We start from the raw sequence: 115343 nt of genomic DNA, 5'->3' as shown, positions 1-115343 counted from the left end.
GCTTAGGTGAGGGACGTCGCGCTAGTGCTTGGCCGCATCGCGCATGATCAACGTCGCCGCGCCTACCGTGATCGCATCCTCGACCACGCCGGTGCCGGTCTGGCCGTAGCGTTCGATCGCGCGCATGCGCAGGTTGAAGGTGAGGTAAGCGGCCGCAACCGCCGTGCTCGCACCCAGTAGGGCGGCGACCCCGCGCTGATGGCGCGGCGCCAGCGCCGCGCCAACGATGACGCCGGTGGCGATGCGGGCGATCATGCCGGGCAGCACGATGCGGTCGGGCGCAGTCTTCATCTTGTCGCCTGCCAGCTCGCCGCCGGCAAGCGCAAGCATGCCGGCCGATGCGAGTGGATTGGCGAGAAGCTTCGGGGCGCCGTTGTCGGCAGGAAGCTTGCCGGTGCGGGCTGCATTGGTGACCGCAGCCAACGGCGTCATCGAGCGCATGCCGGCGACGGCGCCCATCAGGATGGAATGAATCAAAGCCATGTACACCTCTGCATGTGCTCAACAATCGCAGGCGGAATGCGCTGCGTGCGGCACGCTGTATGGATATGCACACACTAGGGGGGTGTGTGTATGGGCGTTGGCAAGAGCTTGTGCATGCCGTGCATTGGCGGCGCCCGCACGGCACTGGATGTGCTTGCGATGCGCTGCCTGAAATGTATCGGCTTGCGCCGCGTAACCAGGCGCGCGGCATTGCACTCAGGGAGCCTTGGTGCCCAACAGGAACTTCAGCCCATGGGTGATGCCGCGCGGCGCGACACTCGGGTGATCTTCGTCGTTGAGCACCTCCAGCTCCAGCCGCAGCGACGGATACTGTCTCGCGCGCAGCGTCTGTACTAGCTTACTGGCGAAGCAGGCGCCTGTTGTCGCCGGCATTCCCGCGCATCACTTCAAACGGCCGACATACGCCAGCACGGGAGCGGCCGCCATATCGTTCGGGTTGGTGCCCGGCAGGCCTTGCGGTACGTCCATGCCCTTGCTGCGGTAAAAGTCGGTCCAGTACTGCGAGATCTTGCCGGTCTGCAGGTTCTTGAAGTTCATCGGTTGCAGGGCGAAGACGTGCTGTGCGCGGAACGCGCGTTCGATGAAGTCCGAGCAGTAGTAGCTGTTGTCGTCCTGCACGTAGGTGGTGTTGTAAGGCTTGCCGAGCATGCGCTGCGCCTGCGCGATGGCGCCGGGGATCGCACTGCGGTGTTCTGCGGCCAGCCGGTACACATGGACCTGCCGATGCTTGGCGTTGGCCTCTTCGACAAATGCCTGCAGCGGCTGCTGCCGCGAGCCTTGTTCGTCTGCGTGCAGCAGCACCTGTCCGGTAGCGTCATGGGCGAGCAGTGCCACATGATCGAAGCTGGGGGCATCCTGCCTGGCGGTGGCATCGTCGATGGCGCCGCTCAGGCCGGTGCGGGCGGCGGTGACGAACAGCAGGTCGCCGTCCTGTAGCTGTACGGCGATGGAGGTTGCGGGCAGCAGTGCCAGTGCAAGCACGGCGAGCAGGAGAAGGGTGCGCATGGGGGGCGGCAGGGAGTGCAAGGGCCACCATTATCGCCAGGAACGGCGGCGGGCGGCGGGCACGCGATGCCCGCTGTAAACTACAGCGGCCAGCGGGCGTCGCCGCCGCCATCGCGTCGCGGCAATCCCTGTCCGTCTGGAGTGTTTCATGCGTGCTTCTTCTGCGTTGTCGCCGATCGGCCGGCTGTTTGCCGTGGCCGCCTTTATCGAAGGGCTGACCTGGGCCGGGTTGTTGCTCGGCATGTTGCTCAAGTACGGCACGCATACCACCGAGCTTGTGGTGTGGGTGTTCGGGCGGCTGCATGGCGCGGCCTTCCTGTTCTATGTGGCGGTCAGCGTGCTTGCCGCACTGCGCCTGCGCTGGCCGTTGTGGGCGTGGGCGCTGAGCCTGCTGGCCGCGTTGCCGCCGCTGGTGACGGTGCCGCTGGAAATGTGGTTCCGGCGTATCGGTTTGTTGGGTGTGCCGACGCGAACTGCCGGCTGACCGCGTCGGGGTGAACCCCGATGCAGCGTGATCGCCATTGCAGTGGAAGTGATCGACCAGCGCATCCGCTGTTCATGGACGCCCCTGGCGATCGGCGTGGTAGAGCCTGCACCTGCCGGACGATGTGCCGGCTGAGACAAATCGACGGGTCGGTGCACATCCGTTAGGGGATGCTGGGTTCTCGGGCACTCGGTGCTTTCGCAGGTAGCACGGCAAAGTTCTTGAGAGCATCGATCACCGGTGCTGTCCCGTTGTGCCAGCAAACCGGCAGTCGCTGTGTGAATGGCAAGCGTTGATGGAGCGCCCAACGCGTCCGGGTTCGGGCATCGGTGGTCGCAATCGGGCATGGATCCAAGGTGGATGGATTCATTGGGCAGCACGCACGTGAGGTAAACAGAACGTCTGGTTCCGGGAGCCAGCGGTCCGGATCTAGCGGTGACATTCCTCGATTCATTGGTTGACAGCATCAGGAGACGATCCATGCAAGCGCAGAAGAAGCCGTTTTTCCCCTTTGCTCTGAGTTCGGCCCCGCAGGTGACCAGCATCGCGAGTGCGATCGGTACCTCGCGTGTACTGGCCGCCGTCTCCAACGATCCCTTGCCCATCGATCAGCAACTTGCAAACGCATTCAATGCCAATAATGCGGTCATGGCTTATGTCTTGGGCATCGGCAATACGCAGTTGCCGACGATCTCGCCTTCGCCCTCGTGGTACAGCACGTTCCAGACAGCGTTCAGCGATGCACAGATTCACGCCAATGGCTGGTATCCGATTGCGACCAATCTCGTCAGTATCCCCAACTCGATTGCGGGCTATGGCATTTCCTTCAATGTCAGCATGTCCACCATCAATTCCCTGGTGGCGGTGCTGCAGAACGATCCGACCAATGCCGCTGCGATTGCTGCGCTGAAGTCTCAGTTCGGCAGCATGATTTCCCAAATCACGTCCTATACGCAGAGCGCGGTGACTGTCCAGCAGTCCATCACTACATTCAGCAATAACCTGACCTCCGATGCGGCAGTGCTGTCGCAGGCAGTCGTTGACTCGACCAAGGAGCAGGCGGTGGATCAGGCCAAGATCGCTGCGTTCAAGGCCGATATCGCGTCGCTGCAGTCGGAAATCAGCCATTGGCAAACCGTCGAGACGGCATCCGCGATTGCTGCAGGTGTCGCCTTCTTTACCGGCGCGGTGATTGCAATTTTTTCGTTTGGGATCGGCTTGGCATTCGGGATCGTCGCCGCAGCAGCGCTGATCACGACGATGGTCATCGCATCGAATAAGATTCAGGCGCTGAAGAGCCAGGTAGAGGCCGACAACAGCAATATGAATGCTGTGACCCAGCAGGCGGCGAGCCTGGCGGTGCTGAATGACCAGGTCAATGGATTGATCACGCTTTCGCAAGCGGCCAGCACGCAGATTTCCCTGGTATTGCAAGTCTGGCAGGAGCTTGAGTCCGAGTTGAATACCGTGGTGACGGACTTGACCAACTGCAACGGAAACGTTACCAATTTGAACCTGCCGCAGCTTCAGTCCAATCTGAATTCCGCCAACCAGGATTGGCAGACCTTGGTGGGACTGTGCAATACAATCGCCTCGATCAAGTACAACCAGGCAACGCCCGCCACCGCGACGATTCCCGACCCCGCCACTGCCTGACGATCGGCATTGCATGGTTGGATGAGATGGCTGCATTGCCGAGCCACGTGCATCGGGTCGCCATGGACTGGTGAGCATGTGGCCGGGCTGGCGGAGGTGTGTGGATGTCCACACGCTTCCGTCAGCCCGCCATCTGAAGCGCGTCGGCGGCCAGCGATGTTCCGCTTACCGGTGCACAGCGCAGTCGTCATCAGCAGGTCCCGGCGCTGTGGAAGCGTACAGCGCCAGCACGTACGGCCGGCGCCACCCCGAGTGGCACGTGTGGCGGTTCGTCGTCTGCACGGTGCTGCATTGGCGCCCTAAGCAACGGTGCCGTGCATACCGCTCAGTTCTTGGGCATCGGCTTCATCTGGTAGTCGGCCGGTGGCGTTGCGCCGAGCAGGTGTTGCACGAAGTAGTCCCAGCGGCGGCGGCTGACATACGGGGTGAGCTCGCCATAGCCGTGCTTGGCGTTGGGCAGCATCAGCATGTCGAAGGTCTTGTTGGCCTTGATCAGGGCATCGGCCACCAGCAGGGTGAGATACGGCGGCACGTTGTCGTCGAGCGTGCCGTGCACCAGCATCAGCTTGCCCTTGAGTTTGCCGGCGTGGTTGGCGTTGGCCTGGTCGTCGTAGTTGGAGCTGCCGTCCTTGTTGACGATGTGCTCGCCGTGATACTTCTCGGCCCAGTCGTCCTCGTAGCCGCGGTTGTCGTGGTTGCCGCTTTCCGACCAGGCCACCTTGAAGAAATCCGGGTAGCGCAGCATCGCGGCGGTGGATGCATTGCCGCCGCCGGAGTGGCCCCAGATGCCGACGCGGCCCAGGTCGATCCACCGATAGCGCTGGCCCAGTTCCTTCAGGCCGGCCACCTGGTCGGGCAGGGTGTTGTCGCCCATGTTGGCGTACCAGGTGTCGTGGAAGGTCTTGGAGCGCCACGGTGTGCCCATGCCGTCGATGGCGACCACGATGAAGCCCAGCTCCGCCAGCGATTGATTGTCGCCATGGCCGGCAAGGAAACCGCGGCCGCGGACCGAGCCGGTTTGCGGGCCGGGATAGACGTAATCGATCACCGGGTACTTGCGCGCCGGGTCGAAGTTACTGGGCTTGAACATCAGGCCATACAGGGTGGTCTTGCCATCGCGCGCCTTGACCGTGATCGGCTCCGGCGGCACCCAGCCGGCCGCCTTGAGGCGGCTGATGTCGGCAGTGGCAATGGTACTGACCGTGCGTCCATCGCCGGCATCGCGCAACAGCGTGACCGGCGGGGTGATCGAGGTGGAATAGGTATCGACAAAGCGCGCGCCATCGGGCGACAGCGCGATGCTGTGATCGGCGACTTCCGGCGTGAGCAGCACCGGCTCACCACCGTCCAGGCTCACCTTCCACAGCTGCTGGTAGTACGGGTCCACGCCTGGGCTGCGGCCCACGCCGACGAACCACGCGGTACGCGTCACCGGATCCACGCGCAGCAATTCGGTGACGTTGCCCTCGCCGGTGGTGATCGCGCGCTTGGGCTTGCCGGTGGCCAGGTCGTAGAGATACAGCTGGCCCCAGTCGCTGCGCTCGGAAAACCATACCGCCTCGTTGCTGCCGGGCAGGTACGCCCAGTTGGCGGCGACCTGGCCGCTTTCGTAATAGGTCTTGGCGGTTTCGTCGAAGGCGGTGCGTACGTCGCCGGTGGCGACATCGGCAATGCGCAACCAGGCCTGCTTGTGGAAGCGCGAGGTGGACACGAAGGCCAGCGTCTTGCCGTCCGGCGCCCACTTCACATCGTCCCACAGGCCCGGCGAGCAGCTGACGTCGTCGCACAGGGTGGAGCGGTGCTGGTCGGGCGGCAGTTTCAGCCGCAGCACGCTGCGCGTGGGTACGTCGATGACCACGCGCTCGATCATGGTCACGTCCTTGTCGCCGGCCAGCGGGTATTTCCACGACTGCAGTTCCGGATGCCCGAGCTTGGTGCTGACCAGGTACATGTCGCCGGTCTTGCGCTGGTCCTGCTGGAAGGTGGCGATCTTGCGCGAGTCCGGCGACCACGCAACGATGGCGTTGTCGCTGTGCTGCCAGCCGGCGTTGTCGGTGGCATAGCCGAAGTTTTCCACACCGTCGCGGGTGAGCTGGGTCTCCTGGCCGCTGGCGAGATCGCGCACCCACAGGTTCCAGTTGCGGATGAAGGCTTCGCTGCGCTTGTCCGGCGACAGCACGCCCGGCTCGGCCTTGTCCTTTGCATACAGCGTGCTGCAGCGTGCGCGCGCATCGCAGACCACCGCGGTGTCGCGCACGTTGAGGCGGTAGCGGCCATCGGCGGTGCGCTTGACCACCGGGGCGAAGGTGTCGGCCTTGAGCGGCTTGTCGCCGGTCTTCAGCAGCGTGTTGAGCGAGGCGACCAGCGCGGGCTGCTTGAAGATCGGCGCGCTCTTGCCGGTGGCGGTGTCCAGCTGCAGCAGCCGGTTGCCCTTGGCATCGTGATCGACATAGGCCACGTGGGTGGCGTCCAGCCAGCCGATGCGGGTGGCGGTGTGGTCCACCAGCGGCTGCGCGGCGTAGTTGATCAGGCGCTCGGCACGGGCGTAATCGGCGGCGGTGACGGTGGGGGCTTGCGCAGCGGCGATGGCCGGCAAGGCGGCCAGGACGATGGCGGAAAACAGCTGCCGCATCGGCGACGGGGTGGGCATGTAGGACTCTCCAGGACGAAAGGAGCGCGCAACGCGGTCGGCGCGACCGCCCGATGCTACCCGCTGGGCCGGGGCGCTGCCTCTGCCGGAAGTCGTGCCGGTGACCAGGCGGTGCTATCTCGCCAATGCGGCAGATCCAGAACGCGCAGATTCCCGCTTGGCGCGACCGGCGATGGTGCCCCCGCGCAGCGCGACCGGTCACGCGCTGCCCGCATGGCGCGGGTACAGCGCAGCGGTGGAGACGATGCGCAGACGCGGACGTGTGCGGGCGGCAGGTCCGTTCGCGGCAACCGCCGCTGCACTTGCGTTTCGGTGCGCAGCGGCTTTGCTGGCAGCCCTACTTGCCCATGCAGCGCTTCCAGCGCTCGTTCACCCGCTGCGCGAACCAGGCGGTGGTGAGGGTGCGGGTGATCTTGGGGCTCTCCAGGGTGATGCCGGGCAGTATCGCGCGCGGCAGCGGTTTGCCGGCACTGCGCTCGGCCAGCGCAAATACCTGGCGATACAGCGCGGTGTCTTCGAAATCGGCGGAGTGGCCGGCCTCCAGGGCACGGCGCAGCTGCCGGTCGTTCATCGCCAGCTGGCTGCCCAGGGCGCGTGCGGCGCGTTCGGTGCCGCCGGGCGCATCCAGGCTGGCGCCGGGCGTCAGCAGGTCGCCATCCAGGGTCAGCGCGATGCCGCTGGCCTTGCTCAGCGCCGCCTGGAACGCGGCATTGCGGCTGGCGTGCCAGCCGGCATTGAAGTCGGCGAAGCGGTACAGCAGTGCGTCGTAACGGGCTGGGTACCCAAGCAGGTGTCTGGTGCCGAACCACAGCCCGCCGCGACGGCTGAACACCTCGTGGCGGATCGAGGCGCCGGGCGGATACGGATAGCGCTCGGCATGCTGCTCGGCAAACGCGATGCTGACCTGCATCGGCCCGGCGGTATGCACCGGATTGAGCCCGTCGAACAGGCGCGCGCCCAGCGGCACGCTGCCGGTGAAGTCTTCGAAGATGCGGCTCAGCTCCTGCTCGGTGCGCGCACCCGCGATGCGCGTGGCATAGCTGCGGCCGTCGGGCGAGTCGATGCGCAGGGCGGCATCGACCATGAAGCCGGGGATGTGATGCGCGCTGGCGCGGCGGTCGATCTCGGCGCGCGAAATCTTGCCGAGATTGGGCACCACCGGGTTGGCCTGGTAGGTCGACTCCTGCTCGGTCACCGCCAGCACCGCGCAGATATACTCGGCGCTGGTGTCCAGCCCTTGCGAGGACAATGCCACGTAGACATCGTCGGCCCAGCCGTTGCGATCGCTCAGCGTGGCCGGCAGCCGCCGGGCGATGTCGGCCTTGACCGCGTCCGGGGAGCGCTGTGGCGCACGCGGCGCCTGGGTGGCGCAGGCCGACAGCAAGGCGACGGCAAGCAGCGTGAGCAGGCGGGGCAGGCGGGATATCACGGTGTCTCCAGGATCCAGGTAGCGGCAGGTGCCGTGCCGCAGTTTACGTGGCTGTCGCCGGGCGGCTGCATCGGCGCCGCGCCGTCGCGACGGTGCGGGTTGCCCGCTGCGCCGCAGCGCATGGCGGGTGCACGGCCGCGGGCCGCTGCCAGCGCGATTTGCAGGCCGATTCAAGCCCGCTGCATGCGGGCCGATAACGTTCTTGACGCCAAGCGTGGCGATCACATGACCTGTCGCGCCGGCCGGTCATCATGACCGGGTGCCTGCATCGATGTGGCGTTCGGGCAGATGCCGACGTTGCCCCCGATTCCACTGCCAGCCAACCAAGGGAGGGCTTGAGTGCCGCAGCAACCAGCAAGCCCGACATGGGCCGGGCGGCGTGTGCTGTGCACGGCAGTCCTGCGGTGTGGCTCATCGTCACCGTGAGGTGTCGATGAGCGGTGCGAGGCCAGGTTGGCAGCGCATGGGCGTCGGGATGGCAGCAATGCTGTTCAGCGCGACGCTGTGGGCGCAGCCGCAGCCGTGGAAGAGCATCGAAACCGCCGCGATCGACGACCCCAAGGCCGCCTTGCAGGCCGCCCAGGCCGCGTTGGAGCGTGCCCGTAGCGATGGCGATGCCGATGCGCAGTTCTGGGCCTTGCTGGCGCAGGCGCGCGTGCTGATATCCCTGGAAGAGACCGAGCGCCGTCAGACGGCACTGGCGCAGGCACGTGCGATGTCGGAACGGGTACGTGGCAATGCGGCGCAGGCGCAGCTGTGGCTGGCGATCGTGCAGGCGCTCAACGATGTGCGTGAGAATCCCAATCGCGGCATGCTGGCGCGGCTGGAAGCGCTGCGGCAGCGCGCGCGTGCGATGGGGCGCAACGATCTGCTGTGCGAGGTCGAGGCGGTCGACATGTGGAGCATGCTCGCCTCCGGCAGCAGCGACGAGGCCTGGAACGCCGCACAGGCCAGCTACCAGTGCGCCGTGCGCGAACACAGCCTGAGTCTGGAACTGGATGCCTTGACCCAGCTCGGCTCGCTGGCCACCCGCGTGGGGGGGCGTTCTGCGGAAGAAAGCGACGCCGAAGACTATCTGCAGCGCGCCCTGGCGCGCCTGCGCGGCCAGCCGGCACGCTTCCAGCGCAGCCTGATCGAGTACGAATACGGCACTTCGCTGGCAGCCCAGCAGCCGGACGCGGCATTGCTGCATTTCAAGCGTGCGCTGGCGCTCAGTCGCGAGCTGGGCGATCAGGCCGGTGTGGCCGCGGCATTGACCAGCGCCAGTGAGGTGCTGATCGAAACCGGCGATGCCACTGCGGCCCTGGCAATGGCGCGCGAGGCACTACCGTTGATGCAACGGCAAGGCAACGTCGGCCGTGTGGCGGCCTGCCACGCGGTGTTGCTCCAGGCATTGACCGCGCTCAAGTCCGGCAGCCTCGGCGTGGAGATCGTCGCGGCCAAGGCAGCGGACGATCCGAATCTGCCGTTGAAACGACGCGCGCAACTGCTCGATGCCATCGCCCAGGCACTGGCAGCGGAGGGACGCCATGCCGAGGCGTATCAGGAACTGCAACGCGCCAACACGCTGCGCGCGCAAAGCCTGGATCGCCAGCGCGATACCGTCATGCTGCGCCTGCAGGCGCGTTACGAAGACGCGCGCCGCGGCGCCGAAACCGCCGAGCTGCGCCGGCGCAGCGAGACCGCGCAACTGGCGTTGCAGGCCCGCGAAGCCGGTCAACGCACCCTGTGGATCGCGCTGTGCGCCGCCTGCCTGCTGTTGCTGGGCACGCTGGTGGTGCTGGCCTTCAGTGCGCGCCACCGGCGGCAACTCTCGCGGCTGGCGATGCGCGACGAACTCACCGGCCTGCCCAACCGCCGCGCCATTCGCGCCGAGGCGCAGCAGCAGATCGAGCAAGCGGTGCGCTCGCAGGTTCCGTGCATGCTGGCATTGATCGATCTGGATCACTTCAAGCTGATCAACGACATGCACGGGCACGCGGCCGGGGATGCCGTGCTCAAGGCGCTCGCCAGCGCATCCAGGCTGGCACTGCGGACACAGGATCGCCTGGGACGGTTGGGCGGCGAGGAATTCCTGCTGGTGCTGCCGGGCTGTAGCGCAGAGGAGATTCCTGCCGTCTTCGCGCGGCTGCGTAATGCAGTGGCCGCGATCGAGATCGCCGGCCTGCCCGCCGACCAGCCGGTGCGGTTCTGCATGGGCGCGGTGAGCGTCACTGCGGGGATCGGTCTGGATGCGCTGCTGGGGCAGGCCGATCTTGCCCTGTACGCCGCCAAGACCGCCGGGCGCGATCAATGGGCGGTGTGTTGAGTGCCGCATGCGCAGCTGCGCGGCGCCGGCTGCGACATCTGCGCGGGACTGCGGCACAATCGTGCGGTGGCGCTGCCGCGTTGCCTTCCGTCGATTGAGCGAACCGATACCGCGTGCGAACCGATAGCCGCCTTTCCCGCATGCTGCATGTGCTGTTGCACATGGCCAGGAGCCAGCAGCCGATGACCTCCGAGCAGATCGCCGGCATGCTGTCGACCAATGCGGTGGTGGTGCGTCGGACCATGGCCGGCTTGCGCGCTGCCGGCTACGTGCAGTCGAGCAAGGGCCACAACGGTGGCTGGCATATCGCGTGCGACCTGACCCAGGTGACATTGCTGGACGTGCATCGTGCAGTGGGCGGCCCGCATCTGTTTGCGATCGGCGCCGATCACCCCAACCCGCAATGTGGCGTGGAGCGGGTAGTCAACGCAGCCATCGCCGACGCGCTGGCCCAGGCACAAACCGTATTACTGCAGCGCCTGGGCACGGTGACGCTGGCAACGCTGGCGGACGAGTTCGATGCGCTGTGCACGGCAGCCGCGCTGCCTGCCGGTCTGCCGACAGGCAAACGCAGGCGCTGACGCGCTGTTGCATACGCCGTTGTGCATGACGTGCAGCCGGGCTGGCAGGCGCGCGATATGCCTGCGCTTGCAGTCCCATGCGGCGTACGCATGCGCTTTGCGGCAGCTGGTCGGCATCGATCGCAGACAGGGCGCGCTTGGCCGGGCGCAATCGCCAGGACGCTGCCGTTTTTCCCGACGTGGTGTGACGTGCGCACCCGCGCAGTACCGCTACGCGGCACTGTCCATTGCTTTCAGGTGATGACGCGAACCGCCGCCGATCACGGCAAGCGCGACAGCAGGCAGCGCAGCAACCTTGGGTCGCACACGACCCTTCAACCATCGAGCAGGTGACCACGTCAGCACACCGCGGTTGAATCGCCAGTCTTTTAATGTAACATCTAAAATTACATAAAGCGGATTTCAATCGGGAGCGGACATGCAGCACGACGTAATCATCATTGGCGGCAGCTATGCCGGGCTGTCGGCCGGGCTGCAGCTGGCGCGTGCACGGCGCGCGGTACTGGTGATCGATGGCGGCCAGCGCCGCAATCGCTTTGCCGCCACCTCGCACGGGTTTCTCAGCCGCGACGGTGCATTGCCTGCGCAGATTGCCGATGCGGGACGCGCACAGCTGCTGGCCTATCCGAGCGTGCAGTGGGCCGACGGCCAGGTGACACGGCTACGCGGCGAGGCGGAGGCATTCGAGGTGACGCTGGCCGATGGCTCCACGCATACGGCGCGTCGGCTTGTTCTGGCGATGGGGGTGGTCGATCGTCTGCCGGCGCTGGCCGGCCTGGCAGAGCGCTGGGGCACGCAGGTGTTCGTCTGCCCGTATTGTCACGGCTATGAGCTGGAGCAGGGCCGCATCGGCGTGCTGGCCACCTCCGCCTTTGCGGTGCATCAGGCGGCCATGCTGCCGGACTGGGGCGCAACACAGCTGTTCTTGAACGACACGTTGGTGCTGGATGAGGCGCAGCACGCGCACTTGCAGGCACGTGGCGTGCACGTGGTAGGCGGCGCAGTGGCGGCGCTGCAAGGCGACGGCGACGTGCTGGAGCTGGTGTTGCGCGATGGGCAGGTCTGCGCGCTGGATGGCTTGTTCGTCACCACCCACACCGAGCTCAGTGCCTTGGTCGCATCGCTGGGATGCAGCACCAGCGATGGCCCGCTGGGCAGTCATATCGCGGTGGATGCCATGCAGGCCACCTCGGTGCCGGGTATCGCTGCCTGCGGCGATGTGGCCAACCCGGCGGCATCGATCGCCTTTGCGGTTGCCAGCGGCGCAATGGCCGGCGTGGCAACGCATCGTTCGTTGATGTTCGGTCTGAGCAACTGAGCGGCGTGTTGCGATCGCCCCTGCAGACCATGCCGGCCTGCAGGGTTGATCGCGGCTGCGCTGCTTACTGGCTGACTTCCTGCATCGCAATCTTGTGCTGCTTGGAATACGCACGCTGCGCGGTATTCAGCGCTTCCATATCGGTGTTGAGCCGGGTGGACACGGTTTCCAGATCCTTGGCCAACGGCGCCAGCTCGGGGTTGCCGTAGCCGTTGGGCAGGGCGGCCACGCGTTCTAGCGCGGCCATCATCGCGTCGGCACTGTTGAGGTAGGCCGACAGCTTGCCGTCCAGGTCCTTGGCGTTGTCGGGCACGCCCGAGGCCATGGCTGTATTGGCCTGCGCGTTGGCGGCCAGTGCCTTGCGCTGGCTGCCCAGCGCAGTCTTGTAGCCGTCCAGCGGCTTGTGCGCGATGGCATCGGCCACCAGGCTCTGCCCGCGATCGCCCGACACCCACGGGTCGACGATGGTGACCGCGCCATTCCAGACCGAGATGTTGTGCAGCAGGTAGTCGCTGGAGGAGAGCTTGGAGGCGCCGGTGGTGGTGCCGCCACCGCAGGCAGCCAGCAGCAGACTGAAAGAGACAAGCAGGAAGGTGGTGAACGTCTTCAAAGCGAAAGATCCTTGGTACGAGGCCGTTGTCGCCACTGCAGGGCGAAGACAGCAAAAACCCCAAGGAAGCGTCCGGACAATCCATGTTGCACTGTTGCTGGCCATCTTCCCTGAGACGAATGCAGCGTGGAGCATTCCATTCACTCTGAGCGAGTGCGCTGCGCCATCAGTATAGCGGCCGCGCTCAGCCGGCAGGTGCGTGGCATGCGCTCACTGCGCGACCACCAGGTGTTGCATGCGTGCGATGGATGGCCTCGGCCGGTTGTGCTGCGCGTACACTGCGCCGCCACCATCGAACCGGTGCCTGCGTGAAAAAAAAGCGGCCCAAATCACCGCCACCTGCGCCAGCTCCCGCAGCGTCCCGGATCCACGAATGGATCATCGGCGGGGGAGCCGTTGTCGTGGCGATCGCCTGTTGCATGCGGCTGTGGCTGGTGCTGGAGGCGATCGTCACGGGGCGCTATATCAGCGTCATCCGCGGCCGGCCGACCAGGATTTTTTACGCGGATGCAGACCCGCAGCGGTTCTGGATCGCCATCGGCTGGGATGGCTTGCTGACCAGTGTGCCGTTGGCGGTCATCGCCTGGTTCACCTACGTTGCCTGGACGGCGTACCGACACGGCAGGCGATGACCTGCGCGGTCGTTGCACAGCATGCGCAACTGCGGTGCCGCGCTGTCGACGACGACGCGGCTGCGCCCGCGCCCGCGTACGGCGAGCCGATGTTTGGCATGCGGCGTCGATCAGCCGTCGGGCGCAGGGCAGTGACGACCACCTGCGCCGATCGATCGACGCCTGCGCATCATGCGGCCATCAGGGCTGCGTTTGTTTTTGCCGGCGTGATGGCGTCTGCGTCTCGCGCTTGGGCCAGGTGTCGTAGCTGTAGACGAACTGCTTCTGATCGGCTCCCATGGTCGGGTCGCAGTGCCAGGAAGTGGCGACGCTGCCGGGCTCCAGCACGCCATCGACTTCGCGCACGGACTGCGCTTCGAACGCGCAGATCGGCCCGTACACCTTGCTATCCCAGTCCGGCGCCGAGGTAGGGTGGGCGTGTTGCACCAGCACGATGTCGCTGCCTTGGAAGTGGTGCACCTGGGCGCCGTATTCGCGATTGATGCTGAAGTAGCACGGTGCGCCGATGCCCAGCGGGAGCACTTCGTCATCGCGCAGGATTGCGCACTTGCCGGCGTGTTCGCCCAGGCGAATCGTACGCCCGGCAAGGACCGCGGTGGTCACCGGATGGCGGGTGGTGACTTCGGACATGGGCTGCGGCGGCGGCGACGTCTGCGGCGCGGTCTGCGCGTGTGCGCCGGTCATCACCAACAGCGCGGCGAGTAGCCAGGTCGGAAAGCGGATGCGCATGCAACGTCCTTGTCGTGGGCGCTGCAGTATCGCAGATCCGTTTGCTGGTCAGGCGTGGCTGGCACACCGGCTGCGCTCCAGTCAGACGGAGGCGGCCGACGCCTGGGACGGCATCTGCCTGCTGCATTGCGGCTTGGCGTGCAGCGCCGATCTGCAGCTGGCCGCGACCGATCTGCGCGTTTTCAGTTGCGGCAAAAATCCCGCAATCAGCGCCGCGCCGGCAACGTTGCCAGCACACCATCCAGCGCCAGTTGCGTGCTGAAGCCGACCTTGCTCAGGCGCTTGCTCACTTCGTTGGGTACATCGCGCCCGCTGGTGAGTCGATTGGGCGCACCGGTGTAATGGAACAGGCGTCCGCCACGACGCAACACCCGCGCCAGCTGACCGTAGAACACTTGCGAATACAGCTCGCCGGCGATGCCGAAGCGCGGCGGGTCGTGCAGGATGGCATCGACCGAATCGTCTGCCAGCGTGGCGATGTGCTGCGAGATATCGGCATGGGCCAGCTGCAGGCGCCCGCCGTAGGCGGCATCGTCCGGGTCCGGCGACCAGGGATTGAGCGTGCGCAGCCACAGCACATCGGCATTCTTTTCGAACGACTGCAGCTGCGCCACCCCGGCTTCCAGGCAGCAGGCGGCGAAGTAGCCCAGCCCACCGCAGGTATCCAGGACGATCTTGCCACGTGGCGCGACCAGCGCCACCTTGCGCCGCGCATCCTCGAACGGCGACAACTGCGCCGACGGCAGCATCTTGATGCCATCGATCTCGAAGGTGGGCGCGCCCCATTCGGTGGGGATGAGCTTGATCAGCGCACCACTGAAACGCGAGATCGGGGCGAAATCGTCACCGTCCCAGAAGTACAGCGTGCGCTCCTTGAACTTGCCCGGATACGGGTAGCCCCTGCCGCGCCACTGCCAGGTCTGCGCATCCAGCTGGGCGGTGCCGGTACTGCGGCCCAGATCCAGCGAGCCGGTCCATTGGGTCAGACCACTGCCGCGCGCGGCAAGCAGCGCCTGGGCATCGGAGCAAATGAGTAGTGGGCCGGAATAGTGGGGCACGGATTGCTGGTCTGGGTCTACGCGCGTTACGCGCGTTGCTGGTGCGAGGGGTGGACTGGCATCGTAACCGACCCCATCGCGCATGCGCATCCAATCCACCTCCGGCACGATGGCGGGGCGGCGCAGCGGCGGTATCTGCAGCGACGCGGGAAGCCGGGTCGCATGCGACGGTATGCCGATGGCGATGCAGCAGCCATCGTGCCCGGATGCGTGCGCCGATTCCTCTGACGCACGCCGCACCGCATACTGCGCACTGCCCCATCGACATGTTGTCCGATTGGCGCCAACCGCGGAGGATCGGCAAATGCTGAAGGGTGTGTTGTTGGGATTTGCCTGTTATGCGGCCTATTCGATCAGCGATGCGTTCGTGAAGCTGCTGGAAGGCACGCTGCCGGTGTATGAGGTGCTGTTTCTCGGTGCACTGCTGATGCTGGTGGCCGTGCCATTCCTGAAAAAGCCGGACGACCGGTTGCGCGAACTGGTGATGGCCAAGCAACCCAGCCTGTGGCTGTTGCGTGCGCTCACCGGCGCCATCGGCAACCTGACCTCGGTGATCGCGTTCACCACCTTGCCGATGGCCGAGGCGTTTGCGCTGATCTTCCTGATGCCGATTTTCGTCACCGTGCTGTCGGTGGTGTTTCTCAAGGAAGAGGTGCACTGGCGGCGCTGGTCGGCGGTGATCGTCGGCTTCATCGGCGTGTTGATCGTGCTGCGCCCGGGCTTTCGTCATCTCACCCATGGGCATGTGGCCGCGATCGTGTGCGGCCTGGTCGGTGCGATCTCGGTCATCACCCTGCGCATGGCCGGCCACAGCGAAAAACGCCTGACCTTGTACGGCGCCGGGGTGATCGGCCCGTTGGTGATGGGCGGGATCATGATGTTGCCGACCTTTGTCTGGCCCACGCTGTATCAGTGGGGGCTATTGGCCGGCTACGGCCTGCTTGCCGGCCTGGCGGCGATCTGCCTGATGTATGCCACGCGCATGGCGCCGGTGAGTGTGGTTGCGCCAACGCAGTACAGCCAGATGCTGTGGGCGATCGCCTTCGGCTACCTGCTGTTTCACGATCACCTGGATTGGCCGATGGCGGTCGGCATCGCCCTGATTCTGGGCGCGGGCCTGTTCACGCTGATCCGTGAAGAGCAGGTATCGCGGTGGTGGCGGCGGACCAAGATCGTGTGAGGGCGGCGCTGTGCGCCGCGGGAATGGGGGAGTCGGGAATGGGGAATCGGAACGGCGCTGCTTCGAAGTGCCGCGATGCGCTTGATGCCATTACGATTCCCGATTCCCGATTCCCGCTACGGCGGCGCAGCAGGCTCCCTGCGCAGTGCACGCCAGGTTTCAGCGATGCGGCGATGTCGCAGCGATTGGCGAGCAGCTCGGGCGTCCCACTTGCCAGATGCAGGAGCAACGTGGCCCAGCGTCTATCTGCCGACGTCAACGGTGCGTCAGCATTCCGCTGCCCGGGATCACGGTGCGGTAGCGCCGCGATGCGCACTGTCGGTGCTCCATTCGACCGGTCGGAGTCACCCCATGCAGCTCAATCCACTCGCTTCGCGTCTGATGACCGCCGCCAGCGCCGGTCTGTCGGCACACGGCACGCCCGATCCGGATACCAACGAAGAAGATATCCCGCTGGAAGAGCAGACACCACAGCAGGGCGGTTTGCGCGAGGAGGTGGGCGATCTGGAAGAGGACGACGATCAGGCATTGCCGGGCCGCGTTGGCGGCGGGCTTGCCGGGGGGTAATCGCGGCTAGCAACGCGACTGTGCCACCACCAGGCAGACGCGGCCGATGACAACGCCGCAGCGCGCAGGCTCCAGGCGGATGGCGGTGACTGCTCCGGCGATGCCTTGCGTGCATCCCTGACGGCTGCGGCCCCTCGATGACAACAGTGGCCGCGTGGATGAGCGGCGCACCACGATGGGGCAAGCCGACCACCATTCGCTGGCGCATGCTGCGGCCTACCCGGGGCCGCTGTGCAAACCGCTGGTGCGCGCTGCCGCGATCTCGTATTTTTGACGGCTTGTTCACTTGCCGGTGCCGTGCCCCATGTCAGACCCGTCCGCGCCCGATCATCTGCAACGTAGTCTCTCCAATCGCCACCTGCAGCTGATCGCCATCGGTGGCGCGATCGGCACCGGGCTGTTCATGGGCTCGGGCAAGACGATCAGCCTGGCCGGCCCGTCGATCCTGTTCGTCTATCTGATCATCGGCGCAATGCTGTTCTTCGTGATGCGCGCGATGGGCGAGTTGCTGCTGTCCAACCTGGAGTACAAGTCGTTCATCGACTTCTCCACCGATCTGCTCGGGCCGTGGGCCGGGTTCTTCTGCGGGTGGACGTACTGGTTCTGCTGGATCATCACCGCCATCGCCGACGTCATCGCGATCGCCGCCTACGCGCAGTTCTGGTTCCCCGGGTTGGCGCCGTGGATTCCGGCCATCGCCTGCGTGTTGTTGCTGCTGAGCCTGAACTTGGTGACGGTCAAATTGTTCGGCGAGATGGAGTTCTGGTTCGCGCTGATCAAGATCATCGCCATCTGCGCCTTGATCCTCACCGGCGCCGGGCTGGTGGCCTGGGGCTTCCGCTCGCCGTCGGGCAATGTGGCCTCGCTGTCGAACCTGTGGAACGACGGCGGCATGTTCCCGATGGGCATTGGCGGCTTCTTTGCCGGTTTCCAGATCGCCGTGTTCGCCTTCGTCGGCATCGAGCTGGTCGGCACCACCGCCGCAGAGACTGCCGACCCGCGCCGCAACCTGCCCAAGGCGATCAACTCGATCCCGGTGCGCATCCTGATCTTCTATGTGCTGGCGCTGATCGCGATCATGGCGGTGACGCCGTGGCGTCAGGTGGTGGCCGACAAGAGCCCGTTCGTGGAGCTGTTCGTGCTGGCCGGCGTGCCGGCGGCCGCAAGCCTGATCAACTTCGTGGTGCTGACCTCGGCCACCTCGTCGGCCAACAGCGGCATCTTCTCCACCAGCCGCATGCTCTACGGCCTGGCCGAAGAACAGCATGCGCCCAAGGGCTTTGCCAAGCTTTCGCGTGCAGCGGTGCCGGCACGTGGGCTGCTGTTCTCCTGCGTGTGCCTGTTGCTGGGCGCGATGCTGGTGTACCTGATCCCCAACCTGGTCACTGCGTTCACGCTGGTCACCACCTTGTCGGCAGTGCTCTTCATGTTCGTGTGGTCGCTGATCCTGTGCGCCTACATCGCGTACCGGCGCAAGCGGCCCGAGCAGCACGCGGCCTCGGCGTTCAAGATGCCCGGTGGCGTGTTGATGTGCTACGTGTGCCTGGCGTTCTTCGCCTTCGTCATCGTGCTGCTGACCCTGCAGGCGGACACGCGCCAGGCCTTGCTGGCCAGCCCGGTGTGGTTCCTGATCCTGGCGATCGGTTATGCGGTGAAGCGGCGGCAGACGCGCAGCGGCTGAGCGCGCGGAGCAAGCGAAGACATCCACCGAAGCCCTCACCGAGGCCCCGCACTGCGGGGCCCTGGCGTCTGTGGCTGCACGGCGCCGCGATAAAGGCCACTGGCAGCTAAGCACGCGATGCGCGCGACGTTGACGTGGCTTGGGTGGAACGGGATGCTCGCCGCCATCCATTGCCACGGCCCATCGCATGATCACGACGCACCCCATTGCCGGAACGCAGCACACGCAAGGGTGCTGGGTCGACCTGTGCCAGGCCAGCGCGCAGGAACTAGCGCAGGCCGCAGACAAGGTGGGGTTCGCGCTGCCGGATCGCGCGGTCATCGGCGAGATCGAATTCTCCAGCCGGGTGCGGCGCCAGGGCGAGGTGCTGTTTCTCAACGTGCCGCGCTTTCAGGACGACGATGGCCCGACTGCGCCGCTGGGCTTTGCACTATCGCCGACCATGCTGGTGACCCTGCGCGAACAGCACATGGGCTCGCTGGATGCGGTGGCCGCGCGCCTTGCGCATGCGTCCTGCCATAGCGCCGACGATCTGCTGTTGCGCATCTTCGACCAGCTGGTGGGGCGCCTGGCGGACCGGCTCGAATCGCTGGAAGCCGAGGTCACCGATACCACCCGGCAGGTGTTCGACAACCCGCACAAGACCCGTGATCTGGAACGCATGCTGCATCAGGTCGGAGGCATGGGCCGGCGACTGGGCGGGCTGCACAATGCCGGGCAGGGACTGCTGCGCCTGGTCACCTATCTGGACGACGCCGCGCCGGACTGGTTCGGTGCCGATGCGGCCAAACGCATCGGCTTGCTGCACAAGGACCTGACCACCTTGAGCGAGTTCCAGCAGCACATGGACGACCGCATCGAGTTCCTGCTCGACAGCGTGCTGGGCATGATCAACATGGACCAGAACAACGTGATGAAGGTGATGGCGGTGGCGTCGGTGGTCGGCATCCCGCCGACGGTACTGGTCGGCATCTGGGGCATGAACTTCGCCTACATGCCCGAGCTCAAGTGGCACGACGCGTATTACTGGGCGCTGGGCGTGATCGTGCTGAGCATGCTGGTGCCGCTGGCATGGTTCCGCAAGCGCGGATGGGTGTGATGCACCAGAGCCGGAAACCCGTAGGAGCGCACCAGGGCGCGATGCGGCGTTACCGGCAAGGCCCTCGCGCCCAGGGGCGCTCCTACGAGGTGCCGTCAGCGCACTCATCTGTTGCCTACGGTTGCGTGACTACGCAATGCCAAGCTAGGGCAGCTCGGTAGCTGTGCAGCTCGCGGCAGAATGCAGGAAACCGTAGGAGCGCACCAGGGCGCGATGCGGCGTTATCGGGAAGGCCCTCGCGCCCAGGGGCGCTCCTACGAGTGCCGTCAGCGCAATCATCTGTTGCCTACGGTTGCGTGACTACGCAATGCCAAGCTGGGGCAGCGCGGTAGCTGTGCAGCGCGCGGCAGACTGCAGGAAACCCCGTAGGAGCGCACCTGGGCGCGATGCGGCGTTACCGGGAAGTCCCTCGCGCCCAGGGGGCGCTCCTACAGGGTGGGCTGGGATGCGCAGCTGTCACTGCGCACTGCGCCGTGACTGGAAAACTGCCCAGCTGCGTAGCATGCAACCAGGCGATGCGCATTGTTGATTGCTGCCGGGCGGCCTGGATCAGCCCTTGGCCTGGAAGCTGGCTTCTTCGTACGGCTGCACCACCACCCAGCCTTCGCCGGCAAAGCGCATCTGCAGGCTTTCGCCAGAGCCGCGGCCGAACAGGGTGCCGATCGACACGTCAGTGACCAGCTCCGGGGACAGCGTGCCCGACCAGGCCACGGTGGCGTTGGGGTCGGTGAACACCGGGCCGCTGGCGGCGGTGACCGGCAGGGTCAGCGGCTCGTAGTGCGAGGTGATCGCCACGATGCCGTGGCCGCTCAGGCGCACGTTGAACAGGCCGCCGGACAGCATGCCGGCTACCTTGCGCATCATCGTGATCTTGTGTTGGACGCCGGATTCGAACGCCAGCACGTCGTTGCCGTTGACGAAGATCGCCTCGCCATTCAAACGCAGCAAGGTCACCAGCTTGCCGAGGTCGGCCAGATACACCCGGCCCTGGCCTTCGGCCTTCATCAGCTGCATGCCTTCGCCGCTGACCGCCTTCTTCAGCAGATTGCCCAGGCCCTGTTCCAGCAGCCCCTCGCGGGTGAACTTGACGTTGCCGGTGCGCGCGACCATGGCGCCGGCCTTGGACCACACCATGCCGTCGAGGCGCACTTCCAGCAGATGCGGGTTTTCCAGTTCGAACGGATCGGGGCTGACGTCCTTTTCCTTGGAATGGGCGAGAAATTCGTTGAGCGTGCGTACGGCCATGGGTCCGTCCTGGAGGATGAAAGAGTGCGCATGATACGCGGCAGGCCTGTGCGTCAGCAGCACGTGCAAGCGCTCTTGGGCAGTGGGATGCCGGCGTTACGGTAGTGGCGCAATGCGTCTTGTGCTTCACGCACCACTGCCCGCCAGTCGCTGCAACCCGCAAGAAGCGCTTAAAGTGCGAGTCCTCCGACACCCGCGACCGGCATGACAAAACGATACGCGCTATGGATCTGCGCAGTTCTTCTGGCAGGCGCGGCGGCGTTGCTGGCGAGCTGGTGGTCTGCGCCGGCACCCGATGCGCCGCCGCAGACACAAGGTCCCACGGCAACGCCGCTGGGCTGGAAGGCACAGTTGCAATGGGTTGCCGGCAGCGGTGTGCGTGGCGCAGTGGATGGCCGTGCTGCCGATGCACGGTTTGCCGATCCCTACGGACTGGCGATCGATCCGCACGGCGCGCTGTACATCGCCGATGGCGGCGACAACAACCGCATTCGCAGGCTGCTCGACAACGGCAGCGTGCAGACCGTGGCCGGTGGGCAGGAAGGATTCGCCGATGGCGTTGACGCGGCGGCGGAATTCAATACGCCATCGGGTATCGCCTTCGATACGGCCGGCAATCTCTACATCGCCGACACCGGCAACCATGCGATCCGCAAACGCACGCCACACGGCGTGGTGACCACGCTGGCCGGCGATGGCAGTGCCGGTTTTCGCGACGGTGCCGCTGCGCAGGCACGCTTCAATGGCCCGATCGGCGTGGCGGTGGATGCGCAAGGGCGCGTGTATGTCGCCGATACCTACAACGATCGCATCCGCGTGATCGCGCCAGATGGGCAGGTAAGCACCCTGGCCGGCGGCGCCTTGCCGGGCATGGCCGATGGTGTTGGTGATCAGGCGCGCTTCGATACGCCGACCGACCTCAAGGTGGATGCGCACGGTGTGGTGTGGGTGGCCGACATGCGTAACGACGCGATTCGCCGTATTGCACCGGATAGCAGCGTCAGCACCTTGATCGGTGGCGATCCTGCCGACCTTAGCCCGCTGTTGCATCGCCCGATGACGCTTGCGCTCACCCACGACGGCGTGCTGTACGTGGGCGATGCAAGCGGGCGCGTGCTGCAGGTGACGCGTGCCGGGCATGTGGTGACAATGAGTGGCGAGGACGTGATGCAACGCATGTCGCGCCCGGCGGGGATCGCGGTGGATGCGCAAGGTGCGGTGTGTGTCAGCGATGCCGGCAGCGCACGCGTGCATCGGCTGGTGCCGGCCACTGCGGCGAACGCGAACGCCGCGCCCGTGGTCGGGCCGGCTGCCACGCAGCCGTTGCCCGTCACCCAGGGCCGCTGGCCGTTGCAGCCGCAGGCCGGGTGGCATGAGGTGGTCGGCACGCTTGGCGAGGTGCGTGGCAACTACCAGGGTCTGAGCCGCGATCATCTGCATGCGGGCCTGGATATCCGTGGCGATGTCGGCCAAACCGTGCACGCCATTGCCGATGCCAAAGTTTCCAGCCCGTCCCCGACCTGGGGGGTGGGGCAATTGGGCGAGTGGTTGGCACTGGACACGATCGGCTACACCCATATGCGCGTGGGCCGCACCGCACAAGGGACGCCGCTGGATCCGCAGCGCTTCCATTTGGTGACGGATGTGGATGGCAAGCCCGATCGCATGCGTGTGCTGCGCGGCACGCGTTTCCGTGCCGGAGATGCACTGGGTACGCTCAACGGCATGGCGCATGTGCATCTGACCGCAGGTGCCAACGGCTTCGAACGCAATGCGGTGCAACTGGGCTTTGTCGGTTATGCCGACCATGTGGCGCCGCATATCGACCGGGTGAGTCTGCTCGACTCAGCTGGCCAAGCCTTGCCAATGAACAAAGGCAGGGTGCACGTACCGCTCGGGACTGCGGTGCAGATCGTGGTGGAGGCCTGGGACCAGGTGGATCGCAATCTGCCGCGTCGTCGCCTGGGGCTGTATGCGCTGGGGTATCAGGTGCTGGATGCGCAAGGCGTGCCGCTGGCCGGCGAAGCGGAGCCACGCATGACGATCGTGTTCGATCGCATGCCGGCCGATCCGGCTGCGGTGCTCACCGCCTACGCGCCCGACAGTGGCATCACCGTGCATGGCAGCGCGGTGACGCGCTTCCTCTATCTGGTCACCAACATGGTGCGCGATGGTCGCATCGGCAATGGGCAGTGGCAGGCCGGCGCGCTGCCGCCGGGCGACTACGTACTCCGGATAACCGCGCGTGATTACAGCGGCAATGAGGCGAACGCCAATCGGGATCTACGCGTGCGGGTGGAATGACGCGTACAGCGTTGCGTTGATGATGACATAGCGTATCGGTGACGCATGCGGGGTGCAGGGACCTGTGCATTACCTCGCTGCTATCGAGATTCGATCCACAGACTCACGCCCGGCACTCGGCTGCATCGCACGCTCCGCTACGAAGGCGCGTCGCAAAACGCAGTGCCAACTCGCCTGCACCGTGCTTCTGAGATCGGCGTCGGATTCGTGGCATTGCTGCCGGGCTAGATTGCTCCTACAGAAAACGTCTTTACGTTGTTCAAGGAGTGGGGCGATGCGCGTCGTCGGTGGCAGTCGAGTGGAAGGAGGCTGGTCTGGAATGTCGCTGCGTGGTGGCGCGATCGCGTCGCTGTTGGCCCTGGCCGCTGCTGCCATTGGCTTGCATAGCGCACCTGCGCAAGCGGCAGTGGGGCCAGGTGTGGTGAGCGGTGACACCATCGTGCACGACCCGTCGATGCTCAAGCTGAGCGATGGGCGTTACTACATCTATGCCACTACCGGCGTGGTCACCAGTACCGACCGGACCAAGTTCAGCAATGCGGGCGCGATCTTCAGCAGCATGCCGAGCTGGGTGCGCAGCTACAACCCGGACAACCAGCTGTGGGCACCGGATGTGTCCTTCCACGGCGGCAAGTATCTGATGTATTACACCGCCTCCAAGTTCGCAACCAATACCTCGGCGATTGCGCTTGCCAGCAGCAGCACCGGCAAGCCTGGCTCGTGGAAGGATCAAGGCATCGTCTACACCTCCAAGAGCAGCGACGACTACAACGCCATCGACGGCAATCTGGTGGTGGATGGCAATGGCAAGTGGTGGTTGGCGTTTGGCTCGTTCTGGTCGGGGATCAAGCTGATCCAGCTCGATCCCGGCACCGGCAAGCAGCTGTCCGGCAACACGACGCGCTACAGCCTGGCGAGCCGTCCGTCCCCGGGCGCGGTGGAGGCGCCTTTCATCCAGCAGGCCAATGGCTGGTACTACCTGTTCGTGTCGTTCGATGCGTGCTGCAAGGGCGCCAGCAGCACCTACAAGATTGCGGTGGGACGTGCGCGCTCGGTGACCGGGCCGTACCTGGATCGCGCCGGTGTGGACATGCGCAACGGCGGCGGCACGGTGATCCAGTCCGGGTTGGGCAGCATGCATGGGCCGGGCGGGCAATCGGTGTTCCGCGATGGCGACGGCGACATCCTGGTCTACCACTACTACGACGACCGCGGCGACGCGCGCCTGGGCATCAACCGGCTGGGTTATGACGGCAGCGCATGGCCGGTGGTGCAGTAGCCGCAACCCATCGAACGCGCTGCTGCGCTATGCAATGTCGCAGCGATCAGGCGATGTGTGGTGCAGCGATCCGCCGACGTTGCCGACTGCCACGAGCCGCAAGGCCGCCAGCGCTGCCGAGCAGTGCCCGGCAGCGCTGGCGCACACTCAGCGCGTGGCCGCTTCGGGCTTGCGCACGCGTTTGACGTGCGCCGGCGTGGTCGCTGTGTCCGGATACAGGTTCAACAGCATCAAGGTGACGCCGTTGGTCCAGCCGAAGCCGTCCTGTAGCGCGTATTCGCCGCCGCCACCGCCGGCCGCGTCGGCTTCCAGGCCGTACTTCTCGACCAGCTTGTGCTCGCGCGTGAACAGCGCCTGCACCTGGGTGAGGAAGCGCTCGCCGATGGTGCGCGCCAGCGCGTCTTCGCCGTAACGGCGCAGGCCGTCCACCGCCACCCATTGCAGCGGCGCCCAGCCGTTGGGCTCGTCCCACTGCTGGCCGGTCTTCACTGCGGTGGTGGCCAGGCCACCGGGGCGCAGCAGGCGCGCGCGCACGGTGCTGGCGGTGCGTTTGGCGTGCGCGTCGGTTGCCAGGCCGGTGAACAGCGGATACAGCGCCGCGGCGGTGACCTGATCGCTGAGCTTGCGGGTCTGCCAGTCGTAGTCGGCGTAGTAACCGGCCGCATTCCACAGGTGCGCATCGATGGCCTGCTTGCGGCGCAGTGCCAGCGCCGCGTAGTCCTGCGTGCACTCGGCACCCGGCTGCGCACAGGCCTGGGCCAGGGTGCGCTCCAGGTGATACAGCAGGCTGTTCAGGTCGATCGGCACGATGGCGGTGGTGCGGATGGTGCGCAGGTTCTGCCCATCGGCCAGCCAGCGGCTGGTGTAGTCCCAGCCGCTCTCGGCACCGGCGCGCAGGTCGCGGTAGACCTCGGCGGCCGGGCGGTCGCCGGCCTCGGCGGCGGTGCGGGTGTCGTGCAGCCAGGCTTCCGGGCGCGGGGTGTCGCGCTCGTCCCAGTAGCGGTTGAGCAGGCTGCCGTCGGCCAGACGCACCACATGGCGCGCGGCCTGGCCGGGCTGCAGGTCTTCGCTGCCCTGCATCCAGTAGGCGTATTCCTTCTGCAGCTGCGGCAGGTAGCGCTGGTAAACCGCTTCGCCTTCCACGCCGGCCTGCAGTTCCACCATGTAGGAGAAGAACGGCGGCTGCGAGCGGCTGAGGTAGTAGCTGCGATTGCCGTTGGGGATATGCCCGTAGGTGTCGATCAGGTAGGCGAAGTTGTCCAGCATCTGGCGGCTGAGCGTGGTCTCGCCGCTCTTCACCAGGCCCAGCATGGTGAAGTAGGAATCCCAGTAATACACCTCGCGGAAGCGTCCGCCCGGCACCACGTACGGATGCGGCAGCGCCAGCAGGCTGCTGTAAGGCGGCACGTGGGTCTGGCTGCGCACCAGCTTGGGCCACAGCTCGTCGATGTGTTCGCGCAGCGCGGTGTCCTGGCGGATCGCGTCGGTCTGCACCGGCGGCGACTCTTCGAAATTGGCGTCCACGAACTTGCGCAGGTCAAAGCCGGGGTGATCGTGCTGCGCCAGATAGTCGGCGTTGATCAGCGCCGGGTCGCGCAGCGGCAGAAAGTCGACGAAATGCTTCTGGTCGTCGAACAGCTCGCCGCTCTGCACCGCCTGGAACAGTTCCGGGTAGGCCAGGTCGGGCGTGGGCGGTGTGGCCGCCGGTGCGTTGACGACCGGAGTGTCCATGGGCGCGGCGGTCAGCGTGCAGGGCGCCACGAACATGCTCAGCGACAGGCCAAGCAGCGACGTGCAGCACGGGGGCGCGGCAGAACTCATGGCATCTCCAGAACGGGCAGTGACGTGCGGCATGGTAAACGACCGAAGTGGCGGGCGGGGCCGGACGACGGTGTCGGCAGGCCGACAGGCTTCGCACGGAGACGACTGGATTCAGCAAGGTGATCCGGCGCGGTGCTGCAGGTGGTTGCGCGGGCTGCGTTGCCGATTCAGGCCTATCGGCCCGGATCGAGGCAGCTTGAGCCGCGTGCGGACCGCGTCGGATTGCCGACATCGCTGCAAGATGCGCGCCACAGCGCGCGGCGGGCGCAGCGTGGCGAGCGACGGGCGGGCGGCACTGCCAGTGCATGGCAGCTGGCGAACATGGGGCAGGGCCAGGGCAGGGCGGCCCTGCCCGCCTGACCGATTGCAGCGCGGCGTGGACGCGCCCGGCGGCACGCCGAATAAAGCCAGGTGGCGTGCCGTCTTCGCGCGTCAGCCTTGGCGCGGGCGATCGGCCTGCAGCAAACGCTGCAGCTGTAGCGCGTTGGGCACTGCCAGCCCGGCGGCGGTGTTGTCGAAGATCACCCAGCGTTCCGCCTGCAGCTGCGCCACGTCGTGCGCTGCGCCGCGGACCGCGTCGGCCAGTGTCTGCAGCGCACTGTCGTCGTAGCTGCTGTAGTAGATGCGCGGTGCGCCATGCCAGCGCCAGTACTGCGGGCCGGCTGTCGCACCCGGTGTGGCGGCGTCCGGCACCGGCGCCGGATCGGCGGCGCAGCGTGCGATGCGGTGGCGCGCCAGCAGCGCCTGTGCCTGCGGGAGAAACCAGCTGGCATGGCGCGGTTCGCAGACCACGCCGCCGTCCCAGCGCCGCCGCAGCATGGCGAAAAACCTGGCCGCCACCGGCGCATCGAACACAGCGCTGGGCGGCAGTTGCAGCAGCAGGCAGCCCAATCGCGTGCCCAGCGCACCGGCCTGGGCGAGGAAGGCATCCAGCAACGGACCCACACCCTGCAGGCGTGCATCGTGGCTGATGCTGCGCGGCAGCTGACCGAAAAGCGGAAATCCTCCGGCACGCTGTCGGCCCAGCGTGCGTAGGTACTGGCACGGTGCGGACGATGGAACGAGGAGTTGATTTCCACCGCATCAAAACGTGTGGCGTAGCGCTGCAAGACGCTGGCACCATCGCCGAATGCAGCGCGGTCGGCGGCCGGAATCGACCAGCCTGCGCAGCCACAGCGCACGCGCGGCACGGCGATGGATGAACGAGCCTGCATGAGGTGTACGCAAGACGGGTGGGCAGCACTCTATGCATGCGCGCGTGTCAGCGTTGCGTGTGCACTGCGCTCACGGCCGACTCACCGACGACTTCGATACTGGGCGCATGCCAGAAGGTCCTTCCCTTGTCATCCTGCGCGAGCAGACCGAAGCGTTTGTCGGCCGCAAGATCCTGCGCGTGTCCGGCAACAGCAAGCAGGACATCGCCCGGCTGGAGCAGCAAAAGGTGCTGGCGTTACGCAGCTGGGGCAAGCACTTCCTGATCGAGTGCGCGCAGTTCAGCGTGCGCATCCACTTTCTGTTGTTCGGCAGTTATCGCATCGACGAAGACAAGCCGAATGCGGTGCCGCGTCTGCGCCTGGAGTTTTCCAAGGGCCAGCGGTTGAATTTCTACGCCTGCTCGGTGCAGTTCATCGAGCGCCCGCTGGACGAGGTCTATGACTGGACGGCGGATGTCATGAACCCGCACTGGGATGGCGCGCAGGCACGGCGCAAGTTGCGCGCCGCACCCGGCATGCTTGCCGCCGATGCGTTGCTGGACCAGACCATCTTTGCCGGCGTCGGCAACATCATCAAGAACGAAGTGCTGCATCGCATCCGTGTGCATCCGGAAAGCACAATAGGCGCATTGCCGGCGCGCAAGCTCGGCGAGCTGGTCACCCAGGCGCGCGATTACAGTTTCGACTTCTACACCTGGAAAAAAGCCTTCGTGCTGAAGAAGCATTATCAGGTGCATACCAAGACCAGCTGCCCGCGCGATGGCGCGCCGCTGCAGTATCGAAAGCATCTGGGCAAGGCCGGGCGGCGGGCGTTCTTCTGCGAGGTCTGCCAGCGGCTGTACCGCCCGGAGGATGGCTGAGCTACGTGCGGCCCGCACCTGCGCAGGCCGTCATCGACCGGATGTTGGCTGGACGCCCGCCGCCACGGCACACAGGAGCCATGCCGACGGTGCAACCGCAGCGGCTGTCGGCAAGCGCCGGACGTCGGTCGCCGTGTTCGCTAATGTGAATGGCGGCTGGCGCCTGCGGCCCAGACAACGAATTTCAAACGCGCGCAGACGCCACGCCCGCTAGATTTGCGCGTCCTGCATCGGGTTCACGGTGCGGCGTGCGCATCTCTCATCTATCGGTCTCCCGCATTGTGATTACCCGCAGGAAGGAAACGCTTGTCCCGCATGTCGCCGCTGTCGCATGCACGGGCGCCATCCTGTTCTTTCTTGCCTGCCTGTTGCTGTATATGCCACCGCCGCGCAACACCGTGCGACACGACGACAGCTTGCAGGTGTATTTCGTGCCGCGCCCGCAGTTGACCCTGCCGGCGCCGGTAACACCGCCGCAGCAACGCGATTCCACACAGCGCGCTGCGCCGGCCGCGGCCTCTGCCGCGCGCAGTGCGCCACCGCCGACACGCACCCCACCGCCGCAGCGGCAGGTGGCGGCCGCCAACGCGCCGGCTGGCGAATCGATGGCGGCCCAGCTCTACACCCGCGAAGGCCGCGTGCGCATGCCGCGCGATGCGCAGGTCGACCCGATGGCGCAGGCAGACGCTGCAGTGCCGCCGGGCATGGCCGACGAACGCGCGCAGGCCAAGGCGCGCAATGTGATGGAGCGGGTCAACCCGGTGCAGTACCAGGACACGCGCTTTGCCAAGGACTGGAAGAGCGATGGCACGCTGGGCGATGTGGCGATGCAGGAAATGAATCGCGGCATGAAGAAGTTCAACGACATGCTCAACGGGCCGCAGACGCAGGTGGCCAAGGCGCGACCACCGCCGGATGTGCGCTTCAACCCCGCGCTGGCGGGCAATCAGGCCGAGATGGGCAGCGAGGCGACCGGCGACGCCTACAAGGCTGCGCCGATCGCGCACGAGACGCCGCCCGATCTCAAGGGCGAAGCCAGCCGTCGTATCCGCGAGGCGCTGGCAGCGCTGGAGCAACGCAGCGCGCGGTGCGATGCGTCCAAACGCAAATCCCTGTTGTCGCCGGTACGCACGCACCTGGGCGATCTGGAACGTGCCGAGCACGCCTTGAACAACGGCGCCGACCCGGTGATGGCCGCGCAACTGCTGCCGCGCCAGGCCGACAGCGCCTACGATCTGGCCCGCCGCGCGCTGTGGTACGCGGACCGCCAGTTGAAGCAGTGTGCGATCGGGTGAGTGGGGCGGTGAATGCGTGTGGGTGCAGCTGGCCAGCAGTGGCGAGCAAAACCTCTCTGACGCTTTATCGAGGGCGGCAACGTATCGGCCACACTCGCACCGTTGACGCGTGACGGCGAGTGCGCGGTGCCCTCACCGCTTGCGGCACACGCCGTGAATCCGTCCATGGCGTCTCCCTGACGGCATCCACGACAAGGGTCCCGCAATCGTCGAGGGCACCGCGCCAGAGAGTTGATTGGTTGCCTCGTTTAAAACCATGCACGCCGACCATCTTGGCTGGTCCTTGCGCGCCCACCGTCGCGGAACCTTACGCGGCATGGATGCCGCGTAAGAGCCTACACGGATGTACTTGCGGCGTGTCCTGCGAGGGTGGGCGGGCAAGGGCCCTGCAGCCAAACCTGGCGTTGGTAACTGATCGGATACGCCGTAATCCAGACGCCGCGTCATGTCGTGCTTGTAACCATACACACCGACCACCTCGACTGGTCCTTGCCCGCCCACCATCGCGGGACCTTACGCGGCATGGATGCCGCGTAAGCGCCCACACGGACGTACTTGCGGCGTGTCCTGCGATGGTGGGTGGGCAAGGGCCCTGCAGCCAAACCGCAGATCCGCAGCTCTGCACCCGACTCGCCCACACCGCTCAATCACCTGGTCGCCGCGCGACGTGGAAGTGGACGAGCGAGGGAGGTGTTGTGGTCGGAGACAGCCAGGAGCGATGGAAGCTTGCACGCCAAGCGCGCCGCACGAGCGCGTGGCAACCGCACCCTCATCCGGCGCTGCGCGCCACCTTCTCCCGGTGGGAGAAGGGAAGCGTCCCGACAGGAATTGAAGACGTAAGGCAGTCTTCGTCAGATATCGCGAACAGAACCCCCCTCCCGCCGGGGCGAGAAGGCACGGCTCTCGCGGCGAGGGCGCGTGTGCCTTGGAGCACCCGCGACGCAAGCGCGGTTGGAGGCGCGCAGCAGGAGTTGTGAGGGCACGTCCATGAAACGGCGGATCAGCCGGCAGCCGGACGGTCGCCCCGCGCTACATCAAGCGCTGAGTCCGTCCTGCGTCAGACTCTGCCGATAGCGGTCTTTCTCGACACTCAGCGCGACTTCCGCACGCAGGAACACCTGCCCGATCGGCTCGTCGCCACGGGTTGCCTGCGCCTGGCCGATCAGCACCGTGAGCCCGTGCACATGCTGCTGCTGGGCGATGTCGCGCAGGCGCTGCAGCTTCTGTTCGGCATCGGGGCCGCGCAGCACGGCGATGAATTCGGCGCTGTCGGTCACGCGGTCCACGCTGTCGCCGTTGGCTTGCGCCTGCGCGGCCAGGGACTGGTCGAGCTGTTGCAAGGCGCGGCCCAGGAGCCGCTCGCTCTGTTTTTCGGCCAGCGCGGCCAGCTCCTGCACTTCCAGGATCACCAGGCAATAACCGATGTCGGCGGCCACCGGGACGGCCGCCGGTGCCACCGGCTGCAGGATTGCCTCGCGCTCGAGCTGCAACTGGCGTTTGCGCTCGTCCAGCAGGCGCATGGTGACGCGCGCCAATGCCTGCAGCCCGGTGCGTTGAATGTCGGTGAGCGTGCGCGGCTCGGTGTCGAGTACGCAGACGGTGCCCAATGCCACGCCATCGGAGGTGACCAGCGGCATGCCGGCATAGAAGCGCGCGCCGGTCTCGCCGGTGACGACCGAGACATCGGCAAAGCGGCTGTCCTGGGTGAGGTCGCGCACTTCCATCAATTGTTCGGGGCTGCGGATGGCGTGATCGCACACTGCCTGGCTGCGGTCGGTCTGCTGCATGCCCAGGCCGAGCTGGGCCTTGAACCATTGGCGGTCGCGATCGACCAGCGACATCAGTGCGATTGGTGTGTTGCACAGCGAGGCCGCCACCTGCACCACGTCCTGGTAGGTGTCCTCGGGCAGGCTGTCGACGATGCGATAGCCGTCCAGGACCTGTTGGCGGGAGGCTTCGTCAGCCGGGGGCATTTGCTTCATCGAATAAGCCAGGCAAGCGCGAGCGAGAAAGATGTAACGATACCGGCACCGCCGATAACGCGGCGTGGATTTGCCATCCGCCCGAGCACGGCCTGCAGGGCGGATTCAGATCCGCATCCCCGTCGCGCTGCGCAAGCTAGGGGACATGCAACCGGCGGACTGAAGCGCCGGCGCAAGATTTCAAACCCGAGTGCGATGCCTGCGCATTGCACGCAGGAACCGGGGACTCATACGCACACGCACCATTGCGTACCACGCATGTGGAAACGGCGCGGCTCGAAGGCCGCGCCGTCGGTGTGTGGCTGACCAGCCTCAGCGCTTGACCGGCTTGCCGTCCACGTCCAGTACCTGCACCTCGCCCAGCTTGAGCGCACGCACCGGGGCTTCGATCTTCTTCAGGTCGCCCACGATCACCCAGGTCATCGCGTTGGGCGCGATGATTTGCTTGATGGCCTTCTGCGCGGCTGGCTGGTCGATCGCTTCCAGGCGCGGCTTGAGCGTCTGCACGTAATCGTCGGGGCGGTCGAACTGCACGATGCCTTCGATCGCACCCAGCACCGCGCCGGTGGTTTCGAAGCTGCCGGGCAGGGCGCGGATGCGCTGGTTCTTGATCTTCTCGATCTCGTCGGTGGTCAGCGGCTTGTCGCCGATGATCGCGGTGGCTTCCTTGAGGATCTCGTTGGCCGACTCGGCGGTCTTGTCGGTCTGTACCGGCGCGGAGAACATGTATGGCCGCTGGCCCTGCGCATCCAGCATGCGGGTGCCGGCACCGTAGGCCCAGCGCTTGTTCTCGCGCAGGTTCATGTTCAGGCGCGAGGTGAAGGTGCCGCCGAAGGCGCCGTTGGCCACGCCGATCGCCAGGTTGTCCGGCGCCTTGGTGGACGGTGCGAGCAGGCCGGCCAGAATCACCGACTGCGGCGCATCCGGGCGGTTGATCAGGTACACGCGCGGCTTGGGCTGCGCGGCGACCTGGACCAGGTTCTTCTTCGGCAAGGACATGGCAGGGGCCTTCCAGTCGCCGAAGGCGGCATCGAGCTGCGGGATGATCTGCGCCAGCGTGGTGTCGCCGGCGACCAGGATGCGCAGGTTGTCCGGACGCAGCCACTGGCGGTGGAAGGCCTGCAGGTCCTGGGCGTTGAGGCTCTTGATCGCCGCCTCGGTGCCGCTGCCGGTGAGCGGGATGCCGTAGGGGTGGCTCTGGCCGAACAGCAACGGCGGCAACGCGCGCAGTGCCAGGCTGTTGGGCTGGGTCTTTTCCTGCGCGATGCCGGCCAACCACTGGCCGCGGATGCGCTCGATGTCGGCCGCCTTGAAGGCCGGGTTGCGCACGATGTCGGAGAACAGCTGCAGCGACGGCTGCAGCTGGTCGTTGAGTGCATCCAGCGAGGCGCTGCAGCTGTCCAGATCGCAGCCGACCGCCGTGATGGCGCCCAGGCGCTGGCGACGCTGCGCCACTTCCACCGAATCCAGCGCGGCGGTGCTCTCGTTCATCAGCGCGGCGCTGAAGCTGGCGGTCCCGAGCTTGTTGCCCTGGTCGGCCGCATACCCGGCATCGAACAGCAGCTCCACCTGGGTGACCGGGATGGTGTGGCGCTCGGCCAGGATCACCTCGATGCCGTTCTTCAACTTGCCGCGCTGCAGCTGCGGGAAGCTCAGGTCGGGGAACTGGCTGGTCTGCGGCACGCCCTTGCTGCGGTCCAGCGTGGAGGCGGTGACGGTGTACTTGCCGGCGGCCGGCAGCCTGGGTGCCGGCTTGCCGGGTTCGTCGCCACGCGCGACCACTGCCTTGTCTTCGGCGGCGGGGTCGAAATCCTTGCCGGCCGGCAGCACCGTAAGCAGATAGTCGCCCTTGCCGAACCAGGTGGCGGCGGTCTGCTTGACGCTGTCCACGGTGGCGGCCTGGCCGCGCTGCAGATCCTGCTTGTAGGCGCCCGGGTCGCCACGGTAGACCTGACCCTCGGCCAGGATCACCGCCTTGCCGCCGAAGCCGCCGACCTTTTCCAGCCCGCGCACGAAGCCGGCGCGGTAGGCCACCTGCGCGCGTTGCAGTTCGTCGGCGGTCGGGCCCTGGGCGATGAACTTCTTGAGCTCCTCGTCGATGATCGCCTCGACCTTGGCCGGGTCCACGCCGTCCTTCACGTCGGCCTGGATCTGTACCTGGCTGGACAGCGCGAACGGCTGGATCGCCGCTGATACGTCATCGACCAGATTGTCCTGGTAGACCAGGCGCTGATACAGCCGCGAGGTCTTGCCGCCGCCGAGCACGGTGGTGGCCAGGTCCAGCTGGATCGCCGCATCGCTGCCCAGCTGCGGTGCGGCCCAGGTGCGGTAGATGCGCGGCTGCGAGACGTGGTCGTGCTGCACGCCACGCTTCTGCGCGGCCAGCGGGGTCACCCACGGCTGCTGGCGCGCCACCGGCTTGCCGGACGGGATGTCGCCGAAATACTGCAGCGCCTTGGCGCGCGCCTGCGCCACGGTGATGTCGCCGGCCAGCACCAGGGTGGTGTTGGCGGCGCCGTAGTTGTCGTTGAACCACTGTTTGACGTCGGCCAGCGAGGCCGCGTCCAGATCTTCCATCGAGCCGATGGTGTCGTGCTGGTACGGGTGGTTGGCCGGGAACAGGTTGGACAGGATGTTCTGGTCCACGCGGCCATAGGGACGGTTTTCGCCCTGGCGCTTCTCGTTCTGCACCACGCCGCGCTGGGTATCGAGTTCTTCCTGGCCGATCGCGCCGAGCAGGTGGCCCATGCGGTCCGATTCCAGCCACAACGCGGTGTCCAGCGCAGTGGTCGGCACGGTCTCGAAATAGTTGGTGCGATCGAACCAGGTGGTGCCGTTCATGTCGGTGGTGCCGACCTTTTCCAGCGGCGCGAAGAAGCTGCCCTTATTGTTCTCCGAGCCGGAGAACATCAGATGCTCGAACAGATGCGCAAAGCCGGTCTTGCCGGCCGGCTCGTCGCCGGAACCGATGTGGTACCAGATGCTCACCGCCACCACCGGCGCCTTGTGATCCTCGTGCACGACCACGGTCAGGCCATTGGGCAGGGTGAAGCGGGTGTAGCCGATCTCGGGAATGGCACTGCTGGCCGCGGGCTTGGACAGGCTGGCCGGGGCGGCTGCGACGGCGGGAACAACGGCACCGGCGGCGACGCCGAGCATACCGGCGATCAACAGGGACAGCGGACGCAGCATGTGACACTCCAGAGCAGGACAATCGGCCGAGGGTAGTGGCTACCTGGCGGCCTCGCAAATGCTGTCCGGCAGGGGGGCGCCATGCGCGGCTGCCGGCAGGGCGGTGCGACGGGGTGCTGACTGCGGCGCCGGCCGGGCACAACCGCCGGCCAGTCAGCCAGTCAGCAAGCAGGCCCGGCCGCAAGCGCTCAAGTTGATCATCGCCTCGCCGTTACCTGGGGCGACCTACCTTGCCCAGACGTTGCCCACCGATCACGCCATGACCGTCCTGTTGCCGCCCGTGCCCATTCCCGCCGACGACGCCTTGCGCGTGGAAGCGGTGCGTCGGTTGGGGGTGCTGGATACCGAGCCGGAGGCCGAATTCGACGATATCGCGTGGCTGGCCGCACACATCACCGGCGCCCCGATGGCGATCGTGTCGCTGCTGGACGCCGACCGCCAGTGGTTCAAGGCGCGCTGCGGCACCGATCTGGAAGGCACCCCGCGCAGCGTGTCGTTCTGCTCCTATGCGGTGATGGGGACCGAGCTGCTGGAAGTGCCAGACGCCGAGGCCGACCCACGCTTCGCGCTCAACCCGCTGGTCACTGCCGCGCCGGGCATTCGCTCGTATGTGGGTGTGCCGCTGGTCGGCAGCGAAGGCTATGCCTACGGCACCTTGTGCACACTCAGTACCCGATCGCGCGTGCTCGACGAGAACCAGAAACAAGGGCTGATCCGTCTGGCGCGTCAGGCCGTCAGTCAACTGGAGGCGCGCCGCGACCGGCTGGCCGCGCAAGCGCAGCGGCAGACCCTGAGCCGTTTGCTGGAAGCCATGCCCGACGGCGTGGTGTCCTGCGACAGCGATGGGTTGCTGCGTGAATTCAACCACGCCGCACGGCAATGGCACGGTACCGATCCGCGCCTGTTGCCGCCGACGCAATGGGCGCAGCACTTCGATCTCTACAACGCCGACGGCAGCGCGCTGCTGCCCACCGAGGCCATTCCGCTGGTGCGCGCCTGGGCCGGCGAGCATGTGCGCAATGCCGAGATGGTGATCCGCGCCACCGGCCAGCCAGCACGCAGCGTGCTGTGCAACGCGGACCCGGTGGTCAGCGACCAGGGCGCTGCCCTGGGTGCGGTGTGCGTGATGCACGACATCACCGAACTGCGCGATGCCTCGGCTGCGCTGGCGGGCGAACGCGCACGCCTGCAGTCGTTGGTGGATGCCTCGCAGGATGTGGCGATCATCGCCTTCGATCCGAACGGGCGCGTGGAATTGTTCAATCCCGGCGCCGAGCGCCTGCTGGGCTACGCGGCGGAGGAGGTGTTGGGGAGCTGCCCGGCACGGTTCCATCTGCCGGCCGAGCTGGAGCGGCACATGGCCACGCTGGCCTTGTCGCCGCCGTCGTATACCAAGCTGGCCGCCGCAGCCGCAGGCGATGTGCTCGAAGAAGAAATCTGGACCCTGGTGCGCAAAGACGGTGGACTGCGGCGCGTGCGCCTGTGTTTCAACATCATCCACGACGCGCAGCAGGGGGCGTCCGGCTACCTGGCAATGGCCATCGACGTCACCGCCGAGCTGCAGGCGCAGGCCGCCGCGCAGCTGGCGGCCGAGCACTTCCGCGGTGCGTTCGAAACCGCCCCACAGGGCATGGCGATCGTCTCGCTGGATGGCGACTGGCGCGACGTCAACCCGTCGCTGTGCAGCATCCTGGGATACCCGCGCGAGCAGCTGTTACGCACTACCTTCCAGACCATCACCCATCCGGACGATCTGGACATGGACCTGCGCCTGGTGCAGGAACTGATCGACGGCAAACGCGACAGTTACAGCCTGGCCAAGCGCTACATCAGCCAGCAGGGCGCGGTGATCTGGGCGCAGCTGTCGGTATCGCTGGTGCGCGACAGCAGCGGCGCGCCGGTGCATTTCGTCTCGCAGATCCAGGACGTCACCGAACGCCATGTCGCTGCCGAACGCCTGGCCGAAAGCGAAGCGCGGCTGCGCGCGATCAGCGACGCCACGCCCACCCTGGTGGGGCACTACGATGCCGCGCAGCGTTGCCTGTTCGCCAACCAGGCGCATCGCGACTGGCTCGGCGTGGAGCCGGCCAGTCTGGTCGGCTGCGCGATCACCCAGGTGCTGGGCGAAGAGCTCGGTGCGGAGGCACGCGCCGCGCTGGCGCAGGTGAGCGCCGGGCAGCGCGCCCACTTCGAACACGTCCTGCGTGGCGGCGCGACACCGCGCGATGTGGAAATCACCCTGGTGCCGGAAATGCAGGGCACGGCGACGCAGGCGCAGGGATTCTTCCTGATGGCGCAGGATGTCACCGCGCACAAGACCCTGCATCGGCTGATGCACGAGCGCGCGACCCGCGACGCCCTGACCGGCCTGCCCAATCGCCACGCCTGGTCCGAGGCGCTGCAGGTTGCGGTGACCCAGGCGCAACAGCAGCAGTGCGCGGTCGCGGTGATGTTCCTGGATCTGGACGGCTTCAAACGCATCAACGATGTCCACGGCCACCGCGCCGGCGACGCGGTGCTGGTCGCCTTCGGCCGCTGCCTGCAGCAGGCGGCCGAAGGCCGCTATCTGGTGGCACGCCTGGCCGGCGACGAATTCGTGGTGCTGCTGGACAACCTGCAGGATCCGCAGACCGAATGCGCCGCCGTGGCAGACCGGATCCGCGCCGCATCGGCAGCGGGTGCCGTGTTCGGTGAGCAACATCTGCCGATCCGGTCCAGCATCGGCGTCGCCTGGCAACACGGCCAGCAGGCCGACGCTGCCAGCCTGATGCATGCGGCAGACGAAGCGATGTACGCCGTCAAACGCGCCCGCTGCGGCAACCACACCGCCACCACCGGACGCGACGCCGCGCGCTGACGCCGTGCATGCGGCAACACTTCCTTCTCCAGCCGGAGAAAGCACGCGCAGGGCGAACGCGACTAGGACTTACCCATAAAGCCGCGTCAATCAGAGGCACTCCCTTCTCCCCCCGGGAGAAGGTGCCCGCAGGGCGGATGAGGGTACGGCCTACCCGTAAAACCGCGTCAATCGCATCGATAAATGCACACTAACCACGAGGTTGAGGCCCATCATCTCGGTCGTCTGGAGAGGCGATGCAAGGGTATGGACGCATCGATTGCAGAGCGATGATCTGAAGCATGGCTGCAGGGCCCTTGCCCGCCCACCATCGCAGGACACGCCGCAAGTACGTCCATGTAGGCTCTTACGCGGCATCCATGCCGCGTAAGGTCCCGCGACGGTGGGCGGGCAAGGACCCGTCGGGATGGTCGTTGTGCATGGTTACAGGCAGCGCATGACGTGGGGTGTTTGGACTGCGGCGCATACGGTCGGTTGCCAACGCTAGATGATCGACAAGCAAGTTTTCGCTAGGCCACCGACCAATTCCCTGGCGCGGTGTCCTCGCCGATTGCGGGACCCTTGGCGGCATGGATGCCGCCAAGGAGCCTCCACGCACGGATTCACGGCGTGTCCCGCGAGCGGTGAGGACATCGCGCGCTCGACTCGCCGAGCGTTTGACTTAAGTATCTAATCACGCCTCAACGCCGCCGCGATTCGAAGCTTTGGTTGCTCTACGCATTGCGCTTCGACTGGCGTGGACAATACGGATAGTTCAGTTGCAGAGCGATGATCTGCGGCTTGGCTGCAAGGCCCTTGCCCGCCCACCATCGCAGGACACGCCGCAAGTACGTCCCTGTAGGCTCTTACGCGGCATTCATGCCGCGTAAGGTCCCGCGACGGTGGGTGGGCAAGGACCCATCGGGATAGTCGGTATGCATGGTTGTGAGCCGTGCACGTTGTGCGGCTGTCTGCTGATCTGCGGTCTGGTCAGCTTTTTTGGATTCGATGACGCGCTTGTTCTGTGCAGATGCGGCTTTCGGGGGCACCCTTACCCCAATCCCCGCTCCGCGCCCCAGCCTGCGGTTGCGTCACGTGCGCCAGTGGCGCGCATGCCGTGCCTTCGCGCTCGCAGGGAGATGCGCTCTGCATCCATCCATCAAGCCGCCTGCACGACCGAGCGCCGCTGCGGCAGCGCAGCCTGTTGCGGCACCAACCGGAACACTGCCACTGCGCGCGTCAGATCCGCCGCCTGATCTTCCATGCTGCGTGCCGCAGCGGTGGCTTCTTCCACCAGCGCTGCGTTCTGCTGGGTCATTTCGTCCAGCTGCATCACCGTGGTGCTGACCTGCTCGATCCCGGCGCTTTGCTCGGTGCTGGCGGCGGTGATCTCGGCCATGATGTCGGTCACCCGTTTCACCGAACTGACCACCTCGGTCATCGTGCTGCCGGCCTGTTGCACCAGGTCCGAGCCCTGTGCCACCTTTTCCACCGAATCGGAGATCAGCTGTTTGATTTCCTTGGCCGCGCCGGCCGAACGCTGCGCCAGCGCGCGCACTTCGGTGGCCACCACCGCAAATCCGCGGCCCTGCTCGCCGGCGCGCGCGGCTTCCACCGCCGCGTTCAAGGCCAGGATATTGGTCTGGAATGCGATGCCGTCGATCACCCCGATGATGTCGGAAATACGTGCCGACGATTGCGTGATCGCCTGCATGGTGCTGACCACTTCCTGCACCACGCGGCCGCCGCTTTCGGCCACGTCGCCGGCGCCCTTGACCAGCTGATTGGCCTGGCGCGCATTGTCGGCGTTCTGGCGCACGGTGGAGGTGAGTTCTTCCATCGAGGCGGCGGTTTCTTCCAGGTTGGCCGCCTGATGCTCGGTGCGGGTGGACAGGTCGGCATTGCCGCTGGCGATCTCGCCGGCGGCCGTGTTGATCATCTCGGCCGAATGCTGGATGCCCTGCACGATGGTGGTCAGCTGGATCGCCGTGCGGTTGGCCGCATTGGCCAGGCGGCCGAATGCGCCCTCGTAGTGCGATTCCACCCGTTGCGACAGATCGCCATCGGCAATTGCGGCCATGATGCGGCCGACATCGTCCAGGCCTGCATCGGCCTGCTGCATCAGGCGGTTCAACGCCTGCACCATTTCGGCAAACGCGAACTGGTAGCGCGATTGTTCGCCACGTGCGGAGAAATCGCCGCGTGCGGCCGCGTCGGCCAGGCGTGCGATGTCGCTGTTGATCGCCGACAGATTGCCCTTCACCGTGTCCAGCGCTTCATGCAGCGCCGCGCGCTGGCCGGGCAGGCGACGCATGTCGCGGCGCAGGTCGCCACGGCCGTACTCGCCCATCAGGTCCATCGCTTCGTTGATGGCATCCAGATGCTCGAACACCACCGTGTTCACGCCGTGCGCCAGGGTGCCGTAATCGCCTGGGAAATCCTCTGGAATGCGGTGCGCGATGTTCTCGCCCTGCTGCAGCCGGATCATGGTCTGCATCTCGCCGTTGAAGCGCTGCAACTGGGTCTGCATCTGCTGCATGCTGTGCATCAGCTGACCGGTCTCGTCGCGTGATTCGACCCGGATATCGTTGTCGAAGCGGCCTGAGGCAATCGCCTCTGCGGTGCGCGATGCTGCCCGCAGCGGTGCTGCCATCGCCGAGGCGATCAACCAGCACAGGCCGATCACCATGGCCACCAACGCGCTGCCGATCAACGTCAATGTGCGGGTGAAGCCCCAGGCCTGCACCTGGATGTCTTCGGCGTACACGCCCATCACCAATACCCAGTTCCAGGCCGGAAAGGTCTTGGCATAGCTGATCTTGGGCAACTGTTCCTTCTTGCCCGGCTTGGGCGCATCGTAGTAACTGAAGCCGTCGCCGCGCTCGATCGCAGTCTTGATGTCGCGGTAGACGTACTGCCCGGCGTCGCTCTTGTAGTCGCTCATGTCGGTGCCGACGGCGCGCTTGGGATGCATCAGGATGCGCATCTGCGGGTCGACGATGAAGAAGTAATCCACCCCGTCGTTGGTCCGCATGTCGGCTAGCGTGGCGCGTGCAGCTTCCTTGGCCTGTTCGACCGTCAGTTCGCCGGCCTTGGCCTTGTCTGCATAGTGCTGCATCACGGTCAGGCCCATCTCCACCTCGGTCTTGACGCTGAGCTTGCGCGCCTCGATCAGGTCCAGATACTGCAAGCGTGCCGCGGCCACTGCCAGCAGGATCACGCCTACCGTCAACAAGCTGCACAGCAGGATGAACTTGCGGGTGAGCGGAAGGTTGGCGACATGGCGACGCAACAGGGAGACAACGGGCATGGCAACGGCATCCGGAACGCGCGCAGGGCGCTACGTCATGAATAACGGCTGATTCACATGCGGGTTGAATGCTAATTGCGGCAGCGCCCGCTTGCGACAGAGGCAATGTAGGAGCGCCTCCGGGCGCGATGGGGCGTTACTGATAGCGCTTCATCGCGCCCGGGGGCGCTCCTACGGGGTGCCGGGTGTCGATCTAGTAATCGATGCGTGACGCTACATCGGCGATCTCAGACTGTCGACAGCGTGCCCGCCGCATTGCATCAGCCTGCCGCGCAGAAGCCGAACTCGGCCGTCGCACCGGCGGCCAGGGTGCGGTTGAAGTCCACGCCGCTGGCCTTGAGCGTACTGCCGCTCTGCGACCAGGTGGCGTTCCAGGCGTTGTTGACGGTGCCGGTGACCGGCAGCGAGATCGCCCAGGTGCCACTGGCGGTGCCGGTGTTGGTGACCTGCACGCGATTGCAGTAGCCGCCGTTCCACTGGCTGTCCACGCTCACCTTGGTGCTGAAGCTGCCGCCGGGCGTCGGGGTCGGCGTCGGCGTGGGAGTAGGCGTTGGCGTGGTGCTGCTCACCGTGCCCCACAGCGTCCGCAACAGCGCCATCTTGTCTTCGCGCACGCTGGTCCAGTCGTCGCGCAGGATGCCGCCGGTGTCGCCGCTGTTGGGGTTCCACGACCAGTAGAAGCCCTCGTTGATGCCCTTGCTGCGCAGATACTTCACCAGCGCGTCCTGCCAGACCTTGTCGCGGGCATCGCCTTCGCCATACTTGCCGCCGAATTCGCCCAGCAGCAGCGCATACGTGCCGGCGAACTGACCGAAGTGACGGTCCCACATCGCAGGCATGTTGTTGGGGAAGTTGCTGTCGTTGAAGTACGACTGCGCGTACACGTCCGGTCCGTACACATGCGGTGCCAGCAGCAGGCGGTTGGCCGGAATGTTCAGCGGCGTGCAGGCCAGCGGCTGCAGATTGCCGCCCCAGAAGATGCCGCCATTGGTCGAGCAGACCGGATTGTCGGTGATGCCTTCCACCGCGATGATCCATTTCGGCGCCACCGCCAGCACTGCGGCCGAGCCGCGCTCGGCGGCCTTGTTCCAATCGGTGGCCGCGTTGCCGGTGCCCCAGGTGGCTGCACCGTGCGGCTCGTTCTTCAAATCCAGGCCGATCACGCTGGGCACGTTCCTGTAGCGGTTGGCGACAAAGCGCAGATCCTCCAGCCACTGCGCTTCGGAGTACGAGCCGGTGTACCAGAGCTCGGAAATGGCAGCGCAATCGGGGGTGTGGTGATCCAGCAGCACATACATGCCGCGCGCGTTGAATTCGTTGATCACCTTGTCCAGGATCTGCAGCGAACTCAGGCCCTGCAGGTCGGCATTGAGGCTGTAATCGATGCTGGTCGGCATCGTGCTGCTGCGCAGGGTGGCCGGACAGAATGGCAGATGCACGGCGTTGAAGCCCAGGCCCTGCATCTGGTTGATCATGTCCTTCCAGTTGCGTGCCCACAGGCCGTGCATGACATGGTTGCCGGTCTCGAAGCCGAACACATTGACGCCCTTGAGCTGGACCACCTTGCCGCTGTCGTCGACGACCTTGTTGTTGCTGATGGAATAGCTGAAGGCCGGTGCGGCGGCGAGCGCCAGTGCCGTGGCCAGCGCGAGCGTACTTGCAGTCCTGAAGATAGACATGGTGGTCTCCCTAGCGAACCCGGCTCGACACCCGAACCCGGTGAGGGGGGCATCTTGGTCCGCGGCTGCATCGTCTGGCGTGATCCGGACCACAGAAAGGCGCATTGCCGCACCGGTCACACGCCGGCTGCGTGCCGGGTCGCTTTCGCGCACACTATCGCCGCTGTCGCCTGTCCTCAGGCTGTCCTTTCTGTCCCCGGAGTGTCTTCCAATGTCCTTGCTGCGTGCCGAACTGGCGCAATGGCGCGCCTCGCCTGCGCGCGAACTGATGGCCGGCGCAGTCGCCACGTTTGCGCTGATTCCCGAAGTGATCGCCTTTGCGTTCGTGGCCGGCGTCGACCCGCAAGTGGGGCTGTTCGCGTCGTTCGTGATCGGGATCGTCATCGCGTTTTTTGGCGGACGTCCGGCGATGATTTCCGCTGCGGCCGGGTCGGTGGCCCTGGTGGCCGCACCGCTGGTGGCCGCACACGGGCTGCCCTATCTGTTGGCGGCCGGGCTGCTGGCCGGTGCGGTGCAGATCCTGTTCGGTCTGTTGCGGCTGGGCGTGCTGATGCGCTTTGTCAGCAGCTCGGTGCGCACCGGCTTCGTCAACGCGTTGGCGGTGCTGATCTTCGCCGCGCAGCTGCCGCATCTGCAGCACGCCAGCCTGGCCACCTGGAGCATGTTGGCGTTGGGTCTGCTCATCATCTACGGCCTGCCGCGTCTGCCGCTGCCGGGCGTGTCGGCGATTCCTTCGCCGCTGCTGTGCATCCTGGTGCTGACGGTGCTGGGCTCGGCGTTGCATCTGCCGCTGGAGACGGTGGCCGACCTGGGCAAGCTGCCCAGCGCGCTGCCGGTCCTGCAATGGCCCGCGGTGCCGCTGACGCTGGAGACCTTGCGCATCATCGCCTTGCCGGCGCTGGCCATTGCGATGGTGGGGCTGCTCGAGTCGCTGATGACCGCACGCGTGGTCGACGAACTCACCGACACCCCGAGCAACAAGAACCGCGAGTGCACCGGGCTGGGGCTGGCCAACACCGCTGCCAGTCTGTTCGGTGGCATTGCCGGCTGCGGCATGATCGGGCAGACCGTGGGCAACGTGAAGTACGGCGGACGTGGCCGTCTGTCGACCCTGTTCGCCGGGGCGTTCCTGCTGATCCTGATGGTGCTGCTCAAGCCGTGGGTCTCGCAGGTGCCGGTGGTCGCATTGGTGGCGATCATGGTGATGGTCTCGGCCGAGACCTTCGACTGGCGCTCGCTGCGCACCGTGGTCACCCATCCGCGCACCTCCAGCGTGGTGATGCTGGCCACCGTGGCGGTGACCCTGGTCACCCGCAACCTGGCCGCCGGGGTGGCGGTGGGCGTGCTGTTGAGCGGGGTGTTCTTCACCTTCAAGGTGGCCGGGCTGCTGCAGATCGCGCACAGCGATGGCGACGACGGCGTGCGCACCTATCACGTACGCGGGCAGGTGTTCTTCGCCTCGGCCGACGTGTTCATCGACGCCTTCGACGCGCGCCAGGTGCCCGGCCGCGCGGTGGTGATCGATGTCGGTCGCGCGCATTTCTGGGACATCACCGCGGCGGCGGCGCTGGACAAGGTGGTGCAGCGGCTGCGCCATCACGCGCTGGACGTCCAGGTCAAAGGGCTGAATGCCGGCAGCCGGCGCCTGATGCAGGCGCACGCGCTGGGCGACGATGCGCTGGAGTCCGCACTGCCGTAAGCGCCGCAGGTGCCCAGGCCGGTCGTACGCCTGCACGTCCGTGTACGCCGGCTGGCCGTGCGTTGCGCCGGCGGGCCGGCAGACTCAAGTTCGCGCGCAGGGCGCCGATGAACCGACATCGAGATTGCCGGTAACCCGTCGTGATGCCAGTGCGTTCCAGCCCGAGAGGTGTGCCCGCGTGCCGCGACCTGCGCTGCGGGCCTGCGCCCGCCTGCGGGATGGTGCGGCAATGACCACCGAACCGTTGCTGGAACGGATGGTGGACCTGACCGCCATCCGCGACGCCGATCTGCTCGACCTCAGCCTGCTGCGGACCATGCGCGAGGTCTGCGCGTCCGAAGAACTGTCGTTGCTGCGCATCGCTCCGGATGGCCGCACCATGGCCGAGACGCGGCTGCGCGAGGATGGCCGGCTGTCGCTGACCGTGGCCGACATCCACGATACGCACATGCGTGCGCAACTGGCCGATCTGCACGGGCCGGGCGATGTGGTGCAGTTGCAGCAGGACGGCCGCGCGCTGCTGGTGTATCCGATGATGGAAGCACGCGGGATCCGCACCTGCCTGCGTGTGGGCGGCACACGCGCACCCGGCGCCGCCGAGCAGGTGATGCTGCAGGGCTTTGCGCGTTTCTTCCAGAACTACCGCAGCCTGCTCGACGATGCCCAGCGCGATGCGTTGACCGGCCTGCGCAATCGCAAGACCTTCGACGACATGATCTTGCGCCTGTTCGCCGGTGGTACCGATGCAGCGGCGAGCGAAGGGGTGTGGCTGGGGATCGTGGACGTCGATCACTTCAAGCGCGTCAACGACACCTTCGGTCACCTGTACGGCGACGAGGTGCTGCTGCTGGTCGCGCAATTGATGCAGCGCTGTTTCCGCCAGGACGATCTGCTGTTCCGCTTCGGCGGCGAAGAGTTCGTGATCGTGTTGCGCGGCGTGGATCGCGACACCGCGGTGAGTCTGTTCGAGCGCTTCCGTCTGGCGGTGGCCGAGCATGTGTTCCCGCAGGTCGGCAAGGTCACCCTCAGCGCCGGCATCGTCGAGCTGACCGACGGCCAGTTGATCAGCCAACTGCTCGACGAGGCCGACAAGGCGCTGTACTGGGCAAAGCAGCACGGCCGCAATCGCGCCGAGGTGTATGCCGAACTGGTGACCAGTGGGCAGATGCAGCAGGCTACCCAGCAGGTCGGCAGCGTCGACCTGTTCTGAGCGGCACTGGCGTTCGTCGGCGGTGCTGCGGTTTAGCTCGCAGCAGCATGTAGCAGTTGGACGGCATCCAGCGCCATGAGGCGCAAGGTGGATGGCATGCCCTGTGGCAGTGCCCACTGCCACAGGGCCATATCGATCGACGCTGCATCGCTGCCGAGGCACGTGGTGTCAGTGCGACGGCATGCATCGGTCGCTGCCGTGCACACCCGATCAGCCCCCGCAGTGGCTACACTCCAGGGCTGTTCGGACACTACCTGGGTGCTGCAGTGAAGCGAGTTGTTACCAAGCGCGTTGTAACGGGAATGCTGGCGATGGCGGTCTCGACCGCACTGATGGCGGCGACGCCGACCTTTGATGGCGCGCGCATCTCGCGCGACGTCAAGGAGCTGGCCTCCGATGCCTACGAAGGGCGTGGCCCGGCCACCGCCGGCGAAGAAAAGACCATTGCCTACCTGAGCAAGCAGTTCGCCGCTGCCGGCCTGCAACCGGGCGGCGATCTGACCGACGGCAAGCGTGCCTGGACCCAGGCGGTGCCGCTGCGCCGTGCCGATATTCTCGGCACGCCGAGCATCACCCTGCAGAACGGCAGCAAGCCGCAGACGCTGGTCCAGGGCAAGCAGATCGCCATCCGCGCCGCGCTGGACGGCTCGTCCAAGGTCGACATTGCCAATGCGCCGCTGGTGTTCGTCGGCTACGGCGTCAAGGCGCCGGAGCGCGACTGGGACGACTTCAAGGGCATGGATCTGAAGGGCAAGATCGCGGTGGTGCTGATCAACGACCCGGATTTCGAAACCGGCAAGGGTGCCTTCGACGGCGCCGGCATGACCTACTACGGCCGCTGGACCTACAAGTACGAGGAAGGCGCCCGCCAGGGCGCGCTCGGCGTGTTGGTGGTGCACGAAACCGCGCCCGCCTCCTACGGCTGGGACACCGTGGCCAGTTCCAACACCAACACCATGTTCGATGTGGTGCGCGACAATCCGCGTGCCGCGCATCCCACCCTGGAAGGCTGGATCCAGCGCGATCTGGCCGCCGACCTGTTCAGGCAGGCCGGGCTGGATTTCGACGCCTTGAAGAAGCAGGCGCAGACGCGCGGCTTCAAGCCGGTCGAACTCAAGGGCCAGGGCCTGAGTGCCAGCTACCAGGTCAAATCCGATGTGATCACCTCGCACAACGTGGTTGCGCGGCTGCAAGGCAGCAGCCACCCGGATGAAACGCTGATCTACAGCGCGCATTGGGACCACATCGGCGTCGGCAAGCCCGACGCACGCGGCGATACCATCTTCAACGGCGCGCTGGACAACGCCAGCGGCACCGCCGCACTGCTGGAGCTGGCGCGCGGCTTTGCCGCCGGCCCCAAGCCGCAGCGCTCGGTGGTGTTTTTGGCCGTCACCGCCGAAGAAAAGGGCCTGCTGGGCTCGGAGTTCTACGCCTCCAAGCCGCTGTACCCGCTGGACACCACTGTGGCGGTGATCAACATGGACGGCATGAATCCGTTCGTGCCGTCGCGCGATTTCGGCATCTACGGCACCGCAAAACTCGAATTGCTCGATCAGCTCAAGACCGTCGCAGGCCAGCGGAAGCTGCGCTACACGCCCGATCCCAAGCCGCAGGCGGGATACTTTTTCCGCTCGGATCATTTCTCCTTCGCCAAGCGCGGCGTGCCGGCGTTGTCGTATGCGGCTGGGCAGGATTGGGAAGTGGGCGGCGTGGCCGCGGGCAAGGCCGCCTCCGACGACTACACCGCCAAGCGCTATCACCAGCAGGGCGATGAGTGGAAGCCGGACTGGACCTTCGCCGGTGCAGCGCGCGATCTGGGTGTGCTGTACGCGCTGGGCCAGCAACTGGCCGATTCGCGCCAGTGGCCGAACTGGAGCAACGATTCGGAGTTCCGCGCCACCCGCGACGCCAGCGAGGCCGCGCGCAAGTAGGACCGGCTGACACGGCGGCAGCGCTTCCATCAGGCGGCGCTGCTGTTGTTCGATGCGGCATGTGCGATGTGTGCATATGCGGCCTCCGGACAGGGAGGGCGCCAGAGCGGCTGATCTGGGGCCTGGCTGCAACGCCTTGCCCGCCCACCATCGCCGGACACGCCGCAAGTACATCCGTGTAGGCGCTCTTACGCGGCATCCATGCCGCGCAAGGTCCGGCGACGGTAGGCGGGCAAGGACCACCGGAGATGGTCGGCAGGCATGGTGCAAGCAATGCATGGCCTGATCGCACCCAAACGAGGCAGCGTCCCCAACCCCGTTGTCTTGCGAGCGATTACACGCGCATACGCAGCCTTCGTACACTGCGCCGACGTGGGCCAGACCCACATCGCGTATTCGATACGCCATGACGCGCGACAGATGCCTTGGATCCGCTCACCCCATCGCGGTGATCGCGCGCCAGCAGGCTGTCGCTGCAACCGTTTGCAACTCCTGGCACATCACTTGCAGTTGTCTGACCTGACAGTGCGGTCTGCCGCCCGTGACAGCACGCGTGCCAGACTGCAATCTGTTGGGGTAGCGTTCGGTCGCCGCGGCGTAGTCTGCCGCGCGGTCCTCGTCGGGTGGGGCGATGGCTGCAGCGCGGCCTTCGTTTCCTTTAACGGTCGATTCCTTAAGATGAGCCGCGACGTCATCGTCGCAGCCAGGAGAGCTTGTGCATCGGAGTGGTCTTAGAGCTGCTGATTCTGCAACGTGGTCGCACACTGCCGGGCTCGCCCGGACCGCGGTGCATGCGGCGACGTCGCCACGCGTAGCGGGGAGGGATCTCCCGCTTCAGCCCACGCTGCCGCAATCGTGCGGCGGGCAGCCTTGATGGACGGCACTGTGACTTTTTCCCCTGCACCAACCGATCTGCCCCCCGTTGCCGCCCTCGACGCCGGTCAGCCCACGCTGCCACCGGAGGCACCGCTGGCCATGCCCGAGCAGTCCCTGCGCGAAGGCCGTCTGCAGGTGCCGCATCAGCGCACCGCGCCGGTCGGCATCGGCGTGCGGCGTTTCTATCTGATCGGCGGCACCTTCGCCACCACCGCCGTGGCGGTGTGGGTGATGCTCAGCGTGCTGTGGCCCGATGGCGTCAGCGTGCTGGAAGGCTGCTTGCTCGGCCTGTTCGTGTTGCTGTTTGCCTGGATCGCGATGTCCTTTGCCAGCGCGGTGGCCGGTTTCGTCACCGTGGTGGCGCGTGCCGGACGCAAGCTCGGCATCGACCCGGAGGCTCCGCTGCCCACCCTGCATACGCGCACCGCGTTGCTGATGCCCACCTACAACGAAGACCCGCGCCGGCTGCTGGCCGGCCTGCAGGCGATCTACGAATCGGTGGCCGACACCGGCCAGCTGGAACATTTCGACTTTTTCGTGCTCAGCGACACCACCCGCGAACACATCGGCGCTGCCGAGGAACTGGTCTATAACGAACTGTGCGATCGCGTCGACGGACACGGGCGCATCTTCTACCGCCGTCGCGCCGACAACGCCGCGCGCAAGGCCGGCAATGTGGCCGACTGGGTGCGCCGTTTCGGCGGCAACTACCCGCAGATGCTGATCCTGGACGCCGACAGCGTGATGACCGGCGATACCATCGTACGGCTGGTCGCCGGCATGGAAAATAATCAAGACGTGGGCCTGATCCAGACCCTGCCGGCGGTGGTCAACGGGCAGACCCTGTTTGCCCGCATGCAGCAGTTCGGTGGGCGCGTGTACGGGCCGATCATCGCCTTCGGCGTGGCCTGGTGGCATGGCGCCGAGAGCAATTACTGGGGCCACAACGCCATCATCCGTACCCAGGCCTTTGCCGATCACGCCGGCCTGCCGTCGCTGCGCGGGCGCAAGCCGTTCGGGGGCCATGTGCTCAGCCACGATTTCGTCGAGGCGGCGCTGATGCGGCGCGGCGGCTGGGCGATGCACATGGTGCCCTACCTGCAGGGCAGCTACGAAGAAGGTCCGCCCACGCTCACCGACCTGCTGATCCGCGACCGCCGCTGGTGCCAGGGCAACCTGCAACACGCCAAGGTGGTCGGCGCCAAGGGCCTGCACTGGATCAGCCGCATGCACATGCTGATCGGCATCGGGCATTACTTCACTGCGCCGATGTGGGGCCTGTTGATGCTGATCGGCATCGGCATTCCGCTGGCCGGCGGCGGAATCGATCTGGCCGGCGACCTGCCGTTCTCGCCCGCCCGTTACTGGCATGGCAGCAGCCAGGGCAACGCAATCTGGATCTTCGTCTGCACCATGTTCGTACTGCTGGCGCCCAAGTTGCTCGGCTACATCGCGCTGCTGCTCAACCCGCGCGAGTTGCGCGCCTGCGGCGGCGCCATCCGCGCGCTGCTGAGCATCCTGCTGGAAACGGTGCTGGCCGCCCTGATGGCGCCGGTGGTGATGTACCTGCAGTCGCGCGGCGTGTTCGAAGTGCTGGCCGGCAAGGATTCGGGCTGGGATGCGCAGGTGCGCGACGACGGCAAGCTGTCGTGGCCGGCGCTATTGCGCAGTTACGGCGGGCTGACCGTGTTCGGCCTGTTCATGGGCGCGGTGGCCTATACGGTGTCGCCATCGCTGGCGGCCTGGATGGCGCCGGTGATCGTGGGCATGGCGGTGTCGATCCCGGTGGTTGCACTGACCTCGTTGCGCCGCACCGGCCTGGGCCTGCGCCGCGCCGGCATCTTCTGCATCCCCGAAGAGCTCGATCCGCCCAAGGTGCTGGTGCGTGCGGCCGAGCTGCGCCGCGCCGCCGCGCTGGAGCCGTCGCTGATCTGAGCGCGCAGGCGGCGCATGGCGGAATCGATGCGCATCGCCAACTTCGCGTCTGTCGCGCCAATCCCGCTGCCCGCGACGGGCGCAGAGAGCGGACGGCGCGTGTGACTCGGCCAATGCGTGATCGGCCCGGCCGATGGCGCAAGGCATAATGCCCAGCCCGCAAGCGGAGCTGGATGATGCTGGAAGTGATCGAACGCGAGACCGGACCGAATCCGCAATGGACCGTGCTGTGGCTGCACGGCCTGGGCGCCGATGGCAGCGATTTCGCCCCGATGGTGCCGGAACTGGTGCGCCCGGACTGGCCGGCGCTGCGCTTCGTGTTTCCGCATGCGCCGATCCGCCCGATCACCATCAACAACGGCGTGCGCATGCGCGGCTGGTACGACATCGTGGGCATGGATTTCGCCACGCGCGCCGACAAGGCCGGCATCGCCGAATCGGTGGTCCAGGTCGAGGCGCTGATCGCCCATGAGCAATCCCGCGGCATCGCCCCTGCGCGCATGCTGCTGGCCGGGTTCTCGCAAGGCGGCGCAGTGACCCTGGCGGTCGGGCTGCAGCGCAGCGTGCCGCTGGCCGGGTTGATCGCCCTGTCCACCTATCTGCCCGACCCGGCGGCGGCCGCCAGCCAGCTGCAGCCGGCCGCCTCCGGCCAACCCGTGTTCATGGCCCATGGCACGGCCGATCCGGTGGTGCCGTTCGGCGCCGGTCAGGCCAGCATGCAGACCCTGCGTACGCTCGGTTTCGAACTGGACTGGCACACCTACCCGATGGGCCACCAGGTCTGCCTGGAGGAGATCGAGGCCTTGCGCACCTGGATGCAGGCACGCTTCACCGCTGCCTGAGGCCATGGCCAAGCACGCGCCACCGATCGCCTGGATGCCGGACCTGTGCCGGCTGCCACGATTGGGCGCCATGCTGGGCCTCGCCGAACTGGTGGTGCTGGTGGTGACCCTGGTGCCTGACGCCGGCGCGGCGCGCAGCATCACCTTGTCGCGCTTTGTCTCGGCCAGCGGCCTGGCGCTGTGGCTGGCGCTGGCGGTCAGCGTGTTGCTGTGCGTGCTGCGGCCGGCCTTGTCGCGGCTGCCGCCACGTGTGGGCGGGCTGGCCGCGCTGTCGATCGCTGCGGTGGTGGCGATGCTCGGTGCGGGAATCGTCCATGCCCTGTATGCGGCGCTCGACCAGGCCCCGCTTGGTCCCTTTGTCGGCTTCTGGCGCTTCACACTGGGCAGCGCGGCGACGGTGGTGCTGATCACCGCGCTGGCACTGCGCTACTTCTACGTCAGCGACCGCTGGGAAGCGCAGGTGCAGGCCAATGCGCGTGCCCAGGCCGACGCCTTGCAGGCACGCATCCGCCCGCACTTCCTGTTCAACAGCATGAACCTCATCGCCAGCCTGCTGCGCCGCGACCCGGTAGTGGCCGAACAGGCGGTGCTGGACCTATCGGATCTGTTCCGCGCCGCGCTCGGTGCCGGCGAAGGCATGTCCAGTTTGCGCGCCGAGTGCGAACTGGCCGAACGCTACCTGGCGATCGAATCACTGCGCCTGGGCGAGCGCCTGCAAGTGCGCTGGCACCGCCAGGAGCCGTTGCCGTGGGAGCTGCCGATGCCGCGCCTGGTGCTGCAGCCGCTGGTGGAAAACGCCGTGCTGCATGGCGTCTCGCGCATGCCCGAGGGCGGCACGCTGTACCTGTCGCTGCGCCAGCGCGGCAACCAGTTGCAGATCCGCATCGTCAATCCCGCCCCGCAGCCGGGGACCCAGTTGCCGCTGGTGGCCGGGGCCGGGCACGCCCAGGCCAGCATCTCGCATCGGCTGGCGTTCCAGTTCGGTGCCGGGGCACGGATGGCGGCCAGCTGGGCCGAAGGCTACTATGCCTGCGAGATCACATTGCCGCTGCCGTGACGGGGGAGTCGCTGCAGCGAAGGGGGATGTCCATGACGGCCACGCAAGTGCGGGTGCTGATCGCCGACGACGAGCCGCTGGCGCGCGAGCGCCTGCGCCTGCTGCTGGGCGAACATCCGCACGTCGAAGTGATCGGCGAGGCCGAAAACGGCCAGCAGGTGCTGCAGCAGTGCCACCATCTGCATCCGGATCTGGTGTTGCTGGACATCGCCATGCCCGGCGTCGACGGCCTGGAAACCGCGCGCCTGCTGCGCCAGAGCCAGCCGCAGCCGGCGGTGGTGTTCTGCACCGCCTACGACCAGCACGCGTTGTCGGCCTTCGACGCCGCAGCGCTGGATTACCTGATGAAACCGGTGCGCCCCGAACGCCTGACCGCCGCACTGGAAAAGGTGGTCACCTTTCTGGCCGGGCGCGCTCCCAGCGCCACGCCGCCACCGCTGCGCACGCACCTGTGCGCGCGCCTGCGCGGCAGCCTGCGGCTGATCGCCATCGGCGACATCCGCTACCTGCAAGCCGAGGAAAAGTACGTCATCGTCCACCACACCCGTGGCGAGGACTTGATCGAAGAGTCGCTCAAATCGCTGGAAGACGAATTCGCCGACCGTCTGGTGCGCATCCACCGCAATTGTCTGGTCGCGCGCGCCGAGCTGGTGGAACTGCGACGCAGCGGCGATGGCCAGGTGCACGCGGTCCTGCGCAATGTGCCGCAACCCCTGGAAGTGAGCCGCCGCTGCGTGGCCAGCCTGCGCGAGCAATTGCGTTAGCGCGTGGCATGCCGCGTGCGGTGGGGCGCCTTGGTGCTCGGCGGTGCGGGCGCCGGCGTGCGCTCCAGGTAGGAGTTACGCGCCCGGTCCGTGATAATGGCCCGATGACCACGCTCCGCATCGCTACCCGTAAGAGCCCGCTCGCCCTCTGGCAGAGCGAACACGTCGCCGCAGCGCTGCGCCAGCACCACCCGGGGCTGGAGGTCGCGCTGGTGCCGATGAGCACCCGCGGCGACGAGGTGCTGGACCGCTCGCTGGCCGCGATCGGCGGCAAGGGCCTGTTCCTGAAGGAACTGGAGCTGGCGATGCTGCGCGGCGAGGCCGATTGCGCGGTGCATTCGCTCAAGGATGTGCCGATGGAGCTGGACGCGCCCTTCGTGCTGCCGGCGATCATGGAGCGTGGCGACGCCGCCGATGCACTGGTGTCCAATCTTTATGCCAGCCTGCAGGCGCTGCCGCTGGGCGCACGCGTGGGCACGTCCTCCTTGCGGCGTCAGGCGCAGTTGCGCGCGGCACGTCCGGATCTGGAATTGATCGATCTGCGCGGCAACGTCAACACCCGCCTGGCCAAGCTCGACAACGGCGGTTACGACGCCATCGTGCTGGCCTGCGCCGGCCTGCAGCGGCTGGGCCTGGATGCGCGCATCACTGCGCGCCTGGACGCCCCCGACTGGTTGCCGGCGCCGGCCCAGGGCGCGGTGGCGGTGGAATGCCGTGGCGACGATGCGCGCATCCACGGCCTGCTGGCGGTGCTGGATGCCGGCCGCACGCGCGCCTGCGTGGAAGCGGAGCGGGCGATGAATCGCGCGCTGCACGGCAGCTGTCATGTGCCGGTGGCGGCGTTCGCGCGCTGGGAGGGGCAGGGCCTGTTCCTGCAGGGCATGGTCGGCAGCGCCAGCGATGGACGCCTGATCCACGCCGACGCGCACGGCAGCGCCGACGACACCGAAGCACTCGGCCGCCTGGTCGCGCAAGGCCTGTTCGACAAGGGCGCCGCGCAGCTGCTGGCCGAGCTGTAACGCACCGCCGCGTCAGCCCGTAACACGAACGACATCGACGCCGGCGCCCGGGGCGCAGACGACAGGCTTGCCCGCAATGCCGGCCCTCGCGCAACGCCCGCCTTCCGTAGCAGCGGCCCTGGCCGCGAGAGGCTTTATCGGGACGGCCCCTCGCGGCCAGGTCCGCTCCTACAGATCGCGGTTGCGGATTCGAACGTATGGACCCGATTGACCGCTGCCTCGCGCAGGGCTCGTCCGACAAGATGCGCTCTTCGTAGGAGCGGCCCTGGCCGCGAGAGGTTTTCCCAGGACGGCCCCTCGCGGCCAGGTCCGCTCCTACAGATCGCGGTTGCGGATTCGAACGTATGGGCCCGATTGACCGCTGCCTCGCGCAGGGCCTGTCCGACAAGATGCGCTCTTCGTAGGAGCGGCCCTGGCCGCGAGAGGCTTTACCGGGAAAGCCCTCGCGGCCAGGGCCGCTCCTACCGATCGTGGGTGGTTACTTGAACGTGTAGACCAGGTTGACCGTGGTCAGGGTGTCGGTCTTCTTGTCGCCGTCGCTGACTTCGCTGTTGTGGCGCATCTGCCAGGCGGCCTTGAGTGCAAAGTGCGAGTTCATGCTGACCTGCACGCCGAAATCGTTCTGCGCATACGTGTTGTATTCGCCCGATTCCACCAACAGCGTGTTGATCAGATCGGTGTTGTCGGTGACGGTGTACTTGAGGTCGAACAGCCCGCGCCCGATCAGGCCGGTCTCGTTGCGATCTTCGTCGCTGTTGTGCGCACGCCGGATACCCGGGCCGATCTGCGCATCCAGATAGAAGCGTTCGGCATCGATCAGACGCGTGCCGTAACCGATGCCGAAGGTGGCCAGGCGGTCGTAGGTAGCAAAGTCGTCATGTTCGTAGCGGCCGGTGGCGGTGAGCTGGCGATGCTCGCCCAACTGCAGGGCGCTGCCGGCGCTGCCGGTGTAACGCTCGGCTGTGGTCTGGCGCTCGCGCGAGGTGCTGCCGTCGTCGTCGGTATTGGTGTATTCGGAGCTGGAGCGCAGCGCGGTGGCATCCAGGCTGTGGATCCAGTCGCCGTCGGTGTAGCGCAGGCGGACCCGGCCGTTGAGGCTATCGGTGGTGCTGTTGCCATGGGCGGCGGCATAGCCGAGCTCGCCACTGCTCCCGCTCCACGGCGACGGCATCACGGCGGCAGCCGGGTCCACCGGGGCCGGTGCGACCGCCTGGGCCCAGACGGTGGGCGTGATCAACAACAGCGGCAGCAAGGCAGACAACGGGGCACTGCGGGACATGGGCGGCTCGCTTTGGAGGACAGGGTCATAAAGAGGGTGAAAGCGATTTCATGATAACGGACTGAGCGGCTACGTCATGAGCAAGTGAACGCTGCGCTTCAGAAGAGGTTCGGACGCAGGCCGCGCAACAGCAGCGACTGGCGCGGTTGCGTGCGCGCTGCGGGCGAACGCGCCGGCCCAACCTGCACCATCGCGGCGGCGCCGATCCAGGCATGATTGCCGGCGTACAGCGACGCTCACCCTGCCAGGCAAAGACTCGGACATAATCGACGCATGGACCGCTACGAACGCATCAACTCCCTGCATCGCTTGCTCAAGTCGGCACGCTACCCGGTCACGGTGGCGCGGCTGCAGGATGAGCTGAGCTGTTCCCGCGCAACCGTGTATCGCGATCTGGCGTTTCTGCGCGATGCGCTGATGGCGCCGGTGGAAGGCGACGGCGAATCGGGGTTCCGTTATCTCTCCGGCGAAAGCGACCGCTTCGAACTGCCCGGCCTGTGGCTGAGTTCGGAGGAACTGCACGCGCTGCTGGCGTCGCAGCAACTGCTCGCGCGTACCGGCGGTGGGGTGTTGTCCTCGATGCTGGCGCCGCTGCAGCAGCGCATCGAAGGGTTGCTGGCCGCCCAGGCCGGTGTGTCGCAGTGGCCGGTGGACCGGGTGCGGGTGATTCCGCACCGCGGACGCAAGCTCGACGAAGCCAGCTTCCGCACCGTCGCTTCCGGCGTGCTGGAGCGCAAACAGCTGAGCTTCGACTACCGCGCCCGTTCCACCGACGAATCGACCAAGCGCACGGTGTCTCCGCAGCGCATCACCCATTACCGCGACAACTGGTATCTGGACGCCTGGGATCACGGCCGCGATGGCGTGCGCAGCTTTGCAGTGGATCGCATCAATCACGCACGCCTGCTCGAGAGCGTGCCGCGCGATGTGCCCGACAGTGAGCTGGACGAACAATTGGCAGCCAGCTACGGCATCTTTTCCGGCGCGCCCAAGGGCTGGGCCACCATCGTGTTCAGTGCCAAGGCCGCGCGCTGGGTGGCCGACGAGCATTGGCATTCCAAGCAGCAGGGCCGCTTTCTGGCCGATGGCCGTTACGAGCTCAAGGTGCCGTACAGCAATTCGCGCGAACTGTTGATGGATGTGCTGCATTACGGCTCGGATGCGGAGATCGTCGAGCCGGTCTCGCTGCGCGAACAGGCCAAGGCGCTGCTGTCGCTGGCGTTGAGCAATTACGACTGAGCGTGGCGGCGCCTTGCGCCGAATATTCCCGCCTGGCGCGTCCGGTCAGCTGAGGTCCGAAACAGCCGAATCCGGCCCGGCAGCAGGCTGGCACCCCAACATCAGCGCTTGTTGGGCACTTCAAAGCCCAGGCGGTCCACCTGCTCGCGCAACTGCGGCACGCGCTTGAGCTTGTCGGTGTAGATGGAATAGTCGTCGCGCATCTTGTCGACCAGTTGGCGGTACTGGTCGCGGCTCATGTCCGGCTTGCGCGCGAAGATCCAGGCCAGGTCGCGGCCGGGGTAGGAAATCAGCATCCACGAACCGTCCGGTGCGATTTCCAGGATGCGCTGCTTGGCCGGAATGACCTTGTAGAACCACACCCGCCAGTCGCGATTGCCGCTCTCGGCGTCCACCGAGGCGCGTGCGTTGACCGCTTTCTCCGGCTCGCCGAAGCCCTCGCGGTACAGATAGCGCACCGCCACCTTGCCGTCTTCGACCAGGGTGTACTCGTCGCGGCTGGTGACGTGACCGCGCTCCACCGGATTGGGCATGCGCGCAATCACGTACCAGGTGCCCATGATCTTGGACAGATCAACCGCCGGCTCGCTGGCAGGGGCGTCCTTGGCCGATGCCACGGGCAGGCCGAGGACGAACAGAAAAGCGAGGGCGATCGTAACGGTCAGGCGCATCGCAACATCACAAAGGGGCGGTTGGAGCAGCACACTACCGCATGCAGGGGGCAAGTTCGCGTCAACGGTCGGGTCTGGCGCACGCGGCTGCCTCAGGCCGGCAACCGCGCGCCCGGATCCGGGAGAGCGCAACTTGGTGACCAGGCGGTGGTTACGGCGTTGCGGCTGGCGCAGTCGTCCGGCCAGACGGTCTTTCGGGTTTTGCCTCCAGGTCGCAGTCGGTGAGATGGGCGCAGGCAATCCTGCCGGCCTGTTCTGATCCTTCCTGCCACGGAGTGCCGCCATGTCGATTCGTCCTTCCCGTCGTTCCGAACGTCCCGACCCACGCGTGCTGCGCCCGGTCCGGCAGATCGCCCTGGCCGGCCTGGCCCTGGTGCTGGTGTGGCCGGCCGCGCGTGGCCACAGCGAATGGATCGGCTGGCTGCCGCTGTGGCTGGTCGGCATGCCGATGCTGGCCTGGTGGAGCCTGCACCGTTTTGCGTTGCCGACCCTGGTGCGGCCCGGAGCGCGGCGTGGCGCGCCACGTCGGCGCGGGCCGCAGGCGCAACGCCGACGCAGCACTTCGCGTGCGGCGACACAGGCGCGCGCGGCCTGACCTTCGGCAGGGTCGGGCGGCGGAGGGCTATGCTACGTTCCCGGCGTTCGTTCTCCCGGAAATATTCATGTCCAAACTCGCCTCGATCTGCCTGGTTGCCGGTCTGATCACCGCTGGCGCCGTCTCTGCAGAGGAAACCGCCGTGTCCAACGATCCCTACGCCTGGCTGGAAGAGGTCTCCGGCGCCAAGCCGCTGGACTGGGTCAAGGCCCAGAACGCCAGGACCGAGGCGCGCCTGGCCGCCACGCCGGCCTTCAGGCAGATGGAAACCAGCATCCGCGAAGTGCTGGATTCGGATGCGAAGATTCCGGGTGTGCAGAAGATCGGCGAGTACTACTACAACTTCTGGAAGGACAAGCAGCACGAGCGCGGCCTGTGGCGTCGCACCACGCTGGACGAATACCGCAAGCCGGCGCCCAAGTGGGAAACGGTGCTGGACCTGGATGCGCTCAACAAGGCCGAAGGCGAGAACTGGGTCTGGCACGGTGCCGACTGCCTGCGCCCGGATTACCAGCGCTGCCTGATCGCGCTGTCGCGCGGCGGCGCCGATGCCGATGTCACCCGCGAGTTCGACCTGGCCGGCAAGCAGTGGGTCAAGGACGGCTTCTTCCGCCCCGAATCCAAGGGCGGGCTGGGCTGGATCGACCAGGACACCGTGTACGTGTTCACCGATTTCGGTGCCGGCACGATGACCAGCTCCGGCTATCCGCGCATCGCCAAGCAGTGGAAGCGCGGCACTCCGCTCAGCGCCGCCACGGTGGTGTACGAGGGCAAGCCGACCGACATGTACATCGCCGCGATGCACGACGACACGCCCGGATTCGAGCGCGATTTCGTCAGCCGCACGCTGGCCTTCTACAACGAGGAGCTGTATCTCAAGGGCGCCGACGGCAAGCTGGTCAAGGTGGATGCGCCCAACTCGGCCAGCAAGTCGGTCAAGCGGCAATGGCTGACCCTGGAACTGCGCGAACCGTGGACCGTGGCCGGCAAGACCTACAAGGCCGGCTCGCTGCTGGCGACGCGCTTTGACGACTTCATGGCCGGCAAGCGCAGCTTCGATGTGCTGTTCGAGCCCACCGACAGCACCTCGCTGGCGGGCATGGCCTGGACGCGTTCGCACCTGGTGTTGAACGTGCTGGAAGACGTCAAGAACCGCCTGAGCGTGATCACGCCTGCGCAGGATGGCTGGAAGAAGAGCGCCTTCGTCGGTGCGCCGGCATTCGGCACCGTCGACGTCAGCGCGGTGGACAGCGACGACAGCGACGCATTGTGGCTGACCGTCACCGACTACCTGACCCCGACCACCTTGTCGTGGGTGGAGGTGGGCACTGCGCCGCAGCCGCTCAAGGCCATGCCGGCGTTCTTCGATGCCGGCAAGGACAGCATCGAGCAGCACTTTGCCACCAGCAAGGACGGCACCCGCGTGCCGTATTTCCTTGTGCGCCCCAAGGCGTTGAAGCTCGATGGCAGCGCACCGACCCTGCTGTACGGCTACGGCGGTTTCGAGATTTCGATGACGCCGAATTACTCCGGTGGACTGGGCCGCGCCTGGCTGGAAAAGGGCGGCGTCTACGTGGTGGCCAACATCCGCGGCGGTGGCGAATACGGCCCGCGCTGGCACCAGGCCGCGCTCAAGCAGAATCGCCACAAGGCCTACGAAGACATGGCTGCGGTGGCCAAGGACCTGGTTGCGCGCAAGATCACCTCGACCAGGCATCTGGGCGTGCAGGGCGGCAGCAATGGCGGCCTGATGACCGGCAACATGCTGACCCAGTATCCGGAGCTGTTCGGCGCGGTGGTGGTGCAGGTGCCGCTGCTGGACATGAAGCGCTACAGCCATCTGCTGGCCGGTGCCTCGTGGATGGCCGAGTACGGCAACCCGGATACCGACGACTGGAAGTTCATCCAGACCTTCTCGCCGTACCACCTGTTCGACCCGAAGAAGACCTATCCGCCGGTGATCTTCCTGACCTCCACGCGCGACGACCGCGTGCATCCAGGCCACGCGCGCAAGATGGCTGCCAAGATGATCGAGGCCGGCAAGGACGTGACCTACTACGAGAACATCGAAGGCGGCCACGGCGGTGCGGCCAACAACGCGCAGGCAGCGCACATGGCCGCGCTGGCCTACAGCTTCCTGTGGGAGCGGTTGGCGGATTGATGAGGTGTTGATCGAAAGCACTTCCGTAATTCGAGTTGCTTTGATCATGCATTGCGTCGAAAAAAGCCCTGGGCCGAATGGTCCAGGGCTTTTTTGTTAGTTCCTTCTCCCAGCGGGAGAAGGTGCCCGAAGGGCAAATGAGGGTACGTCCGGTCAAAAACGTTGCAAACCGCGCGCGATGCGCTCTACCGCCTGCTCAAGGCGCGGCAGGCTTTGCGTATAGGCGATGCGGACGTGCTGGTTGGCGCGGTGGTGGCCGAAGTCGATGCCAGGGGTGAAGGCGACATGTTCGGTCTCCAGGAAGTGCGCGCAGAAGGCCTGGGCATCGTTCGAGAATGCGCTGATATCGGCATACAGGTAGAACGCACCCTGCGGCTCGACGGCGATGTTCAAGCCCAGTGCGCGCAGCGCGGGCAGCAGGTAATCGCGGCGCTGCTGGAATTCGGCACGGCGCGCTTCGAAGATGGCGATGCTGTCGGGCGTGAAGCAGGCCAGCGCGGCGTGCTGGGCGATCGTGGAGGCGCTGATGTAAAGATTCTGCGCGAGTTTTTCCAGCTCCGGCACCGCTGCGGGCGGGGCGACCAGCCAGCCCAGGCGCCAGCCGGTCATGCCGAAGTACTTGGAAAAACTGTTCAGTACGAAGGCGCTGTCGTCCACTTCCAGCACGCTGTGCGCGTCCATGCCATAGGTCAGGCCGTGGTAGATCTCGTCCACCACCAGGTGGCCGCCGCGTGCGTGCAGCGCTTGCGAGAGGCCGGCCAGTTGCGCGCGCGACAGTACGCTGCCGGTGGGGTTTGCCGGCGAGGCGACCAGTGCGCCGACGCTGTCGGCGTTCCAGCAGGCATCGACCAGGCCTGGCGTCAGTTGGTAATCGGTGTCTGCGCCCACCGGCACCAGTTGCGCGGCACCTTCGACCAGGCGCAGGAAATGCCGGTTGCACGGATAGCCGGGGTCGGCCAGCAGCCAGTGTTTGTCCGGGTCGACCAACAGGCTGCTGGCCAGCAGCAATGCGCCGGAGCCGCCCGGGGTGACCAGGATCCGCTCCGGATCGATGGCACAGCCGTACCGCTGCGCGTAAAACCCGGCGATGGCGGCGCGCAGCGCAGGCAGGCCGCGTGCGGCGGTGTAGCGGGTGTGTCCCGCCGCCAGTGCGGCCTGCCCAGCCGCGACGATCGGTGCGGCGGTGGTGAAATCCGGCTCGCCGATCTCCAGATGGATCACATCGTGGCCGGCCTGCTCCAGCGCATTGGCGCGTGCCAATAGCGCCATCACATGAAACGGGGCGATGTCCCGGCTGCGGCGGCTGTAGCGGGGAACGTGCGAATGTAGGGAGTCCATGCCGAAGAGGATAGAGCAGCATGACCTCGGGCACATGACGCTCCCGGCCGGGCTCTTCCACACTCGGGTACTGGGATGGCATTGCGTTCATCCAACGGACCCCAATCTGATGAAGCCTGTCCTCACTCTTCTGATCGCCAGCCTGATGACCACATCTGTTCCTTCCGCTTTCGCAGCTCTCCCGTCGCCGCCGGACGTGGCCAAGCGTCCGCATGTGGTCAAGGCCCCGTTCGGCGCCACCCGTAACGACGACTACTACTGGCTGCGCGACGACAAGCGCGAGGACAAGGCGATGCTGGCCTATCTCAACGCCGAGAATGCCTACACCGACACGGTGATGGCGCCGCTCAAGCCGCTGGAAGACGCGCTGTATACCGAGATCGTCGGGCGCATCAAGCAGGACGATGCCAGCGTGCCGTATCGCGAGCGTGGCTACTGGTACTACACGCGCTTCGAGGCCGGCAAGGACTACCCGATCCAGGCGCGCCGCAAGGGCAGCATGGACGCGCCGGAACAGGTCCTGCTCGACGTCAACCAGATGGCGCAGGGCAAGGGCTACTTCAGCGTCGGCGATGCGGAAGTGAGCCAGGACAATCGCATCCTGGCCTGGGCCGACGATGCGGTGGGCCGTCGCCAGTACACGATCCGCTTCAAGAACCTGGACACCGGCGAGATCTACGCCGATACGGTGGAAGGCGTGTCGGCCAACGTGGTCTGGGCCGACGACAACAAGACCCTGTTCTATGTCGAAAACGATCCGGAAACGCTGCTCACCGTGCGGGTGAAAAAACACGTGCTGGGCACGCCCTCCAAGGACGACGTGCTGGTCTACGAGGAGAAGGACGACAGCTTCTACATGGGCATCGGCCGTACCCGCGACGACAAGTACATCACCATCGGCGTGGAAAGCACGGTGTCGTCGGAGACGCGTTATGCGCCGGCCGACAATCCCGAGCGGTTCACCTTGCTGGCCAAGCGCGAACGCGATGTCGAATACCACCCCGAGCATTTCGATGGCCGTTGGGTGATCCGCACCAACGCCGATGGCGCCAAGAATTTCAAGCTGGTGACCGCACCCACCGACGCGACCACGCGCACGCAGTGGACCGATTGGGTGGCGCACGATGACAAGGTCTATATCGAAAACTTCGAGCTGTTCGATGGGTTTACTGCGATCGAAGAGCGCTCCGGCGGGCTGGAACGCGTGCGCCTTCAATTCAACAGTCCGCACATGGATGCGGGGGCTCTTGCGGGGGAGCCGCAATACGTCAAGGCCGACGAGCCTGCGTATTCGATGGGCCTGGCGGTCAATTCCGAGCCGGACACCGAGTGGTTGCGCTACAGCTACACCTCGCTGACCACGCCGGCCACCACCTATGAACTCAATACGCGGACCGGCGAGCGCAAGCTGCTCAAGCAGCAGCCGGTGATCGGTTACGACGCCGGCAAGTACGTGACCGAGCGCGTCTGGGTGACCTCGCGCGACGGCGTCAAGGTGCCGGTGTCGCTGGTGTACAAGCGCGGCTTCAAGAAGGACGGCACTGCGGCGTTGTTCCAGTACGCCTACGGCAGCTACGGCATGTCGATGGACCCGGCGTTCAATCTGCCGGCGATCAGCCTGCTGGACCGTGGCGTGGTGTATGCCATCGCGCACATCCGTGGCGGCCAGGAAATGGGCCGCCAGTGGTACGACGACGGCAAGCTGCTGCACAAGAAGAACACCTTCACCGACTTCATCGACGTCACCCGCGGCCTGGTGGCGCAGGGCTACGCTGCCAAGGAACGGGTCGCCGCTTCCGGCGGCAGCGCCGGCGGGTTGCTGATGGGTGCGGTGGCCAACATGGCCCCGCAGGACTACCGCGTGATGGTCGCGCAGGTGCCGTTCGTCGACGTGGTCACCACCATGCTCGATGCCAGCATCCCGCTCACCACCAACGAATACGACGAGTGGGGCAACCCGGAAAAGAAGGCCTATTACGACTACATGCTGTCCTACTCCCCGTACGACAACGTGACCAGGCAGGCCTACCCGGCGCTGTTCGTCGGCACCGGTCTGTGGGATTCGCAGGTGCAGTACTGGGAGCCGGCCAAGTGGGTCGCCAAACTGCGCGACGACGACACCGGCGCCCGGCCGATCGTGTTCCGTACCAACATGGAAGCCGGCCATGGCGGCAAGTCCGGCCGCTTCCGTCGCTACCGCGAACTCGCCGAGTCGTATGCGTTCGTGCTGGATCAGCTCGGGGTCAAGTAGTTGAGGGGCGTGGATTGGGGAGTCGGGATTGGGGATTGGTAAGCAGGACCCTCCCAGCCCTGCGTGCAGACGTACCCTCATCCGCCGTTCGGGCACCTTCTCCCGCTGGGAGAAGGGGATGCCCGGACCATCTCGGCGCCCGCTGGCCGTATCATTTACCCATGACGCGACCGACTCGATTCCGCTGGGCCTGGTGGTTGCTGGCCTACGCCAGCCTGGCGACCGGCATCGTCGGTATCTTCGTACCCGGTCTGCCGACGACCGTGTTCATCCTCATTTCCGCCTGGGCCGCCTCGCACGGCTCCGAGCGGCTGCACACCTGGCTGCTCTCGCACCCGCGCTTCGGCCCGGCGATCGTCGAGTGGCAGACCTATCGCGCGGTCAGCCGCAAGGCCAAGTGGATGGCCACGCTGACCATGGCCGTCTGCGCCGGCATCATGCTGTGGTGCGTGCCGGTGCTCTGGGTCAAGTGCCTGTCGATCGGCAGCATGGCGGTGGTGGCGATCTGGCTGTGGCTGCGCCCCGAGCCGCCGCCGCGCGCGCTGCCTCCCGCACACTGAGCGCACGGCAGTCAGGGTGTTCTGGCTATACTTCGGCCATGAGCATCATGTCCCGACCGTCTGTTCGTCTCGCACTGGTTGGTGCGACCTTTGTCCTGCTTGCCGCCTGCGGCAACAAGGGCCCGCTGGTGATGCCGCAGAAGCCGGTGCCGGTGGAAGCCCAGCCCGTGCTGCAGCCGCCGGACGCGCCGCAACCGCTGGATGAGTCCTCGCCTGCGCCTGCGCCGGTGAACGACGATACGCAGCCCGCGCCCACCACCGACCAGCCCGCTAGCAGCGGCAATGAGCGCTGACGGCCGCAGCGGGCGTCTGCGTTTCACCAAAATGCATGGCGCCGGCAACGATTTCGTGGTGCTGGACCTGCGCGACGGTACGCCGCCGCCGGATGCCGCGCTGGCCGCGCGCCTGGCCGACCGCCATTTCGGGGTGGGCTGCGACCAGATCCTGACCATCGAAACCCCGCGCAGCAGCGAGGCGGTGGCCGCGTACGGGATCTGGAATTCCGACGGTTCGGCCGCGCGTCAATGCGGTAACGGCGCGCGTTGTGTGGCGGCCTGGCTGGTGCGCGACGGCACCGCGCAGGGCGATGATTTCGTCATCGACAGTCCGCTCACCTCACACCGCGTGCAGCGTCTGGACGCCGGCACCTACGCGGTGGCGATGGGCGTGCCGCAGTTCGAGCCCACGCAGATCCCGCTGGCCGGCTTTGCGCGTGCGCGCGAGGAATACGCGCTGCCGGTGCATGGCGAGACCATGCGCTTTGGCGCGGTGTCGATGGGCAACCCGCATGCCGTGGTGGAAGTGGGGCGGGTGGACGCGGCGCCGGTGGAGCGCGTCGGCGCCTTGTTGCAACAGAACGCCGCGTTCCCCGATTCGGTCAATGTCGGCTTTGTGCAGGTCGTCGACCCGACGCACGTGCGCTTGCGCGTGTTCGAGCGCGGCGTCGGCGAAACCCTGGCCTGCGGCAGCGGTGCATGCGCGGCAGCGGCGGTGTTGATGCAGCGCGGCCGTGTCGAGCGCGACGTGCAGGTGTCCTTGCCCGGCGGCGACCTGCGCATCCGTTGGGCCGGCGAACAACAGGACGTCGTGATGTCCGGTCCGGCCGTGTTCGTCTTCGATGGAGAGTGGAACTGATGAGCGAGAACACGGACACATTCAGCGCGCACGAAGTGGCAACCTGGTTGCGGCGCCACCCGACCTTTCTCAAGCAGTTTCCGGATCTGGCGGTGAGTCTGCTGGTGCCGCGCGACGACGGCCCCACCGCCTCGCTGGCCACCTATCAGCTGGAAGTGCTGCGCGACAAGAACCGCGAGCTGTCGCGGCGCCTGCACGAGCTTGGCCACAATGCGCAGGACAACGAGCGCCTGGCGGTGCGCACGCATCAGCTGACCCTGGCGCTGATGCGCCAGACCAGCGCGGCCGGCACGCTCAAGGCGATGGCCGCCGCGCTGGCGGAAGATTTCAATGGCGAACTGGTGCGGCTGGTGCTGCTCAAACCGGTCGCCGGTCTGGATGCCGACTGGCTGCAGGTCATCGCCGCCGATGATGCGCGGCTTGCCCCGTTCCGCGATTGCCTGGGCGACGGCGAGCCGATCTGCGGCCGCCTGCAGGCAGAGAAACACGCGCTGCTGTATGCCGACCAGGCTGCCGAGGTGCAATCCACCGCGCTGCTGCCGTTGCCGGGCGTCGGTTTGATTGCGGTCGGCAGCGGCGACGCCAACCGCTTCTATCCCGGCATGGGTACCTTGTTCCTGCGCATGATGGGCGAGTCCTTGAGCGTGGCGTTGCAACGCTTCGACACATGATGCGCAGCGCAGGGTGCGCCGATGCGTGCGGCCTGCGCTGGATGGCCGCGCAGATGGTGCGGCGGCGAGAAGTCTGAGGTGGCGTCGGCCGACGATTTCCTGGCGTACCTGCAGGTCGAGCGGCAGGTGTCTGCGCATACGCTGGATGCCTATCGCCGCGATCTTGCCGCGTTGGCGAGCTGGGCCGGGGAACAGGCCATCGACGAGGTTGCGCAGCTCGATAGTGCACAGTTGCGGCAGTTCGTCGCGGCCGAGCACCGGCGTGGGTTGTCGCCCAAGAGCCTGCAGCGGCGTCTGTCGGCATGCCGCAGCTACTACGCCTGGTTGCTCAAGCATGGCCGCATTGCCGCAAGCCCGGCGGCGGCGCTGCGTGCGCCCAAGGCGCCGCGCAAATTGCCGCAGGTGCTCGATGCCGATGAAGCGGTGCGTCTGGTCGAAGTGCCGACCGACGCGCCGCTGGGCCTGCGCGATCGCGCCTTGCTGGAGCTGTTCTATTCGTCCGGGCTGCGCCTGAGTGAGCTCTGCGCGCTGCGCTGGCGCGATCTGGATCTGGACAGCGGCTTGGTGATGGTGCTCGGCAAGGGCGGCAAGCAGCGCCTGGTGCCGGTGGGGTCGCATGCGATCGGCGCGCTGCGCGACTGGCTGCGCGACAGCGGCGGACGTGCCGACACGCATGTATTCCCCGGCCGCGCCGGCGGTGCGATTTCGCAGCGCGCAGTGCAGATCCGCATCAAGCAACTGGCGGTGCGCCAGGGCATGTTCAAGGACGTGCATCCGCATATGCTGCGGCACAGCTTTGCCAGCCACATCCTCGAATCTTCTGGCGACCTGCGCGGCGTGCAGGAGTTGCTTGGCCATTCGGATATCGCCACCACGCAGATCTACACGCATCTGGACTTCCAGCATCTGGCCAAGGTCTACGACGCCGCGCATCCGCGGGCCAAGCGCAAGAAAGCTGCCGAGTGAGTGGCACGCAGTGCCCGATGCTGCGATTGACTGGTGCGTAGCGTAAGGATTTGCCGATTGCGTGATGTGCAGCCACAGGCAGTTGATGCACCTCGCTGACCGACCACCGCACGCTCAAGCCCCTTCCCCCCCGGAGAGGGGCTTGAGCGCACTCGGGCGCTGCCATGTCCGAAGACGGCGAGCAGGGCCGGCATGCGCGCGTCACGCTGTGCTTCCACCTCTGGAAGATCGCCATGACCTCGTTTCGTTTGACAGGGCTCGATCCGGCCTTGTTCGCCCATCTGCACGGACTCGATGACGTTGCGTTGACCAATCACCAAGCAGTGCGCGTGATCGCCGATGCCGATCACGGATTTCCGTGTCGTGTCAGCCTGCAGGATGCGCGCGCAGGTGAGCAGTTGCTGCTGCTGCCGTATCTGCACCAAGCTGCCGATTCGCCCTACCGTGCGAGCGGGCCGATCTTTGTGCGTGCCGCAGCGGTGCTTGCGCAGCTGGAACCAGATGCAGTGCCGGCTGCGATCCGATCGCGGCTGATCTCGCTACGGGCTTACGATCATCGCCATCATCTGGTGACCGCCGAGGTGTGTGCAGGCGAACACGTCGCAGCGTGGCTGCACGCGCGTCTGGACGACGCGCAGATCGCCTACGTACATTTGCATCACGCACGTCAGGGCTGTTATGCGTGTCGCGCGGATCGCATCGCAGGCGGTGATCTTGATGGAATTGTCGAGTAAGGCGACGGCGTGTGGTTTGACGTTGGACCTGGGCAACGGATCAGGCAACGTCAGACCCAACACACCATATAGAAACGAGAAGCACGCCTGCTCGAGGAACGCCTGCAAGCGCTTCCGCAGCCAAATGCCGATCTCGAGCAAGCGTTGTCAGGCTGGCTCACCAGCGCAGGCTATCTCGCATGTGAGCTCGCTTCATCCATCTGCTTGAACGCGTTTCCACCACTCGATGCGGCGCATCGTCGCAGCGCGCTTGAACCCGGCAGGGGCGTCCCCACCTCATTGGAAACCCCCGGAGGACCCATGGACCCCAGCCAGAACCCCAACATCGTTCACGCCACCACCATCATTTCGGTTCGGCGTGGTGGGCATGTCGCCGTTGCCGGCGATGGCCAGGTCACCCTCGGCCACACCGTCATGAAGGGCAATGCGCGCAAGGTGCGCCGGCTCGGCCGCGAGGGGCAGGTGCTTGCCGGTTTTGCCGGCGCCGCCGCCGATGCGTTCACCCTGTTCGAGTTGTTCGAGGCCAAGCTGGACAAGCATGGGCAACTGACCCGTGCCGCCGTGGAGCTGGCCAAGGATTGGCGCACCGAGCGCCGCCTGGGCAAGCTCGAAGCGCTGCTCGCGGTTGCCGATAAGGAAACCTCGTTGATCATCAGCGGGACCGGCGATGTGATCGAACCGGAAGACGGCATCATCGCCATCGGTTCGGGCGGCTCGTACGCCTTGTCGGCCGCCCGCGCGCTGCTGGCGCACACCGAACTCGATGCCAAGACCATCGCCACCGAAGCGATCAACATCGCCGGCGATATCTGCATCTATACCAATCGCAACGTGGTGGTCGAAGAGCTGTGAATCGGGAGTGGGGAATCGGGAATCGCAACAGCGGTTTTGGTTCCACCCCGACGACATAGGCTCTTGATTTCGCGCTTGCGATTCCCCTTTCCCCATTCTCGATTCCCCAATGCCAAATTCCGATACTTCAACCATGACTCCGCGCGAAATCGTGCAGGAGCTCGACTGTCATATCGTTGGCCAGCACGATGCCAAGCGTGCGGTTGCCATCGCGCTGCGTAATCGCTGGCGCCGCATGCAGCTGCCCGAAGAGCTGCGCAACGAGGTGATGCCCAAGAACATCCTGATGATCGGCCCGACCGGCGTCGGCAAGACCGAGATCGCGCGGCGTCTGGCCACCTTGGCCAACGCACCGTTCGTCAAGGTCGAAGCCACGCGCTTTACCGAGGTCGGCTATGTCGGCAAGGATGTGGAACAGATCATTCGCGACCTGGCCGACACCTCGGTCAAGCTGTATCGCGAACAGGCCAAGGTGCGCGTGCGCAACCAGGCCGAAGAACGCGCCGAAGACCGCCTCCTGGATGCGTTGCTGCCGCGCCGTGCGGCCGGCATCGGGTTTGACCCGGAGGCGGCGCGCAACGAGCCCTCGTCGCAGGACAACGACACCCGCATCAAGTTCCGCCGCATGCTGCGCAGCGGCGAGCTGGACGAGCGCGAGATCGAGCTGGAAGTGGCGGTCAACGCCAGCATGGACATCATGACCCCGCCGGGCATGGAAGAAATGGGCCAGCAGCTGCGGCAGATGTTCTCCAACCTGGGCAGCGGCAAGTCGCAGAAGCGCAAGCTCACCATCAAGGCCGCGCGCCCGCTGCTGATCGAAGAAGAGGCCGGCAAACTGGTCAACGAAGACGACGTACGCGCGGCGGCGATCGAAGCCTGCGAGCAGCACGGCATCGTGTTTATCGACGAGATCGACAAGGTCGCCAAGCGCGGCGAAGCCGGCTCCAATGGCGGCGATGTCAGTCGCGAAGGCGTGCAGCGCGATCTGCTGCCACTGGTGGAAGGCTCCAACGTGTCGACCAAGTACGGCACGGTCAAGACCGACCATATCCTGTTCATCGCCTCCGGCGCGTTCCATCTGGCCAAGCCCAGCGATCTGATTCCCGAATTGCAGGGCCGTTTTCCGATCCGTGTCGAGTTGACCGCGCTGACCAAGGCCGATTTCGTGCGCATCCTCACCGAGCCCAAGGCGGCGTTGATCAAGCAGTACGAAGCCTTGCTGCAGACCGAAGGCGTGAGTCTGACCTTCGGCGCGGATGCGGTGGAGCGCCTGGCCGAGATCGCCGCGCAGGTCAACGAGCGGCAGGAAAACATCGGCGCGCGCCGCCTGCACACGGTGCTGGAGCGTCTGCTCGATGTGCTGAGCTATGAGGCGCCGGATCGCGGTGGGCAGAGTGTCACTGTCGATGCGGCCTATGTCGACGCGCAGCTCGGCGAGCTGGTGCAGGACCCGGACCTGAGTCGCTACATCCTCTGATCGCAGCACACCTGCATGCCGGTGCCAACGGTCATCAGGTCTGTGTGGAGGCAACCAGAATCGGCGTGTACGCGTTGGACATGCCGATTTCGATTTTGACCGCGCTCGCCTGGCGGTGAGGACGGCGGTGTGGTTAGCCGCATCCTCCCGGATGCAGTCAAACGCTGAGTCGGTCGAGTGCGCGGTGCCCTCACCGCTCGCGGGACACGCCGTGAATCCGTCCGTGGAGGCTCCTTGGCGGCATCCATGCCGCCAAGGGTCCCGCAATCGGCAAGGGCACCGCACCAGGGAGTTGGTCGGTTGTCACGTGAAAAGCCGCTTGTCGCTTGACTTGCTCCGGACATTGCGCCGGCGCATCAGTATCGAACAGTGCGCATCGTGCACTGCTCTTAAGTAAGCACACCGACCATCTCGACTTGGTCCGTGCCCGCCCACCGTCGCGGGACCTTACGCAGCATGGATGCTGCGTAAGAGCCTACAAGGACGTACTTGCGGCGTGTCCCGCGATGGTGGGCGGGCAGGGGCCCTGCAGCCAAGCGGCAGATCAGCCGCCCTGCAGCCGAGCCGCAGATCAGCCGCCTGTAGCGATAACCCCAAATCATCGGCTCTGCAACACAACTGCCTGAAGTCGTCTGTCAGCAGCTCCTAGCGAACAGCATCACGCCACGCGGCTGGCCTTCTCGTTGCAGTCTTTCCTTCCCTCACGTGCCGGGGAAGCCGCCCGAAGAGTGGGTGGAGGCAGCACCTCGGCAGTCATCTGCACCGCACATCCAACCCGCCCACCCTGCAACAAACCGCTCAGTCCTCGCCGATATCCTCGTTCCACACGTCGGGGTTGGCCGAGATATAGCCGCCCAGCAGGTCGATGCATTCCTGGCTCTGCAGGTCGACGACATTGACGCCGTGCTCGCGCAGCCAGGACACGCCGCCCTGGAAGGTGACCGACTCGCCGACCACCACGGTGCCGATATTGAACTGGCGCACCAGCCCGCTGCAGTACCAGCACGGCGCGAGCGTGGTGACCATGATGGTGTCCTTGTAGCGACGCTGCCGGCCGGCCTTGCGGAAGGCATCGGTTTCGCCATGCACGGAGGGATCGTTTTCCTGCACGCGGCGGTTGTGGCCGCAACCGAGCAGACGTCCGTCGTTGTGGTACAGCGCCGCGCCGATCGGGATGCCGCCTTCGGCCAGGCCCTGGCGGGCTTCGGCAATGGCGGTGTCGAGCAGCGCGCGGTAGTCGGGGGTGGTGATCATGCAGGCTCCTGGGTGGCGGCGTCGGCGCGACGCAGCATGTCGATGTGGGGAATGCCGTCTTCCAGATACGGTGCGGACGAGGGCGTGAAACCGTGTGCGGCGTAGAACGCCTGCAGGTGCGCTTGCGCGCCAAGTTGCACGGCGCTGGCGGGCCAAAGCCGGTGCACCAGCCGCAGGCCTTCCTGCAGCAATACGTGTGCAAAACCTTGGTCGCGCTGCGCGGCGGCAATCACCACCCGGCCGATGCTTGGCTCGGGGTAACTCACACCGGGCGGCAGTACGCGCAGATAGGCAACCAGCGCATTGTCGGTGCTGCCGAGCAGATGCAGCACACCCGGCAAGTTGTCCTTGCCATCGAGCTCCGGATACGCGCATTGCTGCTCCACCACGAACACATCCGAGCGCAGCCGCAGCAGCGCGTACAGCTGCGTGGTGCTCAGTTGGTCGAAGCGCAGGCACTGCCAATGCAGCGAAGGTGGGGGTGGGGACGACATCACCGCATGATAGCGGCTGCGTCGCGTCAGTCGACCGCGCTGTCGGTGTCGATCGCCACCACCACCGACATGCCCGGGCGCAGTCGCGGAGCCAGCGCCTGGCCGGGATCGACGCTGATGCGCAGCGGAATGCGCTGGGCGATCTTGACGAAGTTGCCGGTGGCGTTGTCGGCCGGCAATACGCTGAATTCCGAGCCGGCGGCCGGGGAAATTTCCTGCACACGTCCGTGCAGGCGCGCGTTGTCCAGCGCATCCACGGTGAAGCTGGCGCGCTGCCCGATGCGGATCTTGGCCAGCTGGGTTTCCTTGAAATTGGCCACAATCCACAGCGTGTCCGGCACCAGCGACATCAGCTGCGTGCCATTGGTGACGTAGGCGCCCTGGCGCACGCCCAGCTGGCCGAGCTGGCCATCGCGCGGGGCCAAGATGCGCGTGTTGTCCAGATTGATCTGCGCCAGTTGTACGGCCGCCTGCGCGTTGGCCACCGCCGCTTCCAGGGCGGCGCGGTTGACGGTGACGCTGCGTGCATTCTCTTCGGCGGCCTGCACGGCGGCGCGCGCCTGTGCCACGCCGGCATCGGCCTGCGCACGTGCGGCGAAGGCGGTGTCGCGATCCTGTTCGGATACCAGTTTCTGGTCGGCCAGCTGCTGCGTGCGCGCATACGCCGAGCGGCTGCGGTCGCGCTGAGCCTGATTGCTGTTCAGTGCGGCGCGTTGTTCGGCGATGGTGGCATCGGCGCTATGCCGCTGCTGGTCCCAGTTGGACAGGTTGGCCTGCGCGGTCTGCAGCTGCGCCCTGGCCTGTTCGAGCTGCTGGGCATAGATGCGTTCGTCGATCCTGGCCAGCAGCTGGCCCTGCTTGACGTGGGCGAAGTCCTGTACCGGCACCTCGGTGACATAGCCGCTGACCTGCGGCGCGATCACGGTGATCTGGCCATGCACCATCGCGTTCTCGGTGCGCTCGACGGCGCTGACGAACGGCGGCAACCGCCATGCATACAGCACCAGTGCGACGCCGAGCAGGGCCAGCCCGCCGAAGCCGATCACGCCACCGATGCGGCGCCGCCTGCGACGTTGCAGATCGGCAGGAGAGGTTGAAGCTGCAGGTGTATTCATGGGCGCGCGGTGGAAGCAGGAGAGGGGGACGAAGCGGGTGGGCGCAGATAACGCCGCCACACCAGCACGGACAGGATCCACAGCCCGGTGGCGATGGCGATGCAGCCGATCAACAGGAACACGTCGTTGTAGGCGAGCACATTGGCTTCGCGCGTGGCCACGCTGCCCAGGGCGCGCACGCCCTGGGCCTGGCGCAGGGCCGGGTCGCCGATGCTGCGGCCGTACAGCGCGGCATAGGTCTGCACGCGCGCGGCCACTTGCGGGTCGGTCAATGCCAGATGTTCGACCAGCTGGTTGGAATGGTATTTCTCGCGCACGACCTGCACGGTGCCGAGCAACGCGCTGCCGAGCAGGCCGCCCATGTTCTGTGCCATGCCGAACAGCACGATGAAGCTGATCAGATTGCCCGGCTGCGCGATCACCCGGCCCAGCCCGGCCACCATCGCCGGGCCGATGAAGAAGGTGCTGCCAAACGCGAGCAGGAACTGGCTGACATACATCTGCTCCGGGCGGGTGAGGCTGGTGGCGTCGGCATCCATGAAACAGCCGATGCAGATCGCCGCCACCGCAATGATCAGATGCTCGGCCACCCGCGCCGGATTGATCAGCCACGCGCTGGCGGCCACGCCGACCACTGCGCCCAGCAACATCAGCGCGAACAGGGTCTGTAGCTGCGTGTTGGCCAGCCCCAGGGTCTGGAAGAAGCCGATCGCGCCGGTGCTCTGCTCGGACAGCACCAGCCGGATCAGCAGGATCGCCAGGCCCAGCCGCAGCATGTCGCCGCTGGCCAGCCAGCGCGTGTTGATCATCGGGTTGCGGCGGTTGTGCTCGATCCATGCCGCCGTGCACAGCAGCACGATGGAGGCCGCTAGCACCACGCCCAGCCACGGCGTGCTGGTCCACCACAGCAGCCGCCCCAACGACAGCACCGCCGCCAGCCCGGCCGAACCGGCCGCAAACAGGCTGAAGGTGAGGAAATCCAGCGGCTCGAACACGCGATAGCGGTCGCTGGGCGGCAGCTTGAGCGCCAGCACACAGGCCAGCGCGAACACCGCCAGGCCCAGTTCGAACAGGTACAGACCCTGCCACTGCGCAAATTCCAGCAGGTCGGTGGAGAACACCCGCGCCAATGGCAGTGCCAGCTGGGTCACCCCCAGCCCGGTTACCACCGCCTTGAGCCGGTACCTGGCCGGAAACGCCTGGATCACGTAATACAGCCCCAGCGAGCTGAGCGCGGCGCCCACCAATCCATGCGCGGCACGCACGGTGATCGCCGAGCTCAGGCTGTGCACGAACAGATGCGCGAAGGCGATGACCGCATACAGCGCCAGGAAGATCTCGGTGAAGCGCCGCAGCCCGAACTGCTGGCGGAACTTCACCAGCAGCAGGTTGGCCGACATGTTGGTCATCACATAGGCGGCCGGCAGCCAGGCCATTTCGGTGGCGTAGGCGCCCAGCGTGCCCTGCAGATAGGTCAGGTTGGCGGTGACCAGCGCATTGCTCAGCCCGCCGGTCAGCGCCACCACCACGCCCACCAGCCCGTACTGGATGCGGCGCCGGGTGGAGTGCAGGGGGGTGGAGGCCGACCCGGGCAGGGTGGGCTTCTCGTGGGGCTGCCAGTCGCGCTGGACGTACTTGTCGTGCACGCAAGGCTCGCAGGGCCGGTCGCAGGGAAGGCGGCGATTGTGGTCCGGTTGCGGTCATGGCGGCGTCAGCAGTGCGATAATCCGCCCATGAGCGAATCTCCCTATACCTCCGGTACCACCCATTTCGGCTTCCGCGATGTCGCTGCCAAGGACAAGCAGAAACTGGTCGGCGAAGTGTTCACCTCGGTCGCGCGCAACTACGACCTGATGAACGATCTGATGAGTCTGGGCGTGCACCGCGCATGGAAACGCTACTTCGTGGCGACCGCGCAGGTGAAGCCGGGCGACCGCGTGCTGGACCTGGCCGGCGGCACCGGCGACATCGCCGTGCTGCTCAAGGAGCGCGTCGGCAACGAAGGCGCGGTGGTGCTGGGCGACATCAACGCCGGCATGCTGTCGGTGGGGCGCGACCGGCTGACCAACCGCGGCCTGGTGGCCGGCTTCGATTACGTGCAATGCAATGCCGAGGCGCTGCCGTTCCCGGATCAGAGTTTCGATCTGGTGACCATTTCCTTCGGCCTGCGCAATGTCACCGACAAGGATGCCGCGCTGCGCGAGATGTATCGCGTGTTGAAGGTGGGCGGGCAGGCGCGCGTGCTGGAATTTTCCGAAGTCACCGCCGACTGGTTCAAGCCGATCTACGACTTCCACTCGTTCAAGATCCTGCCCAGGCTGGGTCAGCTGTTCGCACGCGATGCCGACAGCTATCAGTACCTGGCAGAAAGCATCCGCAAGCATCCGCCGCAGGAATCGCTCAAGGGCATGATGGGCGAGGCCGGATTCGCGCGTTGCCACTACAAGAATCTGACCGGCGGCATCGTGGCGATCCACTCCGGCTACAAGATCTGAACCGGATCCGACGCGTCATCGTCTGAGCGTCCAGCCCGGCAAACACCACGGCCGGGCATCGCGCGACCACGCCATGCTCGTGTTCGCTTGCCGCACGATTGCACTGTGCGCAGGTGCGTTTGCCGACAAACTTTTGAGACTCCCGTCGCGTCGGCTCCACCAACGGTCGGCGACACTAGGCGCCCTTTTGCCGGAGACGTGGATGCGCTTGTACGCAGGGTTGTCGCGCGTGTTTCCCCGCTCCTTCAGCGCCAAGCTGCTGGCGGTGACCTTTGTCGGCATCCACCTGCCGCTGCTGTTGTTGATCGCCTGGCTGGCAGCGCAAAGCGAGTTGAGCGGGCGCCCGCTGTGGTCGGTGGTGATCGTGGCGTTGCTGGCCACGCTGGCTGGCACCGCGGCGACCCTGTCGGCCCTGTATCGCCTACTCGCACCGCTGCGCATCGCCGCTGACGCGCTGGATGCGTATTACGCCGATCAACGTCTGCCCAGCCTGCCCGAACATGGCGACGACGAACTGGGGCGGTTGCTGCGCGGAATCAATCGCAGCCTGCGCGGCATCGATGCCGGCATGCGCGATCTGAAGAAACACGCCTTGTTCGACCCGCTGACCGAGGCCTTGAACCGGCGTGGCTGCGAACAGGCAATGTACGACTCGGTTACCTCCGCGCAGCGCGAAGGCTGGCCGTTCGTGCTGTTTGTGCTGGACATGGACAACCTCAAGCCGATCAACGACCGCTTCGGCCATCTGGCCGGCGATCGCGTGCTGGTGCGGCTGGTGGAATCGGCCTACGGCTGGCTGGGTGCGCAGGACTGGATCGGGCGCTGGGGCGGCGACGAATTCCTGATCGGCGTGCATGCCAGCGAGGACGACGCCACGCTCAAGCTCAACCAATGGCTGTCGATGCTCGAACGCGAGGATGCCGACGAAGCGCCGCTGCATGTGAGCGCCGGCAGCGCGGTGTGCGAGCGTGGCCTGGATGCCACCGAGCTGTATCGCCGTGCCGACGCGGCGATGTACCGCGCCAAGTTCTCCGGCGGCCGGCGTCTGGTGCGCGACGGGCATGACAGCCCGCGCAGCCATCCGGTGGTCTAGGCGATCCGGTAAGTCCCCGGCAGCCAGGGAGGGCGCGCCATCTGCGCGGATGCGCGTGCCCCACCCGCGGCCACTGCATCTTCCGCGCGGTGCGCGCCTGCCCATCGGCACGCCGACGATCGGCAGCACCGCTCGCCAAGCGGCTGGCAAGCGCTGGTCTGCCATCGCACGGGCAGGCAACGGCGCGGGGCGTTAAAATGCCCGATTCCCTCGCTGCGGTGCCGTCGATGCGCTTCCCGTTCCTGTCGCTGTCCCTGGCCGTGTCCATTGCGCTGGCCGGCTGTTCCAACGAGTCCACGCCGCCGGCCGCCAGCACCGCTGCGCCGGCCACCACTGCCAAGGCCCCCGTGAAAGCAGATGCCCGCAACCACGACGAAAGCTCCTACGCCCAGCCGCAGCTGGTGGTCATCAAGGATCTGGCGCTGGACCTGAAGCTGGATTTCGACGCCAAGCAGATCGGCGGCACCGCCACCTACACGCTGCAGTGGAAGGACAAGGCCGCCAAGCAGCTGGTGCTGGACACGCGCGAGCTGAGCATTGCGCAGGTACAGGCCGACGACGGCAAGGGCGCGCTGGCGCCGCTGCAGTTTGCGCTGGCGCCGGCCGACAAGACCTTCGGCAGCAAGCTCACCATCGAGGCGCCGAATCAGCCGGCCAAGGTCGTGATCACCTATCACACCGCGCCGACCGCCTCCGGCCTGCAGTGGCTGGAGCCGTCGATGACCGAGGGCAAGCAGTTGCCTTTCATGTTCAGCCAGTCGCAGGCGATCCATGCGCGCAGCTGGGTGCCGTTGCAGGACACCCCGAGCGTACGCTTCACCTATAGCGCGCACGTGACCTCGCGCCCGGACGTGATGGTGCTGATGAGCGCCGACAACGACCCCAAGGCCGCGCGCGACGGCGATTACAGCTTCAAGATGCCCGAGCCGATTCCCTCCTATCTGCTGGCGATCGCCGCCGGCGATATGGTGTTCAAGCCGATTTCCGCGCGCTCGGGCGTGTGGGCCGAGCCGGCCATGGCCGACAAGGCCGCCAAGGAATTCGAAGACACCGAAAAGATGATCGGTGCCGCCGAAAAACTCTATGGCCCGTATCGCTGGGGCCGTTACGACATGCTGGTGCTGCCGCCGTCGTTCCCGTTCGGCGGCATGGAGAATCCGCGCCTGACCTTCGCCACGCCCACCGTGATCGTCGGCGACAAGTCGCTGGTGTCGCTGGTCGCGCACGAGCTGGCGCATAGCTGGTCGGGCAACCTGGTGACCAATGCCAGCTGGAAGGACATCTGGCTCAACGAGGGCTTCACCACCTACGTGCAGGCACGCATCACCGAGGCGCTGTACGGCGCGGAGATGGCCGAGATGGAGCGCGAGATCGACCAGGGCGACCTGCTGGCCGAAGTGAAGGGCATGGCGCCGGCCGACCAGGCGCTGGCGCTGCCGCCGCTGGCCGAGCGCGACCCCGACGAAGCGCTGAGCCAGGTGGCCTACGTCAAGGGCGCATGGTTCCTGCAGTTCCTGGAGCAGCGCTTCGGCCGCGCGGTGTTCGACCCGTTCCTGCGCGGCTGGTTCGACGATCATGCGTTCCAGAGCGCCACCACCGACCAGTTCGTCGATTACCTCAACAAGAACCTGCTGGACAAGCATCCCAACACGGTCAGCGCGGCCGAGGTGGATGCGTGGCTGAAGCAACCGGGCATCCCGGCCTTCGCCGCCAAGGCACGCTCGCGTAGCTTCTCGATCGTGGACACCGCGCGCATCGCCTGGAGCGGCAGCGGCACGCTGCCGAGCAAGCAGGTCACCGGCGAATGGGGCACGCAGGAATGGGTGCACTTCCTCAGCGGCATGGGCGCCACGCTCAAGCCCGAGCAGCTCAAGCAGCTGGATGAGGCCTACCACTTCACCGGCACCCCGAACGGCGAAATCGCCATGCGCTGGTATCCGCTGGCGATCCGCAGCGGCTACACCGATGCGCGCCCCGCTGCAGGCGAGTTCATCGAACGCGTCGGCCGCCGCAAGCTGGTGCTGCCGATCTACGCCGAGTTGTTGAAGACCCCGGACGGCATCGCCTTCGCCGAACAGGCCTTCGAGAAAGCCAAGCCCAGCTACCACCCGATCACCACCGCCTCGGTGGCCGAGATGATCGCCAAGGCCAAGGCGGCACCGCCGACGCAGCCGCAGCCGTAATGGCAGGGGAGGGCGTTGCAGACGCCCTCCCGCCGCTTTCATTGCTGCATCGTGCAGGTGGCACCGTGCCTGCAATCGCGCCGTTTCTATGGCACCGCGCCCTGCAATCGCCGTTGTAGGAGCGCACCCGGGCGCGACGTGGCGTTACCGGGAATGCTCCATCGCGCCCGGGTGCGCTCCTACGCTGTGCGGTCGTCTGATCGTGGCTGTCGCGGGCAGGCTGGTATCGTTGCCGCTGCCTTTTATGCCTTCCGGAGTCGACAATGAAGTATCTGCTGAGCGCGGCCCTGTGCGTGGCTGCAGTGAGTGGCTGTACCGACCGCGAGGCGCAGCGCCAGGCGCAGGCAAGCGCGCAGGCGCAAGCCAAGCAACAACAGGCCGACGCACTCGCCAAGCAATACGACGCGGCGGTGAAGGCCGGTAACTGGGACATGGCACGCGCGCATGGCGCCGCACTGCTGGAAGGCTACGCCGGTACCGCGGCGGCCACACGCATCGAACCCGGCTATGCCGACATCAAGGCCAAGGGCGACCAGGCGCGCGAACTGCGCCGCATGCAGGCGTTGTGGCAGTACTCGCAAGTGCCGGCCAAGGGCGGCACGCAGCGCTCGGCGATGATCGATGCCACCAGCCGCGTGGATGTCGACGGCAGCGGCCCCAAACCGGTGAGCCTGGTGTTCCGCGATCACCCGCAGTGGAAGCGCCACAGCTATCTCGTGCTCAAGGCTGGCGACTTCAACTGCTATGGCGGCTGCAAGGTGCAGGTCTCGGCCGATGGCGGGGCACCACGCCCGATGGCCGCGCACCGCCCCGACACCGATGAAGCGATCGCGATGTTCATCGACGACGACAAGGCGCTGTGGAAGCTGGTGCGCAATGCCAAGCGCATCAGCATCGCATTCCCGGTGAAAGCCGGCGGCACGCGCACGGCAGAGTTCGAAGTGGGCGGCCTGGATACCACCCAGATGCCGGGCTGGAAGTAGGCGCACCACCACTGCAGGTCACCAGCTGCGCAGCCGGTGCACGGCATCGGCATGGGGGGCTGGCGCATTCGGGTGAGTGCACGCGGTGTGTTCCCCTCACGGCTTGCGGTGCTGCGTCAACCATCTCTGGAGTCTTCCCACGTATGGACGCCATGACTATCACTCCGATCTCTCCCGCGTTGTCCAGCTACTCCCATTGGGTGTTCGACATGGACGGTACGCTGACCGAAGCCGTGCACGATTTCGCGTTGATCCGACGCGCGTTGGACATCCCGCCCGAGGCGGACATCCTGCACCACCTGGCATCGCTGCCGGCCGAGCAGGCCGCCGCCAAACACGACTGGTTGCTTGAGCACGAGCGTGAACTCGCACAGGCCGCACAGGCCGCACCCGGTGCAGTGGCCTTGGTGCATGCATTGCAGGCGGCCGGATGCCGGCTCGGCGTGCTGACCCGCAATGCGCGCGCATTGGCGCAGGTGACACTGCAGGCGATCGGCCTCGGCGATGCATTCGCCTGGGACGACATCGTCGGCCGCGATGAAGCCGCCCCCAAACCCGCACCCGACGGCCTGCAGTATTTCGCACGACGTTGGGCGGTGGACGTCGCAGCATTGGTCATGGTCGGCGATCACCACAACGACCTTGCCTGCGGTCGTGCAGCCGGGGCCTGCACCGTGCTGGTCAACACACCCGGCGATCCGTGGCCGGGCCTAGCCGACTGGCGGTTGCAGGATTGCACGCAGTTGCTGGCGCAGTGGAACCGCTAGGGTGAGGTTCGGCGGGTAGGCCAGGCGTGCGGAAGGGTGGCCTGCGATGCGTGGCTGGCCGCATGTCGTTGGATGACGTCGACGATCAGGACACCGTTATCGCCTTGGAAGTGACATGCGCTCGAAGGGGCGTGGACGCTGCTGAATCTTGCAACGTGTCATCAGCAAGCCAGACATCGCACACCTGGCCTATGCCGTACCCTCATCCGCCCTTCGGGCACCTTCTCCCGATGGGAGACGCCAAGGCCGCGGCGGCACCTCGTTCGATTATGTCGTGCGGTCTTTGGATGTGCGGCATTGATTTGCGCGGGCCAGAGACAACCATGTCGCCTCGCGCGAGCTGAGTTCACAGCACTAACCGGCAGGCAGTCCCACACCCGCTGCACCATCCATGTCACAGCACGCCCGGCGCAAACTGTGTCAGAACCGGGACAGTGCACCTGGCGCAAGCGACTGCCACCACGGCAAACCCCCGCTGCCCCGACATGGTGCATCGCACCAGCACGCTGGCATGGCGTTTGCTCTTTCCCTCTCGACGTTTCCGACGTCCGCGGTGCAACTGGCGGGTGCAACGCCTGCGCCGCGGGATGCTTCAAACGACTGGTTGTTCAATCCAGAGGGGTAGACGCATATGCACCAATCTTCCTGTCGCAGCCTGCGCAGCAGTGTGCTGCTCATGCTTGCGCTGAGCGCCGCGCTGGCCGGGTGTAAAAGAGACGCCGCCACCGAGACCGCTGCGCCGGCACCGGCCGCCGCTCCCGCCGCTGCGCCGGCTGCCGCCGCCGTGGTCGACACCGATAGCGAGTTCACCACCAATGCCACCAACCCCGACAACTGGGGCGGCATCGGGCGCGACTTCGCACTCACCCGGCACAGCCCGCTGGCCGAGATCAATCGCGACAACGTCAAGAATCTGAAGATGTCGTGGGAAATGAAGACCGATGCCACGCGCGGCCACGAGGGCCAGCCGCTGGTGATCGGCAGCGTCATGTACATGGTCAGCGCGTATCCGAACAATGTGTTCGCCATCGACCTGGCGGCGCAGGACGACGGCGGCAAGGTGTTGTGGAAGTACACCCCGCAGCAGGACGAACGCTCGGTGGCGGTGGCGTGCTGCGATACGGTCAACCGCGGCGCCTCCTATGCCGACGGCAAGCTGGTGTTCGGCAGCCTGAGCGGCGATGTGATCGCACTCAATGCCAAGACCGGCAAGGAAGTGTGGAAGCAGAAACTCGCGCACCCGGACAAGGGCGAAACCATCACCATGGCGCCGATCATCGCCGACGGCAAGGTGGTAGCCGGCATCAGCGGCAACGAGTTCGGCGTGCTTGGTCGTGTCGCTGCCTACAACCTTGCCGATGGCAAGCAGTCCTGGTCCTGCGATGCGGCCGGCACCGACAAGGCGATCTGCCTGGGTGCGGATTTCAACAAGGCCAATCCGCAGCATGGGCAGCTCGGCGATCTGGGCGTCAAGACCTTTCCCAACGACGAATGGAAGCGTGGCGGCGGTGCGGCATGGGGCTGGTACAGCTACGACCCGAAGTTGAAGCTGCTGTATTACGGCACCGGCAATCCCGGCCTGTGGAGCCCGTCGTATCGGTGCGGCAAGACCTCGCATGAGGAATGCAACAACGGCGAGCATGACAACAAGTGGTCGATGACCTTGTTCGCGCGCAAGATCGATACCGGCGAGGCGGTGTGGGGTTATCAGAAAACCCCATTCGACCAATGGGATTACGACGGCATCAACGAGCCGATCCTGGTCGATCTGAGCATCGACGGCAAGCAGGTTCCATCGGTGGTGCAGTTCGATCGCAACGGCTTTGCCTACGTGCTCGATCGTCGCGACGGCACCTTGCTGCGCGCGCACAAGTTCGTGCCGGCCAACTGGGCCGAACGCATCGATATGAAGACCGGCCGCCCGGTCAAGGTGGCCGCGCATTCGCCGCTTGAACGCGGCAAGAAGGTGCAGGCCTTCCCCTCGGCGATGGGCGGCAAGGACCAGCAGCCGTGCTCGGTGGATCCGGCCAATGCGGCGGTGTTCTTCTGCGGCACCAACAACTGGCATATGGAGCTGGAACCGCAGGAACGCGGCAACACCATGATGGGCCTGCCGTACGTGTTCGCCAACGTGATGATGAAGCCGAACGAGCCGGGTGCGTTGGGCATCGTCAAGGCCTTCGACGTGGTGGAAGGCAAGTCCAAGTGGGAGATCAAGGAGAAGTTTCCGGTGTGGAGCGGCACCCTGGTCACCGACGGCGGGCTGGTGTTCTACGGCACGCTGGATGGCTGGTTCCGTGCGGTGGACAAGGACACCGGCAAGAAGCTGTGGGAGATGAAACTGCCCTCCGGCATCATCGGCAACCCGATCGCCTACAAGGCCAATGGGCACCAGTACGTGGCGGTGTTCTCGGGCATCGGTGGCTGGATCGGTCTGCCGGTGGCCGCAGGTCTGGATCCGTCCGATCCGTATGGCGCCCTGGGGGCCGCAGGGCTGGCGTTCGGCGCCGGCTTCGACAAGATTCCGCTCGGCGGCATGGTGCATAGCTTCCGTATCGATGGTGCCGGCAAGACCGTGACCGCCAGTGCCGCCGCCACGGCGGCCGCAGGCGGCACCGCCAATGCCGCAGCGAAGACTGCACGATGAGTTCCACGCAAGGCGTTGGACGCGCACACCGGCAGTTCGCTGCCGGTGCGCGTGGCATGTACCGGCAGCTGTGTCGGCTGCTGGCGCTTTGCAGCCTCGGACTCGTCGCCGCAGGCTGCACCCGTGGGCCGTCCTCACCGACGGCTCGCGCTTCTCATTCCGATGCGGCACCGAGGGCGGCGGCCGCATCCACTGCGGTGCCGGCCGCGGCAAATGCCCCACCGCCGGCGCCCGATCCGCACGTCCTGCGGGTCTGCGCCGACCCGGGCAACATGCCGTTGTCCAACAAGGCCGGCGACGGTTTTCAGAACAAGATCGCGCAGGTCGTGGCCGACGCCATGGGCCGGCGCCTGGAATACGAGTGGCGCACCTATTACCAGCGCGGGTTGGCACGCAGCACCATCACTGCAGGCCGCTGCGATGTGCTGATGGACCTCAACAGCGATTTCGAGCAGGGCCTGACCACGCGCCCGCTGTATCGCTCGGCTTACGTGCTGGTGACGCGCAAAGGGGTGGATCTGGTGCCGACGTCGCTGGACGACCCGGCGCTGAAAAAACTGCGGCTGGGCGTGTTCCAGAGCTCGCCCGCACGCCAGGCCCTGTACGAGCACGGCATCAGCGGCGAGGTGCAGTACCTGTTCTACGACTCGGCCACGGCGCCGGGGGAACATCCCGGCAAGCTGGTCGAACGGGTCGCCGCCAATGAACTGGATGCGGCCGAATCCTGGGGCCCGGTGGCCGGTTACTACGCGCAACGCAGCGGCCTGGGCGTGGTGCCGCTCAATACCATCGACGATGCGGTGCTGGAGTATTCGATGGCGTGGGCGGTGTCGCGCAAGAACGCACAGCTGCGCGATGCCTTGAACACCGCGATGCAACAGAGCGCGGCAAGGATCGCCGAGATCCTGCGCAGCTATCACGTGCCGCTGGTGCGCTGTGGCGATTGCGTGGTGGCCGGCGATCTGGCCGCGCACGGGCCGTATGCGACGCCGACGCCGGTGTCCACGGCGCCAAGCCCGGCTGCGTCCTCGCAGGAGCTGGCGCAGTTGCAACTGCGCATCGCCGACGGTGCCGACACGAACCAGGAACTGGCGCATGCGCTGGACGCCGGCGATGGCGTGCGCGTGGCGTGGTTGTTGCGGCATGGCGCCGATGCCAATCGTCCCAACCTGCTCGGCGAGCCGCCGTTGCATCAGGCGATCCGCAACCAGGAGCCGGATCTGGTCGGTTTGCTTCTCGATGCCGGCGCACGCCTGGATGCGCGCGATGCCGGCGGCTGGACCGCGTTGATGAAGGCGGCCTGGGCCAACGATGCCGACAGCGTGGCCAGGTTGCTCGGCAGGCGTGCGCCGGTGGACACCGTTTCCAGCGATGGCTGGAGCGCGCTGGACCTGGCGGTGTCCTACGCCGATGTCGGCGTGGTGCAGGCATTGCTCAAGGCCGGTGCGAATGTGCGGCGTGCCAATCCCAGCGGCTTCACGCCGGCGATGTTCGCGGTGGCGCGCGATGACCCGGCAATTCTCGATGCGGTTCTGGCAGGCGGCGCCGAGGTTGGCCACGCCAACCAGGCTGGCGTCACCGCATTGATGCTGGCCGCAGAGTCCGGGCGCGATGCGGTGGCCAAGCGCTTGCTGGCGGCCGGCGCGGATCCTGCCGCACGCAATCGCGACGGCAAGACGGCCGCCGCGTTGGCACAGGCGCGCGGCGATACCGCGCTGGCCGCGCTGCTCACCGAGGCGAAGCAGCCGGCCCGGCAATGACTGTGTCACCCGCCGCGTGCGCGGAGTGCGCGGTGCTCCCTCCGATCAGAAAGGTTCATTCATGCGCAAGTCCACAGTGGGTTGTTTCGATCGTTGCATGCGCGCACCGCTGTGCGCGGTGCTGCTCAGTGTCGTGCTGGCCGCCTGCGGCAAGGACGCACCGCCGCCCGCGCCCGAGGCGGCCGCTCCGCCGCCCGCCAGTCCGCCTGCGCCGGCCACCGGCACCACCGCGCCTGCGCCAGCAGCGGCGGCCGTCGGGGCGCCCGGCCCGGCCGCCGGGCCTGCGCCGGATCCGGCCACGCCGCCCGCAGCGCCTGCCACCGTGGTGCCGATCCCGAAGGGGCCGGAGGTCAAGGTCACTCCCGAACTGATCGCCGAGGGCAAGAAGATCTATTTCTCGGCCGGCTGCAATGCCTGCCATGGCGGCACCGGTGGTGGCGGCATGTGCCCGCCGTTGATCAACGACATCTGGGTGTATGGCAGCGACGACGACACCTTGCGTACGCTGATCAGCGAGGGCACCGCCGCGATGATCACCCACGGCAAGACCCGGATCGGGCATGAAAAGGTGGTCGGGCAGATGCCGCCGTTCGCACCGGTGCTCAAGCCGGGCGATACCGAAAAACTGCTCGCCTTCATCCATTCGATCAACAAGACCGCGGGCAAGGTGCAATGAGGCCAGCGCCAATCGGTTGGCAGTGCCTGCTTGCGGCCACCACGCTGGGCGCGCTGCTGGCCTTGGCCGGTTGCCGGCGCGATGCGGAACCGCCGGCGTCCAACGCTGCGCCGGCGACAGCGACGCCTGCAACGCCCGCCGCAGCACCGGTGCCCTCGACACCGCCGGTGTTTGCCTATGTGCCCAATCAACGCAGCGGCACGGTGTCGGTGATCGACACGCACACCGATACGGTGGTGCGTACGCTCAGTGCGCAGGGACAGTTGGGCAAGCGCTTGCAGCAGGTATTGCCCGGCCCACACGGGCATCTGTACCTGATCGATGCCGAGCATCACCGTCTGATCGAACTGGATACCGAAAAGGACGCGGTGCTGCGCAGCGTGGAGATCGGCGAGAACGCCGAAGGCATTGCGCAGTCGCCGGACGGCAAGCAGTTTGCGGTGTGCGTGGAAGGGCAGAACCAGGTGATGTTGATCGATGCGGCGCAGTTCAGCGTGCAGCAGGTGATCGCCACGCGCGGGCAGGCGCCGGAGCACTGTGCCTACACGCCGGACGGGCGCTGGCTGCTCACCAGCAACGAGGGCTCCAACGACATGGACATGATCGAGCTGGCCACCGGTCGCTCGCGTGGCGTGGTCGCCACCAGCGGCCATCCGCGCGGCATGGCGTTCGCGCCGGACGGGCACAGCGTCTACATCGCGCAGGAGACCGCCAACGTGGTGGACGTGATCGACCTGCAGACGCGCCAACGCCGCGCCAGCCTGCCGGCCGGCGTGCGTACGGCGGGCGTGGCGTTGTCGGCCGACGGCACGCGGCTGTATGCGTCCAACGGCGGTGCCGGCACGCTCAGCGTGATCGATACCCAGAGCGCACGCAGTCTTGCCGAGATCGCGGTGGGGCTGCGGCCGTGGAATCCGGCGCTGACCCCGGCCGGCGACAAGCTGTATGTCGCCAACGGGCGCTCGAACACGGTGAGCGTGATCGATACCGTCGCGTTGCGCGAGATCAAACAGATCCCCGTCGGCGAATTGCCGTGGGGCGTGGTCATCGCGCGCTGAGCGGCGGCCATGCCGCAGCGCGCCAGGGAGGCCGGATGAAGACACGCGCTGCGGTGGCATGGGGTCCGCACCAGCCGCTGACTATCGAAGAGGTGGATCTGCAGCCGCCGCGGCCCGGCGAGGTGCTGGTGCGCCTGGTCGCCACCGGGATCTGCCATGGCGATGCGCATGCGTTGACACACGGGCAGGCGGCCAGCTTTCCGGTGATCCTGGGGCAGGAGGGCGCCGGCATCGTCGAAGCGGTCGGCATCGGCGTCACCAGCGTGCAGCCCGGCGATCACGTCATTCCGCTGTACATGCCCGAATGCGGGGTGTGCAAGTTCTGCCGCTCCGGTCGCACCAACCTGTGCCAGGCGATCCGCAGCAGCCAGGAGCGCGGGCTGATGCCCGACGGCAGCAGCCGGTTCTCGTTGCACGGGCGGCCGATCCTGCACCACATGGGCACCAGCACGTTCTCCGAATACACCGTGGTGCCGGAGATCGCGGTTGCGCGGATCCATCCGGAGGCACCGCTGGACCGGGTCTGTCTGCTCGGTTGCACGGTCACCACCGGCATCGGTGCGGTACTCAACAGCACGCATGTGCGGCCCGGCGACTGCGTGGCGGTGTTCGGGCTGGGCGGCATCGGCTTGTCGGTGGTGCAGGGCGCGGTGCTGGCACAGGCCGGGCGCATCATCGCGGTGGATATCGACCCGGCCAAGTTCGCGCTTGCGCGTGCCTTGGGCGCCACCGATTGCCTGGATCCGCGCGACTACGGTGCGCCGATCCAGCAGGTGATCGTGGACCTCACCGACGGCGGCGCCGACCACAGCTTCGCATGCGTGGGCGATGTCGGCGCAATGCGCGCGGCGCTGGAGTGCTGCCACAAGGGCTGGGGCGAGAGCGTCATCCTCGGCGTGGCCGACGACGCCCAGGAAATCAGTACGCGCCCGTTTCAACTGGTGACCGGACGGGTGTGGCGCGGCAGCGCGTTCGGCGGAGTGAAAGGGCGCAGCGAGTTGCCCGGCTATGTCGCGCGCTATCTGCACGGCGACATCCAGCTGGCCCCGTTGATCACCCGCACCCTGGCGCTGGACGACATCAATCAGGCGCTGGCGGACTTGCGTGCGGCGCGCGGCATCAAATCGATCGTGCTCTATTGAGGAGACGCAGATGGCAGCAGGCACACGCAGCACGGCAAGGTTGCACCATCACGCACTGGCAGGCGCCTGCGCCAGCGCCTTGCTTGCGAGCAGCGCGCTGGCAATGGCGGCCGAGGCGCCGCAAGTGACCTGGCTGGACCGCATCGAGGTCACCGCCACGCCGATTCCCGGCACCACCATCGATGCGGCGCAACTGCCGTACATGGTGCAATCGGCCACCAACAGCGCGTTGTCGCGCGCGCAGCAACAACCTCGGCGATCTGCTGCAGCGGCGCTTCGTCGGCGTGGATGGCAACGATGTGCAGGGTAGCGCGTTCCAGAACGATCTCACCTTCCACGGGTTTCGCGCCTCCGCCTTGCCCGGCGCCTCGCAAGGCGTGTCGGTGTATCTGGATGGCGTGCGGTTCAACGAACCGTTCGCCGACATTGTCAGCTGGGACATGCTGCCCGAGTCGGCAATCAACGCAGTCACCCTGATGCCCGGCTCCAATCCGTTGTTCGGGCCGAACACGCTCGGTGGCGCGGTGGTGCTGTCCACCGCATCGGGCCTCACCTCACCGGGGTTGCAGGGCGAGCTGAGCATCGGCAGCGGTGCGCGCAAGCGACTGGATGCCAGTTACGGGCTCGCCAGCCAGGACGGCTGGCATGGCTTCGTCGCGGTCACCGGTTTCGACGAGAACGGCTGGCGCGATGCCTCCGAGGGCCGCCTGGGAACCGTGTTCGGCAAGGTCGGCAAGCAGGGCGAGCAGACCGACTGGAGCCTGTCGCTGCTGCACGGGCGCAGCCGCCTGATCGGCAATGGCCTGCTGCCGGATACGCGCTACACCGACGATGGCCCCGAGCCCGGCCTGTATCGCGCCGACCGCCGCGCGGTGTACACCTCGCCCGATCTCACCCGCAATCGCAATACGCTGTTCACCGCGCAACTGGACCATCGTTTCACTGCGGACACCGCATTGCATGCACTGGCCTACGCGCGCGTGGGCCGCCGCGACACCGTCAACGGCGATATCGGCGAGGACTACGAGGAATTCGTCGAAGAATGCGCCTCCGGTTACGCCGCCGGCGGCAGCGCGCTGGATGCCGATTGCGATGTCGCACGCGCCGATGCCGATGCCTTGCCCACCGGCGCGCTCAACACCACCCAGATGCGCCAGCAGGCGCAAGGCCTGGCAGTCAACCTGAGCAGCCAGTGGGGTGCGCATGCGCTCAGCACCGGCGTCACCTTCGATCGTGGCCATGTGCGGTATCGGCAATTCGCGCGCGATGGCTGGGTGCAGGAAGACCGCTCGGTCGCCGCCGATCCGGATGCCGGGCGCGCGTTCTTTTCCGGCGTGCGCGGCAGCACCAAGACGCTGGGCGTGTTCGTCGCCGACACCTGGGCGCTGGACGATGCCACCCATCTCAGCGCCGCAGTGCGCTGGAATCGCGTGGTGGTGGATAACATCCTTTCCACTGCCGACGACGGCGACCGCCCCCGCGAGCGCTTCGTCTACGCCAAGGCCAATCCGTCCCTGGGCCTGACCCATCGGCTCGATGCGGGGCTGACGCTGTACGGCTCGGTCGCGCAAAACAGCCGTGCACCGACCGCGATCGAACTGGGCTGCGCCGATCCCACCCAGCCGTGTCGGTTGCCGACCGGCCTGCAGGCCGACCCGCGCCTGGAGCAGATCGTCTCGCGCACGTACGAGCTCGGCGCGCGCTGGGCGCCGTCGGCCGACAGCAACGCCAGCCTGTCGGTGTACCGCGCCGACAATCGCGACGACATTTTGTTCCTGCGCGCACCGGACACGCAGCTGGGTTACTTCGACAATGTCGGCCGCACCCGCTACCAGGGCGCGGATCTGGCGCTGCGCCTGCGCAGCGGCGACTGGCAATGGTCGGCCGGCTACAGCTTTCTGGATGCGACCTACCGCAGCGATGGCGAGCTGCTGTCCGGCGAACGCGTGATCGCGTTGCGGCCAGGCCTGCGCATCGCCGCGTTGCCTCGCCACAACCTCAAGCTCGGCGTGGAATGGCAGCGCGATGCGCTGACCCTGGGCGCCGGGGTGCGTGCGGTGGCCGGGCGCGTGGCCAGCGGCAACGAGGATGGCCAGGTCGACAACGCCGAAGACGGCGAGCCCGCACCCGAGCGCATCGACATAGGCACCGCCGGCTACGCGCTGGTGGATCTGCAGGCGCGTTGGCAACTGGGCGCGCGGCTGTCGCTGTTCGCCCGCGTCGACAACGTCTTCAACCGCCGCTACGCAACCTACGCGGCCGTGGCCGAAGATGTGTTCCCCGATGGCGAACTCGCGCGCCCGCAGGAGGCCCCTGTGGAAACCGGCCCGGCAAGGTTCCTCGCGCCGGGCGTGCCGCGGCAGTATCTGATCGGGGTGCGTTGGGCGTTGTGAGTCTGGGGCGGTGATTCGGGATTGGGGATTAGGGATTCGTAGGTGCAGGCTCCAGTTGCTCGCAGCGCCATCTGCATGGTGCCGAGCTGCGCTGGTGGAGGGCGCGGTGCCCTCACCGCTCGCGGGACACGCCGTAAACCCGTCCCTGGGGGCTCGGTGGCGGCATCCATGCCGCCACACGGTCCCGCAAGCGGTGAGGCCACCGCACCTGAGAGTGAATCGGTGGTCGCGTGAAAAGCTGCTTGTTGCTGGGGTTGAATCGAGAAGTTGATCGGAAGCGATGCAATCCGAGCAACACACCGCATGCTCTGCTCGCAACCCCGCGTACCGACCATCTTCGATGGTCCTTGCCCGCCCACCGTCGCGGGACCTTACGCGGCATGGATGCCGCGTAAGAGCCTACAGGGACGTACTTGCGGCGTGTCCCGCGACGGTGGGCGGGCAAGGGCCCTGCAGCCAAGCTTGCAGCCAAGCCCCAAAGTATCCGCTCCACAATCGCGGCATCAACAAGTGGTGCATGCCACATCAAGCAACAGCGGCACCCGTCTGATGGTCAAGAAGTGCTCTCGATAAATCGCTCTAAATATCAGCGCCAAGAACCTGCACTGGCTTTGACGAATCCCCAATTCCGAATTCCAAATCCCCGCCCCTCAATCACCCGGTATCCAGGCCATGCTTGCGTAGCTTGCGATACAGCGTATTGCGGCTGATGCCCAGGGCATCGGCGGTGCGGCTGACATTCCAGCGGTGGCGCTCGAGCTGCTGCTGCAACACCAGACGTTCGGCCTGGTCGAGTGCGACGCGGCCGGGCATGTCGTCGGCGGCCACCGCGCGGCCATCGACCAGGCACGGTGCGCTGCCGGCATCGACGATTTCCTGCGGCAGGTTGGGCAGGCGGATCACCCCGTCGCTGCACAAGACTGCCGCCGTGCGCAGCACGTTGCGCAACTGGCGCAGGTTGCCCGGCCATGCGTAGCTCAGCAGTTTGTGCATCGCTTCTTCGCTGATGCGCACGCTGTGCTCGCTGTTTTCCTCGCGCAGCAGGGTGCCGATCAGCTCGGCCTTGTCGCTGCGCTCGCGCAGCGGTGGCAGGTGCAGCACCACGCCATTGAGCCGGTAATACAAATCCTCGCGAAACTCGCCGGCCGCCACCCGCTGCGCCAGATCGCGATGGCTGGCGCTGATCACGTGCAGCTCCAGAGGTACCGCGCGTTCGCTGCCCAGCGGAGTGACGCATTGTTCTTCCAGCACGCGCAGCAGGCGGCTCTGCAAGGGTAGCGGCATGTCGCCGATTTCATCCAGAAACAGCGTGCCGCCGCTGGCCTGCAGCAATTTGCCGTGGCGCCCCTCGCGCGCGGCATCGGTGAAGGCACCGCGTGCATACCCGAACAATTCGCTCTCGATCAATGCCTCGGGAATCGCCGCGCAGTTGATCGCCACGAAGGCGCTGCCGGACCACGGCGAGCCACGGTGCACCGCCTTGGCAAATTCCTCCTTGCCGGTGCCGGTATCGCCGCGCAGCAGAATCGACACGCGATGCGCGGCCAGTTTCAATGCATTGGCCAGGTTGTGGCGCATGCGCGAATCCGAGCCGACATGCTCACCGGGGTGCAGGTCGGTATCCGGCGCCAGCTGCGCCGGCCCGCCCACCGCCGGCAGTGCAGCGCGCGCGCGCGGCGGGCGTACCAGTGCATAGAAACGCCGCCCGTGGCAGGCGCAGCGGATCGACCACAAGGTGCCGGCATCGCTGCCTGCGCGGTGCTCGAGGGTGTCGAAGTCCAGTTGCATCACCTGGGCGATATTGCGGCCCACCAGCTGGCTGCGATCGATCTTGCCCAGTTGCTCCAGCACCGCCTCGTTGACTGCCAGCACGCGGCCGTCGGTGTCGATCGCGATCAGTGCCTCGTGCAGCAGGCCGGCAAACTCGGGCCGGCTATGGAAGCGCAGGATGAAGGCATGGCCGAACTGGTTGAGGAAATGCGAACGCGAGATCTGCGCCGCCGACATGCTCACCAGGGCCACGGTGTGACGCTGGATCTGCTTGCCGTCCTGCGCATTGGGGGTGGACGCATCCAGCACCGCCAGCAGGCCGCCATGCGGGTCCAGGATGGGCGCGCCGCTGCACGATAGCGGCAGATGGCGGGTCAGATAATGTTCGCCGCGGTGCACGCTCACTGCGGTGCGCTCGGCCGCGCAGGTGCCCAGGCCGTTGGTGCCCTGATGACACTCGGCCCAGCTGGCGCCGCAAAACAGGCCGGCCTGGCGGAACTCGCGCAGCAGGGTCGGGTCATGCACGCTGTGCAGCACGGTCGCTTCGGCATCGGCAAAGATCACGGCGTAGCCGCTGCCGGCGATCTGCTCGTAGAGGTTTTCCATCTCCACCTTGGCAATGCGCAGCACATCGCCCAGACGTTGCTGGCGCTCGCGCACGTGCAGCGCATCGTGCACCAGCGGCTCGGGAGCTGCCTCTGGCAACAACGCATAGTCGTCCAGGCAGCGCCGCCACGAGCGCGACAGTGGGGCGGCAAGCGGCGCGATGTCGCGCAGCCGACGGATCTGCCGGAGCGCATCCGGTTCGATCTCCGGCAGGGCGATGGACGTGGCGGCGACAACGCTTGGCTCGGACATGGGCCAGCGTTCCTCAGTGGGCGCGAAGCGTCAGTAGAGGCACAGATCGGGCTGATGCTCAAACTGCATTGCAGCAAAGTGCGGTGCGCACGAGTCCCTCTCCTGCGGGAGAGGGGTTTGGGGTGAGGGTACGGTGCGGAGCGTCGTGCTGTTCACACTGCACGAGGCTTCGCCCGTCCCCTCATCCGCCCCTGCGGGGCACCTTCTCCCGAGGAGAGAAGGGCAAGCGCTGATCAGCGGCGGTACGCGTCAGAGCGCATAGCCGAACTGCTGCTTGAACTGGTCGTTGAACTCGGCAAAGTCGAACCGCTGGTTCTGCGTGCCCGGGTGCTCCACCTTCAGCGCGCCCATCAGGTTGCCCATCCGCCCGATCGTCAGCCAGTCGTAACCGCCCTGGATGCCGTAGATCAGGCCGGCGCGGAAGGCGTCGCCGCAGCCGGTGGGGTCGACCACGCGGCGCTCGTGCGCCGGCGGGATGTCGTAGGTCTTTTCCGGCGTATGCACCAGCGCGCCCTTCGGGCCCTGCGTGGTGATGTAGGCCTGCACGCGCGAGACGATGTCCTTCTCGTTCCAGCCGGTGCGTTCCTGCAGCAGGTTGGACTCGTAATCGTTGACCACCACATAGTCCGCCTGCTCGATGAACTGGCGCAGTTCCGGGCCGTTGAACAACGGCATCGCCTGGCCGGGATCGAAGATGAAGGGGATGCCGGCGGCAGCGAACTCTTCCGCATTCTGGATCATGCCCTCGCGCCCGTCCGGGCCGACCAGGCCCAGGGTCACGCCCGGCACATCCTTCACGTGGTTTTCGTAGCTGCGCATCATCGCGCCCGGATGGAACGCGGTGATCTGGTTGTTGTCGTGGTCGGTGGTGATGAAGGCCTGCGGGGTGAACAGGTCATCGATGATCTTCACCCGCGACAGGTCGATCCCCAGCGTTTCGAAGTGTTCGCGATACGGGCCGAAATCCTGGCCCACGGTGCCCATCGGGATCGGCGCGCCGCCGAGCAGATGCAGATTGTAGGCGATGTTACCGGCGCAGCCGCCGAACTCGCGGCGCATGCGCGGGACCAGGAACGACACATTCAGGATGTGCACCTTGTCCGGCAGGATGTGGTTCTTGAACTGGTCCGGAAACACCATGATGGTGTCGTAGGCGAGGGAACCACAGATCAGTGCGGACATCGAGTCAGGCCTTTGCGTTGGGAAATACCCGCCAGTTGCCGGGCATGGCAGCGGGACGGCGCGAGCGCCGCGGCGCAAAGGGTAACGGCTGCGACCGATCAGGGCCACAACCGCATGCCATGCCCGGCGTGACCAGCACATGAAAACGACGCCGCAACGGCCGATTTTTCCTTGCCCGCATCGGGGGGGATTGCTAGGCTAGTGGACTTCGTTTTCTGCCCGCGTATCGACCAGTTGTTTCTGCATTGGCGACGGGGCAAGCGACTCTTTCAGGAACGGCTCCCTCGATGTTCAAGAAACTCCGCGGCATGTTCTCCAACGACCTGTCCATCGACCTGGGCACGGCCAATACGCTGATCTACGTACGCGGGCAGGGCATCGTACTGAACGAACCGTCGGTGGTGGCGGTGCGTCAGGACCGCGCAATCGGCGGTACCCGTTCGGTCGCGGCAGTGGGCGCAGAGGCCAAGCAGATGCTCGGCCGCACCCCGGGCCACATCACCACGATCCGCCCGATGAAGGATGGCGTCATCGCCGACTTCACCTACACCGAGGCAATGCTGAAGCACTTCATCAAGAAGGTGCACAAGTCGCGCTTCCTGCGCCCGAGCCCGCGCGTGCTGGTGTGCGTGCCGGCCGGTTCCACCCAGGTCGAGCGCCGCGCCATCAAGGAATCGGCGGAAGAAGCCGGTGCGCGCGATGTGTATCTGATCGAAGAGCCCATGGCCGCCGCGATCGGTGCCGGCATGCCGGTGACCGAGGCGCGCGGTTCGATGGTCATCGACATCGGCGGCGGCACCACCGAGGTGGCGGTCATCTCGCTCAACGGCATCGTCTACTCGCAGTCGGTGCGTGTGGGCGGCGACCGCTTCGACGAGTCGATCACCAATTACGTGCGTCGCAACCACGGCATGCTGATCGGCGAAGCCACTGCCGAGCGCATCAAGCTGCAGATCGGCTGTGCCTACCCGCAGGACGAGGTGCAGGAGATGGAAATCTCCGGCCGCAATCTTGCCGAAGGCGTGCCCAAGATGATCAAGATCAACTCCAACGAAGTGCTCGAGGCATTGCACGAGCCGCTGTCGGGCATCATCTCCGCGGTCAAGCTGGCGCTGGAGCAGACCCCGCCGGAACTGTGTGCCGACGTGGCCGAGCGCGGCATCGTGCTCACCGGCGGCGGCGCACTGCTGCGCGACCTGGACCGCCTGATCTCCGAAGAAACCGGCCTGCACGTGCAGGTGGCCGACGACCCGCTGACCTGCGTGGCCCGCGGCGGCGGTCGTGCGCTGGAGCTGGTGGACATGCACGGCAACGAGTTCTTCGCGCCGGAGTGATGGGGACGGGAATCGGGAATCGGGATTGGGGAATCGTAAAAACATGCCCTGCCTGCGGCCCGTTGCGGTTACTACGCGGTCCCGCCGATTTGAGTTCCAGAGCAGCCATCAAAACTACTGCACAGCCGCCAGGCGGGCGTGGCCTGTGCTCGGAATCCTCATGCACCCTCCGTACACTCCGGTTCCTGCGCGCCGCCCGCACCCACCTGACCATTGCTCGCTACGTTTTGTTAGTCGCTTCTAGCCTCAGCCGCACCAAGGGCATCACAGCGCGCTCCGATTCCCCATTCCCGATTCCCCAATCCCGGCCCTGACAGTGCCCTCCTACGCCGGTCCTCCCGTCGCCTCCCGTCCGGGCGAAGTCACCTCCACGCTGCGGTTGCTGGTCTATCTGGTGCTGGCGGTCGTGCTGATCGCGCTCGATAGCCGGGGCGGGTGGCTCAGCCAGATGCGCCTGCAGGCCAATCTGCTGATCCAGCCGATCTGGGCGGTGGCCGGGTTGCCGGGGCGGATCGGCTCGCAGGTGCGCGACAACGCCGCCACCCATGCGCAACTGGTGGAAGAAACCCGCTCGCTGCGCAATCAGCTGCTGGTGGCCAACGCGCGCCTGACCCGGCTACAGACCGCTGCGCTGGACAATGCGCAGCTGCGCGAGCTGCTCAATGTCGCCGAGCGCCGCGGCCTGGACGTGCAGCTGGCGCCGATCCTGGATATCGACCTGGACCCGACCCGTCAGCGCCTGCTGCTGGACGCCGGCAGCCGCGATGGCGTGCTGATGGGACAGGCGGTGATCGATGCCGGCGGCCTGATGGGCCAGGTGATCGAAGTGACCCCGCTGCATTCGACCGTGCTGCTGCTGACCGACCCCGACCACGCGGTGCCGGTCAGCGTGGCGCGCAACGGCGTGCGCTTGATCGTTTACGGCCGCGGCGACCGGCTGGAGCTGCGCGACATCCCGCTCAGTGCCGGCGTGCAGGTGGGCGACGAAATCGTCACCTCCGGCCTCGGTGGCCGCTTCCCGGCCGGCTTCCCGGTCGGCAAGGTGTCCGAACTGCATCCGGACGACACCCACGCCTTCCTGGTCGGCGAACTGACCCCGGCCGCCAAGCTCGATCGCGGCCGCGATGTGCTGCTGCTGCGCGCGGGCAAGCCGCTGCGGGTGGTGCCTGGGGCCGGGAATCGGGAATCGGGAGTTGGGAATGGCAACGGCGCCGCGCCGACGCCATCACCGCAAGCCGCAGCAACCGCACCGCCGGAGGGTGGCGCTCCTACCAATTCCCGATTCCCTATTCCCAATTCCCGTCCCCGAAACAACCAGGGCGCAGCCACCGCACCGCCGCAGAGCACCGCGCCTACCGATTCCCCATTCCCGACTCCCAATTCCCGTCCAGCTCCGCAGGAGACGGACCGATGACCCGCATGCGCAACACCTGGATCCTGCCGGCGAGCATCGTCATCGCGCTGGTGCTGGGCCTGCTGCCGCTGCCGGAACTGGTGCAGCCGCTGCGTCCGTACTGGCTGGCGCTGGTGCTGGCGTACTGGGTGATCGAGGAGCCGGACCGGGTCGGGCTGGGCATCGCGTTCGTGGCCGGGGTGCTGGCCGACCTGCTGTATGGCGGGCTGCTCGGCGAGCAGGCGTTGCGGCTGGTGATCATGACCTTCATCCTGCAGCGCTTCCGCGCGCGGATGCGCTTCTTCCCGGTCTCGCAGCAGGCGCTGGCGATCGGCGGGCTGCTGCTCAACGACCGCATCGTCTCCTCGGCCGTGCATCTGGCCGTGGGCGAGCCGACCCTGCCGTGGAGTTACTGGTGGGCGCCGCTGCTGGGCATGGCGCTGTGGCCGCCGCTGTTCGTGTTGCTGGATGCGGTGCGGCTGGGCAAGCGGAGCAAGAAGTAAGCCATGCACGGGCGCCGTCACCCCAAGAACCCGCATGCGGAGGCCGAGCAGTTCCGCCGGCGTGCGGTGCTGGGCTTTGTGATGGTGGTGATCTGCCTGGTCGGCCTGGGCGGCTGGTACTTCAAGCTGCAGGTGCTCGACCACGAGGTCTACGCCACGCGCTCGGAAGCCAACCGCATCAAGCCCAAGCCGGTGGTGCCCGGGCGCGGCATGATCTACGACCGCACCGGTCGGCTGCTGGCCGAGAACGTGCCGGCCTTCCGCCTGGACGTGACCCCGGACAAGGTTGCCGACATGGACGCCATGCTGGCCGCGCTGGGCAAGGTGATCCCGATCGCGCCGGAGGATCTGGAGCGCTTCAATCGCGAGCGGCGCGCGCGTCGCAGCTTTCTGCCGGTCACGCTCAAGCTGCGCATGAGCGATGAGGAAATGGCGCGTTTCGCGGTGGAGCGCTGGCGCTTTCCCGGGGTGGAGCTGGAGCCGTATCTGACCCGGCGCTACCCGTACGGGCCGCTGTTCGCGCACATCATCGGCTACGTCGGCCGCATCGACGAGAAAGACCTGGCGGTGCTGGGCGAGGGCAATGCCGCGCTCACCCACATGGGCAAGTCCGGGCTGGAGCGCTATTACGAACAGGACCTACGCGGCCAGGTCGGTTACGAGCAGGTCGAAACCAACGTGCAGGGGCGGGCGATCCGCACCGTCGGCCGGGTTGCGCCGCAGTCGGGTGCGGACCTGCGGCTGTCGGTGGATGCCGACCTGCAGCGCGCGATGGTTGCCGCGTTCGGCGAGCACGAAGGCGCTGCGATCGCGATGGACCCGCGCACCGGCGAGATCCTGGGCATGGTCAGCCTGCCCAGCTACGACCCCAACCTGTTCGTCAACGGCATCTCGCATACCGATTTCCGCATGCTCAACGACAACCCGTCGCGGCCGCAGTTCAACCGGCTGGTGCTTGGCGGCGTGGCGCCGGGCTCCACGCTCAAGCCGCTGATCGCGCTGGCCGGCCTGGACAGCGGCCTGCGCCGACCGGAAGACCGGGTGCTGTCCACCGGTATGTTCTACCTACCCGGGGTCAGCCGCGGCTGGGGCGACTCGCACCGCGGCGGCCATGGCTGGACCGATCTGCGCAAGTCGATCGCCCAGTCGGTCAATACCTATTACTACCGGCTGGCGGTGGACATGGGCATCGAGCGCTTCGACCGTTACCTGGGCGATTACGGCTTCGGCCAGCCGACCGGGGTGGACCTGCTTGGCGAAATCGGCGGCATCCTGCCGTCGCCGGCCTACAAGTACAAGACCCGCAAGGAACGCTGGTATCCCGGCGACACCGTCAACATCGCCATCGGCCAGGGCGACTGGAAGGTGACCCCGCTGCAACTGGTGCGTGGGGTGTCGGCGATCGCCAGCGGGCTGCTGCTGCGCCCGCATCTGGTGCTGGAGCAGCGCACCGGCTTCGATCATCCCTGGCAGCCGATGATCCAGCCGCCGGGCAAGCCGATCAGCCCCAGCGCGGCGCATCTGCAGGTGGTGCGCGAGGGCATGATGGACACCATGCGCCCCGGCGGCACCGGCTATGCGATCACGCCGGGCGCGCCCTATCAGATGGCCGGCAAGACCGGCACCGCGCAGGTAGTCAGCCGCAAGGGCGTGGCCGCGGTGGACCCGCGCAGCCTGCCGATGCATCTGCGTCACCGTGGCCTGTTCGTCGGCTTTGCGCCGGCCGACAACCCGGTCATTGCAGTGGCGGTGGCGGTGGAGGGCGGTGGTTTCGGTACCAGTTCTGCAGCGCCGATCGCGCGCAAGATCTTCGATGCCTGGTTGCTCGGCAAGCTGCCCGCCGGGCTGGAGCCGCTGGACAGCGAACTCGGCATGACCGCCGTGGGCGTCAACCAGTTCGAAGCCGGCGCCACCGATGCACGCCAGGCCGGCGATGCGGCCGCAGCAACGCTGGACGAGCTGCAGGTGGTGATCGGCCAGGCCGCGGTGGCGCTGGACCCCAACACGCCCGCGCAGCCGGTGGTGCCCGATGTGCCCGATGCGGTCCAGGAGACCGACCATTGAGTGACATCCTGCGCTGGCTGCTGGACATGGTCGCGCGCTTTACGCGTAGCCTGGACTGGATGCTGTGCCTGGCGCTGGGTGCGCTGATGGTGATCGGGCTGTCGGTGCTCAAGAGCGCGGGCGGCGCCGCCAACGGCGATCATCTGGTGATGGCGCAAGCCGTGCGCTTCGTCATCGGCCTGGCCGCGATGTGGGGCATTTCGCGCATGTCGGTGTTGCGCCTGCGTGCGTGGACGCCGTGGGTGTACGGCTTGTCGATGCTGCCGCTGCTGGCGGTGTTCGCCCTGGGCACCGGCAAATACGGCCGCCAGTGGCTGGACCTGAAGCTGTTCTACCTGCAGCCGGCCGAACTGCTCAAGATCAGCCTGCCGATGATGGCGGCCTGGTATCTGCACCGCATGCCGCTGCCGCCGCGCATTCCCATCGTGCTGGTGACCGGCGTGATCATCGGCGTGCCTACCGCCCTGATCATGCTGCAGCCGGATTTCGGCACCGGCGTGCTGATCGCCGCCAGCGGCGTGTTCGTGCTGCTGCTGGCCGGCCTGCCGTGGTGGTGGGTGGCGGTGGGCGTGGGCGGCGTCTCGGCGGCCGCGCCGGTGGCCTGGTTCTGGCTGCTGCGGCCGTACCAGAAGGATCGCATCATGATGTTCCTCAACCCGGAAAACGATGCGCTGGGCGCCGGCTGGAACATCATCCAGTCCAAGATCGCGATCGGTTCCGGCGGCTTGGACGGCAAGGGCTGGGGACTGGGTTCGCAGTCGCATCTGAACTTCATTCCCGAACAGACCACCGACTTTGCGTTCTCGGTGCTCAGCGAAGAGTTCGGCTGGATCGGCGTGGCGACCGTGCTCAGCCTGTACCTGATCGTGATCGCGCGCTGTCTGTGGATCGCCGCGCAGGCACGCGACACCTACTCGCGCCTGGTCGCCGGCGCCACCGGCCTGGCTTTCTTCGTCTACGTGCTGGTCAACGGCGGCATGATTTCCGGCCTGCTGCCGGTGGTGGGCGTGCCGATGCCGCTGATGAGTTACGGCGGTACCTCGGCGGTATCGCTGCTGGCCGGGCTGGGCCTGGTGATGGCGGTCAAGGCGCACCGTCCGGTGCACGGGTACTGAGCCGGCGCGTTCGGCAGCCAACCGCGACATGCACCGGCAAGGACGGCAGCGCGCTGCTCAGGGCCGGCACCGGCAACGCGTTGCTCAGCGGCCCGCCGACGGTTCCCACCGGCGTCACCCGGGTCGTCGATCGGGACGTGACCTGCACGGCCAGGTGCACAACAGCCAGGATTTGATCAAGACGCAGAACGCCAGCACGTTCACCCTCTACAACGTCAATCTGATCAATGCGGCGTACGTTCATGGCCCGGTGCACCAGACAGCCCGCGATCGGCACACGCGCACCACCCCGCACCCCGAACTCCCATTCCCCATTCCCCATTCCCCATTCCCCATTCCCGCGCAGCACCAAACCAATCCCCCATCCCCACTCCCAAATCCCTTGTGGCGCAAAGCGGCAAGCTAAAGCTCTTTCGTTTCATGATCTTATTGCCAGAAGTTCATCTGTTCTCTGTTACCCTCGGCCGATGATTCGACGCATTCTGACCTGCCTGCTCACCCTCGGCCTTGTCGCCTGCGCGACCCAGCCCAGCCCTCCGACCCCGCCGCCGGCCGCCAGCGCGCCCCCGGCCAAGCCGCCGAGCGCCGCGGTCGCGCCCGTCAGTGCCGCCGCCGAAGCGCCCGCGCTGCCGCCGGTGGACCTGACACCGGTGCCGTTCGAGATCGCCCGCGCCAACTTCGTGCGCGACACCGCCGCCAAGTACGGCATCGACGCCGCACGGATCGAAGCGGTGCTGGCGCAGGCGCAATTCAAGGACGCCATTGTCACCGCGATGTCGCGCCCGGCCGAGCGGGTCAAACCGTGGAACGAATACCGCCCGATGTTCATCACCCAGGCGCGGATTGATGGCGGCCGCAAGTTCCTGGCCGAACATCGCGCCGAACTGAGCAGGGTCGAAGCGGCCACCGGCGTGCCGGCGCAGGTGATCGTGGCCATCATCGGGGTGGAGACCAGTTATGGCAGCAATGCCGGCAAGTACCGCGTGCTGGACGCGCTGTACACGCTGGCGTTCCGCTACCCGCGCAGCGGCGACCCGGCCAAGCTCGAACGCGAAGTGCGTCGCGAGCTGTTCTTCCGCGATGAGCTCGGCCAGCTGTTCGCGCTCGGCAAGGAGGAGCAGCTGGATGTCACCACGCTGATCGGCAGCTATGCCGGCGCGATGGGCATGGGCCAGTTCATGCCGTCCAGCTACCGCCAGTTCGCCGTCGACGGCGATGCCGACGGCAAGCGCAACTTGTTCACCGACCACAACGACGTGTTCGCCTCGGTCGCCAACTACTTCGTCAAGAAGGGCGGTTGGGTGCGCGGTGGCCAGGTCGCAGTGCCGGCCACGCTGGCCGTCGGTCACGAGGAATTCAATCCCACCGACTGGTCGCCGGTGTACACGCTGGCCGACCTGTCCGCGCGCGGCTATCACCCTAATGCGCCGGTGGTGGCCGGCAGCACCGCCACGCCGATCACCCTGGACGATGCCAACGGCAAGCAGTACTGGCTGGGCTTCCAGAATTTCTACGCGATCACCCGTTACAACATTTCCAAGATGTACGCGATGGCCGTGTTCCAGCTGTCCGAGGCCATCGCCGGCAAGGAGTTACCCCCGGCATGAACAGCACGACAGGCCCCAAGTGGCTGATCCCGATGGCGCTGATGCTCGGCCTGGCGGCCTGTAGCAGTGCACCGAAGAAAACCGCCGGCACCGGCGGCAGCGGCGCGATCAAGGGCGTCAAGGTCGACGGCAAGGGGCCGGCGTATGTCGCCACCGGTTGCCCCTCGACCTCGCCGTACGCGGCCGCCAAGGAAGATCCGTCCACGCGCGGCGACTACACCGCCGGCGGCCTGTACAAGCCGGGCGTCAAGGACACCACGCCGGACCACGTGCCCAATGTGGCCTGCATCCCCGAACCGCTGGTCACCAACGAGCCGCACTCGGCGGTGGGCAACCGTTCGCCGTATGAGGTACTGGGCAAGCGCTACGTGGTGATGGACAGCCCCGGCGACTATGTCGAACGCGGCACCGCCTCGTATTACGGCAGTAAATTCCACGGCCGGCTGACCTCCAACAAGGAGGTCTATGACATGTACGCCTTCACCGCCGCCCACAAGACCTTGCCGTTGCCCAGCTTCGCCCTGGTGACCAACACCGATACCGGCGACTCGGTGGTGGTGCGCGTCAACGACCGCGGTCCGTTCCACGATGGTCGCGTGATCGATCTGAGCTACGCCGCTGCGGTCAAACTGGGCATCACCGGCAAGGGCACCGGCAACGTCGAAGTACGTGGCCTGACCGAAGCCGACAACGGCAATCTGCTCGCCAAGCGCCGCAGCGGCAGCGTACCGGCCAGCACCGCGGTGGCCGCCGTGCGGCCGGCCGCCAGCGCCAGCCAGATCGATGGGTTGGTGCAGCGTCTGCCCACCCGCACCGTGCCGGCCGCCGCCCCGCGCACAGTGGCTGCCAGCGCCGCCGCGCCAGTGGCCGCCGCGGTGGCAGGCAGTGCGGGAGCCGCGGCGGTTCCCGCGGGTGAGCGTTGGCGCTACCGCGTGGCCGATTCGCGCCAGCCCGGCAATGCCGACAACTTCGATGCCTGGATGAAGTCGCAAGGCGTGCGCGTGGCCACCGGCAAGCCGGCTGCCGCCGCGCCGCGGCCTGCCTCGGCTGCCCCTGTCGCGGTCGCGCCAGCCGCCCCGGTCGCGGTGGCGGCGATCAAGCCCGCCGACAGCGCGCCGGCACGTCCGCTCAGGAGCGAGCCGGCACCGGTCAAGGCGCCGAGCGTGGCCGAGGCGGCACTGGGCGACATCCTGTTGCAGGTGGCCAGTTTCGCCAGCCGCGAAAACGCCAACCGCGCGCTGTCGCAGCTTGCCTCGGCCGGGATCGCCGGTGCCAGCGTCAGCGACATCGTCAGCGGCGGTCGCACCTTGTGGCGGCTGCGCGTCAATGCGCGCGATCACGCCAATGCCTCGGAAATCGCGCAGCGCATCGCCGGCCTGGGCTTCGGGCGGCCGCAGATCGTCGCCAACTAGCCACGATCGATCCGGCAGCCAAGGCGTCGGTGGGTAGCCCAGCGCTCGCTATCGACAGCTAGCGTCGGGCAGCCGCGATCACGATGCGCCCCATGCAGCTTGCTCGATCGCCCATTCCGTCAGCCACGTTCGGCACGCCGCCTGCCGCCATCGCTGAACTGCGCAGGCGCGCACAGCATCGCGCGCGTCGCCCTGATCGCCGTGGCGCCTTACAATTTCGCATCACCCAGCCTTCGGGCCCGTCAGGAGTCGTTCTTCAATGAAATTCCGCTTCGCCGCCGCCGCGGTGGCCACGTTTGCCTTTGGCCTGGTCTGCGCGCAGACCCCTGCGCCGCAGCCGACGCCTGCCGTTGCCGCTGCGCCGGCCGCCGTCCCGGTTCCGCCCGCACCCGCGCCGGCCGTGTCCAAGTCCTGGATCCTGATGGATTACGCCACCGGGCAGGTGCTGGCCGGTGAAAACATCCACCAGCAGCTGGCCCCGGCCAGCATCACCAAGGTGATGACGTCCTATGTGGTCGCTGCCGAAATCAAGAATGGCAAGGTCAAGCGCGACGACCAGGTCATGATGAGCGAGCGCGCCTGGCGCGAGGGTGGTGCCGGCACCGACGGCAGCTACAGCGGCTTTCCGGTCAACCAGACCGCGCGTCTGGAAGACATGGAAAAGGGCATGGCGATCCAGTCCGGCAACGATGCCGCGATCGCGCTGGCCGAGCATGTCGCCGGCAGCGAAGAAGCCTTCGCTTCGCTGATGAACAGCTACGCCGCCAAGATCGGCATGAAGGACTCCTACTTCGTCAACGCGCACGGTCTCAGCGCTGAAGGCCACCACTCCACCGCCTACGACCTGGCCATGCTGGGCCGCGCGATGGTGCGCGATTACCCGGAGACCTATGCCTACAACAAGATCAAGGAATTCCAGGTCGGCAGCATCAAGCAGAACAACCGCAACCTGCTGTTGTGGCGCGACCCGGCGGTGGACGGCATCAAGACCGGCCACACCTCCGAGGCCGGCTACTGCCTGTTGAGCTCGGCCAAGCGCGGCGACCAGCGCCTGGTGGCGGTGGTGATGGGCGATTCGTCCGAGCGCCAGCGTGCCGACGACAGCCTGGCCCTGCTCAACTGGGGCTTCCGCTTCTTCGAAACCCACAGCCTGTACGCGCCCGGCAAGGTCGTGACCAAGCAGAAGGTCTGGAAGGGCCAGCAGGACGAAGTGCAGCTCGGCGTGGCCCAGCCATTGCTGGTCAGCCTGCAGCGCGGCCGCTACAACGACCTCAAGCCCAGTATGGAAGTGGCCAAGAACCTGCAGGCCCCGATCAAGCAGGGCCAGCAGATCGGCACCGTCAAGGTCAGCCTGGACGGCAAGATCATCGCCCAGGCCCCGCTGGTCGCCATCAACGCAGTCGAAGAGGGCGGCTTCTTCAAGCGCCTCTGGGATGCGTTCTGGATGTGGTGGGAATCGGAGTGATACAAAGAAAAAGCCGGCGAAAGCCGGCTTTTTCTTTGCGGGATTGGGGATTGGGGATTGGAGATTCGGGATTGGCAAAGGCGAGAGCAGGAGCGAAGCACCAGCAGCCCGCTCTTGCGAATCCCCAATCCCGACTCCCCAATCCCAGCCCTCAAAGCATCCGACTGATCGTGAAACTGCCATACACCGGGGTTTCGCGCTGGGTGTCGAATTCGCGGGTACGGTGGTAGCGGGCGATGGCAAACTTCCAGCGGCCGTACATCACCGCCAGGCCGTAGCCGACGTCGCCCACGAACGGGCGCTTGTCCACGCTGTGGCTGTTGCGAAAGGTGTTGCCGTCCAGGGTGATGTCGCGCAGTACCCAGCGTGCATCGGTGGTCACGAACAGATGGCCCGACCAGCCGCTGGCACGTCCGAGCCGGCTGGGGGCGGTGTTCTCGCCGGCCGGGCGGGTCGGGGTGCTGCCGAAGTCGTCCGGCAGCTTCCAGCCGAAGCGCACCTCGCCGCCGGCGTTCAGATGCGTGGCCATGTTGCCGACCGCGCCTCCCCAATGCGAAATGAAATCCCAGCCCAAGCCGTCCGCATTGACCGCCGCATCGCCCGGCCAGCGGCGCATGCGCTCGTGCACCAGGTTGATCAGCGGCTCGTTGTGCAGCTGGTTGTCCCAGCCCTGGAATTTCTCATCGCCCAACGCATCGTGGATCGCGTCCTGCGCTTCCTGCGCAAATGCCCACGGGCCGACCACGCCGACCTGCAGCTGCGTGGTGCGCAGATGCGCATCGTTGCGTGCGTTGTAACCGAAGCTCGCCAGCAGGATGCCCGCATACGGACGATCGTCCGGGATCACATCGCGGCGGGTGGGATCGGTGGGAGTGAAAATCGCCTGGCCGATCGAAAACACCATGTTCTGCTGGTCGAACTCGCCCGGATGCAGACGCTCCAGATAGCCGTTGACCCAGCGCGCGGTGCGCGGCAGACAGGGGTCGTCGGTGTAGTCGACCAGATTTGGCGACACCAGCGTCAGCACCGCGCCGTTGGAATAGCCCTGATCCTGATCCTCCCCGCCGAACAGGTCGTTATCCACCCGGAAGTTCACCGCCGGCGGCGTCCGCCGCATTGTGCTGGAGTCGCACTGGTCGGCAGCCAGGGCCGGCATCGACAACCCGGAAAGAGAGAACAGCAGGGCAGCGGACAACGCGCGCGGTCGTAGCATGGATGGCCTGGGAGGGTAAGAGAGGACGATGTTCAGCAAAGGTGCCTGCGGCCGCTGCTGCGCCGCGTGAACGTGTGCAGCAGCGGAACGTATTTTCTGCTGGCGTGTTCGCGTGAAGAGCCATCACCGGCACGTAGCTGTGTTTGGTCCGGGACTGTCATGGCCGATTCTTGCTGACCGGTGCGGGCTGACCGCCCGGCTCCCTGGCCGCGACGCGCTCATCCGTTCGACCGGTGCGGGCTTGGGTTTGTCCGCCATCGTCCCGATAATGGGCGGATGGAAATCAGCACCGACAACCCCGATCACGGCTTCCAGTTTCCCGGTACCTTCGAGCTCAGCGCCATGGGCGCGGCCGAGCGCGGGCTGGAAAGCGAACTTCCGCGCCTGCTCGCCGCCACCGGTGTGGAGCTGGTGGAGGAAAGCATCAGTTGGAAGCATTCGTCCAGCGGCAAGTATGTTTCGGTCAAGATCGGCTTCCGCGCCGAGAGCCGCGCGCAGTTCGACGCTGCGCATCAGGCGCTGCGCGATCATCCGGAAGTGAAGTGGACGCTGTAGCGGTCCAGGCGATGGCGAGTCCTGTTCCCGGCCTGCCGACGCCGTTGCGCGACCTCGGTCGACAGCAGTACGCGCCGGTGTGGCGCGCAATGCAGCGTTTCACCGATGCGCGTGATGAGGTCACGGCCGACGAAGTGTGGGTGGTCGAACATGCGCCGGTGTTTACGCTGGGTCAGGCCGGCAAGCCCGAGCATGTGCTCGCGCCGGGCGAGATTCCGGTACTGCAGGTCGATCGCGGCGGCCAGGTCACCTATCACGGCCCCGGCCAGCTGGTGGTCTATCCGCTGCTGGACCTGCGCCGGCTCGGGATCGGTGTGCGCGATTACGTGTGCAGGATCGAGCAGGCGCTGATCGATACCCTGGACGAGTGGAACATCGTCGCCGAGCGCCGCGAGGGCGCGCCCGGCGTGTACGTGGGCGGGGCCAAGATCGCCGCGCTGGGAATCCGGGTGCGGCGCGGCTGCACCTTCCACGGCCTGTCGTTCAACGTGGCGATGGACCTGGAGCCGTTCCACCGCATCAACCCCTGTGGCTACCAGGGCCTGCAGGTGACCTCGGTGCTAGACTTGGGCGGCCCCTCCGGGATGGACGCCGTCAAGGCGGTGCTGCTCGATCAGCTGGCGCGCCAGTTCGGTCTCGTGTTGCAGCCTGTCTCCGCGTTGCCCGACCTTTCGCTTCCGGCCTGAGCGCCCGTTATTGCCATGACCCAGCCTATCGCCCGTTCCATCCCCTTGCAGGTCGTCTCCGGCGACGCCGCCGCGTCTGCGCCGCTGCAGACTGGCGTCAAGCAGATCGGTGGCGACAAGATCAATCGTTCGCCGGTGCAGTTCGTCGATGCGCCGGTCCTGCGCAAGCCGTCGTGGATCCGCGTGCGGATTCCGTCCGGCAATGCGGTGCAGAACCTCAAGGCCAAGCTGCGCGAAAACCGCCTGGTCACGGTCTGCGAGGAAGCCAGCTGCCCGAACATCCACGAGTGCTTCAGTCACGGCACCGCGACCTTCATGATCCTGGGCGAGGTCTGCACGCGGCGCTGCTCGTTCTGCGATGTGGCGCACGGCCGGCCCAAGCCGCCGGATGCAAACGAGCCGGCCAGCCTGGCCACCACCGTAGCCGACATGGGCCTGAAGTACGTAGTGGTGACCAGCGTGGATCGTGACGACCTGCGCGATGGCGGTGCCCAGCATTTCGTCGACTGCATTTCGGCCATCCGGGTCAGTTCACCCAAGACCCGCATCGAGATCCTGACCCCGGACTTCCGCGGCAAGGGCCGCATGGACCGCGCGCTGGAGATCCTGGCGCTCAGCCCGCCGGACGTGTTCAACCACAACATCGAAACCGTGCCGGACCTGTACCCGAACGTGCGTCCGGGTGCCGACTACCAGTGGTCGCTGACCTTGCTGCAGCGTTTCAAGGCGCAGCATCCGTCCATCGCCACCAAGTCCGGCATCATGCTCGGCCTGGGCGAGACGATGGAGCAGGTGCAGGCCACCTTGCGCGATCTGCGTGCGCACGATGTCGACATGATCACCATCGGCCAGTACCTGCAGCCGACGCCGCACCACCACCCGGTGATGCGCTACTGGACGCCGGAGGAATACAAGGCGCTGGAGGACTACGGCAATGCGCTGGGGTTCAGCCATGTCGCCTCCGGACCGATGGTGCGCTCGTCGTATCACGCCGATCGCCAGGCCGCCGGCGCCGGCGTCGCTGCTTAAGGCAGCCGATGGCCCCTGCGGCCACGCCCAGGCGGGCGCGGCCGCCAGTTCGGTCGGATGCATCGCCTGGCGCTGCAGTTGCCTGCGTGCCGAGCGCAGTCCATCGCGAAGCTGCGCGCGGCCACACGCGCGCTGGTCCACCAAGTTCGATGTAGCGCGACCCATGCCACTCCGCATATCGCGGGGTCGTGTCGTATCCGGCCGTCGCTCTGGGCTTGCAGGGTACGGTCGCGTTCACAATCCGCTACAGGCCCGGCGCTAGGCTGATTCAGCCAGCCGTGACAACGCCAGCAACTTTCGGCACTGTCATGCTGTCTGATCCATTCACCGCCTTTCTTTCATCGGCCCAGTGCCGAGAGCCATTCGATGACCTACAACGTTTCTGCGTCCATGAAGGCCGGCCTGCTGGCGCTGGTGTTGACCACTCCGATGGCACTGCTCGCACGCGCCGACACCGCACTGCCGGCGGCAGCCACACCCGACCAAGCCACAGCGACCAAGCTGGTCTATGGCCTGCTCTCCGATAGCCGCTATGCCTACCGTCCGCGCACGCTGGACGAGGCCATGACCAAGGACGTGTTCAAGCGCTATCTGGAAACCCTGGACGGCAGCAAACAGTTCTTTACCCAGACCGACATCGCCGGCTTCGCTCCGCTGGAAGCAGGCGTGGGAGATGCGCTGCGCGGTGGCAAACTGGATCCGGCGTTCCAGGTGTTCTCGGTCTACAAGAAGCGCGTCGACCAGCGCGTCAAGTACGCGCGCGACCTGCTCAAGCAGGACTTCGATTTCGCCGGCAGCGACAAGTTCGAGTACGACCGCAAGGACGTGCCGTGGGCTGCCGACGACAAGCAGCTGGACGTGCTGTGGCGCCAGTCGGTGATGAACGACTGGCTGCGCCTGAAGCTGGCCGGAAAGAAGCCCGAAGACATCCGCAAGACGCTAGACAAGCGCTACGCGGCGCTGGCCGATTCGGTCAACGAGTTGAAGGCCGAGGACGTGTTCCAGTTCTTCGTCAACGCGTACACCAATGCGGTCGATCCGCACACCGATTACTTCACGCCGCGCACGGCCGAAAACTTCAATCAACAGATGTCGCTGTCGCTGGAGGGCATCGGCGCGCAGTTGCAGAAGCAGGACGACATGGTGGTGATCCGTGAGGTGATCCCGGGCGGTCCGGCGGCGGTGGACGGCACGCTCAAGCCAGGCGATCGCATCGTCGGCGTGGGTCAGGCCAAGAACGGCGCAATCGAGGATGTGATCGGCTGGCGCATCGACGATGTGGTCGCCAAGATCCGCGGCAGCAAGGACACCCAGGTACGCCTGGAGTACATCCCGGCCGAGTCGGGCATCGACGGCAAGCACCGCACCGTGACGCTGACCCGGCAGAAGGTGCGTCTGGCGGAGCAGGCCGCCAAGGGCGAGACCATCACCCTGCCGGCCAAGGGCAGCGAGCCGGAGCGCCGCATCGGCATCATCAAGCTGCCGGGCTTCTATCAGGATTTCGAAGGCCGTCGCCGCAACGCGACCGACTATGCCTCGGCAACGCGCGACGTCGCCAAGCTGCTGGCCGGCTTCAAGACCGACAAGGTCGACGGCGTGGTGCTGGACCTGCGCAACAACGGCGGCGGTTCGCTGGACGAAGCGATCGAGCTCACCGGTCTGTTCATCGAGCAGGGCCCGGTGGTGCAGGTGCGCGAATCCGGCGGCCGGGTCACCGTCAATGGCGACAGCAATCCCAAGGTTGCCTGGGATGGTCCGCTGGGCGTGTTGATCAATCGCGGCTCGGCCTCGGCGTCTGAGATCTTTGCCGGTGCCATCCAGGATTATGGTCGCGGCCTGGTGATCGGCGAGACCAGCTTCGGCAAGGGCACCGTGCAGAACATCGTCGACCTGGACCGCTGGCCGGCCGCAGAGGGGCAGCGCTATGGGCAGGTCAAGCTGACGATCGCGCAGTTCTTCCGCGTCAGCGGCTCCAGCACCCAGCACAAGGGCGTGGTGCCGGACATCGCATTCCCGGCAAGCGTGGATGCCACCGAGTTCGGCGAGAGCACCTACGACAATGCGCTGCCGTGGACGCGCATCGCTGCCGCGCCGCATACCCAGTACGGCAACTTCGCGCCGCTGCTGCCCAAGTTGCAGGGCCTGCACACCGCGCGTATTGCCACCGACAAGGAATTCCAGTGGTGGGAAGAGGACGTCAAGCAGTTCCGCGATGAAAAGGCCAAGAAGTACATCTCGTTGAACGAAGCCGAGCGCGTTGCTGAGCGTCAGAAGCAGGATCAGCAGCGCAAGGATCGCCAGCAGGTGCGCAAGCAGCTGGGCCTGCCGCTGGATCCGCTTGGCGACGACAGCGACGACGGTCTGACCGGCAACGAGCGCGATATCGTCAAGGACACCGCGCGCGAAAAGGCCGCAGAAAAGCGTCCGGACCCGTTGCTGCACGAATCGGCTGCCATCCTGGCCGATGCGCTGGGCCTGCTGTCGCAGGACCAGCCGTTGTCGGCGCAGGTGTTGCCGCAGTCGACCGCACCGGGACGTTGGGCCGATTGATCGTTCGCCGAACAGCTGGCGACGACATCAGCTTGAAGTACAAGAAACGCCACCGCATCGCGGTGGCGTTTTTGTTGGCCGCCCCCTTCCTATGGGCGACTGCACGAGCGGTTTGACGGATGATTGATTGCCGGCTGCCGTGCCTGCGTGCCGTGCAAGGTTCCATTGCGCCCAACGTGGCTTTACGTCAGTGCCTGCCAGACGCCTTGCAGGCCGAGCACCAGCAAGGTGATGAAAAAAAAGCGCCGGAACGCCTCGGCGGAAATGCGATTGCGCACCCAGGCACCCAGCCACATGCCGATGGCGGTGGGCAACAGCGCCCACAACGACGGGGCGATTGCCGCGCCGGGTAGCGCACCGTGCCACGCCAGGGCACTGGCCAGCGCCAGCGTCGCAACGCCGAAACACCAGCCCAAAGACCGGATCAGCAGATCGCGCGGGAGTTGCAGTGCGGTGAGGTAGGGCAGTGATGGCAACACGAACACGCCGGTGGCGCCACTCAACAGACCGGTGGCCAGTCCGGCCAGTGGCCCTGCCCACGGTTCATGGCGCGCCTGCATAGTCCAGTGTCGGCGAGCCAGCCCAAGCAAGGCATACAGTCCCAGCAGTGCGCCCAATCCGGCGCGGACCAGGGTGGGATCGGCGCCTGCCATCACCCCTGCGCTGAGCCAGGTGCCGAGCGTCACGGTTGCCAGCAATGGCCACAGACGTCGCAACAGGATTCGGGTATCCGGCCCCCAGGCTTGCTGCACGTTCGTTACCAGCGAGGGCAGCGCCAGTAACGTCGCTGCCTCGGCGGGCGTCAGCCACAGACCGAGCAGCCCCATGGCAACGGTCGGCAAGCCCATCCCGGCCACGCCCTTGACCCAGCCAGCCACCAAAAAAATGCCCGCGATCAGATACCAGTGGGTGTGCAATGTCTGCATGCCGCCAAGGATCCGGGCTGGCCCCGCGCCAGACAATGCGTGATTGTTTGATGCAGGCTTCGGTTGAGCCGAAGGCTGGGACATGGGAGCGTGGAGAGATCCATTGCCCGGCCGGCCCGTCTGGTGGACGGCCAATGCACCATGATTGACGTACGCGTGCTTGTGGAGCGGCCATGCATCTGGAGTTTGTCGATTTACGATTGTTCATCGCGGTGGTCGAGGCGGGCAGCATCACTGCCGGTGCGCAACGCGCGGCGTTGTCGTTGGCGGCTGCCAGCGCGCGGATTCGTGCGCTGGAGTCGCAGGTGGGCGCCGCACTTCTGGAACGCGGGCGACGCGGGGTCAGCCTGACCCCGGCCGGTGGCGTGTTGCTGCGGCACGCACGGCAATTGCAGCGGCAGACCGAGGCGTTGCAGCTGGAACTCAGTGCCTACGGTGGCGGTGGGCAGGTGACGCTGCGGCTGGCGGCCAATACCGCGGCACTGTCGGCATGGCTGCCCGAACGGTTGGCGGATTTTCTCATCGCACATCCGCAGCTGGATCTGGCGTTGACCGAGCAGGGCAGCGACGACGCTGCCGATGCGGTGCGCGAGGAACGCGCCGACATCGCCGTGGTCGCAGGCCATGCCGATGTCGGTGGGCTGCAGGTGCTGCCGTTCCGTGAGGATCGGCTGGTGCTGGTGATGGCTGCAGCGCATCCACTGGCCGGCGCCGCGACGCTGCGGTTGAGCGAGCTTGCAGGAATGGACACGCTGGGGCTGGCCGGCGACAGCGCCTTGCAACGGCATCTGCGCGTGCAAATGAACCGCGCCGGCGTGCAGTTGCGCACGCGTGCAAAGGTACAAGGCATCGACGTGTTGTGCTGCATGCTTGCGCAAGGCATGGGCGTGGCGATTCTTCCGCACGCTGCAGTGCAGCGCTCATGCGTGCGCGATCAGCTGGTCATGGTGCCATTGGACGAAGCCTGGGCACCTCGGCAACTTTCGATCGTGCTGCGTCACGAGCCTGCGTCGACCATGCTGCAAGCACTGGTGGATTGGCTGCAACGCGACTGACCGCCTGCGTAGCGTCAGGCAGGCCGGCTTGGTGAGAGTGCCGCGTCGTCGGCGCGCTCAACGCGGCCAGGCGAATTCGGCCAGCACCGGATAGTGATCGGACGGCAATACGCCGCCGGGGCGATTATCCAGCGTGGAAAAGCGTGTCGGTGCCAGGCCGCGGAACAGGATCCAGTCGATGCGTCGGGTCGGTTGCGTGGTGAAGTCCTGGAAGGTTTTTTCCGGGCCTTGCGGCTCGGGTGCGCGGGCGCGTGCATCGCCAAGCGTGGCGGTGAGGACGCGGTAGGTGCCTTGGTCAGGATCGCTGTTGAAGTCGCCGGTCAGCACCACCGGAATGTCGGCCGGCAGCGTCGCGATGCGCGACAGGATCAGGCGCGCGCTGTGCTCGCGGGCCGCCTCGTCCTGGTCGCGGTGGGCGAAGTGCGTGTTGAGCAAATAGAAGCGGCGTTTGTCGCTACGGCGCTCGAACAGGGCCCAGGTCACCATGCGCGGCAGGTCGGTATTCCAGCTGCTGCTGCCGGGGACCTGTGGCGTTTCCGACAGCCAGAAATCGCCCGATTCCACCACCGACAACGCGCGGCCGTCGTAGAACACGCCCATGTGCTCGTCGTTGCCGCTGTCGCCGCCGCGGCGGCCCTTGCCAAACCAGCGGTAATCAGGCAGTTGCGCAGCCAGATACTGCGCCTGTTCCTGCACCAACTCCTGCGTCCCGAAGACGTCCGGGTGCGCTTGTTCGATCAATGCCACCATCGCCGTGCGGCGCACGCTCCAGCGCTTGTCGCCATCGGTATCCACCGGCACGCGCACATTGAACGACATCACCCGCAAGGGTGCGGGTGCAGGTGCAGCCAACGCAGGCAAAGCGATGCACAGCAGCGCGAGTGCGGCGACCAGGGAACGTGAGATAGCGCGAACGGACAGGCGTGGCATGCAGGCGGATTCCTCGAGGACCAATCGGCGAGTCTAATCGGCATGCATGACCGACATGTCATCGCCACACTGCACACGCTTGACGTCGTCGCGCATCGGCGTAGCATTTGCACCACGCCGCCGGATAGACCGATGGCTGCCTACTCAACCGTGAGGGATTCTCATGGCACCGCAGTACGACTATCTGGTGTTTATCGGGCGTTTCGAGCCCTTTCATAACGGCCACGCCGCCGTCGCCCGCCACGCGCTGGGCATGGCGGACAAGCTCATTGTATTGATCGGCTCTGCCGACACGCCCCGTACCATTCGCAATCCGTGGACCGTCGCCGAACGCGCGGTGATGATCGAGTCTGCATTGCCGGGCGAGAGCCAGCGGCTGATCCTGCGCCCGTTGCGCGACCATCTGTACAACGAAAGCCTGTGGATTGCCGAGGTACAGCGCCAGGTCGCCGAGGCCGTGCAGGCCGATGGCGGCACGCTCGATGCACGCATCGGGCTGATCGGCATGGACAAGGACGCCAGCAGCTATTACCTGCGCGAGTTTCCGCAGTGGTCACTGGAAGATGTGCAACATACCGCCACGCTGTCGGCCACCGAATTGCGCCGCTATCTGTTCGAGGCCGGCGAGATCGGCTTCCACGGTGGGTTGCTGATGCTGCGCGGCAATGTGCCGGCGCCGGTGTACGACATGCTGGAAGCGTTCCGGCGCAATTCGCCGAGCTACGCGCAGCTGGTGGCCGAGTACCGTTTCATCGAGCAATATCGCGCTGCCTGGAAGGACGCGCCGTATCCGCCGACCTTCGTCACCACCGATGCGGTGGTGGTGCACTCGGGCCACGTGCTGCTGGTGCGTCGTCGTGCCGAGCCGGGCAAGGGTTTGTGGGCGTTGCCAGGTGGTTTTGTCGGACAGGACGAAGGGCTGCTGGACGGCTGCCTGCGCGAGCTGCGCGAGGAAACCCGGCTGAAAGTGCCGGTGCCGGTGCTCAAGGGCTCATTGCGCGGGCGCCAGGTGTTCGACCACCCCGAGCGCAGTCAGCGTGGGCGCACCATCACGCATGCGTTTCATTTCGAGTTCCCTGCCGGTGAACTGCCTGCCGTACGCGGTGGCGACGATGCCGACAAGGCGCGCTGGATTCCGCTTGCCGAAGCGATGGCGATGGGGCCGCGCCTGTACGAAGATCATCTGCATATCCTCGAATTCTTCCTGGGTCGCGGCTGAGGGCGACAACGATTGCGTGCCGCCACCCACCGAAGACGGCCACTCGCAATCTTGGATCGGCTCGAACCGTAGCCCCCCGCCGGCGGACAGACCGCCGGTTCACTCGACGCGAAGGAGCTTCCGTCATGCATTACCTCGATAACCTGCTGCTCAACACCGACAGCTACAAGGCCAGCCACTGGCTGCAGTATCCACCCGGCACAGATGCGGCGTTTTTCTATGTCGAATCGCGCGGTGGCGTCTACGAGCAGACCGTGTTCTTCGGCCTGCAGTCGATCCTGAAAGAGGCCATCAACCGGCCGGTGACGCACGCCGACATCGACGATGCTAAGGCCTTGCTGGCCGCGCATGGCGAGCCGTTCAACGAAGCCGGCTGGCGCGACATCGTCGATCGTCTCGGCGGGCAGCTGCCGATCCGCATCCGCGCCGTGCCCGAAGGCACGGTCGTGCCCACGCACAATGTGTTGATGACGATCGAATCCACCGATCCCAAGGCGTTCTGGGTGCCGTCGTACCTGGAAACGCTGCTGTTGCGCGTGTGGTACCCGGTGACGGTGGCAACGGTGAGCTGGAAGGTCAAGCAGGTCGTACGCGACTACCTGCAGCGCACCAGCGACGATCCGGAAGGGCAGCTGCCGTTCAAGCTGC

85 protein-coding genes, 1 other RNA gene and 4 pseudogenes (1 of these 90 running past the window's edge) are annotated in these 115343 nt (G+C 66.4%); 63 read left to right on the top strand and 27 right to left on the bottom strand.

What is annotated here, in order from left to right:
• Nucleotides 1-21 precede the first annotated feature (21 nt).
• From XarjCFBP7645_RS18630 to XarjCFBP7645_RS18620, 3 genes and pseudogenes are all read right to left on the bottom strand, one after another.
• Nucleotides 22-483, bottom strand: a complete 462-nt coding sequence (locus XarjCFBP7645_RS18630) for a DUF4126 family protein (protein WP_047126121.1) — start codon at nt 481-483, stop codon at nt 22-24.
• Between the two features lie 216 nt (nt 484-699).
• Nucleotides 700-840 (bottom strand): annotated as a pseudogene (locus XarjCFBP7645_RS18625) (alpha/beta hydrolase); the annotation flags it as partial.
• 45 nt (nt 841-885) lie between these two features.
• Nucleotides 886-1521, bottom strand: coding sequence for a YiiX/YebB-like N1pC/P60 family cysteine hydrolase (locus XarjCFBP7645_RS18620; RefSeq protein ID WP_047126686.1), 636 nt, complete (start codon nt 1519-1521; stop codon nt 886-888).
• A gap of 136 nt (nt 1522-1657) precedes the next feature.
• Between XarjCFBP7645_RS18620 and XarjCFBP7645_RS18615 the strand changes: the two genes are divergently transcribed.
• Both XarjCFBP7645_RS18615 and XarjCFBP7645_RS18610 read left to right on the top strand, forming a co-directional pair.
• Complete coding sequence (locus tag XarjCFBP7645_RS18615; protein WP_166775076.1) at nt 1658-1993, top strand: DUF3817 domain-containing protein; 336 nt, start codon at nt 1658-1660, stop codon at nt 1991-1993.
• A 480-nt stretch (nt 1994-2473) separates the two neighbouring features.
• Nucleotides 2474-3649, top strand: a complete 1176-nt coding sequence (locus XarjCFBP7645_RS18610; RefSeq protein WP_104538643.1) for an HBL/NHE enterotoxin family protein — start codon at nt 2474-2476, stop codon at nt 3647-3649.
• 325 nt (nt 3650-3974) lie between these two features.
• Here the strand turns inward: XarjCFBP7645_RS18610 and XarjCFBP7645_RS18605 are convergent, their stop codons facing one another.
• Nucleotides 3975-6299: a S9 family peptidase gene (locus XarjCFBP7645_RS18605; RefSeq protein ID WP_104538642.1), complete on the bottom strand. Its 2325-nt coding sequence runs from the start codon at nt 6297-6299 to the stop codon at nt 3975-3977.
• A 337-nt stretch (nt 6300-6636) separates the two neighbouring features.
• Nucleotides 6637-7728 carry a DUF1615 domain-containing protein gene (locus tag XarjCFBP7645_RS18600; protein ID WP_104538641.1) on the bottom strand — a complete coding sequence of 364 codons (1092 nt, stop codon included), beginning with the start codon at nt 7726-7728 and terminating at the stop codon, nt 6637-6639.
• A 484-nt stretch (nt 7729-8212) separates the two neighbouring features.
• Between XarjCFBP7645_RS18600 and XarjCFBP7645_RS18595 the strand changes: the two genes are divergently transcribed.
• From XarjCFBP7645_RS18595 to XarjCFBP7645_RS18585, 3 genes are all read left to right on the top strand, one after another.
• Nucleotides 8213-10036, top strand: coding sequence for a diguanylate cyclase (locus XarjCFBP7645_RS18595; RefSeq protein WP_146096365.1), 1824 nt, complete (start codon nt 8213-8215; stop codon nt 10034-10036).
• 140 nt (nt 10037-10176) lie between these two features.
• A complete protein-coding gene (locus tag XarjCFBP7645_RS18590; RefSeq protein WP_221230700.1) occupies nt 10177-10617 on the top strand; it encodes an Rrf2 family transcriptional regulator in 441 nt (146 codons plus the stop codon).
• A 418-nt stretch (nt 10618-11035) separates the two neighbouring features.
• Entirely contained in the window at nt 11036-11935 is a 900-nt protein-coding gene (locus XarjCFBP7645_RS18585; RefSeq protein ID WP_104538638.1) for an NAD(P)/FAD-dependent oxidoreductase, read from the top strand.
• Nucleotides 11936-11999: 64 nt separating this feature from the next.
• Here the strand turns inward: XarjCFBP7645_RS18585 and XarjCFBP7645_RS18580 are convergent, their stop codons facing one another.
• Nucleotides 12000-12545: a hypothetical protein gene (locus XarjCFBP7645_RS18580; RefSeq protein ID WP_104538637.1), complete on the bottom strand. Its 546-nt coding sequence runs from the start codon at nt 12543-12545 to the stop codon at nt 12000-12002.
• Nucleotides 12546-12964: 419 nt separating this feature from the next.
• Here XarjCFBP7645_RS18580 and XarjCFBP7645_RS18575 point away from each other — a divergent pair, with 419 nt between their 5' ends.
• A complete protein-coding gene (locus XarjCFBP7645_RS18575) occupies nt 12965-13177 on the top strand; it encodes a hypothetical protein (RefSeq protein WP_104538636.1) in 213 nt (70 codons plus the stop codon).
• Nucleotides 13178-13357: 180 nt separating this feature from the next.
• On the opposite strand, the gene XarjCFBP7645_RS18570 is transcribed toward XarjCFBP7645_RS18575, so the two are convergent.
• Together XarjCFBP7645_RS18570 and XarjCFBP7645_RS18565 are read right to left on the bottom strand one after the other, a co-directional pair.
• Nucleotides 13358-13906 carry a hypothetical protein gene (locus XarjCFBP7645_RS18570; RefSeq protein WP_258079583.1) on the bottom strand — a complete coding sequence of 183 codons (549 nt, stop codon included), beginning with the start codon at nt 13904-13906 and terminating at the stop codon, nt 13358-13360.
• Between the two features lie 206 nt (nt 13907-14112).
• A complete protein-coding gene (locus XarjCFBP7645_RS18565; RefSeq protein WP_429001473.1) occupies nt 14113-15054 on the bottom strand; it encodes a class I SAM-dependent methyltransferase in 942 nt (313 codons plus the stop codon).
• Between the two features lie 214 nt (nt 15055-15268).
• On the opposite strand from XarjCFBP7645_RS18565, the gene XarjCFBP7645_RS18560 reads away from it, so the two are divergent.
• From XarjCFBP7645_RS18560 to XarjCFBP7645_RS18545, 4 genes are all read left to right on the top strand, one after another.
• Complete coding sequence (locus XarjCFBP7645_RS18560; RefSeq protein WP_016902964.1) at nt 15269-16144, top strand: DMT family transporter; 876 nt, start codon at nt 15269-15271, stop codon at nt 16142-16144.
• Nucleotides 16145-16495: 351 nt separating this feature from the next.
• Nucleotides 16496-16711: a hypothetical protein gene (locus XarjCFBP7645_RS18555; RefSeq protein ID WP_104538634.1), complete on the top strand. Its 216-nt coding sequence runs from the start codon at nt 16496-16498 to the stop codon at nt 16709-16711.
• A gap of 304 nt (nt 16712-17015) precedes the next feature.
• The gene (gene cycA, locus XarjCFBP7645_RS18550) at nt 17016-18392 is read left to right on the top strand and encodes a D-serine/D-alanine/glycine transporter (RefSeq protein WP_104538633.1); all 1377 of its coding nucleotides are present in this window, start codon (nt 17016-17018) and stop codon (nt 18390-18392) included.
• A 187-nt stretch (nt 18393-18579) separates the two neighbouring features.
• Nucleotides 18580-19491, top strand: coding sequence for a CorA family divalent cation transporter (locus XarjCFBP7645_RS18545; RefSeq protein ID WP_104538632.1), 912 nt, complete (start codon nt 18580-18582; stop codon nt 19489-19491).
• 549 nt (nt 19492-20040) lie between these two features.
• On the opposite strand, the gene XarjCFBP7645_RS18540 is transcribed toward XarjCFBP7645_RS18545, so the two are convergent.
• Nucleotides 20041-20736 (bottom strand): AIM24 family protein, encoded by a 696-nt coding sequence (locus tag XarjCFBP7645_RS18540; RefSeq protein ID WP_104538631.1) that lies wholly within the window; start codon nt 20734-20736, stop codon nt 20041-20043.
• Nucleotides 20737-20940: 204 nt separating this feature from the next.
• On the opposite strand from XarjCFBP7645_RS18540, the gene XarjCFBP7645_RS22115 reads away from it, so the two are divergent.
• Nucleotides 20941-23040, top strand: a complete 2100-nt coding sequence (locus tag XarjCFBP7645_RS22115; protein WP_104538630.1) for an NHL repeat-containing protein — start codon at nt 20941-20943, stop codon at nt 23038-23040.
• A gap of 319 nt (nt 23041-23359) precedes the next feature.
• Entirely contained in the window at nt 23360-24319 is a 960-nt protein-coding gene (locus XarjCFBP7645_RS18530) for an arabinan endo-1,5-alpha-L-arabinosidase (protein WP_104538629.1), read from the top strand.
• Nucleotides 24320-24466: 147 nt separating this feature from the next.
• Here the strand turns inward: XarjCFBP7645_RS18530 and treA are convergent, their stop codons facing one another.
• Together treA and XarjCFBP7645_RS18515 are read right to left on the bottom strand one after the other, a co-directional pair.
• A complete protein-coding gene (treA, locus tag XarjCFBP7645_RS18525) occupies nt 24467-26140 on the bottom strand; it encodes an alpha,alpha-trehalase TreA (RefSeq protein WP_104538628.1) in 1674 nt (557 codons plus the stop codon).
• A gap of 432 nt (nt 26141-26572) precedes the next feature.
• A pseudogene (locus XarjCFBP7645_RS18515) lies at nt 26573-27354 on the bottom strand (DUF72 domain-containing protein).
• A gap of 107 nt (nt 27355-27461) precedes the next feature.
• Here XarjCFBP7645_RS18515 and XarjCFBP7645_RS18510 point away from each other — a divergent pair.
• Entirely contained in the window at nt 27462-28214 is a 753-nt protein-coding gene (locus tag XarjCFBP7645_RS18510) for a DNA-formamidopyrimidine glycosylase family protein (RefSeq protein WP_104538627.1), read from the top strand.
• 281 nt (nt 28215-28495) lie between these two features.
• Nucleotides 28496-29509, top strand: a complete 1014-nt coding sequence (locus tag XarjCFBP7645_RS18505; protein WP_181126382.1) for a hypothetical protein — start codon at nt 28496-28498, stop codon at nt 29507-29509.
• Between the two features lie 1034 nt (nt 29510-30543).
• On the opposite strand, the gene XarjCFBP7645_RS18495 is transcribed toward XarjCFBP7645_RS18505, so the two are convergent.
• Both XarjCFBP7645_RS18495 and XarjCFBP7645_RS18490 read right to left on the bottom strand, forming a co-directional pair.
• Nucleotides 30544-31491 (bottom strand): GAF domain-containing protein, encoded by a 948-nt coding sequence (locus XarjCFBP7645_RS18495; RefSeq protein WP_104538626.1) that lies wholly within the window; start codon nt 31489-31491, stop codon nt 30544-30546.
• 312 nt (nt 31492-31803) lie between these two features.
• Nucleotides 31804-34683: a M16 family metallopeptidase gene (locus XarjCFBP7645_RS18490; RefSeq protein WP_104538625.1), complete on the bottom strand. Its 2880-nt coding sequence runs from the start codon at nt 34681-34683 to the stop codon at nt 31804-31806.
• A gap of 193 nt (nt 34684-34876) precedes the next feature.
• On the opposite strand from XarjCFBP7645_RS18490, the gene XarjCFBP7645_RS18485 reads away from it, so the two are divergent.
• Entirely contained in the window at nt 34877-37540 is a 2664-nt protein-coding gene (locus XarjCFBP7645_RS18485) for a PAS domain S-box protein (protein ID WP_104538624.1), read from the top strand.
• A 1138-nt stretch (nt 37541-38678) separates the two neighbouring features.
• Here the strand turns inward: XarjCFBP7645_RS18485 and XarjCFBP7645_RS18470 are convergent.
• On the bottom strand, nt 38679-40811 hold the full coding sequence (locus XarjCFBP7645_RS18470; RefSeq protein WP_181126419.1) for a methyl-accepting chemotaxis protein: 2133 nt from the start codon (nt 40809-40811) through the stop codon (nt 38679-38681).
• A gap of 278 nt (nt 40812-41089) precedes the next feature.
• Nucleotides 41090-42508 carry a glycoside hydrolase family 5 protein gene (locus tag XarjCFBP7645_RS18465; RefSeq protein WP_104538622.1) on the bottom strand — a complete coding sequence of 473 codons (1419 nt, stop codon included), beginning with the start codon at nt 42506-42508 and terminating at the stop codon, nt 41090-41092.
• A 211-nt stretch (nt 42509-42719) separates the two neighbouring features.
• Here XarjCFBP7645_RS18465 and XarjCFBP7645_RS18460 point away from each other — a divergent pair, with 211 nt between their 5' ends.
• The 8 genes from XarjCFBP7645_RS18460 to hemC all read left to right on the top strand — a co-directional run bounded on the left by XarjCFBP7645_RS18460 (nt 42720) and on the right by hemC (nt 53841).
• Nucleotides 42720-44207 carry a SulP family inorganic anion transporter gene (locus tag XarjCFBP7645_RS18460; protein WP_104538621.1) on the top strand — a complete coding sequence of 496 codons (1488 nt, stop codon included), beginning with the start codon at nt 42720-42722 and terminating at the stop codon, nt 44205-44207.
• A 229-nt stretch (nt 44208-44436) separates the two neighbouring features.
• A complete protein-coding gene (locus XarjCFBP7645_RS18455; RefSeq protein WP_181126381.1) occupies nt 44437-45417 on the top strand; it encodes a GGDEF domain-containing protein in 981 nt (326 codons plus the stop codon).
• 302 nt (nt 45418-45719) lie between these two features.
• The gene (locus XarjCFBP7645_RS18450; protein ID WP_104538620.1) at nt 45720-47348 is read left to right on the top strand and encodes a M28 family metallopeptidase; all 1629 of its coding nucleotides are present in this window, start codon (nt 45720-45722) and stop codon (nt 47346-47348) included.
• A gap of 873 nt (nt 47349-48221) precedes the next feature.
• Nucleotides 48222-50159 carry a glucans biosynthesis glucosyltransferase MdoH gene (mdoH, locus tag XarjCFBP7645_RS18445; protein WP_104538619.1) on the top strand — a complete coding sequence of 646 codons (1938 nt, stop codon included), beginning with the start codon at nt 48222-48224 and terminating at the stop codon, nt 50157-50159.
• Between the two features lie 173 nt (nt 50160-50332).
• Nucleotides 50333-51001, top strand: coding sequence for an alpha/beta hydrolase (locus XarjCFBP7645_RS18440; protein ID WP_104538618.1), 669 nt, complete (start codon nt 50333-50335; stop codon nt 50999-51001).
• Between the two features lie 4 nt (nt 51002-51005).
• Nucleotides 51006-52058: a sensor histidine kinase gene (locus XarjCFBP7645_RS18435; RefSeq protein WP_104538617.1), complete on the top strand. Its 1053-nt coding sequence runs from the start codon at nt 51006-51008 to the stop codon at nt 52056-52058.
• Nucleotides 52059-52090: 32 nt separating this feature from the next.
• Complete coding sequence (locus XarjCFBP7645_RS18430; protein ID WP_166775058.1) at nt 52091-52822, top strand: LytR/AlgR family response regulator transcription factor; 732 nt, start codon at nt 52091-52093, stop codon at nt 52820-52822.
• A gap of 104 nt (nt 52823-52926) precedes the next feature.
• Complete coding sequence (gene hemC / locus XarjCFBP7645_RS18425) at nt 52927-53841, top strand: hydroxymethylbilane synthase (RefSeq protein ID WP_104538615.1); 915 nt, start codon at nt 52927-52929, stop codon at nt 53839-53841.
• Between the two features lie 478 nt (nt 53842-54319).
• Here hemC and XarjCFBP7645_RS18420 read toward each other — a convergent pair whose 3' ends face one another.
• Nucleotides 54320-55120, bottom strand: coding sequence for a DUF481 domain-containing protein (locus XarjCFBP7645_RS18420; RefSeq protein ID WP_104538614.1), 801 nt, complete (start codon nt 55118-55120; stop codon nt 54320-54322).
• A 273-nt stretch (nt 55121-55393) separates the two neighbouring features.
• Between XarjCFBP7645_RS18420 and XarjCFBP7645_RS18415 the strand changes: the two genes are divergently transcribed.
• Nucleotides 55394-56359, top strand: coding sequence for a helix-turn-helix transcriptional regulator (locus tag XarjCFBP7645_RS18415; RefSeq protein WP_024940221.1), 966 nt, complete (start codon nt 55394-55396; stop codon nt 56357-56359).
• Nucleotides 56360-56460: 101 nt separating this feature from the next.
• On the opposite strand, the gene XarjCFBP7645_RS18410 is transcribed toward XarjCFBP7645_RS18415, so the two are convergent.
• A complete protein-coding gene (locus XarjCFBP7645_RS18410) occupies nt 56461-57030 on the bottom strand; it encodes a lipocalin family protein (protein ID WP_104538613.1) in 570 nt (189 codons plus the stop codon).
• A gap of 283 nt (nt 57031-57313) precedes the next feature.
• On the opposite strand from XarjCFBP7645_RS18410, the gene XarjCFBP7645_RS18405 reads away from it, so the two are divergent.
• Entirely contained in the window at nt 57314-57625 is a 312-nt protein-coding gene (locus XarjCFBP7645_RS18405) for a hypothetical protein (RefSeq protein ID WP_104538612.1), read from the top strand.
• Nucleotides 57626-57692: 67 nt separating this feature from the next.
• The gene (locus tag XarjCFBP7645_RS18400) at nt 57693-59786 is read left to right on the top strand and encodes a prolyl oligopeptidase family serine peptidase (protein WP_104538611.1); all 2094 of its coding nucleotides are present in this window, start codon (nt 57693-57695) and stop codon (nt 59784-59786) included.
• 153 nt (nt 59787-59939) lie between these two features.
• Here XarjCFBP7645_RS18400 and XarjCFBP7645_RS18395 read toward each other — a convergent pair whose 3' ends face one another.
• Complete coding sequence (locus XarjCFBP7645_RS18395; RefSeq protein ID WP_104538610.1) at nt 59940-61124, bottom strand: pyridoxal phosphate-dependent aminotransferase; 1185 nt, start codon at nt 61122-61124, stop codon at nt 59940-59942.
• Nucleotides 61125-61233: 109 nt separating this feature from the next.
• Here XarjCFBP7645_RS18395 and XarjCFBP7645_RS18390 point away from each other — a divergent pair, with 109 nt between their 5' ends.
• The 9 genes from XarjCFBP7645_RS18390 to hslU all read left to right on the top strand — a co-directional run bounded on the left by XarjCFBP7645_RS18390 (nt 61234) and on the right by hslU (nt 69769).
• Nucleotides 61234-63375: a S9 family peptidase gene (locus tag XarjCFBP7645_RS18390; RefSeq protein WP_104538609.1), complete on the top strand. Its 2142-nt coding sequence runs from the start codon at nt 61234-61236 to the stop codon at nt 63373-63375.
• A 161-nt stretch (nt 63376-63536) separates the two neighbouring features.
• Nucleotides 63537-63935 (top strand): YbaN family protein, encoded by a 399-nt coding sequence (locus tag XarjCFBP7645_RS18385; RefSeq protein WP_104538608.1) that lies wholly within the window; start codon nt 63537-63539, stop codon nt 63933-63935.
• A 38-nt stretch (nt 63936-63973) separates the two neighbouring features.
• A complete protein-coding gene (gene lptM, locus XarjCFBP7645_RS18380; RefSeq protein ID WP_104538607.1) occupies nt 63974-64228 on the top strand; it encodes an LPS translocon maturation chaperone LptM in 255 nt (84 codons plus the stop codon).
• Nucleotides 64218-65069 carry a diaminopimelate epimerase gene (gene dapF / locus XarjCFBP7645_RS18375; RefSeq protein ID WP_104538606.1) on the top strand — a complete coding sequence of 284 codons (852 nt, stop codon included), beginning with the start codon at nt 64218-64220 and terminating at the stop codon, nt 65067-65069. The genes lptM and dapF overlap by 11 nt, the downstream gene beginning before the upstream one ends.
• Complete coding sequence (locus tag XarjCFBP7645_RS18370) at nt 65069-65740, top strand: DUF484 family protein (protein WP_166775053.1); 672 nt, start codon at nt 65069-65071, stop codon at nt 65738-65740. The genes dapF and XarjCFBP7645_RS18370 overlap by 1 nt, the downstream gene beginning before the upstream one ends.
• A gap of 78 nt (nt 65741-65818) precedes the next feature.
• A complete protein-coding gene (gene xerC, locus XarjCFBP7645_RS18365; RefSeq protein WP_104538861.1) occupies nt 65819-66706 on the top strand; it encodes a tyrosine recombinase XerC in 888 nt (295 codons plus the stop codon).
• Nucleotides 66707-66870: 164 nt separating this feature from the next.
• Entirely contained in the window at nt 66871-67440 is a 570-nt protein-coding gene (locus tag XarjCFBP7645_RS18360; protein ID WP_243849005.1) for a DUF1203 domain-containing protein, read from the top strand.
• 300 nt (nt 67441-67740) lie between these two features.
• On the top strand, nt 67741-68292 hold the full coding sequence (gene hslV, locus XarjCFBP7645_RS18355; protein ID WP_005997221.1) for an ATP-dependent protease subunit HslV: 552 nt from the start codon (nt 67741-67743) through the stop codon (nt 68290-68292).
• Nucleotides 68293-68401: 109 nt separating this feature from the next.
• Nucleotides 68402-69769, top strand: coding sequence for an ATP-dependent protease ATPase subunit HslU (hslU, locus tag XarjCFBP7645_RS18350; protein WP_104538604.1), 1368 nt, complete (start codon nt 68402-68404; stop codon nt 69767-69769).
• 798 nt (nt 69770-70567) lie between these two features.
• Here the strand turns inward: hslU and XarjCFBP7645_RS18340 are convergent.
• From XarjCFBP7645_RS18340 to XarjCFBP7645_RS18325, 4 genes are read right to left on the bottom strand one after another with little or no spacing between them, the layout of a single operon-like run.
• Entirely contained in the window at nt 70568-71023 is a 456-nt protein-coding gene (locus XarjCFBP7645_RS18340) for a nucleoside deaminase (protein WP_104538603.1), read from the bottom strand.
• Nucleotides 71020-71517: a GNAT family N-acetyltransferase gene (locus tag XarjCFBP7645_RS18335; RefSeq protein ID WP_104538602.1), complete on the bottom strand. Its 498-nt coding sequence runs from the start codon at nt 71515-71517 to the stop codon at nt 71020-71022. The genes XarjCFBP7645_RS18340 and XarjCFBP7645_RS18335 overlap by 4 nt, the downstream gene beginning before the upstream one ends.
• 26 nt (nt 71518-71543) lie before the next feature.
• On the bottom strand, nt 71544-72632 hold the full coding sequence (locus tag XarjCFBP7645_RS18330) for an HlyD family secretion protein (protein ID WP_104538601.1): 1089 nt from the start codon (nt 72630-72632) through the stop codon (nt 71544-71546).
• Nucleotides 72629-74278 carry an MFS transporter gene (locus tag XarjCFBP7645_RS18325; protein ID WP_104538600.1) on the bottom strand — a complete coding sequence of 550 codons (1650 nt, stop codon included), beginning with the start codon at nt 74276-74278 and terminating at the stop codon, nt 72629-72631. Before XarjCFBP7645_RS18325 ends, XarjCFBP7645_RS18330 begins: the two co-directional genes overlap by 4 nt.
• Nucleotides 74279-74365: 87 nt before the next feature.
• Here XarjCFBP7645_RS18325 and ubiE point away from each other — a divergent pair, with 87 nt between their 5' ends.
• The 11 genes and pseudogenes from ubiE to XarjCFBP7645_RS18270 all read left to right on the top strand — a co-directional run bounded on the left by ubiE (nt 74366) and on the right by XarjCFBP7645_RS18270 (nt 89829).
• The gene (gene ubiE / locus XarjCFBP7645_RS18320) at nt 74366-75127 is read left to right on the top strand and encodes a bifunctional demethylmenaquinone methyltransferase/2-methoxy-6-polyprenyl-1,4-benzoquinol methylase UbiE (protein ID WP_016903622.1); all 762 of its coding nucleotides are present in this window, start codon (nt 74366-74368) and stop codon (nt 75125-75127) included.
• Nucleotides 75128-75329: 202 nt separating this feature from the next.
• Entirely contained in the window at nt 75330-76220 is an 891-nt protein-coding gene (locus XarjCFBP7645_RS18315) for a GGDEF domain-containing protein (protein ID WP_181126380.1), read from the top strand.
• A 227-nt stretch (nt 76221-76447) separates the two neighbouring features.
• Entirely contained in the window at nt 76448-78403 is a 1956-nt protein-coding gene (locus tag XarjCFBP7645_RS18310; RefSeq protein WP_181126418.1) for a M1 family metallopeptidase, read from the top strand.
• Between the two features lie 263 nt (nt 78404-78666).
• Nucleotides 78667-79386, top strand: a complete 720-nt coding sequence (locus XarjCFBP7645_RS18305; protein ID WP_104538597.1) for a hypothetical protein — start codon at nt 78667-78669, stop codon at nt 79384-79386.
• Nucleotides 79387-79529: 143 nt separating this feature from the next.
• Nucleotides 79530-80153, top strand: coding sequence for an HAD family hydrolase (locus XarjCFBP7645_RS18300; RefSeq protein ID WP_104538596.1), 624 nt, complete (start codon nt 79530-79532; stop codon nt 80151-80153).
• Nucleotides 80154-80784: 631 nt separating this feature from the next.
• Nucleotides 80785-82800: a methanol/ethanol family PQQ-dependent dehydrogenase gene (locus XarjCFBP7645_RS18295; protein WP_343125446.1), complete on the top strand. Its 2016-nt coding sequence runs from the start codon at nt 80785-80787 to the stop codon at nt 82798-82800.
• Entirely contained in the window at nt 82797-84560 is a 1764-nt protein-coding gene (locus tag XarjCFBP7645_RS18290; RefSeq protein ID WP_104538595.1) for a quinoprotein dehydrogenase-associated putative ABC transporter substrate-binding protein, read from the top strand. Before XarjCFBP7645_RS18295 ends, XarjCFBP7645_RS18290 begins: the two co-directional genes overlap by 4 nt.
• A gap of 25 nt (nt 84561-84585) precedes the next feature.
• A complete protein-coding gene (locus tag XarjCFBP7645_RS18285; RefSeq protein ID WP_181126379.1) occupies nt 84586-85236 on the top strand; it encodes a c-type cytochrome in 651 nt (216 codons plus the stop codon).
• Nucleotides 85233-86294 (top strand): beta-propeller fold lactonase family protein, encoded by a 1062-nt coding sequence (locus XarjCFBP7645_RS18280; RefSeq protein WP_104538594.1) that lies wholly within the window; start codon nt 85233-85235, stop codon nt 86292-86294. The genes XarjCFBP7645_RS18285 and XarjCFBP7645_RS18280 overlap by 4 nt, the downstream gene beginning before the upstream one ends.
• A gap of 35 nt (nt 86295-86329) precedes the next feature.
• Nucleotides 86330-87436, top strand: coding sequence for an S-(hydroxymethyl)glutathione dehydrogenase/class III alcohol dehydrogenase (locus XarjCFBP7645_RS18275; protein ID WP_104538593.1), 1107 nt, complete (start codon nt 86330-86332; stop codon nt 87434-87436).
• 10 nt (nt 87437-87446) lie between these two features.
• Nucleotides 87447-89829 (top strand): annotated as a pseudogene (locus XarjCFBP7645_RS18270) (TonB-dependent receptor).
• A 654-nt stretch (nt 89830-90483) separates the two neighbouring features.
• On the opposite strand, the gene XarjCFBP7645_RS18260 reads toward XarjCFBP7645_RS18270, so the two are convergent.
• Nucleotides 90484-92457: a sigma-54-dependent Fis family transcriptional regulator gene (locus XarjCFBP7645_RS18260; RefSeq protein ID WP_104538592.1), complete on the bottom strand. Its 1974-nt coding sequence runs from the start codon at nt 92455-92457 to the stop codon at nt 90484-90486.
• A gap of 249 nt (nt 92458-92706) precedes the next feature.
• Nucleotides 92707-93639: a carbohydrate kinase family protein gene (locus XarjCFBP7645_RS18255; protein ID WP_104538591.1), complete on the bottom strand. Its 933-nt coding sequence runs from the start codon at nt 93637-93639 to the stop codon at nt 92707-92709.
• Nucleotides 93640-93926: 287 nt separating this feature from the next.
• On the opposite strand from XarjCFBP7645_RS18255, the gene XarjCFBP7645_RS18250 reads away from it, so the two are divergent.
• The 10 genes and pseudogenes from XarjCFBP7645_RS18250 (at nt 93927) to XarjCFBP7645_RS18205 (ending at nt 104532) form a co-directional block, all read left to right on the top strand.
• On the top strand, nt 93927-94973 hold the full coding sequence (locus XarjCFBP7645_RS18250; protein ID WP_006452025.1) for a rod shape-determining protein: 1047 nt from the start codon (nt 93927-93929) through the stop codon (nt 94971-94973).
• Between the two features lie 160 nt (nt 94974-95133).
• Nucleotides 95134-95209, top strand: a non-coding RNA gene (locus tag XarjCFBP7645_RS18245) — sX9 sRNA.
• Between the two features lie 80 nt (nt 95210-95289).
• Nucleotides 95290-96387, top strand: coding sequence for a rod shape-determining protein MreC (gene mreC, locus XarjCFBP7645_RS18240; protein WP_104538590.1), 1098 nt, complete (start codon nt 95290-95292; stop codon nt 96385-96387).
• On the top strand, nt 96384-96869 hold the full coding sequence (gene mreD / locus XarjCFBP7645_RS18235; protein ID WP_104538589.1) for a rod shape-determining protein MreD: 486 nt from the start codon (nt 96384-96386) through the stop codon (nt 96867-96869). Before mreC ends, mreD begins: the two co-directional genes overlap by 4 nt.
• Before the next feature lie 3 nt (nt 96870-96872).
• The gene (mrdA, locus tag XarjCFBP7645_RS18230) at nt 96873-98933 is read left to right on the top strand and encodes a penicillin-binding protein 2 (protein WP_104538588.1); all 2061 of its coding nucleotides are present in this window, start codon (nt 96873-96875) and stop codon (nt 98931-98933) included.
• Complete coding sequence (rodA, locus tag XarjCFBP7645_RS18225; RefSeq protein WP_104538587.1) at nt 98930-100048, top strand: rod shape-determining protein RodA; 1119 nt, start codon at nt 98930-98932, stop codon at nt 100046-100048. The genes mrdA and rodA overlap by 4 nt, the downstream gene beginning before the upstream one ends.
• Nucleotides 100045-100292: pseudogene (locus tag XarjCFBP7645_RS21995) on the top strand (hypothetical protein); the annotation flags it as partial. The gene rodA and the pseudogene XarjCFBP7645_RS21995, both read left to right, overlap by 4 nt.
• Before the next feature lie 223 nt (nt 100293-100515).
• Nucleotides 100516-101655: a lytic murein transglycosylase B gene (gene mltB, locus XarjCFBP7645_RS18215; RefSeq protein ID WP_104538586.1), complete on the top strand. Its 1140-nt coding sequence runs from the start codon at nt 100516-100518 to the stop codon at nt 101653-101655.
• Entirely contained in the window at nt 101652-103067 is a 1416-nt protein-coding gene (locus tag XarjCFBP7645_RS18210; RefSeq protein ID WP_104538585.1) for a septal ring lytic transglycosylase RlpA family protein, read from the top strand. Before mltB ends, XarjCFBP7645_RS18210 begins: the two co-directional genes overlap by 4 nt.
• Nucleotides 103068-103326: 259 nt before the next feature.
• Complete coding sequence (locus tag XarjCFBP7645_RS18205) at nt 103327-104532, top strand: D-alanyl-D-alanine carboxypeptidase family protein (RefSeq protein ID WP_016900824.1); 1206 nt, start codon at nt 103327-103329, stop codon at nt 104530-104532.
• Nucleotides 104533-104683: 151 nt separating this feature from the next.
• Here XarjCFBP7645_RS18205 and XarjCFBP7645_RS18200 read toward each other — a convergent pair whose 3' ends face one another.
• Nucleotides 104684-105745, bottom strand: a complete 1062-nt coding sequence (locus XarjCFBP7645_RS18200) for a lipid A deacylase LpxR family protein (RefSeq protein ID WP_053054247.1) — start codon at nt 105743-105745, stop codon at nt 104684-104686.
• A 276-nt stretch (nt 105746-106021) separates the two neighbouring features.
• On the opposite strand from XarjCFBP7645_RS18200, the gene XarjCFBP7645_RS18195 reads away from it, so the two are divergent.
• The 4 genes from XarjCFBP7645_RS18195 to XarjCFBP7645_RS18180 all read left to right on the top strand — a co-directional run bounded on the left by XarjCFBP7645_RS18195 (nt 106022) and on the right by XarjCFBP7645_RS18180 (nt 110565).
• Nucleotides 106022-106300 (top strand): YbeD family protein, encoded by a 279-nt coding sequence (locus XarjCFBP7645_RS18195; protein ID WP_053054248.1) that lies wholly within the window; start codon nt 106022-106024, stop codon nt 106298-106300.
• Between the two features lie 11 nt (nt 106301-106311).
• Nucleotides 106312-106986 carry a lipoyl(octanoyl) transferase LipB gene (gene lipB / locus XarjCFBP7645_RS18190; protein ID WP_429001472.1) on the top strand — a complete coding sequence of 225 codons (675 nt, stop codon included), beginning with the start codon at nt 106312-106314 and terminating at the stop codon, nt 106984-106986.
• Nucleotides 106987-107001: 15 nt separating this feature from the next.
• Nucleotides 107002-108015, top strand: a complete 1014-nt coding sequence (gene lipA / locus XarjCFBP7645_RS18185) for a lipoyl synthase (RefSeq protein ID WP_053054250.1) — start codon at nt 107002-107004, stop codon at nt 108013-108015.
• Nucleotides 108016-108405: 390 nt separating this feature from the next.
• On the top strand, nt 108406-110565 hold the full coding sequence (locus XarjCFBP7645_RS18180) for a carboxy terminal-processing peptidase (RefSeq protein ID WP_180708334.1): 2160 nt from the start codon (nt 108406-108408) through the stop codon (nt 110563-110565).
• A gap of 182 nt (nt 110566-110747) precedes the next feature.
• Here XarjCFBP7645_RS18180 and XarjCFBP7645_RS18175 read toward each other — a convergent pair whose 3' ends face one another.
• Nucleotides 110748-111491 carry a sulfite exporter TauE/SafE family protein gene (locus tag XarjCFBP7645_RS18175; RefSeq protein ID WP_104538583.1) on the bottom strand — a complete coding sequence of 248 codons (744 nt, stop codon included), beginning with the start codon at nt 111489-111491 and terminating at the stop codon, nt 110748-110750.
• A gap of 173 nt (nt 111492-111664) precedes the next feature.
• On the opposite strand from XarjCFBP7645_RS18175, the gene XarjCFBP7645_RS18170 reads away from it, so the two are divergent.
• A complete protein-coding gene (locus tag XarjCFBP7645_RS18170; RefSeq protein WP_104538582.1) occupies nt 111665-112546 on the top strand; it encodes a LysR substrate-binding domain-containing protein in 882 nt (293 codons plus the stop codon).
• Between the two features lie 57 nt (nt 112547-112603).
• Here XarjCFBP7645_RS18170 and XarjCFBP7645_RS18165 read toward each other — a convergent pair whose 3' ends face one another.
• Nucleotides 112604-113476 (bottom strand): endonuclease/exonuclease/phosphatase family protein, encoded by an 873-nt coding sequence (locus XarjCFBP7645_RS18165; protein WP_104538581.1) that lies wholly within the window; start codon nt 113474-113476, stop codon nt 112604-112606.
• Between the two features lie 163 nt (nt 113477-113639).
• Here XarjCFBP7645_RS18165 and XarjCFBP7645_RS18160 point away from each other — a divergent pair, with 163 nt between their 5' ends.
• The gene (locus XarjCFBP7645_RS18160) at nt 113640-114695 is read left to right on the top strand and encodes a bifunctional nicotinamide-nucleotide adenylyltransferase/Nudix hydroxylase (protein WP_104538580.1); all 1056 of its coding nucleotides are present in this window, start codon (nt 113640-113642) and stop codon (nt 114693-114695) included.
• A 125-nt stretch (nt 114696-114820) separates the two neighbouring features.
• Nucleotides 114821-115343, top strand: partial view of a nicotinate phosphoribosyltransferase gene (locus XarjCFBP7645_RS18155; RefSeq protein WP_104538579.1) — the 5' end (the start) only. The gene runs 881 nt beyond the window's last position; the window shows 523 of its 1404 coding nt (coding positions 1-523); the start codon lies at nt 114821-114823; its stop codon lies off the right edge, out of view.

The sequence above is a fragment of the Xanthomonas arboricola genome, assembly GCF_002940665.1.
Taxonomy (GTDB): domain Bacteria; phylum Pseudomonadota; class Gammaproteobacteria; order Xanthomonadales; family Xanthomonadaceae; genus Xanthomonas; species Xanthomonas arboricola_B.
This window is presented reverse-complemented; position numbering and strand designations above follow the sequence as displayed.

Coding starts and splice junctions, on each gene's coding strand:
- XarjCFBP7645_RS18555 (WP_104538634.1), top strand. CDS start 16,496: ATGCAGCTCAATCCACTCGCTTCGCGTCTGATGACCGCCGCCAGCGCC.
- XarjCFBP7645_RS18405 (WP_104538612.1), top strand. CDS start 57,314: ATGTCGATTCGTCCTTCCCGTCGTTCCGAACGTCCCGACCCACGCGTG.
- XarjCFBP7645_RS18195 (WP_053054248.1), top strand. CDS start 106,022: ATGGAAATCAGCACCGACAACCCCGATCACGGCTTCCAGTTTCCCGGT.
- XarjCFBP7645_RS18440 (WP_104538618.1), top strand. CDS start 50,333: ATGATGCTGGAAGTGATCGAACGCGAGACCGGACCGAATCCGCAATGG.
- treA (WP_104538628.1), bottom strand. CDS start 26,140: ATGAGTTCTGCCGCGCCCCCGTGCTGCACGTCGCTGCTTGGCCTGTCG.
- XarjCFBP7645_RS18370 (WP_166775053.1), top strand. CDS start 65,069: ATGAGCGAGAACACGGACACATTCAGCGCGCACGAAGTGGCAACCTGG.
- XarjCFBP7645_RS18310 (WP_181126418.1), top strand. CDS start 76,448: ATGCGCTTCCCGTTCCTGTCGCTGTCCCTGGCCGTGTCCATTGCGCTG.
- XarjCFBP7645_RS18260 (WP_104538592.1), bottom strand. CDS start 92,457: ATGTCCGAGCCAAGCGTTGTCGCCGCCACGTCCATCGCCCTGCCGGAG.
- hemC (WP_104538615.1), top strand. CDS start 52,927: ATGACCACGCTCCGCATCGCTACCCGTAAGAGCCCGCTCGCCCTCTGG.
- XarjCFBP7645_RS18595 (WP_146096365.1), top strand. CDS start 8,213: ATGCTGTTCAGCGCGACGCTGTGGGCGCAGCCGCAGCCGTGGAAGAGC.
- XarjCFBP7645_RS18170 (WP_104538582.1), top strand. CDS start 111,665: ATGCATCTGGAGTTTGTCGATTTACGATTGTTCATCGCGGTGGTCGAG.
- XarjCFBP7645_RS18165 (WP_104538581.1), bottom strand. CDS start 113,476: ATGCCACGCCTGTCCGTTCGCGCTATCTCACGTTCCCTGGTCGCCGCA.
- XarjCFBP7645_RS18180 (WP_180708334.1), top strand. CDS start 108,406: ATGAAGGCCGGCCTGCTGGCGCTGGTGTTGACCACTCCGATGGCACTG.
- XarjCFBP7645_RS18315 (WP_181126380.1), top strand. CDS start 75,330: ATGCGCTTGTACGCAGGGTTGTCGCGCGTGTTTCCCCGCTCCTTCAGC.
- XarjCFBP7645_RS18395 (WP_104538610.1), bottom strand. CDS start 61,124: ATGGACTCCCTACATTCGCACGTTCCCCGCTACAGCCGCCGCAGCCGG.
- XarjCFBP7645_RS18605 (WP_104538642.1), bottom strand. CDS start 6,299: ATGCCCACCCCGTCGCCGATGCGGCAGCTGTTTTCCGCCATCGTCCTG.
- XarjCFBP7645_RS18530 (WP_104538629.1), top strand. CDS start 23,360: ATGTCGCTGCGTGGTGGCGCGATCGCGTCGCTGTTGGCCCTGGCCGCT.
- lipB (WP_429001472.1), top strand. CDS start 106,312: ATGGCGAGTCCTGTTCCCGGCCTGCCGACGCCGTTGCGCGACCTCGGT.
- XarjCFBP7645_RS18590 (WP_221230700.1), top strand. CDS start 10,177: ATGCTGCATGTGCTGTTGCACATGGCCAGGAGCCAGCAGCCGATGACC.
- XarjCFBP7645_RS18295 (WP_343125446.1), top strand. CDS start 80,785: ATGCACCAATCTTCCTGTCGCAGCCTGCGCAGCAGTGTGCTGCTCATG.
- XarjCFBP7645_RS18460 (WP_104538621.1), top strand. CDS start 42,720: ATGTCCTTGCTGCGTGCCGAACTGGCGCAATGGCGCGCCTCGCCTGCG.
- XarjCFBP7645_RS18255 (WP_104538591.1), bottom strand. CDS start 93,639: ATGTCCGCACTGATCTGTGGTTCCCTCGCCTACGACACCATCATGGTG.
- cycA (WP_104538633.1), top strand. CDS start 17,016: ATGTCAGACCCGTCCGCGCCCGATCATCTGCAACGTAGTCTCTCCAAT.
- XarjCFBP7645_RS18565 (WP_429001473.1), bottom strand. CDS start 15,054: ATGCGCATGCGCGATGGGGTCGGTTACGATGCCAGTCCACCCCTCGCA.
- mreD (WP_104538589.1), top strand. CDS start 96,384: ATGACCCGCATGCGCAACACCTGGATCCTGCCGGCGAGCATCGTCATC.
- XarjCFBP7645_RS18450 (WP_104538620.1), top strand. CDS start 45,720: ATGCTGGCGATGGCGGTCTCGACCGCACTGATGGCGGCGACGCCGACC.
- dapF (WP_104538606.1), top strand. CDS start 64,218: ATGAGCGCTGACGGCCGCAGCGGGCGTCTGCGTTTCACCAAAATGCAT.
- XarjCFBP7645_RS18385 (WP_104538608.1), top strand. CDS start 63,537: ATGACGCGACCGACTCGATTCCGCTGGGCCTGGTGGTTGCTGGCCTAC.
- XarjCFBP7645_RS18160 (WP_104538580.1), top strand. CDS start 113,640: ATGGCACCGCAGTACGACTATCTGGTGTTTATCGGGCGTTTCGAGCCC.
- XarjCFBP7645_RS18410 (WP_104538613.1), bottom strand. CDS start 57,030: ATGCGCCTGACCGTTACGATCGCCCTCGCTTTTCTGTTCGTCCTCGGC.
- hslV (WP_005997221.1), top strand. CDS start 67,741: ATGGACCCCAGCCAGAACCCCAACATCGTTCACGCCACCACCATCATT.
- XarjCFBP7645_RS18335 (WP_104538602.1), bottom strand. CDS start 71,517: ATGTCGTCCCCACCCCCACCTTCGCTGCATTGGCAGTGCCTGCGCTTC.
- XarjCFBP7645_RS18510 (WP_104538627.1), top strand. CDS start 27,462: ATGCCAGAAGGTCCTTCCCTTGTCATCCTGCGCGAGCAGACCGAAGCG.
- XarjCFBP7645_RS18610 (WP_104538643.1), top strand. CDS start 2,474: ATGCAAGCGCAGAAGAAGCCGTTTTTCCCCTTTGCTCTGAGTTCGGCC.
- mdoH (WP_104538619.1), top strand. CDS start 48,222: ATGGACGGCACTGTGACTTTTTCCCCTGCACCAACCGATCTGCCCCCC.
- mrdA (WP_104538588.1), top strand. CDS start 96,873: ATGCACGGGCGCCGTCACCCCAAGAACCCGCATGCGGAGGCCGAGCAG.
- XarjCFBP7645_RS18340 (WP_104538603.1), bottom strand. CDS start 71,023: ATGATCACCACCCCCGACTACCGCGCGCTGCTCGACACCGCCATTGCC.
- XarjCFBP7645_RS18420 (WP_104538614.1), bottom strand. CDS start 55,120: ATGTCCCGCAGTGCCCCGTTGTCTGCCTTGCTGCCGCTGTTGTTGATC.
- mltB (WP_104538586.1), top strand. CDS start 100,516: ATGATTCGACGCATTCTGACCTGCCTGCTCACCCTCGGCCTTGTCGCC.
- lipA (WP_053054250.1), top strand. CDS start 107,002: ATGACCCAGCCTATCGCCCGTTCCATCCCCTTGCAGGTCGTCTCCGGC.
- XarjCFBP7645_RS18560 (WP_016902964.1), top strand. CDS start 15,269: ATGCTGAAGGGTGTGTTGTTGGGATTTGCCTGTTATGCGGCCTATTCG.
- XarjCFBP7645_RS18630 (WP_047126121.1), bottom strand. CDS start 483: ATGGCTTTGATTCATTCCATCCTGATGGGCGCCGTCGCCGGCATGCGC.
- XarjCFBP7645_RS18455 (WP_181126381.1), top strand. CDS start 44,437: ATGACCACCGAACCGTTGCTGGAACGGATGGTGGACCTGACCGCCATC.
- XarjCFBP7645_RS18390 (WP_104538609.1), top strand. CDS start 61,234: ATGAAGCCTGTCCTCACTCTTCTGATCGCCAGCCTGATGACCACATCT.
- lptM (WP_104538607.1), top strand. CDS start 63,974: ATGAGCATCATGTCCCGACCGTCTGTTCGTCTCGCACTGGTTGGTGCG.
- ubiE (WP_016903622.1), top strand. CDS start 74,366: ATGAGCGAATCTCCCTATACCTCCGGTACCACCCATTTCGGCTTCCGC.
- XarjCFBP7645_RS18415 (WP_024940221.1), top strand. CDS start 55,394: ATGGACCGCTACGAACGCATCAACTCCCTGCATCGCTTGCTCAAGTCG.
- XarjCFBP7645_RS18435 (WP_104538617.1), top strand. CDS start 51,006: ATGGCCAAGCACGCGCCACCGATCGCCTGGATGCCGGACCTGTGCCGG.
- XarjCFBP7645_RS18400 (WP_104538611.1), top strand. CDS start 57,693: ATGTCCAAACTCGCCTCGATCTGCCTGGTTGCCGGTCTGATCACCGCT.
- XarjCFBP7645_RS18585 (WP_104538638.1), top strand. CDS start 11,036: ATGCAGCACGACGTAATCATCATTGGCGGCAGCTATGCCGGGCTGTCG.
- XarjCFBP7645_RS18210 (WP_104538585.1), top strand. CDS start 101,652: ATGAACAGCACGACAGGCCCCAAGTGGCTGATCCCGATGGCGCTGATG.
- XarjCFBP7645_RS18490 (WP_104538625.1), bottom strand. CDS start 34,683: ATGCTGCGTCCGCTGTCCCTGTTGATCGCCGGTATGCTCGGCGTCGCC.
- XarjCFBP7645_RS18360 (WP_243849005.1), top strand. CDS start 66,871: ATGTCCGAAGACGGCGAGCAGGGCCGGCATGCGCGCGTCACGCTGTGC.
- XarjCFBP7645_RS18465 (WP_104538622.1), bottom strand. CDS start 42,508: ATGTCTATCTTCAGGACTGCAAGTACGCTCGCGCTGGCCACGGCACTG.
- XarjCFBP7645_RS18250 (WP_006452025.1), top strand. CDS start 93,927: ATGTTCAAGAAACTCCGCGGCATGTTCTCCAACGACCTGTCCATCGAC.
- XarjCFBP7645_RS18280 (WP_104538594.1), top strand. CDS start 85,233: ATGAGGCCAGCGCCAATCGGTTGGCAGTGCCTGCTTGCGGCCACCACG.
- XarjCFBP7645_RS18540 (WP_104538631.1), bottom strand. CDS start 20,736: ATGGCCGTACGCACGCTCAACGAATTTCTCGCCCATTCCAAGGAAAAG.
- XarjCFBP7645_RS18300 (WP_104538596.1), top strand. CDS start 79,530: ATGGACGCCATGACTATCACTCCGATCTCTCCCGCGTTGTCCAGCTAC.
- XarjCFBP7645_RS18430 (WP_166775058.1), top strand. CDS start 52,091: ATGACGGCCACGCAAGTGCGGGTGCTGATCGCCGACGACGAGCCGCTG.
- XarjCFBP7645_RS18330 (WP_104538601.1), bottom strand. CDS start 72,632: ATGAATACACCTGCAGCTTCAACCTCTCCTGCCGATCTGCAACGTCGC.
- XarjCFBP7645_RS18575 (WP_104538636.1), top strand. CDS start 12,965: ATGCGGCTGTGGCTGGTGCTGGAGGCGATCGTCACGGGGCGCTATATC.
- XarjCFBP7645_RS18570 (WP_258079583.1), bottom strand. CDS start 13,906: ATGCGCATCCGCTTTCCGACCTGGCTACTCGCCGCGCTGTTGGTGATG.
- XarjCFBP7645_RS18175 (WP_104538583.1), bottom strand. CDS start 111,491: ATGCAGACATTGCACACCCACTGGTATCTGATCGCGGGCATTTTTTTG.
- XarjCFBP7645_RS18495 (WP_104538626.1), bottom strand. CDS start 31,491: ATGAAGCAAATGCCCCCGGCTGACGAAGCCTCCCGCCAACAGGTCCTG.
- XarjCFBP7645_RS18305 (WP_104538597.1), top strand. CDS start 78,667: ATGAAGTATCTGCTGAGCGCGGCCCTGTGCGTGGCTGCAGTGAGTGGC.
- hslU (WP_104538604.1), top strand. CDS start 68,402: ATGCCAAATTCCGATACTTCAACCATGACTCCGCGCGAAATCGTGCAG.
- XarjCFBP7645_RS18545 (WP_104538632.1), top strand. CDS start 18,580: ATGATCACGACGCACCCCATTGCCGGAACGCAGCACACGCAAGGGTGC.
- XarjCFBP7645_RS18200 (WP_053054247.1), bottom strand. CDS start 105,745: ATGCTACGACCGCGCGCGTTGTCCGCTGCCCTGCTGTTCTCTCTTTCC.
- XarjCFBP7645_RS18205 (WP_016900824.1), top strand. CDS start 103,327: ATGAAATTCCGCTTCGCCGCCGCCGCGGTGGCCACGTTTGCCTTTGGC.
- XarjCFBP7645_RS22115 (WP_104538630.1), top strand. CDS start 20,941: ATGACAAAACGATACGCGCTATGGATCTGCGCAGTTCTTCTGGCAGGC.
- XarjCFBP7645_RS18275 (WP_104538593.1), top strand. CDS start 86,330: ATGAAGACACGCGCTGCGGTGGCATGGGGTCCGCACCAGCCGCTGACT.
- XarjCFBP7645_RS18615 (WP_166775076.1), top strand. CDS start 1,658: ATGCGTGCTTCTTCTGCGTTGTCGCCGATCGGCCGGCTGTTTGCCGTG.
- XarjCFBP7645_RS18290 (WP_104538595.1), top strand. CDS start 82,797: ATGAGTTCCACGCAAGGCGTTGGACGCGCACACCGGCAGTTCGCTGCC.